The sequence below is a fragment of the uncultured Friedmanniella sp. genome, from assembly GCF_964244285.1.
Taxonomy (GTDB): Bacteria; Actinomycetota; Actinomycetes; order Propionibacteriales; family Propionibacteriaceae; genus Microlunatus.
In genome coordinates this window covers 797,086-888,972 of sequence record NZ_CAXTHT010000001.1, presented here as the reverse complement: position 1 = coordinate 888,972, position 91,887 = coordinate 797,086, and the positions used below count along the sequence as shown (strand labels likewise).

The window sequence follows — 91,887 nt, the reverse complement described above, 5'->3', positions numbered from 1 at the left end:
AGAAGATCGGTGCCGAGCTCGTCAAGGAGGTCGCCAAGAAGACCGACGACGTCGCGGGCGACGGCACCACCACCGCCACCGTGCTCGCCCAGGCGCTGGTCCGCGAGGGCCTGCGCAACGTGACCGCCGGCGCCAACCCGATGAGCCTGAAGAAGGGCATCGAGAAGGCCGTCGCCGCGATCGTGGAGCAGCTGGCCGCCACCGCCACCGACGTGGAGACCAAGGAGCAGATCGCGGCCACCGCCTCGATCTCCGCCGGGGACGCCACGGTCGGCGAGATCATCGCCGAGGCGATGGACAAGGTCGGCAAGGAAGGCGTCATCACCGTCGACGAGTCGAACACCTTCGGCCTCGAGCTCGAGCTCACCGAGGGCATGCGGTTCGACAAGGGCTACATCTCGCCCTACTTCGTCACCGACACCGAGCGCATGGAGACGGTCCTCGACGACCCGTACGTCCTGATCGTCAACTCCAAGGTCAGCAACCTCAAGGATGTGCTGCCCCTGCTGGAGAAGGTCATCCAGGCCGGCAAGCCGCTCGTCGTGATCGCCGAGGACGTGGACGGCGAGGCCCTGGCCGCCCTGATCGTCAACAAGATCCGCGGCACCTTCAAGTCCGTCGCCGTCAAGGCCCCGGGCTTCGGCGACCGCCGCAAGGCCATGCTCGGCGACATCGCCATCCTCACCGGTGGCCAGGTCATCTCCGAGGAGGTCGGCCTCAAGCTCGACGGCGTCGGCCTGGAGCTGCTCGGCCAGGCCCGTCAGGTGCTGGTCACGAAGGACGAGACCACGATCATCGAGGGTGCCGGTGACTCCGACGCCATCGCGGGCCGGGTCAACCAGATCCGGGCCGAGATCGACAACTCCGACTCCGACTACGACCGCGAGAAGCTGCAGGAGCGGCTGGCCAAGCTGGCCGGCGGCGTGGCTGTCATCAAGGTCGGCGCGGCCACCGAGGTCGAGCTCAAGGAGCGCAAGCACCGCATCGAGGACGCGGTCCGCAACGCGAAGGCTGCCGTCGAGGAAGGTGTGGTCGCCGGTGGTGGCGTCGCTCTCGTCCAGGCCGCCGCGGTCGTCTTCGAGACCCTCGAGCTCGAGGGTGACGAGGCCGTCGGCGCGAACATCGTCAAGGTGGCCGTCGAGGCTCCGCTGCGTCAGATCGCCATCAACGCCGGCCTCGAGGGCGGCGTCGTGGTCGAGAAGGTCAAGAGCCTGCCCGCGGGCGAGGGCCTGAACGCGGCTACCGGTGAGTACGTGAACCTGCTCGAGGCCGGCGTGCCGGACCCGACCAAGGTCACCCGTTCGGCGCTTCAGAACGCCGCGTCGATCGCCGCGCTGTTCCTCACCACCGAGGCCGTCATCGCCGACAAGCCGGAGAAGGCTGCCCCGGCTGGCGGCGGCGACCCGTCCGGTGGCATGGGCGGCATGGACTTCTGAGTCCAGGCAGCTCGTAGCTCAGCACGTCCGAGAGGGGCGGTCCCGCAAGGGGCCGCCCCTCGTGCGTTCTCAGGCGTGCGGGAGGGGGCCGACGCGTTCGGTGGAGCCGCGGTAGTCGGGCAGCTGCCACTCATCCGGCAGCGGGGTCGGCCACTCGTCGACGGTCCGGGCCGGGGGCGGCGCGTCCGAGGCGTAGACCCACCTGGGTCCGGCGGCCGCCACCGGCGCTCCGAGCCGGCGCCCGGCATCGGGGAGGTCGGTGACGGGGAGGCTGACGGGTGCCAGGCCGCGGACCTGGACCCGTACCGTCCGGGTGCCGGTGGGCAGGCCGGGGAAGAGGGTGGTCACCGAGATGGTGCCGCCGGGCTGCGACAGCGACCGGGCCCACAGGTCCAGCTCGCTGCAGGCGCACTCGTAGCCAGGTCGGCCGTTGAGCTGCCGCGTCAGCCAGGTCGCCGCGAGGGTGGTCCGGCGGCCGGCGAGCTGCAGCGTGGGGCCGTCGGTGGAGTTGAGCGCCGGCACGGCAACGGCCTCCGGCAGGGGAGCGCTGACCGGCGGCCCGAGCACGTAGAGGCGGTAGTCCAGCCCGGACGGGGCCCTGATCCGCCAGCGCAGGGCCGTCACGCCGGGCCCGGCCAGCACCGCGTCCAGGCCGATCTGGACCCGGGACTGTGGTCCGAGGCCGGACACGGGGAGGGTGCGCAGCGGCCCCGGGCTGGCCGCGGCCGCGGGCCGGGTCAGGTCGGTCTCGGTTCCCGCCCTCGCCGTCGGCACCTGGCCGACGGGGGTCACCGGCACCCCGGCGACCGGCGTCTGGTTGGCCAGCAGGACATCGACGCGCCGCAGCCCGCGGGGCAGCGTCGGGAAGGTGCTCTGCAGCAGCGAGGTCTGACCGATCCGGAACGTCGACTGATCGGCCCACAACGGGGTGCACAGGCAGTGGTTCAGCTCCCGCCGCGACTCGTGGGCCAGGCTGGTGTAGACCCGGTCGTGTGTCGGGTCGAGCAGCCAGATCGCCACGGTGTTGCCCACGTACCGGGTCAGGCCGAGGTCAACCCGGCCGGGTAGCGGGTCGCCCTCGCGCAGGCCGGGGGCGGTCAGCGGGGTGACCGAGTAGTCCAGCACGGTGGCCCCCGGGATGCGGCGGACGGCGTGCACGGCGAACCGGGCCGTCAGCCCGACGCCCTCCCCACTGGTCCAGACCGTCTCGCCCGCGACGGGGAGCTCCGGGTTGACCGAAGCCGTCGGCGGTGCGGGAGGCGCGGGCGGGAGCGGCGTCGACGTGGGGCTGCGGGTGCGGAACAGACCCGGTTCCTGGCGCGAGTACGTGCAGCCGCCCAGCACCAGCGCCAGGACGAGCCCCAGCACTCCGAGCAGCCGCTGTGCCACCCGGTCAGCGTAGGTCCGGGGCCCAGCCGGCGTGGGCGCTAGGGTGACGGCAGTTCGACCGAGCGCCGGAAGGGGTCGCTGTGAGCACGTTGCGGGTGGTGGACGGGCACAACGACCTGCCGTGGGCGATGCGCAAGGTGGGATACGACTTCGCCGCCGTGGACATCGCGCAGCCGCAGCCGCAGCTGCACACCGACCTGCCGCGGCTGCGGTCCGGCGGGGTGGGGGCCCAGTTCTGGTCGGTCTTCGTGCCCTGCACCCTGGTCGGGGAGAACGCCGTCACCGCCACGCTCGAACAGATCGACGCGGTCTACGACATGATCCAGCGCTACGTCTCCGACCTGGCCCTGGTCACCAGCGCCGAGGGGCTGCAGGCGACCCTGGAAGACCCGTACCTGATCGGCAGCCTGATGGGCGCCGAGGGCGGGCACTCGATCAACAACTCCCTGGGCACGCTGCGCACGCTGTACCGGCTGGGCGTCCGCTACCTGACCCTGACCCACAACGAGAACACCGCCTGGGCCGACTCGGCCACCGACGAACCGGTGCACGGCGGCCTGACGGCGTTCGGCCGCGAGGTGGTGGCGGAGATGAACCGGATGGGCATGCTCGTCGACCTCTCCCACGTGGCGCCCAGCACCATGCACGACGCGCTGGCGGCCACTGTGGCGCCGGTCATCTTCAGCCACTCCTCGGCGCGGGCGGTCTGCGACCACCCCCGCAACGTCCCCGACGACATCCTCACCGAGCTGGCCGCCAACGGCGGGATCTGCATGGCCACCTTCGTGCCGCACTTCGTCAGCCCGACGGTGCGGGCCTGGGCGCTGGAGGCGCAGGCCGCGGCCGAGACGGCCGGGGTCGACGCCCGCGACCTGGAGGCGATGGACGCCTTCTGGGCGAGCTACCCCGAGCCGCAGCCGCCTGCGTCCGTCGACGACGTGGTCGCCCACCTGGAGCACCTGCGCGAGGTCGCCGGGATCGAGCACGTCGGGCTCGGCGGTGACTACGACGGGGTCACCTCGGTGCCGGTCGGTCTCGAGGACGTCTCCACCTACCCGGTCCTGCTGGACGCGCTGCGGCTGAAGGGCTGGTCGGAGCCTGATCTGGCCGCGCTGACGTCGGGCAACATCGTCCGGGTCTTCCACGACGCCGAGCAGGTCTCGTTCCGGCTCCGCGACGAGCGGCCGCCGTCGATCGCCACGATCGATCAGCTCGACGGGCGCCCGGACGCGACGTGAGCGGGCTGCTCGAGGTCATCGTCCGGCACGCCGCGGACGCCAGCCGCGCCGAGGACGGGGGCGCGGACCGGCTCGAGCTGGTGGGCAGCATGGAGCACGGCGGCCTGTCCCCGGAACCGGGGGTGGTCGAGCAGGTGTGTGCCGCGACCAGTCTGCCCGTGCGGGTGATGCTGCGGCTGCGGGAAGGCTTCGGCACCGACGGCGGCGAGCTGGTCCGGCTGCAGGGAATCGCGGGCGCGTACGACCATGCGGGGGCGGCGGGGCTGGTGCTCGGTTTCCTCAACGGTCACACCGAGGTGGACGTCGACGTGGTGCTGGCCCTGGTCGGGGAACGCGAGGGCGCTTGGACCTTCCACCGCGCGGTGGACGCCTGCATCTCCACCGACCGGGCCTGGCGCGAGCTGCGGCACCTGCCGGGGCTCGACGCGGTGCTGACCGCCGGCTCGGCCCGCGGGGTAGCCGAAGGGCTGGACGAGCTCGTGCAGCGGGCCCGCGGGGACGACTTCGCCCGCGGGGTGATCATGGCCGGCGGCGGACTGGCCCCCGAGCACGTCCCCTGGCTGGTCCGGGCCGGCGTCCGCGCGTTCCACATCGGCTCTGCGGCCCGGCCGTTGGGTGAGTACAAGGCCTACGTCGACCCGGAGCTGGTCCGGACATGGCGGACGCTGGTGGACGAGCAGGTCGCCGCGCACCCGGCTCCCGCAAGCCCGTGATCCTGGTCGACGCCCCCACCTGGCCCGGCCACGGCCGGCTCTGGTCACACCTGGTGAGCGACGTCTCGTACGAGGAGCTGCACGCCTTCGCCGCCTCGGTGGGGCTGCCGCCGCGGGCCTTCGAGCGCGACCACTACGACGTGGTCGACGAGCGCTTCGCCTCCGTGGTGGCCGCCGGTGCGACGGTGGTCAGCTCGCGGGAGGTCGTCGCTCGGCTGACCGCGTCCGGGCTACGTCGGCGCAAGATCTCCCGGCTCGCGGGTTGACCCCTGAAAAACTCACACCAGTTGCCCGACAGCCCGTGGTGGTGAGCGTGGCGGGGGATGGCAGGCGTCAACTGGTGTGAGTTTTTCAGGGGACCTCCGAGTCGACCTGTTCGCCCTCGGATGAGCGGCTCGCCGTCCTGGCCCGCGCGCGGCAGGATGGAGTCGACGAAAGGACGTTCATGGCCGCCTGTGCCGATCTCGACGCCTTCCCCCTCACCGCCGTGCCCGGCACCTTTGCCTACGAGTGCGCCGACTGCGTCCCCGTCGGCGGCAGCTGGGTTCACCTACGGCGCTGCCTGACCTGCGACCACGTGGCCTGCTGCGACTCCTCCCCGGCCCGGCACGCCACCGCTCACGCCCATGCCTCCGGCCACCCCGTCATCACCTCGGCCGAGCCGGGGGAGACCTGGCGCTGGTGCTACGTGGACGAGGTCGGTGCGTGACGGCAGAGCTCCCCGACGGCGGGGCCCGGGAACGGGTCTCGAGGCCGATCCTGTTGACCGTCGACGACGACCCGACCGTCTCGCGCTCGGTCGCCCGGGACCTGCGGCGGCAGTACGGCTCGCGCTGCCGCATCATGCGCGCCGACTCCGGAGCGGAGGCGCTCGAGCTGATCCGCGAGGTCGTGCTGCGCGGGGAACAGGTGGCGGTGATCCTGGCCGACTACCGGATGCCGGGGATGAACGGGGTCGAGTTCCTCGAGGCTGCCATGGACCTGGTGCCGCAGGCGCGGCGGGCCCTGCTCACCGCGTACGCGGACACCAACGCCGCGATCGCGGCGATCAACGTCGTCGACGTCGACCACTACCTGCTCAAGCCGTGGGAGCCGCCGGAGGAGAAGCTCTACCCGGTGGTCGATGAGCTGCTCGCCACCTGGGAGCGCGAGGGCAAGCCGGCCGAGCACAAGATCAAGATCCTCGGCCACCCCTGGTCGCCGGCCTCTTACGAGGTCCGGGACTTCCTGGCCCGCAACCTCGTGCCCTACCGCTGGTACCACGTCGAGGAGGCCGACGGCCGCCGGCTGCTCGCCGCGGCCGGCGCCGAGGCGAGCCAGGCCCCGGTGGTGATCACCGCTGACGGCACCGCCCTGGTCCAGCCCACCCTGCTCGAGCTGGCCAACGCCGTCGGGCTCAGCACGTTGCCGCAGGCCGAGCTCTACGACGTGGTCATCGTCGGCGGAGGTCCCGCGGGCCTCGGTGCCGCCGTCTACGCGGCGTCGGAGGGCCTGAAGGCGGTGATTGTCGAGCGCGAGGCGGCTGGTGGCCAGGCCGGGCAGAGCTCGCGGATCGAGAACTACCTCGGCTTCCCCGACGGCGTCGCGGGCGGCCAGCTGACCGACCGGGCCCGACGGCAGGCACTGCGCTTCGGCGCCGAGCTGCTGACCGCCCGTACGGTCACCGGGCTCGAGGTCGCCGGGCCGGCCCGACGGGTGATCTTCGACGACGGCACCTCGGTGCTGGCCCACGCGGTGGTGCTCGCCACCGGGGTCAGCTACCGCCAGCTCGAGGCCGACGGCGCCGACGACCTGGTGGGCCGGGGCGTCTACTACGGCTCAGCCGCGACCCAGGCCGAGGCGTGCGCCGGTGAGCACGTCATCATCGTCGGCGGCGCCAACTCCGCCGGCCAGGCCGCGGTCTTCTTCGCCCGGCACGCGGCGAAGGTGACCATCGCCGTGCGCGGGGAGTCGCTCGAACGCTCGATGTCGAGCTACCTGATCGACCAGATCGCCGCCATCGACAACATCGAGGTCCGCACCCGGACGGTCGTGGGGCAGTGCGCGGGGACGGACCGGCTGCAGTGCGTCACCCTCAGCCACGCCGACGGCACGTCCCAGGTCGTCGACGCCGGCCACCTGTTCGTCTTCATCGGCGCCGCGCCGCTGACCGACTGGCTGCCGGAGACCGTGGTCCGCGACCGGAGCGGGTTCGTGGTCACCGGTCTGGAGCTGCTCGCCGGCGACGAGCCGCCGCCGAGCTGGGACCTCGAGCGTGACCCGTACCTGCTGGAGTCCAGCGTCCCCGGCGTCTTCGTGGCCGGCGACGTCCGGGCGCAGTCGGTGAAGCGGGTGGCCTCCGCAGTCGGGGAGGGTGCCCTGGCCGTCACCCTCGTCCACCGCTACCTGGCCGAGCAGTGAGGAGCACCCCATGACCGCAACCCCGGACACGCTCGGCCCAGAGGACCTGCGCACGCTGTTCCTGTTCGAGTCGCTCGATCCCGGGCAGCTGGACTGGCTCAGCGCCCGCGGTCGTACCGAGAGCCGTGCGGCCGGCACGAACGTGTTCACCGAGGGCGAGGAGGCGACCTGCTTCTTCGTGCTGCTCAGCGGCACGATCAGCATGCGACGCCGTGTCGAGGGCACCGAGGTGGAGATCAGCCGCACCTCCCAGCGGGGGGTCTACTCCGGCGCCACGCAGGCGTTCATGCCCAGCGAGGAGCGGTCCCGGTACCTCAACAGCGTCCTCGCCGTCACCGACGCCGAGTTCTGGGTGATCGACGCCGACGAGTACGGCCGGGAGATCCGTACCTGGTTCCCGATGGCGATGCACATGCTCGAGGGCCTCACGATCGGCATGCGTTCCAGCCAGCTGATCGTCGGTCAGCGCGAGCGGCTGCTCTCCCTCGGCCGGCTGTCCGCCGGTCTCACCCACGAGCTGAACAACCCCGCCGCCGCCGCCGTCCGCGCCACCGCGGCGCTGCGGGAGCGGGTCAGCCGAATGCGCCGCAAGCTCGCCCACCTGGCCAGCAGCAGCGTCGACCCGCAGGCGCTGGTCGCCCTGACCGACCTCCAGGAGTCGGCGGTGGAGCAGATGGTCAAGGCCGAGAAGCTCTCGCCGATGGCGGTCAGCGACGCCGAGGACGCGCTCAGCGACTGGCTCGACGACCACGCGGTGGCCGGTGCCTGGGACCTGGCCCCGACCCTGGTCGCGGCGGGAGTCAACGTCGACCTGCTCGACGAGATCTCCGACACGATGCCGCCCGACCTGCTCTCGGACGGGATCCACTGGGTGGCCTACGCCCTCGACACCGAGCAGCTGATGAACGAGATCGAGGACTCGACGACCCGCATCTCGACCCTGGTCGGGGCGGCCAAGCAGTACTCGCAGCTGGACCGGGCGACCGCCCAGGACGTCGACCTCCGTGACGGGTTGGTCTCCACCCTGGTGATGCTGGGGCACAAGATCAAGGAGGCCGGCGTCGTCCTGGTCAAGGACCTCGACCCCGACCTGCCGCGCGTCCCCGCGTACCCGGCCGAGCTCAACCAGGTCTGGACGAACCTGATCGACAACGCCATCGGGGCCATGCCCGGGGGCGGCACGCTGACCGTCCGCACCACCCGCGAGGAGTCGTGCGTGCTGGTGGAGATCGGCGACACCGGAGCCGGGGTGCCCCAGCAGCTGCAGACCAAGATCTTCGAGCCGTTCTTCACCACCAAACCGGTGGGGGAGGGGACGGGCCTGGGTCTGGACATCTCCTACCGCGTCATCACCCAGCGGCACGGCGGCGATCTCCGGGTGGTCTCGGAACCAGGAGACACCCGCTTCCAGGTGCGGCTGCCGCTGACCGATCCGGGAGCCGGCCGATGACGACCTCCCAGTCGATGGAACGACTGCAGCACGCGGCGTCGCTGGACTAACCTGAGGCATGACCTCCCCCCCGCCTTCCGCCGGGCCATCGGTCGACCTCGGCCTCGACCAACAGCTCTGCCTGGCGCTCTACACCGCGTCCCGGGCCATGACGGGCCGGTACCGATGGACCCTGGCCGGGCTGGGGCTGACCTACCCGCAGTACCTCGTGATGGTCCTGCTCTGGGAGGACGGCCCCAGCTCGGTGAGTGCCATCGGACAACGGCTCAGCCTGGACTCCAGCACCCTGTCCCCTCTGCTCAAACGCCTGCAGGCTACGGGTCTGGTCACCCGGACGCGCGCCACCACCGACGAGCGGCTGATGATCATCGACCTCACCGATCGTGGCCGGGCCATGCAGGAGGAGGCGTCCCACGTCGCCGGGGAGATCTGCGCGTCCACCGGCCTGGAGATGCCCGACCAGCTGGAGCTGACCGAGGCGCTACGCACGCTGGCCGTCCAGCTCGACGCAGCCACCCGACGGGCGAGCACCACACACTCCGAGTCGAGCGCCATTTAGTCGCACGCTACCCTTTTCGGGGCGTCTGCCCCCGGAACCTGAGGAGTACGGCATGGCTACCGTCGCCATCGGCACGGAGAACGGCACCGCGATCGAGCTGCACTACACCGACCAGGGCCACGGCACCCCCGTCGTCCTGATCCACGGCTGGCCGCTCAGCGGTCGCTCGTGGGAGAGCCAGGTCGGGCCGCTCGTCGAGGCCGGCCACCGGGTCATCACCTACGACCGTCGCGGCTTCGGCCAGTCGAGCCAGCCCTGGGAGGGCTACGACTACGACACCCTCGCCGCCGACCTCGCGGCGCTGCTGACCCACCTCGACGTCCGCGACGCCACGCTGGTCGGCTTCTCGATGGGCGGCGGCGAGGTCGTGCGGTACCTCTCGACCTACGGCACCGAGCGCGTCAGCCGGGCCGTGCTGGCCGGCGCGGTCCCGCCGTACCTCTACAAGTCCGACGACAACCCCGACGGCGGCCTGGACGACGCGACGATCGAGGGCTTCGAAGCCGGCGTGCGCACGGACCGGCCCGCCTTCCTCGAGGAGTTCACGACAGGCTTCTTCAGCGCGGGCCGCAAGCTTAAGGTCAGCGAGGCGACCCGGCAGTACGCGATCAGCCTGGCCTCCGTCGCCTCGGCCAAGGCCACCCTCGACTGCATCGGTGCCTTCGGCCGTACCGACTTCCGCGCCGACCTCGCCGCGATCACCGTGCCGACCCTGGTCATCCATGGCGACTCCGACGGCATCGTCCCCTTCGAGGTCAGCGGCAAGCGCTCCGCCGAGGCGATCCCCGGCGCCAAGCTCGTGGTGGTCAAGGACGCCCCGCACGGCTTCAACGTCAGCCACGCCGAGGAGTTCAACAACGCCCTCCTGGCCTTCCTGGCCGGCTGAACGGCCTCAGCCGGCGAGCTCGGCGGGCAGGTCGGTGCTGTGGACGACGACCAACGAGGTGACCGCCCGGGTCAGGCAGACGTAGAGCCGTCGCAGGCCGGTGACGTGGTCGGGCTCGGCGGCCACGATCGCCGCCGGCTCCAGTAGCACGACGTGGTCGAACTCGAGGCCCTTGGCCAAGGTGGCCGGCACCAGGTCCACCCGGTGACCGAACTGCTGCTCGGTCTCCCCGAGCAGGTCGAAGGCGAGACAAGCGTCGGCCATCGCCGTGCGGACCGCCGGCACGGCCGCGTCGGCCACGATCACGCCGACGGTCCCCTCGGCGGCCAGCGCCTGCCGGACGCCCTGCAGCAGCTCGGCGGTCGGATCGGGGGCTGAGCGCAGATCCAGCTCACCGCGGTGCCGACGGACGGAGTGCGGCGGGGTCAGCGAGGGCGCGATCCGCGGCAGCAGCCGGGCCGCGTAGTCGATCACCGCGCCCGGCACCCGGAAGCCGGCGACCAGCTCCTCCACCACCGCGTCGGGCTGCCCGAGGTGGCCGAGCGACTCCGACCAGGACCGGGTGGCCCAGGGGGTGGTCGCCTGGGCGAGGTCGCCGAGGACGGTCACCGAGCCGGTCGAGGCGCGCCGTCCGACGGCCCGCAGCATCATCGGCGACAGGTCCTGCGCCTCGTCCAGCACCACGTGTCCGACGCTCGGCGTCCGTTGCAGCAGGTCGGCAGCCTCGTCCACCAGGACGACATCCGCCAAGGTCCAGCGGGCCGCCGCGGCCGAGCGGGCCGGCCTGCCGGTCATCAAGATCAACTTCTGCTCGGTCTCGTCCAGGATCCCGTCCGCACAGGCCGCCAGGAAAGCAGGATCGGTCAAGAGCCTCAAGATCAACTTCCGCGGGTCCAGGCTCGGCCAGAGCTGTTCGGCGTACACCTTGACGGGCCGGCTGCGCGCCACGGCGTTCTGTACCCGGTCGTCCGGGGAGTCTCCGGCCGCCTCCATCCGCAGCAGCACCTGGTGCGCGAGCCGCTGCGGCAGCATGGCCCGCCCGGCCTCGTACCGGACGCCGCGCTGCTTCAGCTCGGCCACCATCTCCTCCGCGAGGTACGCCCCGACCCGCCACTGGTGCGCGCCGCGGGGGACCACAAGGGGGTCACGTGTGCTGCCGAGGTGGCTCCAGACCGCTCGGTGCAGCACCTCCGCCATCCGGGCGTCGCCCTTGGCGACGGCCGCGGCCGCCGGTTCCAGCGCTCGCACCCCGAGGCCGGTCGCCCCGTTGACCAGCGAGCCGACGGTCGCCTGGGTCGCGTCGATCTCCCCCAGTGCCGGCAGCACGTCGGCGATGTAGGAGAGGAAGCTGTCGTTCGGACCAATCACGAGCACGCCGGACCGGGCCAGCTGGTCGCGGTAGGCGTAGAGCAGGTACGCCGCGCGGTGCAGCCCGACCGCCGTCTTCCCGGTGCCCGGCGCGCCCTGCACGCAGACCGACTGGCTCAGCGGGGCCCGCACGATGGTGTCCTGCTCGGGCTGGATGGTGGCCACGATGTCGCGCATCGGCCCCGTCCGCGGCCGTTCGATCTCGGACTCCAGGATCGCCGACGCGGCCGCCTCGACCTCGGCCGCCGGTGTCCGGACCAAGTTCTCGTCCTCGAACGCGGTCAGCCGACCGTTCGAGAAGCCGAACCGGCGACGGTGCCGGACGCCCATCGGCTCGCCCACCCGGGCCTGGTAGAACGGCAGCGCCATGCCCGCCCGCCAGTCGATGACCATCGGGTCGGCGCCCGATTCGCCCGTCACGTGCCGCCGGCCGATGTAGAGGGTCTCGTCCCGCTCGGCGCCGAGGGCGGCGTCGTAGCCGAGCCGACCGAAGAACAGAGGCACCGTCGGGTCGTCCTCGAGGGCCTTCATCCGGCGGTGGAGGACCTGCTTCAGGTGCTCGGTGGAGACCCGGTCGCCACCGGCGGCGGTCAGGCTGGCGGTGTGCTCGCGCATCTGCTGGAGGGCGGCGCGGGAGGAGGTGAGGTGGCTCTGCTCGGCCACGAGAACAGTGGCGACGGGCTCTTCGGGCATGCAGACGTCTCCGATGTCAGTCGGCTGAGGGCTGGGGAGCGAAGCGACAACTTACACCGCCCACACCTCGGCAGCGAGCGCTTTTCGGCCCCCCCGGGTCCGGGCGGCGGGCCGCGGTTCCTAGATTGGGGTTCGTGACCGCTGACAACCCGACGCCCACCGGCGAGAGCCCGCGCACCTTCGTCCCCGTGGAGGACCCGAAGGACCGGCCCCGCCGGACCCGGGTCACCGTCCGGGTGCTGCTGACCAACGACGCCGACCAGACGTTGCTGTTCGAGGACAGCGATCCCGGTCTCGATGACGCCCGCTGGTGGGCGACCCCCGGCGGCGGCATGGACCCGGGTGAGAGCGAGGTCGACACGGCCATCCGGGAGGTCTGGGAAGAGACGGGCGTCCGGCTGGGTGCCGACGACCTGCTGGGCCCGATGGCCCGTCGCCACGTCATCCACGGGTACTCCGACCAGGTGATCGAGCAGGACGAGTCGTTCTACCTGGCCCGGGTGGGCGACGTCGACATCGACGTCTCCGCTCACACCGAGGAGGAGAAGCTGACCTTCAAGCAGTTCCGCTGGTGGTCGAACGAGGAGCTGCGGAACACCGACGAGTGGGTCTGGCCGCACGAGCTCGTCGAGCTGCTGCACCTGGTGGACGAGCCGGACCGCTGGCCGGTCGAGCTGGGCATCCAGGAGGAGTCGACCGTCCTCGACGTGTCCTGACCACGCCCACGGCCGCCGGGCTGCCCGAGCCGTACGCCGCGGGTGACCCGCAGGCCCGTCGGGCCTCGGTCGCCCTCTTCCTGGCGGGCGTCGCGGTGTTCGCGTTGCTCTACAGCACGCAGCCACTGCTGCCCGAGCTCAGCCACCGTTTTGCGGTCAGTCCGGCCGCGGCCAGCCTGTCGGTGAGCGTCACCACCCTGACGCTGGCCGTCGGCCTGCTGGTGGTCGGGCCGGTCTCGGAGCGCTACGGCCGGACCCGGCTGGTCACGCTGAGCCTGGTTGCGGCGACGGCTCTGGGGCTGCTCTGCGCGTTCGCGCCCAGCTGGCCGCTCCTGCTGGCGGGCCGGGCACTGCAGGGTCTGGCCCTGGCCGGGCTGCCGGCGGTGGCCGTGGCCTACCTGGGGGAAGAGCTGCATCCCGCCGCCGCCGGCCAGGCCACCGGCCTCTACGTCGGCGGCAACGCGATCGGCGGCATGGCCGGCCGGCTGCTCTCGGGCGGGCTCGACGAGCTCGGCGGCTGGCGCCTGTCCGTGGGCGGGATCGGCGTGCTGGCCGCGCTCTGCACGGTCGCCGTGCTGTGGCTGCTGCCGGCGTCGCGGCGGTTCGTGCCCGGGCAGCCGGGGTTCGGCACGGTGCTGGTCAACACCCGCCGGGTCCTCACCGACCCGGTGCTCGTGGGCCTCTACCTGCTGGCCGCGCTGTTGATGGGCGCGTTCGTATCGGTGTTCAACGCCCTCGGCTTTCGGCTAGCCGGGCCGCCGTACCTGCTCACGGCGGCTGCCGCCGGTCTGGTCTTCCTCGTCTACGCCCTTGGCTCGGTCGCCTCGACCATCGCAGGCCGGCTGGCTGACCGGCACGGCCGCCGTACCGTGGTGCCGGTCGCCGTGGTGGTGATGTTCGCCGGACTGCTCGGTACGGCGGTGCACCCGCTGGCGGGGGTCGTCGCCGCCCTCGCCGTGATGACGGTCGGCTTCTTCGCGGCCCACGGCGTGGCCAGCGGCTGGGTCGGGGCCCGCGCCCGGCTCGGCGGGCGCGCCACCGCGCAGGCCGCGTCCACGTACCTGTTCGCCTACTACCTCGGCTCGTCGGTCGCCGGCGCGGTGGTGGGCCACGCCTGGAGCGCCACCGGCTGGACGGGTGTCCTCGAGCTCACCGGCGGCCTGGTCCTGGCCGGCGGCCTCGTCGCCGTCCTGCTCGCCCGCAGCACCAGCCTGCTGCAGCCGGGGAACCCGCCGGTCGGCTGAGGGGTTCAGGGGCGCCGCCCAGGAACATCTGCTGAAACGCGGATGTCCTTTTGTCGGAAGCCTGGGCTTTGCCAGCAGTGTTCCGGGGTCGTGGAGAGGTCACAGTCCGACTACAGCTCTTGGGTTCAGGCGGAAGAGCATGGTTCGGCTGGCTAACGTCTCTGCCCATGACCTCCCCCCTTCGCCGTGTAGCGGCGCTCGCCACCTCGGCTGCCGTGCTAGCCCTTCCCCTCGCCGCCACCACGACCACGGCCGACGCGGCTTCCTACCACTACAAGAACTGCACGAAGCTGCACAAGGATTTCAAGCACGGCGTCGGCAAGAAGGGTGCCAAGGACAAGACCAGCGGCACGCCCGTGACGAACTTCAAAAAGAGCACGAGCATCTACAAGAAGGCCATCGCCTACAACAAGCGGCTCGACGCCGACAAGGACGGCATCGCCTGCGAGAAGCGGTAGATGTCCTCGGCCCTCAGGCGCCGAGCTCGCTCAGGACCACCGGCAGCTCGGTGAGCAGCTCGCGGGCCAGGAAGCCGAGGGCGCCGACCCGGGCGGCGAGCCGGTCGCCCGCGGCGGCGTGCACGTGGGTGCCCCAGACAGCCGCCTGGTCGGCGTCGCCGGCCCGCCCCAGCAGGCCGGAGACGGCGCCCACCTGGACGTCGCCGCTGCCGGAGGTGGCCAGTCCGCCGTTACCCGCGCTGACCTGCCACACCTCACCGTCGGCGTTGGCCACTGCCCCCGAGCAGGACACCACGGCGCCGTAGCGGCGGGCGATCTCCGAGACGTCCGCCTGCCGCTCGGCCGTGCCCTCGGCCAGCTCTCGGTCCAGCAGCCGCGCCGCCTCGGAGGAGTTCGGCGTCAGCACCAGCCGCCCCCGCACCGGCGCGAGCACCTCGTCGTCCAGTCCCGGAAGCACGCCGAGCGCGTACGCGTCCAGGACCAGCCAGGTCTCCTCGCCCAGCTGCGGGACCAGCGTCCGCAGCAGGACGGCCGTCTCCTCCGGGTCGTCCAAGCCGACACCCACCGTGACCACGTCGGCCGAGCTGAGGTCGTCGGCGATCGCGCGCAGGTCGGCGCCCAGCACGCTGCCGCGCTCGTTCTGCGGCAGCCCGATCACGCCCGCCTCCGGGGTGGCCACGGCCATCGGGACGGCGGCGCTGGCGGCGACGGCCATGGTCAGGTGCCCCGCGCCCATCCGCAGCGCCGCGAGCCCGGCGAGCTGGACGGCCCCCGGCGTCGTGGCGGCGCCGCCGACGATCAGCACCTGGCCGCGGCCGTACTTGGACTCCCCGGCCGCGGGCAGCCCCCACCGGCGCAGCAGCGAGGGCGTCACCTCCTGGCCGGTCGGCCCGCTCCTCACGCTCCCTGAGCCGGGCGAAGGGTCAGGCTCGGGCATCGGTGTCTCCTGCGTGCTGGGTGACGGGAGCCTCGGACTGCTCGAGGTGGGCCACGTCGTTGAAGGTGAGCAGCTGCCAGCCGTCCGGTCCGCGCTGCAGCCGGGTGATCGAGACGTTCTTGACCGGGGTGGTGTTGCCGATCTCGAGCACCTGGGACTCGGTCAGTCCCTCGCAGACGTAGCGGAAGGTCAGCACCAGGGCGTCGTGGCAGAAGATCACGGCGCGGGTGCCGTCCGGCAGGCTCGCGAGGTCGGTGAGGAAGCTGCGCACCCGCAGCACCACGTCCGCCCACGACTCGCCGCCGGGCGGTCGATGGTAGAACTTGCCCAGCCACTGACGGCGTTCGGCCTCCTGCGGGAAGCGGTTCACCACCCCGCGCCACGTCAGCAGGTCCAGCACGCCGAGCTCGCGGTCACGGAGCCGCTCGTCCAGCTGGACGGGCAGCTCGATCCCGGCGGCATCGAGGCTGAGGCGTGCCGTCTGCTGCGCCCGGACGTAGGTCGAGGACCAGAGCCGGGTGGGCCTCTCGTCGGCGAGCAGGGGCCCGAGCCCCCGGCCCAGAGCGGTCGCCTGCTCGACGCCGGTCGGTGAGAGCTCGACGTCGGCATCGCGGGCGCCGACCTCGATCACCTCGGCGTCGGCGGCGTACGCCACGGCGGCAGCCGCGTTGCCCAGGCTCTCGCCGTGCCGGATGACAACCAGCTCGCTGACGGCCACGGGCCGCTCCCCTCGTGCTCTGCGACAGATCGACCCTCACCGTATCCGCCGCTTCCGACCATCCTCGGCGGGCCGAACTTAACCGGTATAGCCCCGGCGGAGCGTCGCGATGTCGAATCGGTAGGTTGGCAGGTATGGAATTCCGCTACCTCGGCAACTCTGGTCTCAAGATCTCCGCCATCACCTACGGCAACTGGCTCACCCACGGCTCCCAGGTCGAGAACGAGCAGGCGCAGGCCTGCGTCAAGGCCTCCCTCGAAGCCGGCATCACCACCTTCGACACCGCTGACGTCTACGCCAACACCAAGGCCGAGACCGTGCTCGGCGAGGCGCTGAAGGGCGAGCGGCGCGAGTCGGTCGAGATCTTCACCAAGGTCTTCGGCCCCACCGGGCCCAAGGGTCCCAACGACCTCGGCCTCTCGCGCAAGCACATCAGCGAGGCCGTCAACGGCTCGCTGACCAGGCTGCAGACCGACTACATCGACCTCTACCAGGCTCACCGCTACGACTATGAGACCCCCCTCGAGGAGACGATGCAGGCCTTCGCCGACCTCGTCCGCGCGGGCAAGGTGCTCTACGTCGGCGTCAGCGAGTGGACGGCCGACCAGCTGCGCGACGGCGCGGCCCTGGCCAAGCAGCTCGGCTTCCAGCTCATCTCCAACCAGCCGCAGTACTCGATGCTGTGGCGGGTCATCGAGGGCGAGGTCGTGCCCGCGTCCCAGGAGCTCGGCATCAGCCAGGTCGTCTGGTCACCCATCGCCCAGGGCGTGCTGACCGGCAAGTACGTGCCCGGGGCCGAGCTGCCCGAGGGCTCGCGCGCCACCGACGACAAGGGTGGCGCGACGATGATCGCCCGCTGGATGAAGGACGACGTCCTCGAGCGCGTGCAGCAGCTGAAGCCGATCGCCGAGGAGGCCGGGCTCTCGATGGCCCAGCTGGCCATCGCCTGGGTGCTGCAGAACGAGAACGTCGCCACCGCCATCATCGGCGCTTCCCGTCCCGAGCAGGTCTTCGACAACGTCAAGGCAGCCGGTGTGACGCTCGAACCCGCGCTGCTGAGCAAGATCGACGACGTCCTCGGCGACGCCGTGGTCAGCAACCCGGCGAAGACCCTCGACAGCTCGCCGAAGACCCGCGAGGCCTGAGACTCACCTTCTGCCGACTTGTCAGAACTGGGTTGTCCTTCGGGGCAACTCAGTTCTGACAACTCGGTTGAGATCGGCTCAGGGGGCGTCCGCGGCGGCTTGTAGGGCGGCGACGTCGAGCTTGCGCATCTGCAGCATCGCCTTCATCGCGCGGCTGGAGCGGCCCGGGTCGGGGTCGCCCAGCAGCTCGTTCAGCTGCTTCGGCACGACCTGCCAGGACAGCCCGAAGCGGTCCTTGAGCCAGCCGCACTGGCTCTCCTCGCCGCCGTCGGCGAGCAGCGCCTCCCAGTAGCGGTCGACCTCGGCCTGGTCGGCGCAGTCGATCACGAACGACACCGCTTCGGTGAACCGGAAGTGCGGCCCGCCGTTCAGGCCGGTGAAGCGGACGCCGTCCAGCTCGAACTCGACGGTGAGCACGCCTCCGGCGCTGGAGTCCGGCGTGCCGTCCGGTGCAGGGGTGGTGCTCAGCATCCGCGAGTTCGGGAACAACCCGACGTAGAAGTTGGCGGCCTCCTCGGCCTGGGTGTCGAACCACAGGAACGGTGTGATGGTGGACATCGCGTCTCCTCAGATCAGGGGACCGCAGTCAGCAGTCCTGTTGCCGGTACTGACCCGTGGCGGCGGGCGTAGTCATCGGTCCGGCCGCTCGAGGGCGCGGCGCTGGTCCTGAGTCCCGGCTCCGAAGGACCGGATAGACGAAGGCCGGGACTACGCGGCCCAGGTCTTCCCGATCAGCCGCCCAGCGACCCTCAGTCCGCGGCGACCGCGTCCTCGGCGTCCATGATCCGGTAGCCGTAGCCCTGCTCGGCCAGGAAGCGCTGCCGGTGCGCCGCGAACTCGGCGTCGACGGTGTCCCGGGAGACCACTGCGTAGAAGCGGGCGGTGATGCCGTCGGCCTTCGGGCGCAGCAGCCGGCCGAGCCGCTGCGCCTCCTCCTGGCGGGAGCCGAAGGCGCCGGAGACCTGGATCGCCACCTGCGCGGTGGGCAGGTCGATCGAGAAGTTCGCCACCTTGCTCACCACGAGGAGGTCGATCTCGCCGCTGCGGAACGACTCGTAGAGCCGCTCCCGCTGCCGGACGGTGGTGTCGCCCTTGATCAACGGGGCGCCGAGCCGCTCGGCGAGCTCATCCAGCTGGTCGACGTACTGCCCGATCACCAGGGTCGGCACGCCCCGGTGCTTGGCCACGAGCTCGACGACCACGTCGGTCTTGGAGTCCGCGGTGGCGGCGAGCCGGTACTTCACGTCCGCCTCGGCCACGGCGTAGGTCATCCGCTCGGCCTCGGTCAGGGTGACCCGAACCTCGATGCAGTCGGCCGGCGCGATGTATCCCTGGGCCTCGATGTCCTTCCACGGGGCGTCGAAGCGCTTCGGCCCGATGAGGGAGAAGACGTCGCCCTCGCGGCCGTCCTCGCGAACCAGGGTGGCGGTGAGACCGAGCCGACGGCGGGCCTGCAGATCGGCCGTCATCCGGAAGACCGGCGCGGGCAGCAGGTGGACCTCGTCGTAGATGATCAAGCCCCAGTCTCGGGCGTCGAACAGCTCCAGGTGCGGGTGCACCCCGCCGCGCTTGGTGGTGATCACCTGGTAGGTGGCGATGGTGACGGGCCGGATCTCCTTGCGGGAGCCGGAGTACTCACCGATCTCCTCCGCGGTCAGCGACGTCCGCTTGATCAGCTCGTCGCGCCACTGCCGGGCCGAGACGGTGTTCGTGACCAGGATCAACGTGGTGGCCTTCGCGCGGGCCATGGCCGCCGCCCCCACGATGGTCTTGCCGGCCCCGCAGGGCAGCACCACGACGCCCGAGCCGCCGTGCCAGAAGCCTTCCGCCGCCTGGTCCTGGTAGGGCCGCAGCTCCCACCCTGTCTGATCGAGCTCGATGGCGTGCGCCTCGCCGTTGACGTAGCCGGCGAGGTCCTCGGCCGGCCAGCCCAGCTTCAGCAGCACCTGCTTCAGGTGGCCACGCTCGGACGGGTGCACCGCCACGGTGTCGTCGTCGACGCGGGCCCCGACCAGGCCCTTCACCTTGGCGCTGCGCAGGATCTCGGTGAGCACCGGCCGGTCCGTGGTCACCAGGACCAGGCCGTGCGTCGGGTGCTTCTCGATCCGCAGCCGGCCGTAGCGGTCCATCGTGTCCGCGACGTCGACCAGCAGGGCGTTGGGGACGGGGTAGCGGCTGTACGTCAGCAGCGTGTCGACGACCTGCTCGGCGTCGTGGCCGGCGGCGCGGGCGTTCCACAGGCCCAGCGGGGTCAGCCGGTAGGTGTGAATGTGCTCGGGGGCACGCTCCAGCTCGGCGAACGGCGCGATGGCGATCCGGCACTCGCCGGCGTCGGGGTGGTCCACCTCGAGCAGCAGCGTCCGGTCCGACTGCACCACCAGCGGGCCGGTGCCCACCGCCCCGGGGGCCATCAGTTCCTCCCCGAGGCCGAGGCGACCGGGGTCGGGGAGGCGCCCTCGGGCTGGTCCGCCTCGTTCGGGGCCAGGCTGGGTGACGGCTCGGGACTGCTGGCGCTCGGGCTCGGCGTCGGGCTGGGTGGGCTCGGGGTGGTCGACGGGGTCGGCTCCGGGGTGGGCTCGGGCGTCGGACGTGAGACCAGCAGGTTCGGCGAGCTCGGGCTCTCGTTGCCCGCCGCGTCCAAGGCCAGCACCTGGATCACGTGGTCGCCCAGGTCGTCGTTGAACCAGCGCACGGTCGCGTGGGTCTTGCGGGTGGTGGCGACGGTGAAGCCGTTGAGCACGACCCGGTAGCGCTGCACGCCGACGTCGTCGGTCGCGGGCGGCCAGCTCACGGTCAGCCGGTCCCGGGTCACCGGGCCGGTGCTGATGGCGGTGACGGGGGCCGGGGCGACGTTGTCGCTGCCGCCGCGCGGATCGTACGCGGTGGCGCCGCTGGGGCTGGGCCGACGCGTCGGTGGTAGGGATACGGGCGCCGTCGAGCTGCCGTCCGGGGTGGTGCTGGCCGCGTCGGGCGTCGGCTCGGGCCGGCTGGTGCTGTGGCTCACCGGACCGATCGCGGTGGTCGCGGTGGCGGTCGGCCAGCTGGTGGGCTCGTCGTTCGGCGGCGGCGCGGCGACCTGTCCGGAGTGCCCGCCGAGGGCGGGCACGACGTAGAGAGCTCCCACGCCTACCGCGCAGACGCCGAACACGAGCAGGCGTCGCAGGGTGACGGGGTTCACCGACGTAGTCTACGGGCGACTACCGCGCGTCACGGACGAACGAGATGCGCGCCAGCGGAATCGTGACCACCTCGGCGCTGGCGCGGTCGACCGCCCGGACGGCCCCACCGGCCAGGTCGAGCGGCACCACCTCGCGCTCGGCCCGGCTGCCGTCGGCGCTCACGTAGCCCACCTGGACGGGCGTGGCGTCCCGGGTCGCGTCCCGGAGCAGGGCCAGGGTCTCGTCGGTGTCCTGGGCCGTTCTCGCCGCCGGCTGGGGCCGGCCCGTGTCGGCGCGCAGCCGCGGGTGGTCCCGCTCGGCAGCCAGCAGGAGAGCGGCCACCTCGTCGGGACGCGCGGTCGGCGGCAGGTCCGACGTCCGCGGTCGGGGCGCCCGCTGGCCGGGAGGCGGGGTGAGCGTCCGGCCACCCTCGTCCTCGACGGCCGGGGTCTGGCCCATGCCGTGCAGGAAGGCGACCAGCTCGGCGGGCTCCACCGACGCGACCAGGACGCCCGGCGCGATCGGTCGCAGCCCCAGCGAGCCGGCGTCGGGGTGGCGAAGCAGCGCCGCGGCCTCGAGATCGTCGTCGGTCCGCAGGTAGGCCACCGCGCTGCCCACCCGGATGCTGCCGTGCCGCCGGCCGACGTCGTCGACCAGGTAGGCCAGCGGCTGGGGGACGGGCGTGGCGGCGTGCCGGTCCAGCCAGCTGTGCACCTCGGCCGCGGACCAGCCCGCGTCGAAGGCCCGCCGCAGGGAGCCGTCGCTGAAGCGGTACACCCCGCCCCCGCCGCGGGACTCCTGGTCGGCCAGCAGCCTCAGCTCGCTCGCCACGGCGTGCTCGAGCGGTCCGGGGGCGACGGCGGTGAGGTCGGCCTGCAGGATGACCTGCTGCACCGGCTCGGGGAACAGCGCGGCCAGGTCGGCGGGGAGCGACCCGGGCGGGGCGACCGCCCGGGTGAATCCGCTGACCGCGTCCAGGGCGACCAGTCCCAGCCAGGTCGCCTCCTGCCAGGTCCAGTCCACCAGCGTCGCGGCCTCCACCGGCCCGCGCGCCAGCCGCGGGCGGTGCCAGAGCAGCGCAGCGGTCAGCTGCTCCAGGTCGGGTCGGGTGCCGGCGGGCAGGGCGGCGGCCAGCGCCACCAGCAACCGCCGTGCCCCGGGCGCCGACGAGGCGTCGGACTCCGGCCCCAGGGCGTGCGTCCCGGGTTCGGCGGAGGCTGAGAACCAGCGCGGCGCCCCGAGCCAGGCGCGGGCCAGCAGCTGCCAGCGGGGGGCGCCCTGGTCGCCGACCCAGCGGTCGTACTCCGTCGTCGGTAGCAGGCAGAGGTTGCCGCCGGGCGCCACCAGTCCCGCGGCCGCCGCGCACTCCAGCACGAACGTCGCGTACGCGGTGTCGGCGCCGAGTCGGCGGGCCAGCGCGGTGACGTCGCGGGCCGCGACGCCGCCGGTGCGCAGCAGTCGGTGCGGCACCGTCTCGAGGGTGTGCACCGCGAGCTCGACGTCGTGCAGCAGCCCGAAGGCCGCGCCGGCGCCGGCGGAGTCGACCAGTCGCGGGGTCCTAGTCGTCCCGGTGACGGCCGGCGGCTGCGGCTCGACCGGCTGTGCGGTGAAGCGCCCGCCCCGTAGCACCCAGGCGACCTCGCGAGGGAGGACGACGGTGTCGGCGTCCAGCGGCCGGAGCAGGCCGCGCGCCAGCAGCTGCTCGACCGGCGAGCGGGCGCTGTGCGTCGAGACGGTGCGCTCGGCGTTGCGGACAGCCCCGGTGGGCGTCCACTGCAGCCGGTCGAGCACGGCGCGCGCGGCGGGGTCGCAGGCGGTCAGCGCCGACCCCACCTCGGTGCAGGACAGCGGCCGAGCCGACGGTGGAGCCAGCCCGCCAGGGAACGGCTCGAACACCTCGCGGACGGCCCGGACCAGATGCAGCGCGGTGTCCTCACCCCAGAGCAGGCCACGTCGGCGGAGTTCCTGGACGGCGCTCGGCACGGCGTCCAAGTGCCCGACCAGACCGGCCACGTCAGCGACGGTGGAGGGGTCGGGTAGGGCGGCGAGTGCCTCGGCCGCGGTGCGGACCCAGGCGTCCAGGGCGTCGACCGCCCGGCCCACCGACGTGGCGGTGGTGGCCCGCACCGACAGCTCGGTGAGGTCCCGCGGCAGGGGGTAGGTGAGGTCGGGTCGCAGCCGGAGCAGCTCCTCGAGCTCGTCAGCATCCAGAGCCCGCAGCGCCTCGGGCAGCGTCCGCACCCGGCCCGGCTCGCCCGTCCGGGTCGACACAGCAGAAGTCACGGCCGCGGTCAGCCCCAGGGCCCGCGGTAGTCCGACGACGGCGGCGACTGGTCCGAGACCGGGGTCTCACCGGCCAGCAGCGCGCGCCGGACCAGCACGACGGTGGCGACCAGCGCGCCGAGGCTGATCAGCCGCGACCAGGTCCCGACGAAGGACCACCAGTCTTCAACGCTGAGCGGGCCGGTGAACAGGCCGATGAGCGCGAAGGTGGCGAGGGTGCCCAGGGCGACCAGGAACGCCCGGTGCACCGCGGCCCGACCGACCAGGACCCGTCGGGCCAGGAAGAAGCCGCCGACCAGCAGCAGCGGCGCGAGCACCTTGATCAACACCGCGGCGGCCAGCACGATCAGCAGCGCAGGGGTGGCGGCCGCCCACAGGGAACGCGCGTCGGCGCGCGCCCGGCTCGGCTGCTCTCCGTAGGGACCCGGACCGAACCACTGCGGCGTCCCGGGCTCCGGGAAGCCGGGCGGCGCCTGGGTGAGGCCCGGCGCGCTACGCGATGAGCTGGCGCCGGGGAAGGTGCTGGCGCTGGGGAACGTGCTGGCGTAGGGGGAGCCGGGCCCAGACGGGACCGCCGGCACCGGACAAGAGGGTCCCGGAGTCCACGGTGGGGCCGCTCCCGTGGGGGCGGCCGCCGGCAGCGTGCCGTGGATGTCGCCCCACGGGCCCCCCGCGGTCACGGTGCTGGACACCACGTCGAAGGCCTGGGCCGGGTCGCGCTGTTCCGCGGGCACGGGGATCAACGAGGCCAGTGGGGGCACCGGTGCGGACGGGTCGCTGAACCGGGGTCGCTCGAGCGGGGCGCCGACCAGGGCCGGCACCGCGGGCGGCTCCTCCAGCGGAGCCACCTGCGGTTCGGCGAACTCGTCCGGACGCGCGGTCGGCGCGTACTCGGGTCCGTCCAGCCAGGTCGCCATGCCGTGATCCTATTCGCCGCTCCCAGCCCAGAGGGGCTCAGTGGTGGGACGGCACGATGTGGACCGGCAGCCGGCCGGTCCCGGGGCGGACGGTGACCCCGAGCGTCAGGTGCGACCGCCTGGCCATGGCCAGTCCGGCGCCCGCGGCGACCAGGGCCACCAGAGCACCGCAGACGAACATGCTGGGCCGGGCGCCGACGTGGTCGATCAGCCAGCCGACCGACGGTCCGCCGATGGCCTGACCGCCCAGCAGCACGAGCAGGTAGACACTCATCACCCGGCCGCGGACGGCGGGGGTTGCCGTGGTCTGGACCAACGAGTTGGCCCCGGTCAGGAACTGCAGCGTGCAGAAGCCGGCCACGATCAGCACGGCTCCGAAGAGGTAGGCGTCGGGCGCCATCGAGGCCAGCATCAGGACCAGACCGAGGCAGACCAGCGAGGTGGTCAGCGCCCGCAGCCGCGGGCTCGACCTGCGACGGGCCGACAGGATCGCCCCGGTGAGGGCGCCGACGGCGGTCAGGGAGTTGAACAGGCTGTAGCCCCCGACACCCGCGGTGAACACGTGGTCGGCGAAGGCGGCCAGGATGACCGGCATGTTGAGCCCGAACACCCCGATGGTGCCGGCCAGCACGATCGACCAGCCGACCTCCGAGGTCGCCTTGATGTAGCGGAGGCCGTCGCGCAGCTCACCCTTGCGCGGCTGCCGACGCGCTCCGGTCGCCGAGGCGTGCTTGGGCTTGATCACCGCGACCATCGTCACCACCACCAGGCAGGAGGTGCAGTTGATCAAGAACGACCAGCCCTGCCCCACGGCGTTGATCAACAGCCCGGAGGCGGCCGGACCCACCAGCGCGCCGAGCTGGAAGACCGAGGAGTTGAGGCTCACGGCGTTGCGGATGTGCTCGGCGCCGACCAGCTCGGAGACGAAGACCTGTCGGGTCGGGTTGTCCACCACGGTGACGAAGCCGAGGAGGGTGGCGATCAGGTAGACGTGCCAGGCCTGGACGGTGCCGGTCAACGCCAGGATCCCCAGGCTCAGCGCCATCAGCGCGGCGGTCGACTGCGTGATGATCAAGATCGTCCGCTTGGGGTAGCGGTCGGCGACCACGCCGCCGTACAGGCCGAACAGCAGCACGGGCAGGAACTGCAGGGCCACGGCGACGCCGACGGCGGTGACGCTGCCGGTCAGCTGCAGGACCAGCCAGTCCTGGGCGATGCGCTGCATCCAGATGCCGGTGGTGGCCACCATCTGGGAGCTGAGGTAGAGGCGGTAGTCGTGCACCTGCAGGGCGGCGAGGGCCCGGGGCCAGGTGCGGCCGGTCGGGCGGTGGTGGACGGTGGAGAGGACGTGCTCGGCGGGCGCCGCGGACACAGAGAACACCTGCGATTTCGTGCTAGGGCGGAGGAGCGGTCAGGCTCGGAAAGGCCGCTCGGCGCTGAGGCGACGCCATCAACCTAACGGGGTCTCGCTCATTCGACCCGATCATCGGGTCTATATTTCCTATTGCGATCCGCAATGGATGACGAGGAGAGGGCAGCGATGGCGGCCGAGACCAGCTTCGACCCAGTGCTGCTGCGGACGTTCCTGAGCGTGGCGAACGGGCTCAGCTTCACCCGCGCCGCCGAGCAGCTGGGGCTCAGCCAGCCCACCGTCTCCCAGCACGTCCGGCGGCTCGAGCAGGCCGCCGGCCGCCAGCTCTTCAGCCGCGACACCCGGTCGGTCGCCCTCACCGACAACGGCCAGGCGATGGCCGGCTTCGCCCGCACCATCCTGGCCGCGAACGACGAGGCGGTCTCCTACTTCACCGGTTCGGCGATGACCGGCCGGCTGCGCTTCGGGGCGGCCGACGAGCTCGCGCTGAGCGAGCTGCCCACCATCCTGTGGGAGTTCCGACAGCTCTACCCCCGGATCAACCTGGAGCTGACGGTCACCCAGAGCGGCACGCTGCTGCGCCGGCTGCTTGCCAATCACCTCGACCTGGTCTTTGTCAACCAGGAGGCCGACCTGGGTCGTGGCACCCTGGTGCGACGCGACCGGCTGGTCTGGGTGGGCGTCGACCGGCTGCAGATCGACCCGGAGCAGCCCGTTCCGGTGATCACCTACCACGCACCGAGCCTGAGCCGCTCGGCCGCGATCGACTCCCTGGAACGGGGCAGGAGGACGTGGCGGATCACCTGCAACACGCGTGAGATCAACGGGGTGCTGGCCGCCACCCGCGCCGGGATCGGGATCTGCGTGCTGGCGGCTAGCCGGGTGCCGGGGGACCTGCGCAACCTCTCGGGCCGGTTCGACCTGCCGGCGCTGCCCGACGTCGAGCTGGCCCTGGTGGACAACCCTCGCTCGCCGCGGGGTCCGGTCGAGGCCCTCAGCCGGGCGATCGTCAACCTGCCCCTCGGCCCGCACGCGTCCCCTCGCCGCTGACGTGTTCCCTGAGCCTGTCGCCGTTCCCTGAGCCTGTCGCCGTTCCCTGAGCCTGTCGCCGTTCCCTGAGCCTGTCGCCGTTCCCTGAGCCTGCCGAAGGGCGCCGTAACCGGTTGGGCCGCCCGTGGCCAGCCGCTAGGCTGTGAGGCTGACGAACGAGCCGGTCGACGGCCGTCGACGACGATGCGGGGATAGTGACGTGCCTGTTGGCAAGGTGAGGTTCTACGACGCCGAGAAGGGCTTCGGCTTCCTGACCAAGGACGAGGGTGGCGACGTCTACGTGCGCTCCACCGCCCTGCCGCCTGGCGTCACCGCCCTCAAGGCCGGCCAGAAGGTCGAGTTCGGTGTGGTCGAGGGGCGCAAGGGCGAACAGGCGCTGTCGTTGCGCGTCGTCGAGGCGCCGCCCTCGCTGTCCAAGGCGCAGCGCAAGGCGCCGGAGCAGATGATGGTCATCGTCGAGGACCTGATCAAGATGCTCGACGGGGTCGGCAACGGCTACCGCCGGGGTCGTCACCCCGACCCGAAGACCAGCAGCAAGGTCGCCACGGTGCTCCGCGCCGTCGCCGACGAGCTGGAGCTCTGACCCCGCTTCCTCCCGGGGGCCCCGGCCCCTGACCACAGACAAGAGGACCTCATGGCTGCCATCGCCGCCCGCACGATCAAGCCCGACGCCCAGTGCCTCGCCGCGGTGGACCTGGCACGGGCGGCCGCCGTGGAGACGGCGGGGGACATGGAGGTCGGGGAGTACCTCGGTCACCACGCCGACGAGGAGCGGCTGCTCAGCCACTTCTTCAGCTGCAGCCACCCCGGCTACCGCGGCTGGCGCTGGTCGGTGACGGTCGTCCGGGCCTCCCGCGCCAAGGCGGTCACCGTCGACGAGGTCGTGCTGCTGCCCGGTGAGGGCGCGCTGCGGTCCAAGGACTGGGTGCCGTGGGCCGAGCGGATCCAGCCCGGGGACGTGACGCCCGGCCTGCTGATGCCCACGCCCGAGGCCGACCCACGGCTCGAGCCGGGCTTCACCGGCGGCGAGCTGGCGGCCGAGCTCGAACCGGCCGAGGCGAGCCTGGCGCGGATCGTGGTGGCCGAGCTGGGTCTGGGGCGGGAGCGCGTGCTCAGTGCCGTCGGGCGTGACGACGCCACCGAGCGCTGGCTGCGCGGCGACGGCGGTCCGGACAACCAGATGACGAAGCTGGCGCCGGGGGTCTGCGAGACCTGCGGCTTCTTCTCCCGGCTGCAGGGCAGCTTCGGTCTGCTCTTCGGAGCCTGCGCGAACTCCTTCTCCGCCGCCGACGGTCGCGTGGTGAGCGTCGACCACGGCTGTGGGGCGCACTCGTCGGTCCCCCAGGAGGAGCGCGCCGAAGAGCTGCCGCCGCCGGTCTGGGAGACCATCGCCTGGGACGAGCCCGTCTCGCTCTTCGACTGAGAGCCCACCGTGGCCAAGGCGAAGTCCGTGCACCGGACCGAGATCGAGGAGGTCCGGCGCCAGGTCGCGGCCTACGTGGCGGTCGGGGCCGACGAGTCGGTCCAGCGGGTGGTCACGGCGGTGCACCGGGTGTCGCGCCGCCTCAACCGCTGGTACGACCGCCAGCTCGCCGACATCGACGTGACCACGGGTGAGTGGGCCGTCCTGAGCGAGCTGGCCCGCAAGGGCGACGGCACCCCATGCACGCCGAGCCAGCTCGCGGCGGCCGCGAACGTCGCCCCGTCCTCGATGACCCACCGGCTGGACCGGATGGTCGAGCGGAAGCTGATCACCCGGGACCCCGACCCGGACAACCGCACCCGGGTGCTCGTCCGGCTCTCCGACCAGGGCTACGGGCTGTACGCGGCGGCCATCCGCGACGCGGACCTGGCTGAGTCGAACCTGCTGGGGTCGCTGACCGAGGCCGAGATCGACCGGCTCGGCGCGCTGCTGGAGAAGGTGCTCTCGGGGCTGGACAGCGAGGAGCTCTGAGCCTCAGCCGCGGTCGCGTCGGCGGCGGCGAGCCAGCCTGCGGCAGTAGAGCAGGCCGACCAGGCCCAGCCCGAAGCCGCTGAGGCAGACCGGCAGCCACCAGCCGCGACCCTGGGCCGCGAGCTCGGGACGCAGCAGCGCCAGCACGATCGAGGCGACGGCGAACAGGACGGTTCCGACGCTCACCACCGCGACGCCGTCCGCGTCGATCGCCGGCACCGGCGCCTGCACCAGGAAGTGGTGCTGCGGCTGCTCGCTCACGGCGCCGACCACAGGGCCGAGGTCCGGGCTAGGCTCAGCCACGTCCGTCCCGTCGGGTCATGGCGTCCAGCCTCTCGTTGTAGGCGCGCAGGTCGGCGTCCCCGTCGCGGTCGGCCTTGCGGTCCAGCCGCTTGCTCTCCGCCGCGTCGCTGCGCACCCAGCTGACGAGCAGGGCCAGCCCCAGCAGTAGTGACGGGATGTCCCCGGCGCCCCAGGCGATCGCCCCGCCGTTCTGCTGGTCGACCAGCAGGGCGGCGTCGTCGGTCTGGCCGATCGAGTGCCACCAGTCGGGGGCCAGCAGGGTGCCCGAGGACATCAGCGAGATGCCGAAGAAGGCGTGGAAGCCGAGCACGACCAGCAGCAGCACCAGCCGCAGCGGGTAGGGCGGCCGGGCCGGGCCGGGGTCGATGCCCACCAGCGCCCAGACGAAGAGGTAGCCGGTGAGCAGGAAGTGCGCGGTCATCAGCACGTGGCCGGTGTGGGTGAACATGGCCAGCTCGAACAGCCGGGAGTAGTAGAAGACGACGAGGCTGCCCGTGAACAGGCCGGCCGCCACCAACGGGTGCCCCAGCACCCGGAGCGCCCGGGAGTGGACCAGCTGCAGCAGCAGCTCGCGGGGACCGAACGAGCCGTCGGTGCGCGCCGTCAGCGTCCGCATGGCCAACGTGACCGGCGCCCCGAACACCAGCAGCAGCGGCACGACCACCATCAGGCTCATGTGCTGGAGCATGTGGCTGCTGAAGTGCACCCGACCGTAGACGCCCGGACCGCCGCTGGTGACGAACACCAGGGCCAGGCCGCCGGCGACCCAGAACAGGGTCCGGTTGAGCGGCCAGCGGTCGCCCCGACGGACGAGCTTGACCACCCCGGCCAGGTAGAGGCCGACCAGCGCGGCCGCGACGGCGAGCCAGAGCGTCTCGGCGTGGAAGGCGGTGAGGTAGCGGACGACGGTGACCGGGGGCGGCACCGGGTAGCCGAGCAGGGCGGCGACGGGGTCGTCGGCGAGGTCGGGGACCGGAGGCGCCGACCGCGAGAGCGCGACGGCCAGGCCCATCGCGGCGCCCATCACGACCAGCTCGACCCCGGCCAGCCGGGCGAACCAGCGGCCGTCGTCGCCGATCCGACGCAGCGTCCAGCGGCGGTGCCCGAAGCCGGCCAGCCCCAGCAGCACCAGGGCCACCGCCTTGCCGATGACCAGCAGCCCGTACGTGGTCGCCAGATGGGCGAGATCGCCGAGCCGCAGCGCGGCGTTGACCAGGCCCGAGAGCGCCACGACGGCGAAGCACCAGCCGGCCAGCGTCGAGTAGCGGGCGGCGACGGTGGGCAGCTGGGAACCGAGGCGACCCCGCATGATCAGCAGCGCGGCCAGCCCGCCCACCCAGACGCAGACGCCGAGCAGGTGCAGGGCCAGGCTGTCGACGGAGTTCATGTGGTCGGCGCTGCCCGCGGCGTGGCCGGCCAGCGCCAGCGGCAGCAGGGCGACCAGCGAGAGCACCGCGGCCCAGGCCACGGTGACGACCTTCGTAGCCAGGATGACCAGGTTGATCAGCACCGCGACCACCAGGACACTGGCCAGCAGTGCCCGGCCGAGGTCGACCTGGGAGACGAAGGAGGCCACCACGCCGTCGAAGCCCGGGGTGCCGAGGGTCAGGCCGGACACGTCGGCGGTGGTCAGCACGATCACCAGGACGCCGGCGACGAGCCAGGCGGCAGCGGCGCCGACGGCCAGCTTGGCGGTCGCCCGGCGCGCTCCGCTCAGCCGGTCGGTCCGAGTTCCCGGCTCGGGCGCCACCAGCCAGGCCGCGGTGAGGAGCAGGCCGACGGTGAGAGAGGCCGCGAGGTCGTGCACCGTCCGCGCCGCCGGCAGGCCGTAGCGGACAACGGCTCCGGGGTCGAAACCCGAGGCGGCGACCGAGGCCAGCTCACCGGTGACGGCGAGGACGCCGACGGCCACCGTGAGGGCGACCAGCAGCGTCACGACCCCGACCAGCACCGCCGAGACGGGCCGCCGCGGAGCGACCTGGTCCGCGGTGGGGCGGTCTCGGAGCGTCGTCACGGGCCCAGTGTAGGAACCGGGCCCGGGATCCGGCATCTCTTTAGCACCGCTAAGTTTGAGTTTAGCAAGGCTAAAGACTATGGTGAGGTCATGACCACCGTCCAGCGCGAGCATCAGCAAGGCCACCTGCGCACCAGTGCGGGGCTGGCGTCGGAGCTGCGTCCGTCGGTGATGCGGTTGGCCCGCCGGCTGCGGCAGGTCCGTGACGAGCGGGACGAGCTGAACCCCAACCAGCTGTCCGTGCTGGCCGTGCTGGTCAACCACGGCGACCTGCCGATCGGCGAGCTGGCCGCGCTGGAGAAGGTGCAGCCGCCGTCGATGACCCGGATCGTGAACGGCCTGGAGGAGCGCGGGCTGGTGGCGCGTCAGCCGGACGCGACCGACCGACGCTCCAGTCGGGTGCACCTGTGCGACAGCGGCCGGCAGATCGTGCTGGCCAACCGCCGTCGTCGTGACCAGTGGTTGGCGATCCGTCTGGCCGAGCTCGACGCCGCAGAGCGCGAGGTGCTGCGGCTCTGCATCCCGATCCTCGAAAAGGTGAACCACGCGTGAGTACCGATACCGCCACCCAGCCTGTCGCCGATGACCAGCCCGGCACCACCGAGCCCGGGGTGGAGCGGGGCGGCGTGTTCGCCGCCCTCGCCAACCGCAACTACCGGATCTACGTGACCGGCTCGTTCGTCTCCAACATCGGCACCTGGATGCAGCGGGTGGCCCAGGACTGGCTGGTGCTGGAGCTGTCCCACGGCTCGTCGCTGGCCCTCGGCATCACCACCGGCCTGCAGTTCCTGCCCATGCTGCTGCTGAGTCCCTACGGCGGCCTGGTCGCCGACCGTTTCGACAAGCGCGCTGTCCTCAAGATCACCCAGGCCTGGTTGGCCCTCAGCGCCGCCGTCCTCGGGATCATGGCCGTCACCGGGGTCGCGCAGACCTGGCACGTCTACCTGATCGCGTTCGCCTTCGGCATCGGAACCGCCTTCGACAACCCGGCCCGTCAGTCGTTCGTCTCCGAGGTCGCCGGCAAGGAGCACCTGGCCAACGCCATCGGCCTCAACTCCGCCACCTTCAACGCGGCCCGGATCGTCGGCCCCGCGATCGCCGGTCTGGTCATCGCCGCGTACGGCTCCGGCTGGGCGATCCTGTCCAACGCGGTCACCTACGCCGCCTTCATCGGCGCGTTGCTGCTGCTGGACTCGAGCCGGCTGACCACCGCCGCCCGGACCGCTCGGGCCAAGCGGCAGATCCGCGAGGGGCTCGCCTACGTCCGTCGCCGGCCCGACCTGCTGCTGGTGATGGGCACGGTCTTCTTCGTCGGCACGTTCGGGATGAACTTCCAGATGACCTCGGCGCTGATGGCGCAGCAGGAGTTCCACAAGGGCGCCCAGCAGTACGGCATCCTCGGCACCTTCATGGCCGTCGGCTCACTGACCGGCGCGCTCTTCGCCGCCCGCCGCCGTTCTGCCCCGCGGGGCCGCTTCGTGGTCACGATGGCGATCGTCTTCGGCCTGGTCGAGGTCGCGGCCGGGCTGATGCCCACCTACTGGTCCTACGCGGCGATCCTGCCGCTGCTCGGCCTGGTCGCCCTGCTCACCCTGACCGCCGCCAACGCCTCGGTCCAGCTGAACGTCGAGGCCGGGCTGCGGGGCCGCGTGATGGCGCTCTACATGATGCTGCTGATGGGCGGGACGCCGATCGGGGCACCGCTGCTCGGCTGGGTCGGCGGGGTCTTCGGCGCCCGCTGGACGCTGATCGGCGGCGGCGGGCTGAGCGTCCTCGGGGTGCTGCTCACCATCGCCGTGCTCGCCCGGCGTCAGCGTCTGCACCTGGTGCCGTCGCTGCACTCACCGCACCTGAGCGTGGAGCAGCGCGCGGCCTGAAGGCTGGGCCCAGCCCGTGGTCAGGTGAGGGCGAGGGTCCCGGTGTAGCGATGGGGCAGAGGGTGCTCGAAGCACCCCCTACCCGACCCGACCCAAGACGTGACGATGTCTCCGTCAACCCGGCAGGCCCCGGAATAGCAGGCTATGATTGTGGCCATGAGGACGACCTCCCTGGCCGACGCCAAGAACCATCTGAGTGAGATCGTTGCTTCCGCCGAGGCCACCCACGAGCGCACCACCATCACCAAGAACGGGCGGCCGGCAGCCATCGTCGTTTCCGTGGCGGACTGGGAGTCCTTGGAGGAGACCTTGTTCTGGATGAGCCGACCGAAGCCGCCGGCGGAGGACGAGGAGATCGCCACCGACGAGGACGTGCGGGAGACGTTGGTCGCTCTGGGAGTCGACCTGCCCGACGCTCTGCGTTGACGTACCGGATCAGACCGACGCGCGGTGCCCGAAGGGCGTTGGCCACCCTCCCGACCGGGGTTGCGGCTGCTGTGGTCGAGTTCGTCTACGGGCCGCTGGCGGAGAGCCCGTACCTGGTCGGCAAACCCCTGCGCGGTGACCTCGAGGGCCACTACGGCGCTCGACGGGGACAGTACCGGATCCTCTACCGCGTGATCGAGGACGAGGTGGTGGTGATCGTGATCGACATCGCGCACCGTGCGGACGTCTACCGGCCCCGGTGAGAGTGCCGCCGACAGGGCCGCCGGGGTCGAGTTCTCAGGGTCGGCCCGCCGCCACCTCCTGAGCACGTCGCCGTCTGGTAACAATCGCCCGATAGATTCCGGACATGTTCGCCAAGGTCCTCGTCGCCAACCGGGGTGAGATCGCCGTTCGCGCCTTCCGGGCCGCCTACGAGCTCGGAGCCCAGACCGTCGCCGTCTTCCCCTGGGAGGACCGGAACGCGGTCCACCGGATCAAGGCCGACGAGGCGTACGTGATCGGTGAGCGCGGGCACCCCGTCCGTGCGTACCTCGACATCGACGAGATCATCCGCGCAGCGCGGGAGTCCGGGGCGGACGCGATCTACCCCGGCTACGGCTTCCTCAGCGAGAACCCCGACCTGGCCCGGGCCTGCGACGCGGCCGGCATCACGTTCATCGGCCCGCCGGCGGACGTGCTCCAGCTGGCCGGTAACAAGGTCCGGGCGCTCGAGGCGGCCAAGGCCGCCGGTATCCCGACGCTGAAGTCAACCCCGCCGTCGGCCGACCTGGACGAGCTGCTGGCCGGCGCGGAGGAGATCGGCTTCCCCGTCTTCGTCAAGGCCGTGGCTGGCGGCGGCGGCCGCGGCATGCGCCGGATCAACGAGCCCGGCCAGCTGCGTGAGCTCGTCGGCGCCGCGATGCGCGAGGCCGAGGGCGCTTTCGGTGACCCGACCGCCTTCATCGAGCAGGCCGTCGGCCGGCCGCGGCACATCGAGGTCCAGATCCTCGCGGACGGCGCGGGCTCCACCATGCACCTGTTCGAGCGCGACTGCTCGGTGCAGCGGCGTCACCAGAAGGTCATCGAGATCGCCCCGGCACCCAATATCAGCGAGGAGATGCGCGAGGCGCTGTGCCGCGACGCGGTCAAGTTCGCCGAGTCGATCAACTACTCCTGCGCGGGCACGGTGGAGTTCCTGGTCGAGACCGAGGGGCCGCGGGCGGGCGAGCACGTGTTCATCGAGATGAACCCGCGGATCCAGGTCGAGCACACGATCACCGAGGAGATCACCGACGTCGACCTGGTCCAGTCCCAGATGCGGATCGCGTCGGGAGAGACCCTGGCCGACCTCGGGCTGAGCCAGGACTCGGTCCGGATCAACGGGTCGGCGTTGCAGTGCCGGATCACCACCGAGGACCCGGCCAACGGCTTCCGGCCCGACACCGGGACGATCACCGCCTACCGCTCGGCCGGCGGCGCCGGGGTCCGGCTGGACGGAGGGACGGTCGACACCGGCGTCGAGGTCAGCGCCTACTTCGACTCGATGCTGGTGAAGCTGATCTGCCGCGGCCGGACCTTCCAGGTGGCGGTCGCCCGGGCCCGGCGGGCGCTCGCGGAGTTCCGCATCCGCGGCGTCAGCACGAACATCCCCTACCTGCAGGCCGTGCTCGAGGACCCCGAGTTCCTCGCCGGGAACGTGTCGACGGCGTTCATCGAGGAGCGGCCCGAGCTGCTCACCACGCACGCCCCCGCCGACCGCGGCACCCGGTTGCTGCGTTGGCTGGCCGAGGTCACGGTCAACCAGCCGAACGGGCCGGCGCCCACCCACCTCGATCCGGGCGAGAAACGCCCGGCGGGGGTCGACCTCAGTGTCTCGTCCCCGCAGGGCTCGCGCCAGCGGCTGCTCGAGCTCGGTCCGGAGGGCTTCGCGGCCGACCTCCGTGCCCGGGTGGGCGTGGAGGTCACCGACACGACCTTCCGCGACGCGCACCAGTCGCTGCTGGCCACCCGCGTCCGCACCAAGGACCTGCTGCGGATCGCGCCGTACGTCGGGCGGATGACCCCGGAGCTGTTCAGCGTCGAGTGCTGGGGCGGTGCGACCTACGACGTGGCCCTGCGCTTCCTGTCGGAGGACCCGTGGGAGCGGCTGGACGCCCTCCGCTTCAACATGCCCGGGCTGGCCCTGCAGATGCTGCTCCGCGGCCGCAACACCGTCGGCTACACCCCGTACCCGACCAGGGTGACGACCTCGTTCGTGGCCGAGGCGGCGAAGACCGGCATCGACATCTTCCGGATCTTCGACGCCCTGAACGACGTCGAGCAGATGCGGCCGGCGATCGAGGCGGTCCGCGAGACCGGCTCCACGGTCGCCGAGGTGGCGCTCTGCTACTCCGGTGACCTCAACAACCCCGCCGAGGACCTCTACACCCTCGACTACTACCTGCGGCTGGCCGAGCAGATGGTCGGCGCCGGGGCGCACATCCTGGCCATCAAGGACATGGCCGGCCTGCTGCGTCCGCCGGCCGCCGCCAAGCTCGTCACCGCCCTGCGGGAGAACTTCGACCTGCCCGTCCACCTGCACACCCACGACACCGCCGGCGGCCAGCTCGCGTCGCTGCTGGCGGCGGTGAACGCGGGCGTCGACGCGGTCGACGTGGCCAGCGCGCCGATGGCCGGCACCACCAGCCAGCCGCCGGCGTCGGCGTTGGTCGCGGCGCTGGAGCACACCGAGCGAGCCACTAACCTGGACCTGCGCGCGGTGATGGACCTGGAGCCGTACTGGGAGGCGATGCGGAAGGTCTACGCCCCCTTCGAGTCGGGGCTGCCCAGCCCGACCGGCCGGGTCTACGACCACGAGATCCCCGGCGGCCAGCTCTCCAACCTGCGGCAGCAGGCGATCGCGCTGGGGCTCGGGGAGAAGTTCGAGCAGATCGAGGCGATGTACACCGCGGCCAACCGGATCCTGGGCCGGCCGACCAAGGTCACGCCGTCGTCCAAGGTGGTCGGCGACCTCGCGCTGCAGCTGGTGGCCGTCGGCGCCGACCCGGCCGAGTTCGAGGCGAACCCGCAGAGCTTCGACATCCCCGACTCGGTGATCGGGTTCCTGTCCGGCGAGCTGGGCGACCCGCCCGGCGGCTGGCCCGAGCCCTTCCGGACCCGTGCCCTGCAGGGGCGGACGGCACCCGTCCGGGAGACCGAGCTGGCGCAGGACGACTCGACCGCGCTCGACGGGGACAGCCGGACGCGCCGCGAGACCCTCAACCGGCTGCTGTTCCCCGGCCCGAGCACGGACTACCTGACCGCCCGCGAGACCTACGGCAACGTCTCCCGGCTGGACACCCTCGACTACCTCTACGGTCTGCAGCCGGGCGAGGAGCACGTCGCGCGGATCGGTCGCGGCGTCAGCCTGATCCTCGGCCTGGAGGCCATCGGCAGCCCGGACGAGCGCGGCATGCGGACGGTGATGTGCACCATCAACGGCCAGCTGCGGCCCATCCGGGTGCGCGACACCTCGATCAAGGTCGACGTCAAGGTGGCCGAGAAGGCCGACCCGACCCGACCGGGCCACGTGGCCGCCCCGTTCGCCGGCGTGGTCAGCGTCAAGGCCGCCGAGGGTGACACCGTCGAGGCGGGCGCCACTGTCGCCACCATCGAGGCGATGAAGATGGAGGCCGCCATCACCACGCCGGTCGCCGGTACCGTCTCGCGGCTCGCCATCGGCTCCATCACCCAGGTCGAGGGCGGCGACCTCGTCCTGGTCATCGACCCGACTTAGGCCGACTTGTCAGAAGCCAGTTGTCCTCGAGGGCAACTCAGTTCTGACAACTCGGCTCTTACGCCGCCCAGAAGCCGATCAGGTCCGGGACGGGGCGACCCAGGGAGGGCGCGACCTGGGCCCAGGGGACGAAGCCGTCCAGCCAGCTGGCCAGGGCGCTGGTCATCTCCTGCTGCTCGGAGGTCTTGATCTGAGGCATCGCCGAACGGTAGGCGCCAGCCATGGCCAGCGCCGTCTCGTAGGGGTGCCAGCCGACGGTGAGGCCGGTGACCGGCAGCAGGTTGAGGCTGGCGGTGCTGCCCAGCAGGTGCCGCAGTCCGACCGAGGACGAGACGCCGCCCCGGGCGAGCGCGAAGTCGAGATCGTCGAGGGACTGGGACGTCAGGGCCAGCCGGGTGCAGCCCCAGGCGATGTCGGCCACGATCGTCTCCAGCACCCGCCAGGTGGCACCGGCTCGTTCCGGCGGCACGTAGGCCCCGGCCAGCAGCACCTCGACATCCCGCGGTTCCGGCTGGGTGGGGGAGATCACCTGCACGGTCGGCGGTCGGCGGAAGATCGGTCCGAGCTTGGACAGCAGACCGCCGCGTGCCTCGTCCGGCGGCGGCGCGAAGGCCTTCGCCGCGACCTGGCGGAGGTGGGCGGCCTTGTCCTCCGGGGCGCCGGAGATGCCACGCACCTCCTCGATGCCGACGGCGTACAACCGGAGCTCGCCCATACCGGACACGGTAGTGCTCGGCCTTGCCGGCAGACCATAACCTTGACCGATGAACCCCCGGTCGCGTCGGTTGATCGTCTCCGGGGTGCTGGCGGCGCTCGTGGTGATCGTGGTGCTGACCTCGCTCTGGGGCCAGCTCCGCTGACCCCCGTCCCGAGCAGCCTGTCCTCCCGCTCCCTGAGCCCGTCCCTCCTGCTCCCTGAGCCCGTCCCTCCCGCTCCCTGAGCCTGTCGAAGGGCACCGTATCGCCTGACTCGCGTACGCTCCTGAGCACCATGGCGCGCGCACGAGGATCGGGACGGCTCGGCCGCGGCCCAGGACGGTCGATCGCGGTGACGGCACTGGCTCTGCTGCTCGCCGGTGCCGTACCCGGCCTGGCGGCGGCCAAGGACACGGTCGCCTTCACCATCCACGACAACCGGATCACCGAGTCGTCGGGGCTGGCTCGAGACACCGCGTCGCAGCTCTACTGGACCACCAACGACTCGGGCTCGGCCGGCGTCGTCTACGGCATCGGGACGAACGGCAAGGTCCGCGGCACCCTCCGCTACCGCGCGCCGATCACCGACGTCGAAGCCGTCGCGGTCCACGGCAACCGGCTCTACGTCGCCGACATCGGCGACAGCACCAGCTCACGCTCGATGGTCACCGTCGACTACTTCCTCAACCCGCGCGCGAACGGGCTGACCGTCACCTACAACGCCTACGACTTCCGCTACCCCGACGGCGCCCACGACGCCGAGACCCTGCTCGTCGACGGTGCCGGTCGGCTCTACGTCGTCACCAAGGGTGCGACCGGAGCCGTCTACGAGGCGCCGAAGACGCCCTCCCGCGACACCGTCAACAAGCTCACCAAGGTGGGAGCCGCGCCGGCGCTGGTCACCGACGGGGTGTTCCTGCCCGGGAACCGGCAGATCGCCCTGCTCACCCCCACGTCGGTGGTGGTGCTGGACGCCAGGACCTACCAGCAGGTGGCGACGGCCAGCATCCCCAAGCAGCGTCAGGCCGAGTCGCTCGCGGTGAACCTGGCCGGCGACGGGCTGCTGGTCGGCAGCGAGGGGGCCAACAGCCTGGTCTACGCGATGGCCGTCCCCGGGGCTGCCAGCGCGTCCGCCTCGGCTACCCCTTCCCCCTCGGCGTCGGCCGGTTCGGGCGACTCCGGTGACGAGGACGTGGACGCCACCCCGGCCACGGCCAACCGTCGCGGCACCTACCTGGCCCTCGGCCTCGCCGGGCTGGTCGCTCTGGTGGCCGGCGTCGTCGTCGCCCTGGCCCGCAGGCCCTGAGCTAGCCGAGCCGCTCGATCACCCAGTCGACGCACCGGGTGAGCCGGCTGACGTCGTCGGGCTCGACGTTGGGGAACATGCCGATCCGGAGCTGGTTGCGGCCGAGCTTGCGGTACGGCTCGGTGTCGACCACCCCGTTCGCCCGGAGGGTCGCTGCGATGACCTTGGCGTCCACGCCCTCGAAGTCGATGGTCGCCACCACCGGCGAGCGGTACGCCGGCGCGGTCACGAAGGGGACGGCGTACGGCGAGGCGTCGGCCCAGGGGTAGATCCGGCTGGCCGAGTCGGCGGTCCGGCGGGCGGCGAAGGCCAGGCCGCCCTGGTCGAGCAGCCAGCCCAGCTGATCCTCGAGCAGGAACAGCGTGGCCAGAGCCGGGGTGTTGAGCGTCTGGTCGAGCCGGGAGTTGGTCAGTGCGACCTGCAGGCTCAGGCTCTCGGGGATCCAGCGGTCCGACGCGGCGATCCGGCCCACCCGCTCGAGTGCCGCGGGGGAGAGCAGCGCGATCCACAGCCCGCCCTCAGAACCCAGGCTCTTCTGGGGGGCGAAGTAGTAGACGTCGGTGGCGGACACGTCGACGGCCACCCCGCCGGCCGCGGAGGTGCCGTCGACCACGACCAGCGCCCCCTCGTCGGCCCCCTCGATCCGGCGGACGGGGGCCAGCGCTCCCGTCGAGGTCTCGTTGTGCGCCCAGGCGTAGACGTCCGCGCCGGCCACCGCCTCGGGCAGCGCGACCGCGCCGACCGGCGCCGTGGTCACCGTCGGTTCGGCCAGGAAGGGCGCGGCCGCGGCGGCCGCGGCGAACTTGGCCGAGAACTCCCCGAAGCTGGCGTGCGCGCTCTGCCGTTCGACCAGCGAGCTGACCGCGACGTCCCAGAAGGTCGTCGAGCCGCCGTTGCCCAGCACCACCTCGTAGCCGTCGGGGACGGCGAACAGCTCGGCCAGCCGGGAGCGGACGCTGGCGACCAGGTTCCGCACCGGAGCCTGGCGGTGCGAGGTGCCCAGCAGGGCCGCACCGCGGCCGGCCAGGGCGGCGACCGAGGCGTCCCGGATCTTCGCAGGGCCGCAGCCGAAGCGGCCGTCGGAGGGCAGCAGGTCGGCGGGGATCCGGAGCGCGGTCACGGTCGTCGATCCTCTCACGCCGAGCGTCGGGGGCGCCGCCCTTTGCCGGCCCTGGGAAGATGGCCGGCATGCCTGATCTTGCGGGAGAACGTGTCGACTACGCGGGCGAGCAGCTGCTCGAGAGCGCGGTCCCGGCCGAGCCGTACGCGCTCTTCGACCGGTGGCTGGCCGCGGCGTTCCAGGCCAAGACCGACGGCCTGCTGCCCGAGCCGACGGCCATGGTCGTGGCTACCAGTGCCGACGGCCGGCCGAGCGCCCGGACGGTGCTGCTCAAGGAGGTCGGCCCGACCGGCTTCACGTTCTTCACCAACTACGACTCGCGCAAGGGTGCCGAGCTCGCCGCGAACGCACGCGTCGCGCTGCACTTCGGCTGGTATCCGCTGCAGCGCCAGGTGCGGGTCGAGGGCACCGCGTCGCACGTACCGCGAGCCGAGTCGGAGGCCTACTTCGCCGTCCGGCCGCGCGGCTCGCAGCTGGGGGCCTGGGCCTCGCGCCAGTCCTCCGACGTCGCCTCCCGCGAGGCGCTCAACGCCGCCTACGCCGACGTCGAGCAGCGGTTCGCCGGCGCCGACGTGCCCTGCCCCCCCCACTGGGGCGGCATCCGGGTGACGCCGACGCTCGTCGAGTTCTGGCAGGGCCAGGCCAGCCGGATGCACGACCGGCTGGCCTACGGGCTCGTCGACGACGCCTGGATCCTCACCCGCCTGGCGCCCTGACCTCCGTCGGCGGAGGAGGGGCTCAGGCAAGCTCGTTGAGGGCGATCTCGACGGCCAGGTACTGCTCGGGAAACGCCTCGAGCACCCGAAGCCGCGGGTCGGGCACCGGGTGGACGCGGGGCTGCAGCAACGGCCGCAGCGGCGCGAGCCGGGAGTCGGCCAGGACGGCGGACACCGCGCCGGCGTCGCCGCCGCCCACCAACCCGTCCAGCTCCGCGACGTAGGGCAGCAGCAGGCGGGCGGTGACGTCGGCGGTCTCGGCGTACGCCTTGGCCGCCTGGTTGCCGCGGCGTCGGGCGTAGCGCTGCTGGGACCAGCCGCCGGCCTTCGTACGTCCCTGGACGTAGGTCGAGTCGACCTTCGAGGCCACCAGGCGGGTCCCGACGAAGCGCCCGACCGCGTACCCGCCGAGCCGGACCAGGACGGCTCCGACGAGCCGGTCGCGGGCCACGTGAGCCAGCAGCGCCTCGACCGGTTCACCGGACGGCGACCACGGCAGGAACGGGACGGTCACCACGGCGACGGCTCCGTCGGTGGCGGTGAGGGTGACCGAGTCGCTGGTCAGGAAGCCTGCCACCGGTCCGTGCCGGCGGGCGAAGCCGTCCACCCACCCGACCAGCCGCTCACGCGGGACGTGCACGACGCGGTCGGCCACGGCGCTCCTCGGGCGGAAATCAGGTCCAGACGTGGACGAACCCGCGAGCGCTTCGGCCGCCTCTATCGAGACAGTCGGCCGGGGAACAACTCCGGCGCTCGCGGGTTCGGGTGTTGGCTGTGGATTAGCCGGCCGCAGGGGACCAGTGACACACAGTCAGCGCGTGCGGCTAGCTGGCCGACACCTCACATGTCCCAAAGTCACTCATTCTCTGGACCACCTCCTCTCCGTGTAGGTCGAGACTATGTCCCGGCCCAGCCGGACGCAACGGTGATTTCAGGCCAGGATGACGTCGATCCCGGCCTTGCGCAGCGTTGCGGTCATGGCCGGGTCGGCGTCGCTGTCGGTGAGCACCGCCGCGACCTCGTGGACGTGGCAGATGCGCGAGAAGCCGATCGTGCCGAGCTTGGACGAGTCGGCCACCACCACCGTCCGCTTGGCCTGGCGCACCATCACCCGGTTGATCGCGGCCTCGGCCTCGTCGTGGGTGGTGATGCCGGCGGCCGGGTCGAGGCCGGTGGCGCCGAGGAAGCAGATGTCGGGAGTCAGCTGGCTCAGGGTCTCGCTGGCCATCGCGCCCACCAGCTCATAGCTCTGGGGCCGGGCCACGCCACCGCACACCATGATCTTGATGAACGGCCGGACGGTCAGCTCGGTGGCGATGTTGATGGCGTTGGTGACCACGGTGATCCCGTGGTGCAGCGGTTCGGCGCTCGGGATCGCCCTGGCCACCTCGACCGTGGTCGTCCCGCCGTTCAACGACACTGTGCAGCCCGGCCACAGCATCGCCACGGCGGCCTGCGCGATCCGGGTCTTGGCCTCACCGTGGTTGATCGACTTGTAGCGCAGCGGCAGGTCGTAGGAGGTGGTGTTGGGCACGGCGCCGCCATGGGTCCGGCTCAGCAGCTGCTGGTCGGCCAGGTAGTCGAGGTCCCGGCGGATGGTGGCGGCAGAGACCGCGAACGTGGCCGCGGACTCCTCGACCTCGATCCGCCCCGCGCTGACCAGCAGCTCCAGCAGCGCGCTCAGGCGCTCGGCTCGTGTCATGGCGACCACCCTCTTCCGCCCCGAGCGACCCGGCCGAACCCAATGGCCATGCTATGTTCATATCTGCTCGTTTATCAGGTAAACAAGCACGAGATAGATCGTACAGGGGTTGTCGTGGGATTCTTCGTCGAGGCCGAGATCGCGTCGCAGCCATCCTGCTGGCGGCGCGCCGCCGCGCTGTCCGCCGAGGTCGGGCCGCTGCTGCGTTCACCGGGCGAACGGGTCGCCTTCGTCGGCTGCGGCACCTCCTGGTTCGTGGCCCAGGTGCTGGCGAGCTGGCGCGAGTCGGCCGGCTACGGCGAGTCCGACGCCTTCACCGCCTCCGAGCTGCCGGACCGCCGCTACGACCGGGTGGTGGCGATCACCCGCTCGGGCACCACGACCGAGGTCGTCGACCTGCTGGGCTCGCTCCGGGGGCACATTCCCACCGCCGTCGTCCTCGGCGACCTGGACACCCCCTCAGCCGGTGCCGCCGACACCGTTCTCGACCTTTCCTTCGCCGACGAGCAGTCGGTGGTGCAGACGCGTTTCGCCAGCAGCGCGTTGGCGCTCTTCCGGGCCGGGTACGGCGTCGACGTCGCTGCACTGGCCGAGGACGCCGAGCGTGCGGTGTCCGAGCCGCTGCCCCCGGAGTGGGCCGAAGCCGAGCAGGTCAGCTTCCTGGGTCGCGGCTGGACGGTCGGGCTGGCGCACGAGGCCGCGCTGAAGTTCCGCGAGACCTCCTCCTCGTGGGCCGAGTCCTACCCCGCCATGGACTACCGGCACGGCCCCGTCGCGATCGCCGCGCCCGGGCGGCTGGTCTGGATGTTCGGCGAACCGCCGGCCGGCCTGGCCGAGGAGGTGGAGGCGACCGGCGCCACCTTCGTCTGCTCCGACCGCGACCCGATGGTGCAGCTGGTGCTCGCGCAGCGCGTCGCGGTGGCGCGCGCGATCGCGTTGGGCGCCAACCCGGACCAGCCCCGGAACCTCACCCGCTCCGTCGTCCTCGCCGGCTGACGCGGCGCCCCCGGTACTGCAGGTGAGCGACTACGTCGTGGCCGTCGACCTCGGCGGCACCCTGACCAAGGTCGCCTACGCCGAGCGCGACGGCACGACGGGGCCGGCGGCCCGGCTGGAGACCCTGTCGGTGTCCGGCCAGGTGTCGGTGCCCTGGCTCGCGGACGTGCTGACCGCCGCGGTCCGGGACCGACCCCAGGGCCGCTGCCTCGGCTACGCCGTGGTGGTGCCCGGGATCATCGACGTCGCCGCCGGCGTCGTCCGCGCCGGCGCCAACGTCGGCTGGTACGACCTCCCGCTCCGCGACCGGCTGACCGCGGCGACCGGGTTGCCGGGGACGGTCGGCCACGACGTCCGCTCCGGCGGCCTCGCCGAGTGGCGCGTCGGCGCGGGCCGCGGGGTGGCCAACCTGCTCTTCCTGGCTTTGGGCACGGGCATCGCCGGGGCGATGGTGACCGACGGACGGCTGCTCGACGCGGACGGCTACGGCGGCGAGATCGGCCACACGGCGGTGACCGCGGCCGAGGGACTGGACTGCCGGTGCGGCCAGCGGGGCTGCCTGGAGACGGTGGCCTCGGCGACCGGAGTCTCTCGCACGTACGGCCGCCTCGCCGGCACCGGGGCGCCCGACGCCCAGGCCGTCGCCGACCTCGCCCGGGCCGGCGACCCGCACGGCGTCGCCGCGTACGCGCTGGCCGTCCGGGCGCTGACCGAGGCCCTGCTCGGCTACGCCACCCTGTTGGCGCCCGGGACGATCGTCGTCGGCGGCGGTCTGGCCGGGGCGTTCGACCTGGTCGGGCCGCCGGTGCAGGCTGGCCTCGCGGCCGCCATGACGTTCCAGCGCCGGCCCCTGCTGGTGCCGGCCCAGCTGGGCCCCGATGCCGGGGTGATCGGGGCCGGTCTGGTGGGGTGGGACCGGGTCCGACAGGAGGAGAACGCGTGACGGAGAGCTCTGGGGCGGCAGACCGCCTGTGGTGCGAGCGTGCGGTGCTGTCCGGCGGGGCCGCGTCCGGGGTGCTGCTGGAGGTCGCGAACGGCCGGTTCGTCACCGTCAGTCCCGCCTCGGATCCGGTCGAGGGGGTGGAACGGCTCGAGGGCTGGGTCGTACCCGGCTTCGTCGACACCCACGTCCACGGCGGGGGCGGCCACGACTACGCGACCACCGATCCGGACGAGGCTCTCGCGGCCCGCGCGTTCCACCGGCGGCACGGCACGACGACGTCCTTCGCCAGCCTGGTCACGGCCGGGCTCGACACCCTGGTGGCCCAGCTGGGCACCCTGGCGCCGCTCGTCCACCGCGGCGAGCTGGCCGGGGTGCACCTGGAGGGGCCGTTCCTCTCCCCGGCCCGGAAGGGCGCCCACGACGAGACTCTGCTGCGCACCCCGACGCCGGAGCTGGTCGACCGGCTGCTCGCGGCCGCCGACGGGACGTTGCGGATGGTCACGCTCGCGCCCGAGCTGCCCGGTGCGCTGGACGCGACCGCCCGGCTGGTCGCGGCCGGGGTGGCCGTCGCGGTCGGGCACACCGACGGCGACGAGACCGACGCCCGTCGGGCCCTGGACGCCGGCGCATCGGTGGCCACCCACCTGTTCAACGCGATGCGGCCGGTCCACCAGCGCGAACCGGGTCCGGTGCCGGTGCTGCTGGACGACGAGCGGGTGATGGTCGAGCTGATCGGCGACGGCTTCCACCTGCACCCCGACATCGTCCGGCTGGCGGTCGCCGCCGCCGGGCTGGAGGGGACGGCCCTGGTCACCGACGCGATGGTCGCCACCGGGATGCCGGACGGGGCGTACTCTCTGGGCGGCCTGGACGTGGTGGTGCGCCGCGGCGAGGCGCGGCTGGTGGAGGACGACGGAGCCCCGGGGTCGATCGCCGGCTCGACGCTGACCATGGCCGCCGGCTTCGAGTTCCTGCGCCGAACCGGCCTCAGCGTGCCCGGGGCCGCCTGGCTCGCGGCCAGCACCCCGGCTCGGCGGCACGAGCTGGACGGCGTCGGGGTGATCGAGCCCGGGGGGCAGGCCGACCTGTGCGTGGTCGACGACGCCGGCCGGCTGCAGCGGGTGCTGCAGCGGGGTGGGTGGGTGACCCGGTGACCGCCGCCGGACTGCTCGAGGTGCTCGTCCCCGCGACGGCCGCGGGTCGGGGAGTCGGCGCCTTCAACGTCTTCAGCCTCGAGCACGCCGAGGCGCTGGTGACCGGGGCCAGCCAGGCGGGCGCCGCGGTGGTCCTGCAGATCTCCCAGAACGCCGTCGGCTACCACGGCAGCCTGGCCCCGATCGCGCTCGCGACGCTGGCCCTGGCCCGGGCCGGCACCACGCCGGCCGTGGTGCACCTGGACCACGCCACTGACGTGGCGCTCGTGCGTGAGGCGGTCGCGCTCGGTTTCGGCTCGGTGATGTTCGACGGGTCGGCCCTGCCGTACGACGAGAACGTCGCCGCGACCGCGGCGGTGGTGACGCACTGCCACGCCCACGGGGTCGACGTCGAGGCCGAGCTCGGCGAGGTCGGGGGCAAGGACGGCGTGCACGCACCCGGAGCCCGGACCCGGCCGGACGAGGCTGCTGCCTTTGTCGCTGTCACCGGGGTGGACGCCCTGGCCGTGGCCGTCGGCACCTCGCACGCGATGACCGAGCGGACGACCTCGCTGGATCTCGATTTGATCATGGAAATCCGAGCCAGCGTTGACGTTCCGCTCGTCCTGCACGGCTCGTCCGGCGTTCCTGATCATGAGATCGTCCGTGCCGTCCGGGCCGGGATGACCAAGATCAACATCGCCACCCACCTCAATGTCGTCTTCACCGATCGCGTTCGGCAGCTGCTCCTCGCCCATCCGGCGCTGGTCGACAGCCGGAAGTACCTGGGGCCGGCGCGTGATGCCGTGTCCGAGGAGGTCGCCCGGCTGCTCCGGCTCCTGACTTTACAGCCGTAACCTTACGTCGTAAGGTCAGTGCTGCGGCCGTTGGTCGCGCCTCTGGAGGAGAAGACCATGCCTGTAACCCGCACCGAAACCGCCGCCGCGATGCTGACCGAGGTGGTGTTGCCAGGCGTGGTCGAGCCGTCGGGGCTGCAGCTCCGCACCCGTCCGCTGCCCGTGCCTGGTCGGGGCGAGGCGCTCGTGGCGGTCCTGGCCAGCGGCGTCTCGTTCGCCGAGCAGTCGATGCGGCGGGGCCGCTACCCCGGACAGCCCCGCTTCCCGTTCGTGCCCGGCTACGACCTGGTGGGCACCGTCGTCTCCGTCGGACCGGGCGATGACGCCCGGTGGGTCGGCCGCAGGGTCGCCGCCATGACCAAGACGGGTGGCTGGGCCAGTCACGCCCTGGTGACGACCGAGGACCTCGTTCCCGTGCCCGATGGCGTCGAGGCGGCCGCGGTGGAGACCCTGGTGGTCAACGGGCTGACGGCCTGGCGGATGCTGCACCGCACGGCGAAGGTCCGGCCGGGTCAGACGGTCCTCGTGCACGGCGCGAGTGGCGGGGTGGGGACGACGCTGGTCCAGCTCGCCGTCCGGCACGGCGTCCGGGTGATCGGCACGGCCGCCCCGCGGCACCACGACGCCCTCCGGGCCCTGGGGGCCGAGCCGGTCGACTACGCCACCGCCGGCCTGACGGAGCGGCTGCACCAGCTCGCCCCCGACGGGGTGGACGCCGTGTTCGACCACCTGGGCGGTGAGAGCCTGCGTCGCTCGTGGGACCTGCTCGCCCTGGGCGGGCGGCTGGTCTCCTACGCGATCGCCGCCGACCTCGACGCCCCCGGGTCGCTGGTCGCCACCTTCGCCGCCACCCTGGCCCGGCTGCTCGGATGGGACCTGCTGCCGAACGGTCGTCGCGCCGGCTTCTACAACGTCTGGGCCGGTCACCTCATCCGGCCGCGACGGTTCCGGGCACGGATGCGGGCGGACCTGGCCACCGTGTTCGGCCTTCTGGCCGAGGGTGCCCTCACCGCTCAGGTCGGAGCGACGCTACCGCTGGCCCGCGTGGTCGAGGCGATGCAGCTCGCCGAGTCCCACACCGTCCGCGGCAAGGTGGTGCTGGTGCCGTGACCATCGCGCCCACCCCCTCGACCCCCCCCTCAACCCGGTCCGACCCGGCCGGTGCCCGATCTCGTAACCGCCGGGGTGAGGGTGGCCTGCTGCGGCAGCCGATCCTCGACGCCGCCCTCGCACTGCTCGACGAGACGGGCGACGAGCAGGCGGTCACGCTGCGGGCGGTGGCCCGACGGGTCGGGATCTCGGCGCCCTCGATCTACGCCCACTTCGCCGACCGGCAGGCCATCCTGCTGGCCCTGGTCCGGGACGCGTTCGCCGACCTCGGCCGGGCGCTCGAGGCGGCCGACGCGGCCGCCGGGCCCGATCCGGTACGGCGGCTCCGGGCGACCTGCACCGCCTACCTCGACTTCGCGACCGGCCGGCCGCAGCGCTACCGGATGCTGTTCGGCGGTCTGTGGAACGCCGGCGACGCCGTGCACGAGGGCGCGATCACCGTCTCCGATGCCTCGCAGCTGGGCCACGAGGTGCTCGCGGTCCTGGTGGGTGCCCTCACCGACTGCGTCGCCGCCGGCCGCTCCACCAGCAGCGACCCCGCTGCGGACGCCGTGGCGATCTGGCTGGCCCTGCACGGCTTGGCCCACCAACGGGCGTTGGCCACCGCCTTTCCCTGGCCCGCCGACCTCGAGGACCGTCTGGTCGTCCCCCTGGCCCACCTCGTCGCCGACTGAGCCCGCGTCGCGGGCGGGGCGCCGGGACCCGGTCTCAGCAGGCCCAGACGGCAAAGGCCAGCACCACGACCGCGGAGGCCAGCGAGAGCGTGCCGCCCACGCGGTGCCGGGTCGGAGAGGCGGGAGCGGACCGCAGCCGCAGCGCGCCGAGGATCGTCGCCGCGACGGCCAGCCCGGCGCCGCCCCCCCAGGTCCACGCCGGCACCTGGGCCCACGGACCGTGGGCCAGCAGCAGCACCAGCCCGGACGCGGCGGTCAGGGCGGCCGCGGCGAGGCCGAGGCGGCTGCGCGTGGTCAGCGACTGGACGAGGCCGGTCAGCAGCAGGGCCAGCCCGGTCGCGGCCAGCACCAGCGGCAGACCGCTCGGCCCTTCCGGGGCGTCGGCCGCGGCCAGCGCCCCACCGGCCGGCGTGGCCGCCAGCTGGAGGGCGGGACGGTCGACCCACCGGGTGGAGCTGTTCAGCACCACCACGGCGGTCCCCGCCTGCAGGTCCACGGCCAGCATGCTGCGGTAGCCGCCGGTGCCGCCGTTGTGCCAGGTCAATGCGCGACCTTCCGTCTCGCGGGTGAACCAGGCCAGTCCGATCCGCCCGTTCGTCGCGTCGCTGACCGGGGTGAGGGCGGCCAGGCCGGGGACCCGGCGGTCGAGGACGGCCCGGGCGTAGGCGGTGACGTCCTCGGCCGTGGTCACGGTCGCGGCCCCGGCGGGGGTGAAGGCGGGGCCGTACCAGTGCGGCGCGCGCCAGCCGTTGTCGGTGTGCGGGTCGGCGGTGCCGGCCGGCAGCTGCGCGGCGTCGGTGACGAAGACGGTGTTCGTCATCCCGAGTGGCTGCAGGATCCGCGTCCGGGCCAGCGTCGGCCAGTCGACCGCGTGGGCCGCCCGCGCCTCGGCGTGACCGACCAGGGCCATCCCCAGGTTGGAGTACGCGTAGTGGCCGACGTCCTCGACCGGTGTCTTCACCGCGGCGGCAAGCAGCTGCGGCACGGTCAGCGACGCGTACGGGTTGTCGTTGCCCAGCGTCTGACCCAGCGTGGCGAGACCCATGGCGGGCGGCAGGGTGGGGAGCCCGGAGGTGTGGGTGGCCAGCTGCTGCAGCGTGGCAGCGCCGGCGCTGCTGCCGGCCAGCTCGGGCAGGTAGGTCGAGACCGGCGCGTCCAGCCGCAGTTCGCCGCGCTCGACCGCGTCGGCCAGCAGCAGACCGGTGAAGGTCTTGGTGATGGAGCCGAGCTCGAACGGGGTCTGCGGGGTGGGCGGTTCCAGCCCTTCGCTGCCCAACCCGGCGTAGCTGACCTGGCCGTCGCGGATCCGGGCCACCGACACCTGTCCGTACCCGGCGTCGGAGGCCAGCGTGGCCCGGAAGTCGGCGGCGAGCTGGGCATCACCGGTCACGACCGTCGCCAGGTGCGGTGACCGCGGTCCGACAGTCAGGCTGACCAGGGAGCCGAGGACGAGCCCGGCCATCAGCACCAGGGCCGTCAGCCCGGCGCCAGCCCGGAGGGTCCCGGTCGTCCCGGCGATCCTCATCGGGACGTGGCGGCGACGATCACGACGAGCAGGGGCACCACCCGCGGTGGCGGTACGGCCCACGACCCGCGTCCGACCGAGGCCAGCCAGCCCGCGGCCACCAGCGCCCGCAGGTGGTGGTGCAGCTGGCCGGTGGTGCCGAGCGTCTCGTCGTCGGCGAGCTCGGCGGTCGTGGCGGTGCCGGTCAGCACCCGCTGCAGCAGGTGCAGCCGGACGGGGTGCGACAGGGCGTCGAACACCCCGGCCGCGCCGTCCCACTCCGCCTCGAGGACGTTCTCCGTCGGCGATCCCCACTGCCAGGCCACCTCGCCCTTGCCGAGGTCCGCCGTGCCGCCGAAGACGATCGCGCCGGCCGGGTGACGCAGCCGGACCTCCTCGAGCAGCCAGTAGTCCTCGCCTTCGCTGCGGGGGCCGCCGACGGGAGGAACGAGCGCGGCCACGGCCCGCTCGAGTGCGGCGACGCGGTCCTCGAGGTCAGGCATGCGTCAATACTACGTAGGTACGTACTAACTATACAAGTAGCCCATCGCCTGCCACCGCATGGAGTAGGTTCCCCAGGAAGCGACGCGTCCCCCGGAGGAGCACTGTGGCTGGTTCAGGAACGAGTGGCGCGTTCGGTGCCAGGAGCACCGCCCTGGAGGTCGTCGACGGGATCGACCTCACGGGCAAGACCGCTGTCGTCACGGGTGGGGCCTCCGGGATCGGCGTCGAGACGGCGCGGGCGCTGGCCCAGGCGGGCGCCGCCGTCACGCTGGCCGTCCGCAACCTGGCGGTCGGGACCGGGGTCGCCGAGCAGATCAGCGCCGACACCCAGAACCCGGCGGTGCAGGCCCGGCCGCTCGACCTCGCCGACCTCGTCTCGGTGGCCGCGTTCGTGGCCGGCTGGGAGGGTCCCCTGCACATCCTGGTCAACAACGCCGGGGTGATGGACCTGCCGGAGCAGCGCACGGCGGCCGGGTGGGAGATGCAGTTCGCCACCAACCATCTCGGACACCTCGCCCTCGCTCTCGGACTGCACCCGGCGCTCGCCGCGGCCGGGGAGTCGCGGATCGTCTCCCTCTCCTCGAGCGGGCACCACAGGTCCCCGGTGGTCTTCGACGACCTGTTCTTCGACCGGCGTCCCTATGACCCGAAGCTCGCCTACGGACAGTCGAAGACGGCGAACGTGCTGTTCGCGGTCGAGGCCAGCCGTCGGTGGGCCGAGGACGGCATCACCAGCAACGCGGTGATGCCCGGCGGGATCTGGACCGGCCTGCAGAAGCACTGGGACGGCAGCACCCTGGCCGATCTGCAAGCCAGTGTCGGTCCGGTGGACGCCCAGGGCCAGGGCGTCAAGAGCCCGGAGCAGGGTGCGGCGACGTCGGTCCTGGTGGCCACCTCATCAGCCTTGGCCGGGATCGGCGGGCGCTACTTCGAGGACTGCCACGAGGCAGCGGTCGTCGAGGAGATCACCGACGGGATCCACGGGGTCCGCGCCTACGCCCTGGACCCCGACGCGGCGCGCCGCCTGTGGGACATCTCCGTCGGTCTGCTGTCCGCGGCCCTGCCGGACTGAGGAGCTACCTCAGCTCGGCGTAGCGGGCCAGCGCGTCCCTCCGCTCGGCGGCGTGGTCGACGATCGGCGCGGGGTAGCCGGGGGGAGGACCGCCGGGCGCCGTCCAAGGCTCGTGCAGGTACGTGAGGTCGAGGTCAGCCAGCTCGGGCACGTAACGGCGGATGTAGCTGCCGTCCGGGTCGAACTTCTCCGACTGCAGCACCGGGTTGAAGACCCGGTAGTAAGGCGCCGGGTCGTTGCCGCAGCCGGCCACCCACTGCCAGTTCAGCTGGTTCTGGGCGATGTCGCCGTCACGCAGGTGCCGCATGTAGATGTCGGCGCCGTGCCACCAGCCCAGGTGCAGGTCCTTGACCAGGAACGAGCCGGTGACCAGCCGCAGCCGGTTGTGCATCCAGCCCTCGGCGATCATCTGCCGCATCCCCGCGTCCACCAGCGGGTAGCCCGTCCGGCCCTGCTCCCACGCCGCCAGCCGGTCGGCGGCGACGCTGCCCGGTACCGGCTCGTCGGTCCGCAGGTCCCGGAACTGTGGCTTGATCGGCCGGGTGACGGCGTCGGGGCGGTGCAGCAACACGTCGGCGTAGAAGTCGCGCCAGCAGACCTGGCGGGCGATCGTCGAGGCACCTTCGGAGGGGCGCGTCGCCAGGTCGGCCAGCACCGTCCGGGGGTGCAGGTGGCCCCAGCGCAGGGCGGGGGAGATGTGTGCGGTCGCGTCGGCGCCGGGGACGTTGTGCAGCTGCTTGTAGTCCGCCGGACCGCCGCTGGTCCGGTCCAGCCAGGCCTGCCAGTGGCGGCGGGCGGGCCCCTCGCCGGCCACGTCCATCAGCGCCGCGTCGGGCGCCTCGAGCTCGACCCGGTCCGGGTCGGCCAGCCAGCTGACCTGGTCGGCGGCCACGTCGGGCGCGGGACCGTGCACGCCGTGCTCCAGCCACGACCGGTGGAACGGGCTGAAGACCGAGTACGGCTGGTCGAACTGGGTCCGCAGCGTGCCCGGCGCCACCGCGTACGGCGACCCCGTGGCCCGCAGCTCGACGCCGACCTCGGCCAGCGCGGCCGAGACGCTCGCGTCCCGCCGCCGTCCGTACGGCGCGAAGTCGGCGCTGACGTGCACCGAGGACGCCGCGCTGCGCTGCACCACCCGGGGCAGCACCTCGGCGGGCCGGCCCTCGACCACGCTCAGGCCGGGGCCGCCGCCCGCGCGCAGGTCGGCGTCCAGCGCGGCCAGCGCGGCCATCAGCCAGGCGCGCCGGCCGAGACCCGCCGAGCGCAGCAGCACCGGGTCGAGGACGAAGAGGGGCAGCACCGCCGCGCCCTCGTCGGCGGCCCGGCCGAGTGCGGGGTTGTCGGCCAGACGGAGGTCGCGGCGGACCCACCAGACGGTGGGTGTCGTGGGCGAGGGCATCGTCTAATCTTGCCTCGCTCGCCGCACCTGCTCCGCGCGGGACGGGCCCGAGCAGAAAATGGGGAGAATAGGCGTCGTGAGCGACCTGATCGATACCACCGAGATGTACCTCCGCACGATCTATGAGCTCGAGGAGGAGGGCATCGTGCCCCTCCGCGCCCGGATCGCGGAACGGCTGCACCAGAGCGGGCCGACGGTGTCCCAGACCGTGGCCCGGATGGAGCGGGACGACCTGCTGCGGGTCGAGGGCGACCGGCACCTGCAGCTCACCGACGAGGGCCGCAACCGGGCGGTCCGGGTGATGCGCAAGCACCGGCTGGCCGAGCGGCTGCTGATCGACGTCATCGGGCTCGACTGGGAGAAGGTGCACGACGAGGCCTGCCGGTGGGAGCACGTGATCTCCGAGGACGTCGAACGCCGGCTGGTCGAGCTGCTGGACGCCCCTACCACCTCCCCGTACGGCAACCCGATCCCCGGGCTGGGCGAGCTCGGGGTGGCCGGGACGATGGGGGTGTTCCGCGAGGGCAACGAGCAGCTGCAGGAGGTCGTGCGGCGCGAGACCGCTCCCGTCAAGGTGGTCATCGAACGGATGAGCGAAGAGATCCAGAAGGACGTCGACATGATGGGCACGCTCCGCCAGGCGGGCATCCAGCCCGGTGCGGAGGTCAGCGTCGAGCTGGGCGGCCTGGGGGTCCGGCTGTCCGCTGACGGCTGGCCCGACTGCGAGATCGACCGTGAGGCCTCGACCCACCTCTTCGTCTCGCGCGTCTGACCCGGTCCGGTGACGGGTGCGGTCGTCGGGGCCACGGCGATGCGTGCGCTGCTCGACGGCTGCTGGTACGACGCGGTCGCCGGACTGCTGGCCGTCGGCCTCGAGCACGACGCGTCGCCTGACCTGGTCCACGCCCGTGACCTCGCGATGGCCGCCCGCCGGGTGCTCGACCTCGACGGCGAGGACTTCGGCGAGATCGCGTCGGCGTTCACCGATCCCTGGGCCCCCCGGCTGGCCGCGTCCGGGTTCCCCGCCGAGCCGCGGGACCCAGTCCGGGGTGCGCTCGGCTCGCTGGTGCCGCTGTACGAGCTGATGCTCGAGGTCCTCGACGTCCGCGCGGTCCGCCGGGAACCGGTGCAGGTGGTGGTGACGGCCCACCTGATCGGGGAGTACCTGCCCCAGCTGGCCTGGGAGTCGACGCTGGGTCACGCCGGCGACCCGCTGCGGCTGGAGGACTTCGTCGGCGGCAGCCGGTGGGGGACCGAGGACCCGGCGTGCCCGCACTCCTCGGCGCTGCGCAGCACGGCGAGGCGGGCGCTGCACGCCTGCAGTGGCGACCTCGCCGGCTACACGTCCTACCTGGACCGCTTCCACTCCCGTCAGGGCGACGCGCTCGCGGTCTGCGCGGTCAACGCCGCGACGGTCGGCCCGGGTGAGCGGCCGGACGTGGCGGACTGGTGTCCGACGCCCTGCGGGTTCGTGACGTCGCTGCCGCTGGAACAGCGCCGCGGCCTCGACGCCCGCGTCCGGCTGGCCCGGCTCTACGTCGAGTCACCCTTGGTCGCGCTGCGCCACCACGCCCCGGTCGGCCACTTCTTCGGCGTTCCCTCCACCGCGGAGATCTCCGAGGCCTGGTTGTTGACCTGGGAGAAGCTGTCCGCGCCGTGGTCCGACGGCGCCAACCCCCTGGCCGAGCCGCTCGCCCGGGCGGCCGGCCACGAGGCCCTGCCCGGGATGTCCGCGCTGGTGTCCGCGGTGGCCGGACGTCCGGTCGTTCCCGGGCGGTTGCTGCACGACATCGCCGACGATGTGGCTCGCGCGCTGGCGGGAACGGACCGCGAGGTGCTGGCGTGAGCGAGGACAAGCTGCTGGACTGGAAGGCCTTCGTCGCCGACTTCCACGCCACCCGGGCCGGGGTGGCCGAGGCCGTGCTCTCCCGCGCGCTCGCCGACGACCACACGCCGTACCGCTGGCTGGCCCGAGCGGTGTCGGCGGACGCGCGGCTGGTGGTCGACCTGGCCTCAGGCTCCGGCGGGGTGTCCCGGGAGCTGGCGCAGCCCGGGCGCACGGTGGTCGGGCTCGACCTGAGCAGCGACGAGCTGGCCCTGGCCGCCGAGCGCGGTCCCGGCCCGTGGCTGCAGGCCGACGCGCTCCGGTTGCCGTTCCGCGACGGGTCGGTCGACGTGGTTACCAGCTCGATGGGGCTGGTGGTGGTGACGCCGCTGCACGAGCTGCTGGCCGAGATCGCCCGGGTGCTGCGTCCCGGCGGGGTGCTCGCGGCGATCGCGCCCGCGGTCCGACCGCTGCGCCCGGCCGACCTGCGGGTCCTGACCAGGATCGGTGGCCGGCTGCGGGCCAGTCCCCAGTTCCCCGGCCCGGTCGAGCTGGCCGGCTTTCGGCGGACCCTCGGGGACGCCGGTCTCACCCGTGTCGAGGACAAGCGCGAGCGCTATCACTTCACTGTCCGTAGCCGCGAGGACGCGTCGTTGATGCTCTCCTCGCTCTACCTGCCCGGCACCCGCCGGTCGCGGGTGGAGGCAGCGGTGGAGTACCTCGAAGACCGGCTGAGCCGGCACGAGAGCGTCGACGTGGCCATCCCGATGCGCCGGCTGGTGGCGATCAAGTAGCCGTTGCGCTCCCTGAGCCTCAGACCGCGCCTGAGCTTGTCGAAGGCCTCGAAGAGGTTGCGCCACGTCTGCCCGGTGCGCCTCAGACCGCGGCGGCCGGGTCGTGGCAGGTGTCGGCGTTGCTGCGGTGGCGGGGGTGCCGGTGCCGTCGGCGGGAGTAGAGCAGTGCTCCACAGGTGCACGACACCCAGCCGCAACGGTCGTCGCGGCAGTGCAGGCTCAAGGTGTCGGTGTTGGTGCAGTGCGGGCAGGCCACGCGCAGCATCGGAGTGCTGCGGTGCGGGCGTTCGACGGGCTCGAGCACCCGGGCCGCACTCATCCACGGCAGCCAGAGCGGAGTCATCAGCATGCCCGGGGCCGGGCGTAGGAGCAGGAGGTGCGGGCGGGCAGGTGCACAGACGGGTCTTTCTCGAACGCGGAAATCAGGGTCGAGACACAGCCCCGTCGCGGCGTCCGGTCACTGGTTACCCACCGTCGCCGCGCTCACGCATCCCCGACACGCAGGGAATAGTCCTCAGGCGGGGCTGGTTGTGCTCGGCGACCGCAGGAGACCGCGGTCGATACCTCTGATAGGAGTTGTGCATGGCCACGATCAACATCAATGCCGAGAACTTCGAAGAGACGATCAGCGGGCACGACATCGTCCTGGTCGACTTCTGGGCCGACTGGTGCGGGCCCTGCAAGCGCTTCGGACCGATCTATGAGAAGTCGTCTGAGCAGCACGGTGACGTCACCTTCGCCAAGCTCGACACCGACGCCAACCAGCAGCTCTCGGGCCAGCTGGGCATCGAGGGCATCCCGACGCTGATGGCCTTCCGCGAGGGCGTGATGGTCTTCAACCAGGCCGGCGCGCTCCCCGGCCCGGCCCTCGAGCAGGTCGTCGACGCCGTCAAGAAGCTGGACATGGACGAGGTCCACGCGCAGGTCGCCAAACTCCAGGCCGAGCACGGCGAGCACGCCGACCACTGATCCCGCACCCTGTGCTTCGTTGAGTCCCCCGACGGGTGCGCGCGCCCCTTCCTGAGTGATCAGGAAGGGGCGCTGCTCGTTGCCGGGGATGCTGACAGGGTTGCGGCATGGAGCCCTCCCTCGGACGACTCGCAGGATCATCGGTGCTGGTCACCGGTGCAGCCCACGGCATCGGCCGCGCCTGCGCGACCCGGCTCGCGGCCGAGGGCGCGCGCGTCGCCGTCGCTGACGTCGATGATCAGGTGGCGGGTGAGGTGGCTGGTCAGCTGCGGGGCGGGCCTCACGTCGCCGTCGTCCTGGACGTCCGGCGGCAGGAGTCGGCCGAGGCAGCCGTCGCCGCTGCGGCCGCTGCCCTCGGGGGCATCGACGTGCTCGTCAACGTGGCCGGGGGCGACACTGCTCACGGTGGCTTCGAGGAGACCGACGACGATGTGTGGCTCCGGATGTTCGACCTCAACCTCCTCGGGGCCGTCCGTTGCTGCCGGGCTGCACTGCCGTACCTCCGGCGGAGCCGAAGTGGGCCGGCCATCGTGACCGTCAGCTCGGTGAACGCGATGACCGCCCTCGGCAGCGAGCCCTACTCGGCGGCCAAGGCCGGTCTGGGCTCAGTGACGACGAACCTGGCCCGCACCTTCGGGCCCGAAGGCATCCGGGTCAACGCGGTTGCCCCGGGGACCATCCGCGCTCGGGTCTGGGACGACCAGGAGGGTGGGGCGGAGCGGCTGCTGCCGCTGTACCCGCTCGGTCGCTTGGGCGAGCCCGAGGACGTGGCGGCCGCCGTCGCCTTCCTCGCCTCCGAGGACGCGTCGTGGATCACCGGTCACACCCTGCCGGTCGACGGCGGCCTGCTCACCCAGCGCTAGAGGCCCGGAGCTACGGGCTCAGCCGGCGAAGGAGTCGATCGTCTCGAGGAAGGCCTGGGCCGCCGCGGGCACGTCCAGGCCCAGCACGACCTCGATGGTCCGCCACGGGTCGCGCCCCAGCTCGCCGGCGTCCTGGGCGATGGCCCGCCGGTCGACGATGGTCTGGCCGCGGCCGATCCCACTCAGGTTGACCCGCGTCGGGTGGCTCGCGGTGGTGAACAGCTCGGGATGGGTCAGGTAGACCAGTGCGCCGGCGTCCCCGATCTGGCCGACGTAGGCCTGCTCGGACAGTCCGTCCGCCCGAGCGCCGCGCCGCAGCAGCAGCTCACCGGCGAGGCGCTGCGCCGGGTGGTCGGCGCTCGCGAGCCGCTGCGCGTGGTGTTCCGGAACAGTCAGCCGGGTGAAGACGTCCAGCCCGTACATCGTCACGGGGATGCCGGACTCGATGACGCAGGTCGCGGCCTCCGGGTCCTGCCAGACGTTGAACTCGGCGACGGCCGTGATGTTGCCCGTGCCGGCCGAGCCGCCCATGAAGAGGATCCGCTCGAGGTGGTCGGCCACCTCGGGGTGCATCGTCAGCAGCATGGCGATGTTGGTCTGCGGGGCCAGCCCGACGAGGGTCACCTTGGCGTCGGCGGCCAAGATCTGCTGCCGCAGCAGCTCGACGGCGGTCAACGGGGACGCGGTGCGCTCGGTGTCCGGCAGGACGACCCCACCCAGCCCGTCGACTCCGTGGAACGCGTCCTCCTGCTGGGCCCGCTCGATCAACGGCTTGACGGCCCCCGCGGCCACCGGGATCAGTGGGGCGCCCGCCACGTCGAGCACCTTGTGGGTGTTGGCGACCACCTGCTCGAGACTTGCGTTCCCGGCGACGCAGCTGATGCCCGCGACGGCGACGTCAGGGTGCTGGACGGCGTAGAGGATCGCCAACGCGTCGTCGGTCCCGGTGTCGACGTCCAGCACGATCGTGGGGGCGGGCAAACGGACCTCCGAGGCTGACGTTGGGCGGTGATACGAGCGATCCACTACCCTAGGCCGTCGGGCTCGGCGCCCTTCGCGGCCGGCCCCCATAGCTCAGGGGATAGAGCAAAGGTTTCCTAAACCTTGTGTCGCAGGTTCGAATCCTGCTGGGGGCGCTCCGACGAACCTCGGGTCAGCCTCACTCCGCAACCAGAACTGCCCGCTTGCTCCCAGCAGCTAGGCGACCCTGCCTACGACGTAGCGGTTGATGCTGACTCCGGCCTCGGCGGTACGCAGAGCGAGCTCGCGGTGCAGCTCAGGGCCTAGTCGCAGGCTCAGGTTCCCTGAGAAGGGGCGCTCGGCCAAGGGGTCGGGGCGTCCTATCCCTGCTCGATCAGGTGGTTGACGACGTCGTGTACCACGCGTTCTAGGCCTCGCAGGGCCCCGGACTGGTCAGCGTCCAACCACGAAAAGGGACGGGAACCCTGCGCATGTGGCGACGAAGTCCTGGTCCTCAGCGGACCACCCCACCCGGTAGGCGTCGTGCGAGACCACGGGTGCGGCCACAGTCTGGCTCGATCGGAGCTCGGACGCGGGTACCCGCCAATCCCTCGAAAGTCCGCGACCGTAGGACATGCGATATCAGCGTCGTAGGTCGGCTGTGTCGGCCACTCAGCTGGTGAGCGTCAGCTCGCCCCGGACGAGGCTCTTGCCGGAGTGCTCGGTGTCGCCGATCTCCTGCTGGGAGATGTCGAGGATCGCGTACTGCTCCAGGTCGACGGAGTGGTCGACGGTCCAGAGACCGTCGTTGCCGTCGAGGATGCCGAGGGTCTGGCGGCGGGTGGGGTCGTCACGGTGGATCAGCCAGGCCTGGCGGACCCCGGACGCGGGCAGGTCGGCGTGCAGCGCGACCTGCAGGACCCGGCGGCCGTGGGCGTCGTTGCTGAGCGAGGCGGTCCCGGAGGCCTGCGACCAAGAAGAGCTGGCCGGGACCAGGTGGGCCTGGGCCCGTACTCCGTGGGCGCTGCGAAAGCCTTCGACGGAGTCCGGCGGCGGAGGGGTCGAGGGCTCCGTCAGAGGGTGCACGCTCCGATCGAGGGCGAGCTCGCTGCTGATCCGCGCCCAGACGTCGCCGCTGGGGGCCAGCAACGGCCCCTCCTCACCGACCGTGCGGCCCAGGGTCACCACCTCGAGCAGTTGGGCCAGGTCGGCGGAACACGTGGGACAGGTCTGGGCGTGCAGCACGCCGTCCTCGTCGCCGAGGTCCTCACCGAGTGCGAGGAGGCCGAGCAGTTCGGGGTCAGTATGCATCCGCTTGCGCCTCCAGACTCTTGCGCAACCGCTGCAGACTGCGACGGATATGGCTCTTGACGGTGCCCGGCGGGAGGCCCGTGCGCTCGGCGATCTGACTGTGGGTCAAGTCGTCGTAGAACGCCATTCGGAGCACCTGCCGGGGTACCGGGGCCAGGCGCCCCATCTCGTCCGCGAGCATAAGCCGGTCCGCCAAGTTCGCGGGCTCGATCTGTTCGTCGACCTTGGTCCTGGTGACCAGCTGGTTCTGGAGCCGGGCCTGCTTGGCCCGGGCGCTGTGCGCGTCGGCGATCTTGTTGCGGGTGATCCCGATCAGCCAGGCCGGAAGCCGGGAGCGGCTGGGGTCGAACGTGTGCCGGGAGTTCCAGGCTCCGGTGAAGACTCCCTGAGTCACCTCCTCGGCGTCGTTGACGTTGCGGAGCGAGCGCAGAGCGACGCTGTAGACGAGCGAGGACCAGTGCGCGTAGATCTCAGCCAGCGCCATCTCGTCGCCGGCGAGGAAGGCTTCGATGACCCGGGGTGAGTCCTCTTCCCGCTGCAACAACGTCATCGACTCCTCAGCTGCGACCAGTTCGCCGCACAGTCAGTCTGCCCCATCCGTTTCGCCGTTCTCCGGGGGGCAAGCCCGCGGTGATCCGCCAGTCGGCGCGGCGGCTCGCCAGTCTGTGAGCGTTCAGCGGCTGGAGTAGCCGCCGTCGATGGGCAGCGAGACCCCGGAGATCATCGAGGCCCCGTCGCTGAGCAGGAAGACGATCGGGGCGGCGATCTCTGCCTCGGTGGCCCAGCGGCCCAGCGGCATCTGGTGCAGGAACGGGCCCTGGATGTCGTCGCGACCCCAGTACCACTCGGACATGGGCGTCATCACCACGGTCGGGTTCACGCTGTTGACGCGGATGCCGTAGCGGCCGAGCTCGAGGGCGGAGACGCGGGTGATGTTGTCGAGCGCGGCCTTCGAGGAGCCGTAGGAGACGTGGCCGGCCAGGCCCACCAGGCTGGCCTGACTCGAGACGTTGACGATGGAACCGCCGCGGCCGAGCCGGATCATCGAGCGGGACGTGTACTTCGTGACCAGCAGGGCGCCGCGGGCGTTGACGGCGATGACCTCGTCGAAGACGTCGATGTTCGTCTCCATCGGGGTGGCGATCTCGCCGCCGTTCCCGCCGCAGTTGACCACGCCGTAGACGTCGAGGTCGGCCAGCGCGTCGCGGACGCTGTCCTCGGACGTGAGGTCGAAGGTCAAGGTCCGCATGCCGGTGCCCTCGCTCAGCGCCGCAAGCGCCCCCGCCGAGCGCCCGGCCGCGATGACGTCGGCACCGGCGGTCAGCAGCTGGCGGGCGACCTCGCCGCCGATCCCGCCACTGGCTCCGGTCACCAGGACCGGTCGCCCGTCGAGGTCTGGCACCGCCCTCACCCCACTTCCGGCGCTCGCGGACGGCTCGTCGACAACGCCCGAAACCTGGTCCGGAGGCTAGCAGCAGCCCGCCGGCCGAGCAGGAACGTTCCCGCGGGAACGCTCCTGCCTGCCAGGTGCGAGCACTCGGACAGCTCCCGATCACGGCAGGGCCTCGTGACCGCAGACCCATCATGGTCGCAAGATCGGTTCACGGCCGCGACGGTCGACCGCGATAGCGTCGCGCACGGCGTTTCTTGAGGATTTAACTATCGCACCGGTAGATTTCGGGGAACCGCGTTCGGGGGGTCGCGCCACGCGCACGTCCGTGCGCACGTAGCCGGGGGACCCATGAGCCGTAAGTCCACAGCGCAGGATGTAGCCGATCTGGCGGGGGTGTCCCGCAGCGCCGTTTCCCTGGTGCTCAACGGCCGGGCGAGCGGCGCCATCTCCGCGGCCAAGCAGAAGGCCGTCCTCGACGCCGCGCGCCGCCTCGAGTACTCCCCGAACATGGTGGCCAAGAGCCTGCGGACGTCGCGGACCCACATCCTGGGCGTGCTCACCTGGCGGGGCCTGGCCGGCCTGCCCCTGCCGCTGCTGGCCTCGACCCTGGAGACGTCGCTGCACGCCGGGTACCAGCTGCTCAAGATGTACGCCGAACCCACCGAGCTCGACCAGCGCCGGGCTCTGGGCACCCTCACCAGCCGGCTGGTCGACGGCATCCTGGTGATCTCACCCGAGCTGTGTGAGTACCACGCCGTCGAGGCTCTGTCCGCCGTCCCGGTGGTCCTGCTCAACTGCGTCGACCCCTCCCGGCTGCTGAGCAGCGTCGCGCCTGACGAGGAGGCCGCCGGTGCCCGGGCCGGTGAGCTGCTGATCGAGCGGGGGCACCGCTCCGTCGGCCTGCTGCGCGGCTCCCTCTCCCACCACCAGACGGGGCAGCGCGCGTACGGGCTGCAGCGGGTGCTGCTGGCCGCGGGTCTGCCCCCGGCGGTGCCGCAGGTCTCCGAGGTCCGCATCGACGCCGGCATCGCTGCGGCCACGGCCTTGCTCACCGCCGCAGATCCTCCGACGGCGCTGGTCTGCACCAACGAACGGCTGGCCGTCGGTGCCTTCTTTGCCGCCGCGGCCCTCGGACTCCGGGTCCCCGAGGACCTCTCGGTGGTCAGCCTCGACGACCGGGAGCAGCTGGCCGGCCAGCTCTCGCCGGCGGTGACCCTGGTGTCGCGGCCGGACGACCAGATGGCCGCCCAGGCCGCCGAGCTGCTGATCGAGCGGCTCGAGTCCGGGACGGACCCGGCGACCCAGCACTACTCGTTCGTCTGCCCGGTGGTCGAGGGCGGTTCGGTCGCCGCACCCGCTGTGGTCCGATAGTCGACCCGTACTCGGTCCCTCCGAGGAGGTGCCGGCACCCAGGGCGGCGATGATTCTCGGTCCGTCCGCTGGTCCACCCCCTGTACCGACCAACCACCAGGGGAGTGACATGACCGCCACCTACACCGTCGACGTCTTCTGCAGCCTGGACGGCTTCGGCGCCGCCAGCGGGAGCTGGACCGGCTACTGGGGCAAGCAGGGGCCTGACCTGCTGGCCCGCCGTCTCGAGTCCTACAGCCTGGAGCAGCGGATGGTCTTCGGAGCCACGACCTTCCGCGACTTCACCCAGATGCTCGCCGCCAGCTCGGAGGACTCCGACGTCCGCGACCCCTGGGTCACGCGGATGCGGCAGCTGCCGACCACCGTCGTCTCGACCACGCTGACCGGCCCCCTCGACTGGCCGGACGCCACCGTCGCGAGCGGCGATGCCGTCGACGTCGTGGCCTGCCTCAAGGAGGAGTCCGGGGTACCGCTGCGCTCCCACGGCAGCCTCGCGATGAACCGGTCGCTGATGGCCGCCGGCCTGGTCGACCACGTCCAGGTGACGCTCTTTCCCGTCATCACCGGCCGGACCGGGCTGCAGCCCGTCTTCGGAGGCGCGGCCGACTTCGACCTCGAGCTGCTCGAGCACCGGACGCTGGACGGCCACACCCAGGAGCTCCTCTACCGGCCCACCCTGCACTGAGGGCGGCAACGACGCCGGGCCCGCTGGGTCAGCCCCGGCGTCGCAGCCGGACCACGACGTCGCCCACCGTGTGGGCGTGGCCCTCGTGCCCGAGGGCGGGGCGGTCGCGCACCTCGGCGACCTCGACGTCCCAGCCGCCGGTCGGCAGGTCGGCGAGCAGGTCCTCGACGGAGGCGAAGCGGTCGGCGCCCCAGACGGCCCGGCTCTCGGTGTACTCGTGCCCGACCCACAGCAGCGTTCCGCCCGGGGCGACGGCGGCGGCCAGCCCCGCGAGCAGGTCCGGCCGCTCGTCGGCGGTGGGATGCAGGAAGTGCGCGGAGACGAGGTCGAAGGTCCCGGCCGGCGGGGCCCAGCCGGCGACGTCGGCGGTGACCCACGCGGTCCGGTCGCCCACCCCGGCCGTCGCCGCGTGGGCCTCGGCCCGGCTCAGGGCCGTGGCGGACCAGTCCACCCCGGTGGCCTGCCATCCCTGCGTGGCCAACCAGACGACGTCGGCGCCCTCACCGCAGCCGAGGTCCAGGGCCCTACCGGGGGTGAGGCCGGCGACCTCGGCCACCAGCTGCGCGTTCGGGCGGCCGCTCCAGACGCCGGTCGAGGTCGCGTAGCGCTCCTCCCAGCTCGCGACGTCGACCCCGGTCTGCTGGTGGGTGCCGTGTGGGGCGCCGGCCGCGGCGCGAGCGGCGGAGACGGCGAGCCGGGTGTCCTCGGCGATCAGGTCGGCGTTGAGCATGGCCGCGGTGTTCAGGGCGGCGGCCGCAGAGCTGATCACCTGGGCCCGCAGGTCGGTCACGTTGCCAGCCACCCAGACGCCCGGGACGGCGGTCGCGCCGGTCGGCTCGGCCGGTACGGCCCGGCCGAAGTCGACGCCGTTCAGCTCCAGCGGGAGAGCGTCCAGGCCCAGCGACTCAAGCAGCGCCGAACGGGCGATGAAGCGGGGGGCCACGACCACTGCTGCCCGCGGCACGACCTCACCCGTGACGAGCCGGACGCCGGAGAGTCGTCCTCCTGCGGTCTCCAGACCCGCCACGGCGCCATCGACCACCGTGATGCCCCGCGCGGCCAGCTCTTCGGCCTGCTCGGCGGTCGGCTCGGGACCCGTGTGGCGGAAGAGGACGACGTCGGCGCTCCACTGCCGCCACATCAGCGCCCCGTGCACGCCGAACTCGTTGCTGGCGAGCACGCCGATCGGCTGGTCGCGTACCTCCCAGCCGTGGCAGTACGGGCAGTGCAGGACGTCGCTGCCCCACAGCTCGCGGACCCCCGGAACCTCAGGCAGCTCGTCCACCAGACCAGTGGTGACCAGCAGCCGCCGGGCCCGCACGGAGCGTCCGTCGGCGAGCTCGACGACGAAGCCGCCGGCCTCGGGGCGTGCCGCGACGACCTCGCCCGACTCGACCAGGGCGCCGTAGCCGGCCACCTCGTCGCGCCCCGACGCCAGCAGCTCGGCCGGCGTCGCGCCTTCTCGGCCCAGGTAGTTGTGGATGTGACCAGCGGGCGCGTTGCGCGGCGAGCCGCTGTCCACCACCAGCACCGACCGGCGGGCGCGGGACAGCGCCATGGCTCCACTCAGACCGGCGGGACCGCCGCCGACGACCACGACATCGTAATGCTGTTCCATGGCTCCCACTCTGCTGGCGGTTGGCATATTTGACAAACCCTATTGCCAGAACGGCAAATGGAACCATGACGGACGACGCGGACGACCTGGGTGCGGTGCTGGACGGCGTGGGGACGCGCCTGCGCGCTCTGCGGCAGCAACGGGAGGTCACCCTGGCCGAGCTCTCCGCGACCACGGGCATCTCGGTCAGCACGCTCTCCCGGCTGGAGTCCGGCCAGCGCAAGCCCACGCTCGAGCTGTTGCTCCCGCTGTCGCGTTCCCACGGCGTCCCGCTGGACGAGCTGGTCGGCGCGCCGCAGGTCGACGACCCGCGGGTCCGGGCGCAACCGGTGGAGCGGAACGGGATGACGCTGTGGCCGCTGACCCGCCGGACGGGTGGGCTGCAGGCGTACCGGGCGCTGATCTCCGCCCGCGGCCGCGGGGCGCCGGACCAGCGCACCCACGAGGGCTACGAGTGGCTGTACGTGCTGTCGGGCCGGCTGCGGCTGCTGCTCGGCGACCACGACCTGGTGCTGACCGCGGGGGAGGTGGCCGAGTTCGACACCCGGACCCCGCACTGGTTCGGGGCCACCACCGCCGAGCCCGCCGAGGTGCTCATGCTCTTCGGGCCCCAGGGTGAGCGGATGCACGTCCGAGCCCGGCCGCGCCGTCAGGCCAGCGGGCGGCGGTAGCCCCAGACCACGAAGCCCGGACCGGGCTCGAAGTCCAGCCCCGGTGCCCGCAGGTAGCCGCGGCGCTCGTACATCGCCTTGGCCGTCGGCATCAGCGACGTCGTGTGCAGGGTGATCGCGTCGTAGCCGTCCTGGCGCGCCCGCTGCTCGCACGCCTCGATCAGCAGTCCGGCCAGGCCCCGACGGCGGTAGTCCGACCGGACGGCCAGCAGCCGTAGCTCCGGGTACGGGTTCTCCAGACGGCCGGTCGGCCCCGACGAGGGTGGGCAGAGCAGGACCGAGGCGGCGATCCGCCCGTCGAGGTCGACCACCAGGCGACGGGCCTGGTCGGGCTGGGTGAGCGTCACCGCGATGGAGGTCAGGTACTCCGTCCACGACGGTGGCGGCGAGGACGGGGCCAGGGCGCCGTAGACCTCGGTGGTCAGCTCGCCGATCGCCGGCCACTCGGCCATCCCCGCCTCCCGGACCGGCCGCAGGCCAGGGGTCCGGTCAGTGCTCATACGGCCGGACGCGCTCGACCTCGGGGTTGAGCCGGACGCCGAAGCCGGGCCGGTCGGGGACGACCATCCGGCCCTTGACCGGCACCGGCTCGTCGAGCAGCAGCGGGGAGAACATCGGTACGACCTCCTCGGCGGTCTCGTGCATCATCAGGAACTCCGCGAACGGGCTGTTGGTGCGGGTCACCACGAAGTGGTAGCTGTACACCGACGAGCCGTGCGGGACGACCATCGCGCCGTGGGCGTCGGCGAGGGCGGAGATCTTGATCAGCTCGGTGATGCCGCCGCACCAGTTCACGTCGGGCTGGATGAGGTCGACGCCGGTCTCCAGCAGCTGCCGGAAGCCCCACCGGGTGGCCTCGTGCTCGCCGCTGGTGATCAGCATCCCCGGAGGCGCCTGCCGCTTCAGCTGCGCGTAGCCCCAGTAGTCGTCGGGGATCAGCGCCTCCTCGATCCACTTCAGCCCGTACGCCGCGGCGCGGTGGGCCAGCCGGGTGGCGTACTCGACGTCGAGGGACATCCAGCAGTCCAGCATCAGCCAGAAGTCGGGCCCGACCCGCTCACGCATCTCCGCGAGCTCGGCCAAGTTGGCGTTCAGGCCCGCCTCGCCCTCGGCCGGACCGTGGTGCAGCGGCATCTTGCCGCCGATGAAGCCCAGCTGCTGGGCGACATCGGGTCGGGCGCCGGTGGCGTAGAACGTCAGCTCGTCGCGGACGGGGCCGCCGAGAAGGGCGTACACCGGCTCCTGGCGCAGCTGGCCCAGCAGGTCCCACAGGGCCAGGTCGACTCCGCTGATCGTGTTGAGCACCACCCCGCGGCGGCCGTAGAACAGGGTGGCGCGGTACATCTGGTCCCAGATCCGCTCGGTGTCGGTGACCGCGGCGCCCTCCAGGAAGCGGGCCAGGTGGCGTTCGACGATGAAGGCGCCGATCTCGCCGGCCGTGGTCACCGCGAAACCAACGGTCCCGTCGTCGGCCTCGATCTCGATCACCAGCGTGCCGAGGACGTTGATCCCGAAGCTCTGCCGCGAGTCCCGGTACTCGGGATAGACCGCCATCGGCGTCGCGATGTGGTCGTCGATCCAGTGGCCGCGCGCCTGGTCGTGGTAGTCCGCGCCCTGGCCCTTGACGACGTACGCCCGGACCTGGGCGATCGTGCTGGCTCTTCTCGTTCTTCCCATCTCGTTCCTCCTCTGGTCTCGATCCGGAACGGGGCTCCAGAAGGGTGGTGTCAAACGCCGACCTCCTGCGCGGCACCCGAGCACGCACCGGGCTTCGTTGCCGTCGTCGCGGAGCGAACACCGCTCTCCGACTCCCTCCGGCGCCTCGTCCGGCACGCACTCGGGCACCTGCTCGCTACGGCCGTCATGAGACCCCATCCTCCTCACTGTCGAGCCGGACCAGCACCTTGCCGGGCGTGCCGTCCCCGCGGGCCAGGGCGGCGAAGGCCGCCGGCCCCTCGGCCAGCGAGACGCTGCGGCTGATCAGCGCGGCGGTCTCCGGGGGTGCCGTGCCCATCCACGCGGCGGCGGTCGCGAAGTCGGCGGCCGAGTAGGTGAAGCTGCCCACCAGGGCGTGCTCGTCGACGCTGATCCGGTACGCGTCGAGGGTGAGCTTCGGGGAGCCCATTCCGACCAGGCAGACGACCCCGCCGAGCTTGGTGGCGCCGAGCGCGTCGGCCACCGTACGCTCCAGGCCGACCGCGTCGATGCTGACGTCGGCGGGGCGGCCGAACGCGGCCCGGACCTGCTCGGCGACGTCGCCGGCCGCGGGGTCGAGCGGTCGGGCGCCGAGCCGCTCGACCACGTGGCGCCGGCCCGCGTCGACGTCGGAGACCACGACCGCGCCGGCCCCGGCCATCTGCAGGGCCAGCACCACCGACTGGCCGATCGGCCCGGCCCCGACCACGAAGACCGCGTCGCCCGGCCGGACGCCGGCCCGGGCCACCGCGTGGACGGCCACCGCGAGGGGCTCGACCAGGGCCCCGTGCTCGATCGGCATCTCCGACGGCAGGGCCACGACGTTCCTCGCCGGCACCGCGACCAGCTGCGCGAAGGAGGCGACGACCCCAGGCGCGACGCCGATGACGTACTTGTCCGGGCACATCTGCTCTCGGCCGGTGTACTCCTCGGCCGCGCCCTCGGGGATGACCACCGGGTTGAACGTGACCGGGTCGCCGACCGCCAAGCCGGCTCCCTCGGTGCCCGGTCCCAGGGCGGCGACGGTACCGACGCTCTCGTGCCCCATCACCTGGCCCGGTTGGCGACGGCCGTTCTCACCGGTGAAGCCGTGCAGGTCCGAGCCGCAGATCCCGGTCGCCACGACGGCGATCAGCACCTCGCCAGGCCCGGCCTCGGGGTCGGGCCGCTCCTCGACGGCCATCCGGCCGAACTCCTGCAGCACCAGTGCCAACATCTGCGACTGTCCTCCCGGGTGAGGGGCACCCCGTCCGGCCGCGGCGCCTCCGGCGATCCTCCCGCAACGACATCCGTGCCGGGGAGCGGGGCGTCAGTGGGTCAGCGGCGGCAGTCGACCGCGACCGCGAGAGCGGCGCAGATGTCGACCATTCGCGAGTCCGCGAGTCGACCCAGCCGGTCGAGGAGCACCCCGAGGGAAACGCTCTCGACCGAGTCGGGGTTGACCGCTGAACGCCGGGGAACGGCATCTTCGCCGGGCTCGAGAACGACCTCGCTCGCCAGCCCGCGCACAGTGGTGGTGCACGGGGCGATCAGGGCACGCTGGAGACGCGGATCGCTGCGTCTCGAGAGAGGATCACGACGGGTCGGCGGCCGATCTGCGCCATCTCGCACCACCAGACCTCGCCGCGTAGTGGCCGAGACCTCACGACGCCGCGGCGGCGGGGCGGAACGACGCGAGGTCGCCCCACGCGTCCGCTTCGTCGATCGGGTGCTCGTCGTAGGCGGCGTAGCCGGCGTCGACTTCTGCTGACCGCAGCCGTGCCAGGAGTGCGGTCAGGGCTTCGTCGAGCAGCGCGGCATCGCTGATCGGCGCCCGAGCCAGTCGAGCTGCCCTCAGGAGCGCTTCGTCGACGGTGGTGCTCACGCGTGTGCGAGCCACGCCACGAGTATGCCCTGCCGGCCTCCTGGCGACTGTCAGCTCCCTCTGGCATGGTGAGCCACGTCACTCGATCTGGGCTGACCCGAACGTCTGGGCCCGCCCGGAACCAGCCCAAAGGAGGGCTCATGGATCTACCCCGTCCTCGAGGCGTTCGTCGCCTCACCCCACTTCTTCGTCGTGCCGCCGTGCTGGCCACCGCGTCGCTGACCGTCTCGATGGCGCTGACGGTACCGGCCGCCGGCGGTGCCGACGCCGCCCGTCGGGTCAGCACCCAGGAGCCGGGCGTCACGGCCAACCTGTGGGAGTGGAACTGGCCCTCGGTGGCCAAGGAGTGCACCGACGTGCTGGGTCCCGACGGCTACGACGGCGTCCAGGTGGCGCCGCCGCAGAACTCGGTCAAGCGGACCGAGCTCGGGAACGGGCAGGACACGATCCTGCACCCGTGGTGGGAGGTCTACCAGGCTGTCAGCTACAAGCTGACCAGCCGGATGGGCAGCGAGAAGCAGTTCAAGCTCATGGTCAAGACCTGTCGCAAGGCCGGGGTCAAGGTCTACGTCGACGCGGTCATCAACCACACCACCGGCCAGGGCCACACCTCCTACGGCGGCACCGACTACACCCCGTACAACTACCCGGGCCTGTACTCCGCGCACGACTTCAACGTCAACAACGGCACCTGCCCGAGCAGCGACGGGGGCATTCAGGACTACAACAGCAAGGCGCAGGTCTTCAACTGCAACCTGGTCGGCCTCGAGGATCTCGACACGAGCACCCCGCACGTGCAGGCCGAGCTCGCGGGCTACCTGAACAAGCTGCTGCGCTACGGCGTCTCGGGCTTCCGGGTGGACGCGGGCAAGCACGTCGGCGAGCACGACCTGAACGCCATCTACTCCCGGCTGCACAAGACCAAGGACGGGGTGAAGCCGTACTGGGCCCTCGAGGTCTTCGGCGGCGGCCCGGGCGTGCTGTCCCCGCAGGCCTTCACGAAGTCCGGCGACGTCCTCGGCCTCGACGCGGCGCTGCAGATCAAGAACGCGTTCAAGAGCTACCCCGACGCCCATGTGGGCAGCATCGCCACGCTCGAGGTGTTCGGGAAGGGGTCCGGGCTCACCTCGAGCGCCAAGACGATGTCCTTCGTCACCAACCACGACACCGACCGCGACGGCGGCGCCAACTACCTGGGGCACAAGGACGGCGCCACGTTCATCCTGGCCAACGAGTGGCTGCTGGCCAGCGGCTACGGCTCGCCGCAGGTCTACTCGAGCTTCGAGTGGGCGAACAAGGACGACTCCCCGCCCTCCGCGGCCAGCGGGAAGATCACGAACACCGTCTGCGGCCCGGCCTGGACGTGCGACCACCGCAACCCCGGGATCGTCGCCATGGTGGCCTGGCACCACTACGCCGGCAAGGCCAAGCGGGCCAACTGGTACACCGACGACGCCAACGTGATCGCGTTCAGCAAAGGCACCCGGGCCTGGGCCGCGTTCAACAACGGCGCTGCTGCCAAGCAGATCCGGGTCCAGACCGGCCTGGCCGCCGGTACCTACTGCGACACGATCCACGGCGCCAAGAAGGCCGGCGCCTGCACGGGGCCGTCCGTGACGGTGAACGACACCGGCTTCGCGACCGTCACGGTCGCCGCCAAGGACGCCGTCGCCTTCACCCGCGCCGACCGCGTGTGATCGCCCTCGACCGGTAGGTCCTCACCAGACGAGCGTGGCCCGCACCGGAATCCGGTGCGGGCCACGGTCGTTCGGTCAGGGCGGCGTGCGGCCCGACGACCTGGGGTCAGCCGGCCGAGACGGCAGCACCGAAGTGGTCGCCGTTCTCGGACGCGCTGACGCCGGGCGCCGAGCTCTGGGTGAAGACCTGGTCGCCACCGGCGGTCACGTAGTTGCTCTGCCCCTGGAAGACCTGGACCGAGCCGCCGGCGGTCGCCGTGCCGACCTTCTCATAGGGCACGCCGACCGTGAGGTCGGCGAAGCTCGTGCCGATGGTGTTCGCGGCGCCCAGGGCGGCCCCGAAGTGGTCACCGGTCTCGACCGCGGCGTCGGAACCCTTCAGGTCCTGCTGGATCAGCTGGTCGTGGCCGAGGTCCAGTCCACCGGTGGCGCCCGGGATGATCTGGACGGCCCCGGCGTCGGACTTGCCGTTGAAGTTCTCCAGCGGTACGCCGACAGCGAGGTCGGCCTTGCTGGTCCGCGTCAGGTTGGCCCCCGCCAGGGCGCTGCCGAAGCGGTCGCTCTTCTCGGCCTTGTCGACGGCACTCTTGCTGTCCTGGGAGATGAACTGGTCGTGCAGGGTGGTCAGCCCGCTCTTCGTCCCGCGCAAGAGCGCGATCGCCCCGGCGTCGGCCGCCTTGCCCACGTTCTCGTAGGGGATGCCGACGGCCAGGTCCTTGTAGCTGCTGCCCGCGAAGTCGGCCACAGCCAGGGCGGAGCCGAAGCGATCGCCCTTCTCGGACTTGTCGCCCACCCCCGAGCTGTTCTGGGTGATGACCTTGTCGCCGCGGGTGGTGACCGCGCCGGTCGTACCGGGAAAGAACTGGATGGCCCCGGCGTCGACGACCTTGCCGACGTCCTCCAGCGGCACCCCGACGGCGAGGTCGCGCTTGGTGCCCGCCCCCAGGTTGCCGATGGCCAGCGCGGCGCCGAAGCGGTCGCCGCGCTCGGACTTGTCGCCGGCCCCGGCCGTGTTCTGGGTCAGCAGCTGGTCGCCGCTGATGGTGATCCCGCTCGGGGATCCGCGCAGGATCTGCACGGCGCCGGCGTCCTTGGCCGAGCCGACGTCCTCGTAGGGAACGCCGACGGCCAGGTCGGCCTGCGTGCTGCCGGCGATGTCCCCGGCCGCGAGGGTCGTGCCGAAGCGGTCCCCGGCCCGGGGGGAGCTCGCCGAACCGGCCGTGGCCTGGCTCAGGAACCGGTTGCCTGCCGCGGTGATCCCGCTGGCCGAGCCGTAGAAGATCTGGACCGCGCCGGCGTCGGTGACGCCGGCGAAGTCCTCACCGGGCACCCCGACAGCCACGTCGGCGTAGGCGTCGCCGTTGAAGTTGCCGATGGCCACCGCCGCGCCGAAGTGGTCGCCGGTCTCGGGGGAGTCGAGCACGCCCCCGGCACCCTGGCGGAAGGTCCGGCTGGACGAGGGGACGATCCCGGTCGCCGAGCCGTAGAGGATCTGCACCGAGCCGGCGTCGGTGGCGGCGCCGATGTCCTCGCCGGGCACGCCCACGGCGATGTCGGCGTAGCCGTCGTCGTTGAAGTCTGCCGGCACCGCACGGGCGGCCGCGGTGACGGGCGCCTGCTTCGGCGCGGCGATGGCGGTGCTGGCCAGGGTGCCGGTGGCGGCGGCCGCCAGTCCTACGCACGTCAAGGTCGCGACTGCTGCGCGACGGTACGACCGGTTCATTCGCGTCGTCCTCCTGTGTTGGTCCTGCGGCTGGCACGGGCGGTCACTCGCACTCAGGGTCTCGGCGGGTGCCGGTGCGGCGGAATCCAGCCCGTAGGCCGGCATCGCCAAACCCCCGCGGATGAGGCCGCCGACCTTAGCAAGCGCTGATGGCCCCGACCAAGGGCGCGAGGAATTCTCCGGCCGTCGGCGAACCGCGGCTCCGCGGCTGCGCCTGAGGTCGGCGGCAGCGTCGCAATTCGTGTGAACAAGGTCACACTCAGCAATCCTTCAGGAAGCTGGCGTCTGTGAAAGGACCTGGCACAGCCGATGACGTGCCCGTCGACACCCAGCCGAGCGACGTCGACGGCTGAGCGGTTGCGTCACCGCCGGCCCCTACACTTCGCGGCATGGCGACGACGGGGGCCCACAGCCGGGTGGTGCTGGCGCTGGTCTGGCTGGTCGTCGGCGCCGCCATGGTCGCCGTCCCCGTCTGGCTCGGCTGGACGCGCTGGCAGTCGGTCCTCACGGGCCATCCCGCGATGCTCGTGCTGGGGATCGCCTGCGGACTCTTCGGGTTCGTCGCGCTCGCCTGGGCCGTGGCGACGTTGCTGGTCGGCGACCGTGTCGAGCAGGGTGAGGCCGCGCTCTCCCGAACCCACCGGCAGCGCGTCCGGCGGGCCAACCGCCGCGTGGCCCTGGCCGTGCCCGCCCTGTTCCTCTGCGTGCTCACGGCGGGGCTGCTCGCCTGGGCCCGGCCGTTCGCCCCCACTCCGGTCGCCGTCACGGCCATGCGGTCGGCCAACGACATCCGGGTCTCGGACCGCATCACCTGGTACGAGATGACGTCGGTGGCCAAGAACGCCGACGACCAGGTGGTGAAGCCGACCGTCGGGCTGGTGTTCGTCCCGGGTGCTCGGGTCGACCCGCGCGCCTACGCCAAGCTGCTGCGCCCGCTGGCCGCGGCCGGCTATCTCGTGGTGGTGCTGAAGGAGCCCTTCGGGATCGCGTTCCTCGACCAGAACCACGCCGGCACCGTGATGCGGCTGCACCCGGAGATCACCACCTGGGTGGTCGCGGGGCACTCGCTCGGCGGCGTGGTGGCTGCGTCCTACGCCGACGGCCATCCGGTCGTCGGCACAGCCAAGGTCGCCGGGCTGGCGCTCTACGCCTCCTACCCGTCCTCTCGGCTGCAACGCACCGACCTGAAGGTCACGTCCATCTCGGGCTCTCTCGACGGGCTGAGCACCCCGGCGAAGGTGACGGCGTCGAAGGACGACCTGCCCGCCGCCAGCACCTTCGTGGTCGTCCCCGGGGCGGTGCACAGCTACTTCGGCGACTACGGTCTCCAGCCCGGGGACGGCACGCCCACAGCGGACCGGGTTCAGGCCCAGGCGCAGATCACCAAAGCGACGGCCGACCTGCTGGCCGCGGTCACCCCGCCCAAGCCGAAGAGCCGGTAGGGGCTCGGCTGCCGGGGTCTCTAGGATCGGGGCATGACCGACGGACTGGCGCTGGCCAGGGACAAGATGACGGCGGCCGGGGTGAACCCGCAGGCCATCGAGGTGTTCAGCCACTACTACACCCAGCTGCAGGAGGGCGTCACCGGCTTCATCGCCGAGGACAGCATCGCCCCGCTCGAGCACCCCGACCTGCTGGCCGACGTCACCGTCGCCGAGGAGGACGCCCGGGCCGCCCTCGGCGCGACTGTGATGATCAAGCTGAACGGCGGGCTCGGCACGTCGATGGGGATGGACCGGGCGAAGTCGCTGCTGCCGGTGCGCGACGGCCAGAGCTTCCTCGACCTGATCGTCGGCCAGGTCCGGGCCGCCCGGACGGCGTATGAGGTCACGCTGCCGTTGTTGTTCATGAACAGCTTCCGCACCCACGACGACACCCTGGCCGCCCTCGCGGGCTACGACGACCTGGCGGTCGACGGGCTCGACCTCGACTTCGTACAGAGCCAGGAGCCCAAGCTGCGCGCCGACGACCTGACGCCGGTGGAGTGGGCCGCCGACCCCACGATGGAGTGGTGCCCGCCCGGCCACGGTGACCTGTACCCGTCGCTCCAGGCGTCCGGGGTCCTCGACCGGCTGATCGCGCTGGGCTACCGCTATGCGTCGGTGTCCAACTCCGACAACCTCGGTGCCGCACCGGACGCGACGATCGCCGGCTGGTTCGCGGCCAGCGGAGCGCCGTACGCGGCCGAGGTCTGCCGCCGGACCGCGGCCGACCGCAAGGGCGGCCACCTCGCCATCCGGAAGGCCGACGGCCAGCTGATCCTGCGGGACACCGCGCAGACGGCCAAGGACGAGATGCACTACTTCACCGACGAGCACCGGCACCCCTACTTCCACACCAACAACCTGTGGTTCGACCTGCGCCGCCTGTCGGAGACCTTGACCCAGCGCAACTCCGTCCTGGGACTGCCACTGATCCGCAACGAGAAGACTGTCGACCCGGCCGACCCGTCCTCGCCTGCGGTGGTGCAGATCGAGAGCGCGATGGGCGCGGCGGTGGAGGTTTTCGAGGGCGCGACCGCCATCGGGGTCGGCCGGGAGCGGTTCCTGCCGGTGAAGACCACGAACGACCTGTTGCTGCTGCGGTCCGACGTCTACGACGTCGCCGAGGACGGCCGGCTCGTCCGGGTGGCTGACCCGGCCCCACTGGTCGACCTCGACAGCAGCCACTACAAGACGATCGGCGCCTTCGAGCAGCGCTTCCCAGCCGGGGCGCCCTCGCTGCGCCAGGCGAGCGGGCTCACCGTGGCGGGGGACTGGACGTTCGAGGCCGACGTCACCGTGGTCGGGGTCGGCACCCTGGCCGACGAGGGCGAGCCCCGCACCGTGCCCTCCGGAACGGTGCTGGGCCACTCGTCGAGCTGATCAGGGGCTGAGCGGGTGCAGCCTTCAGGTCAGGCGGTGGCGACGACCTCGTCGAAGTCGAGGCGCGGCTGGCGCGGCCGGTAGGACTCGGCGGTGGCGTGACCGAGGTTGACCACCAGGAAGGCGCGGTGCCGGCCGTCGGGGAAGAACTCCCGGCTCACGGCGTCGGCGTCGAAGCCGCCCATCGGTCCGGCGACCAAGCCGGCGGCCCGGACGGCGATGATGAAGTAGCCGGCCTGCAGCGAGGCGCTGGCGTGGGCCATCGTGGCCCGCGCGGACTCGTCGGGGAACTTGTCCCGGGCGTTCGGCAGGGCGGGGAAGACGCGGTGCATCTCGTCGTGGAAGTCGACGTCGGCGGCGAGTACCGCGACCAGCGGGGCCGCGGCCGTCCGACCCTTGTTGTTCCCCGCCATGTGCTCGACCAGCCGGGCGCGCGACTCGGGCGTCCGGACCAGCACGATCCGCAGCGGCTGGCTGTTCATCGCCGTCGGGCCCCACTTCACCAGGTCGTAGACGGCTCGCATCTGCTCGTCGGTGACCGGCGCGTCGGAAAACGCGTAACCGGTCTGGGCGGTGCGGAAAAGAAGGTCGGCCGTCTCGTTCGGAACCACGAGCGACGAGCTGAAGGCCTGCTCGTAGGCGGCGAGATCGGCGGAGTTCAGGTCGGTGTCAGTCACGGTGATTCAAGCGTCAACTGTCTGGTCGCTATTCCGGCCCCAGGTGTGACCCGAGGCATACCGTCCCTGAGACGATGGCCGGACCGTGGACACCTCGACCGAACTTCTGCCCTGGCACCAGGCCCTCGCCTACGCGGTCACCGGGCAGCGCTACCCCGAGCTGGGCCGCCAGGAGCGGCCGGACGTCGACGTGGTGGCGGCGTTCCTGGAGGGACGTTTGCCGGCCGTGCGTCCGCCCGGCGCGCATGCGGTGCCGGTCGAGCTGAGCGCCGGGCTGGGTCCGGCTCAGCTCACCGCCGCGGTCATGGCCCTGCGGACCCGCCTCGAGCACGACCGTGACGGTGACCAGAGTCGGCCGTTGGTGCCCGTCGTGGCCGACCGGCCGCTGTCCGCCGACGAGCAGCGGCTGCTGCGGGAGATGCCACCGCACCACGGCTCATGAGCCGTGGTGCAGTGGGTTGGGGGTTGGGGGTTGGGGGTTGGCGGTTGAGGGTTGGGGGTCGGAGATCGGGGATGCGGGGTCGGGCTCAGGCGGTCCGGCGGCGACGCAGGAACGGGTCGCTGATCGCGTCTGACCCGTACACGTCGTCGCCGCCCACGATGGTGCCGGGCGGAACGATCTCGTCGATCCGGTCCAGCACGTCGCTGCTGAGGCGGACGTCGACGGCACCGAGCTGGGTCTCCAGCTGCTCCATCGTCCGGGGACCGATGATCGGTGCGGTCACGGCCGGGTGCTGCAGCACGAAGGCGATCGCGAGGTGCACCAGGGACAGCCCGGCGTCCTCGGCCAGCAGCGCGAGCTGCTCGACGGCGTCCAGCTTGGCCCGGTTCTCCGGGAGGCTCAGGTCGTAGCGCCCCGGCATGCGCTTCGCGCGGTTGGTCTCGGGCGCGTCCTGGCCGGCGCGGAAGCGGCCGGTCAGCCAGCCACCGGCCAGCGGGCTCCACGGCAGGACCCCCATCCGGTACCGCTCCGCCACCGGCAGCACGTCGCGCTCGACGCCGCGGTAGAGCAGGGAGTACGGGGGCTGCTCGGTGACGAAGCGGGCCAGGCCGCGGCGCTCGGAGATCCACTGGTCCTCCACCATCCGGTAGGCCGGAAAGGTGGAGGAGCCGAAGGCGCGGATCTTCCCCTGCTGCTGCAGGTCGCTCAGCGCGGCGATGGTCTCGTCGTCGTCGGTGCCCGTGTCGGGGCGGTGCACCTGGTAGAGGTCGATCCAGTCGGTCTGCAAGCGCCGCAGGCTCGCCTCGACCTCCTGCACGATCCAGCGCCGGGAGTTGCCGCGGAGGTTCGGGTCGCCCCCCGGGGCTCCCATCGCCACGTCCATCGGACCGTGGAACTTCGTGGCCAGGATGACGTCGTCACGACGGCCCTTGAGTGCGAGCCCGACGATGGTCTCCGACTCGCCCTGGGCGTACACGTCGGCGGTGTCGATGACGTTGATGCCGGCGTCGAGCGCCCGGTGGATGACGGCGACCGAGGCGTCGTGGTCGGGCTCGCCCCAGGCGCCGAACATCATGGCGCCGAGGCAGAGCGGGCTCACGTACATGCCGGTGTGGCCGAGGTTGCGGTAGTCCATGAGGACCAACGTACGACCGGGCCGCGATCCCGCCACCGCCGGCAGGCCGACCCCTACGGGCGCGTGCCCTGCTCGCGGAGCAGGTCGCGGATCTCGGCCAGCAGGTCCTCGCTGGACGCCGCCTTCTCGGGCTCGTCGATCTTGCGCAGCGCGCTCAGCCGGTTGTACGGGACGACAACGAAGAAGTAGAGCACCGCCGCCGTCAGCACGAAGGTGATCAGCGCGGTGATGAAGTTCCCGACGTTGATCCCGGCCGCGGTGAGGTCGCTGAGGCCCTTGACCTGCACGATCAGCCCGAGGATGTCCAGCACGATCGCGGTGAAGGCCTTGACCACCTCGGCGAAGACCGTCCCCATGATGAAGGCGACCGCCAGCTCGATCAGGTTGCCCCTGAGCAGAAAGTCCTTGAAACCGCGCACGTCGTCCTCCTGGTCGCGGCGCCCCCTGCTGGACGCCTGCGCTCAGCAGACCAGGTCGGACGTGCCGGGGCAACGACCGACAGTGCGTGCCGCCCTGGTGCGTCGGGGCGGGTGACTCGATCCCGAGCGGCACCTGGCTTACCGCCAGCTCACGGTCAGGGTGCCGGTCGATGCGGCTTGGGCCAGGTCGGGAGCGACCTCGGCCGACACCTGGACCAGGACGAGGGCGCCCGAGGCCTCGGTGGACGTCGTCTCGTCCACCACGGGCACGGTGACCACCCTGACCGCCCGCGCGACCACCCGTGCCTTCGTCCCCTGGCCGTCCGCCGCGATCACGTCGACGAGGTCGCCGGGATGCAGCAGCCCGGCCAGGCCGGCGTCGGCGAGCCGGACGGGCGCGACCACCTGACCCGCCGCCGTGGTCGTCCGGGCCGACACCAGGGCCAGGTCGGTGAGTACCTGCCCCGCCGCGACCGGGGCCGCCAGGGTCCGCCCCAGCAGGAGGCCCGGATCGGCGACCGCCCTGGTCGGAGCGTCGTCAGCGGCGATCTGGTGCACCGCCACGTCGGCCGGGCTGAGGACCTTGCCACCCTGCAGCTCCTCGGCCGCGACCACGACCGTCGTGGTGGCCGGCCCCTCGGGCAGCGCCGCCGACACCGACGTGAGGACGGCCAACGCGGCCGCCACCGCAGCCAGCGGACGCCGGTGCCACGACACGGCGCGCGTCAGGCTGTGCCAGGGACGTCGGGGGGCGGCAGGTCCGGATGCGGTGCTGGATGGTCGGTGCTGGGGCGTTGGAGATCGGCTCACGCAGGGAGGTTAAGGACGGCGCGCGCCGGTGTGCGCGTTGTCCACAGCTAGGAGCCGGTCTTGGCTCCTGTGGAGGACGAGGACGAGGAGCCGCTGGCCGCCGGCGCGGGGGAGGGTGCCTTGGCGGGGGTGGTGTCCTTCGTCGGCGCCGACTTCTCCGTGGACGAACCGGAGCCGCCGTCCTTCGTGTCGCTCTTGCCTTCGCTCTTGCCTTCACCCGAGCCGGACCCGGAGCCCGAGTCCGAGCCCTCCGGCTTACGGCTGTCGGTGCGGTAGAAGCCGGAACCCTTGAAGACCACGCCGACGGCGTTGTAGATCTTGCGCAGCGGTCCGCCGCAGTTCGGGCACTCGGTGAGGGCGGCGTCGGTGAACTTCTGCACCGCCTCGAGGTCGTGCCCACACTCGGTGCAGCGGTACTGATAGGTCGGCATGCGTGCGCTCTTCTCGTCCAGGTCCGTGCCGGCGGCCCGTGCCGGCCGTCACTTAGCACTCAACCATACCGACTGCCAGGTGTCGGACAGGAACTGTCCTCAGCCCTCATTACGCTGAGCGCGTGCGTCGCCTCCCCCGCTGGTTGCTCTTCCCCGCCATCGCCCTCGTGCTGGCGCTGGTGGTGCTGCCCGTCGTGGTCGTGGGTGGCGTGCGGCAGTCGTTCCCCCAGCTGTCCGGCCGGTTGAGCCTGCCCGGCCTGAAGGCGCCCGTCGACGTGCTGCGGGACAGCTACGGCGTGCCGCAGATCTACGCCGACAACGCCGAGGACCTCTTCGAGGCCCAGGGCTACGTCGTCGCGCAGGACCGGTTCTACGAGATGGACTTCCGCCGCCACGTCGCGGCCGGACGGCTGGCCGAGCTGTACGGAGAGTCGCAGGTCAAGACCGACGCCTACGTCCGCACGCTCGGCTGGCGTCGCACCGCCGAGGCCGAGCTCGGCCTGCTCTCCTCCTCGACCCGGCGCTACCTCGACGCCTACGCCGCCGGGGTCAACAGCTACCTCCAGGGGCGCTCGGACAGCGACATCTCCTTGGAGTACGCCCTGCTCGGGGTCGAAGGCCTGGACTACACCCCTGAGCCGTGGACGGCCGCGGACTCGGTCTCGTGGCTGAAGGTGATGGGCTGGCAGCTGGGGTCGAACATCAACCTGGAGACCTCCCGGGCGCTCGTCACGGCCAAGGTCGGCGCGACGCGGGCAGCGATGCTGTACCCCGCGTACCCGCTCGAGGGGTACGACCCGATCGTGCGGCGCGGGACGGTGGTGGGCGACGCGTTCTCCCCGGACGCGGCCGCGGCGTCGCGCCGACCGGCCGTACCGGGGCTGAGCCGCGGCCAGCTGAAGGCCGCCGACGGCGTGCTGACCCGCGCCGCGGAGCTCAACCGGACCATCCCCGACGTCCTCGGCACCGACGCGGGCAGCGGCGAGACCGGCTCCAACTCGTTTGCCGTCGCCGGCACGCGGACCGCCAGCGGGCACGCCATCCTGGCCAACGACCCGCACCTGGCCACCTCCATCCCGTCGACCTTCGCCCAGGTGGGGCTGCACTGCCGCTCGGTCTCCACCGCCTGCCCGTTCGACGTCTCCGGCTACAGCCTGGCCGCCATGCCCGGGGTGGTGATCGGGCACAACACCGCGATCAGCTGGGGCATGACCACCAGCTACGCCGACGTCCAGGACCTCTACCTCGAGCAGGTCCGCGGCGACACGGTGCGCGTCGACACGACGCAGGGAGGTGCGGCGTACCAACCGCTGACCCTGCGGACCGAGCAGATCACGGTGCGCGGTGAGGACCAGCCGCGGACGCTCCGCATCCGTTCGTCGCGGCACGGCCCGCTGCTCTCCGACGTCGACGACCAGCTGCAGCGGGTCGGCGCGCCGGTCGTCCCGGGCGGGGACGCGTACGCCGTCGCGCTGCAGTGGACCGGTTCGACGCCGGGCCGCAGCATGGACGCGGTGCTGGCGATCGACGCGGCCCAGACGTTCGCGCAGTTCCGCGCCGCGGCGAAGCTGCTCTCGGCGCCCTCGCAGAACCTGCTCTACGCCGACACCGCAGGACACATCGGGTACCAGCTGCCGGGCGCCATCCCGGTCCGCGGCCGTGGGGACGGCCAGCTGCCCTCGCCGGGCTGGGACCAGCGCTACGACTGGCGCGGCACCATCCCGTTCGCGAAGCTCCCGTACGTCTACGACCCGCCCAGCGGCTACCTCGTCTCGGCCAACCAGCAGGTCATCGGGCGGCAGTACCCCTACGCGATCGGCTCGGAATACTCCTACGGCTGGCGTAGCCAGCAGATCAGCGACCGGCTCGAGCGGGCCGGACCGCTGACCATGGACGCCGCGGAGCAGATCTTCTACGACGACGACGTCCGGGTGGCGGCCGACCTGGTACCCGCTCTGCTGCGGATCAAGGTGGCTGACTCCTGGGTGGCCGAGGGTCAGCGCACGCTGGTGGGCTGGGACTACTCGGCCTCGGCCGACTCGGCCGCGGCGGCGTACTTCAACGTCGTCTTCCACAACATCATGAAGCTCACCTTCCGCGACGAGCTGCCCGAGGACCTGTGGCCCAGCGGCGGTGACCGCTGGTATGCGGTGGTCCAGGCGCTGATGGCCCAGCCCGACAGCCGCTGGTGGGACGACACCAGCACGCCCGGCGTGGTCGAGCGGTGGGACGACGTCCTGCTGGCCGCGATGACCGGGGCACGTAAAGAGATCACCTCGCTGATGAGCCGGGACACCGACGGCTGGCAGTGGGGACGGCTGCACCAGGTGCGGCTGGAGAGCCCGACGCTCGGCCAGAGCGGGATCGCGGCCGTCGAGGGGCTTTTCAACCGCGGCCACTACCCGGTGGGCGGAGGACCGGCCGTGGTCGACGCGATGGGCTACGACGACCGCCTTGGCTACTCCGTCACCACCGCCCCGACGATGCGGATGCTGGTCGACCTCGGCAACCTCGACGGCTCTCGCTGGGTGAACCAGTCCGGGGTCTCCGGGCACGCGTACAGCCCGAACTACGACGACCAGACCGCGTTGTGGGCCGACAACCGGACCTGGGCGTTCGTCTCCTCCCGGGCGGCGGTCGAGGCGGCGACCACCGACCGGCTCCAGCTGGTCCCGGGCGGCTGAAACCGGCTGGGTCGTCGGGGTGGGGCGGCGGTAGGGTGGTCGGCACAGGCGTCGATCCGGCCATCACCGGGAAGCCTCCGGAAGAACGGGTCTCGTGCCTCAGTAGAACCGGACGGGTGGGCCCGTCACTGCCCCGACGAGTGGTCGTGCCCGGATGAGTAGGCCCGGATGCGGCAAGCGAGGTGGTACCGCGGCACCCTCTGCAGGTGGAGGAGCGTCGTCCTCGTGTCGTACCGACACGGAAGAGACGCAGCCATGACCTACCCGATCCAGACCACCGGATCCGCCGACAGCGGCGCCGGCGTGCCTTCGAGCCCCAGGTTCCCGGCGATCGAGGAGCGGGTGCTGGCGTTCTGGAAGGACGACGACACCTTCCGGGCGTCCGTCGAGCGCAACCCGGCCGGGCAGGACGGTAGCAACGAGTTCATCTTCTACGACGGTCCGCCCTTCGCCAACGGGCTGCCGCACTACGGCCACCTGCTGACCGGCTACGTCAAGGACATCGTCCCGCGCTACCAGACCATGCGCGGCCGCCACGTCGAGCGCCGTTTCGGCTGGGACTGCCACGGCCTCCCCGCCGAGCTCGAGGCGATGCGTCAGCTGGGGCTCAAGACGAAGGACGAGATCCTCGAGCTGGGCATCGACAAGTTCAACGAGGCGTGCCGGGCCTCGGTGCTGCGCTACACCGACGAGTGGCAGGACTACGTCACCCGCCAGGCCCGCTGGGTCGACTTCGACCACGACTACAAGACCCTCGACCCCTCCTACATGGAGAGCGTGCTCTGGGCGTTCAAGACGCTGTACGACAAGGGTCTGGTGTACGAGGGCCTGCGCGTCCTGCCCTACTGCTGGAACGACGAGACACCGCTGTCGAGCCACGAGCTGCGGATGGACGACGAGGTCTACCAGGTGCGGCAGGACCCGGCCGTCACGGTCGGCTTCCGGCTGGAGACCGGCGAGCTCGCGCTGATCTGGACCACCACGCCCTGGACGCTGCCCAGCAACCTGGCCGTCGCGGTCAACCCCGCCGTGGACTACGTCGTCGTGGAGCACGTCTCAGGCGATGGACGCAGCCAGCGCTACCTGCTGGCCGAGGCCCGGCTCGCCGCGTATACCCGCGAGCTCGGGGAGGACGCAGCAGACCGGATCGTGGAGCGGCTGAGCGGCGCCGATCTGGTCGGGCGGGCCTACACGCCACCCTTCTCCTACTTCGCCGGCCGGGAGCACGCCCACCGCGTGCTGGCCGCGGAGTACGTGACCACCGACGAGGGCACCGGCATCGTGCACATGGCACCGGCCTTCGGCGAGGAGGACAAGGTCGCGTGCGACGCCGCGGGGATCGTGCCCGTCGTGCCGGTGGACGCGGCGGGACGGTTCACCACCGAGGTGCCCGACTACGCCGGGATGCAGGTCTTCGACGCCAACCTGGCGATCATCGACGACCTGCGTGCGGTGACGGGCGGCGGCAGTGCCGCGTCGGTCACTCCCGGCACGGTGCTGTTGCGCCGTGAGACCTACGACCACCCGTACCCGCACTGCTGGCGCTGCAAGAACCCGCTGATCTACAAGGCGGTGTCCAGCTGGTTCGTCGCGGTGACAGCGGTCAAGGACCGGATGCTGGAGCTCAACGGCGAGATCACCTGGGTGCCTGAGCACGTCAAGGACGGTCAGTTCGGCAACTGGCTGGCCGGCGCGCGCGACTGGTCGATCAGCCGCAACCGCTTCTGGGGGAGCCCCATCCCGGTCTGGAAGTCCGACGACCCGCGCTACCCCCGCACCGACGTGTACGGCTCGGTCGCCGAGTTGGAGGCTGACTTCGGCGAGCCCGCGAGCCCGAGCAAGGGACGCAGCGGCTTCGCGGTGACCGACCTGCACCGGCCGTACGTGGACGAGCTCACCCGCCCCAACCCGGACGACCCGACGGGCCGGTCGACGATGCGCCGGATCGAGGACGTGCTCGACGTCTGGTTCGACTCGGGGTCGATGCCCTACGCCCAGGTGCACTACCCGTTCGAGAACACCGACTGGTTCGAGCACCACTTCCCGGGCGACTTCATCGTGGAGTACGTCGGCCAGACCCGCGGCTGGTTCTACCTGATGCACGTGCTGGCCACGGCGCTCTTCGACCGGCCGGCGTTCTCCAGCGCGATCAGCCACGGCATCGTCTTGGGCAGCGACGGCCGCAAGATGAGCAAGTCGCTGCGCAACTACCCCGACGTGAGCGAGGTCTTCGACCGCGACGGGGCCGATGCGATGCGCTGGTTCTTGATGTCGAGCCCGATCCTGCGGGGTGGCAACCTGATCGTGACCGAGCAGGGCATCCGCGAGGGCGTCCGGCAGGTAATGATCCCGCTCTGGAACGCCTGGTACTTCTTCTCCCTCTACGCCAACGCCGCCAACGGGGGGTCCGGCTACGCGGCCCAGCAGCGCACGGCCTCCGACCACGTCCTGGACCGCTACGTGCTGGCCAAGCTCCGCGGGCTGGTCGAGACGCTGACCACCGAGTTGGACGCGCTCGACGTCGCGGCGGCGTGCGACGCGACCCGGGGGTTCCTCGACGTGCTGTCGAACTGGTACATCCGGCGTTCCCGGGACCGGTTCTGGGACGGCGAGTCGGCGGGGTCGCAGGCGGCCTTCGACACCCTCGCGACCGTGCTCGAGGTGCTGACCCGGGCGGTGGCGCCGCTGCTGCCGCTAACCGCCGAGGAGGTCTGGCGTGGGCTGACGGGCGGCCGGTCGGTGCACCTGACCGACTGGCCCGATGCGGAGCAGCTGCCTGCCGACGACGCGCTGGTGGCGGCGATGGACCGCGTCCGCGAGGTCTGCTCGACGGGCTCGGGGCTGCGCAAGGCGGAGAACCTGCGGGTCCGGCTGCCGCTCGCCTCGCTCACGGTGGTCGCCGACGACGCGGCGGCGCTCGAGCCGTTCACCGCCCTGGTGGCCGAGGAGCTGAACGTCCGGCGGGTCGCGCTGACCGACGTCGACTCCGGGGAGTCGGGCGGCTTCGGCGTCCGGCAGACCCTGCAGGTGCTGGCCCGGGCGGCCGGGCCACGGCTGGGCAAGCAGGTCCAGACCGCCATCCGCGGCAGCAAGAGCGGCGACTGGTCGGTGGCCGAGGACGGCGCGGTGACCGCCGGTGGGGTGGCCCTGGTCCAGGGCGAGTACACGCTGCAGACGGTGGTCGCCGACGCCGAGCCCGGGACCTCGCGGGCGGTGGCGGTGCTGCCGGGTGGTGGGTTCGTGGTCCTCGACACCGCGGTCACACCTGAGCTGGCCGCCGAGGGGCTGGCTCGCGACGTCGTCCGGGCCGTCCAGCAGGCCCGTCGCGCGGCCGGGCTGGAGGTCAGCGACCGGATCGCCCTTACCCTCGGCGGGGGAGCGGACCTGGTCGCGGCGGTGCAGACCCATGCCGACCTCATCGCCATCGAGACTCTGGCCGTCTCGCTGGAGGCGACCGAGCAGCCGCTCGGCGCGGACGCCGTCGAGATCGGGGATCGGCAGCGGGTCGCCGTCACCGTCGCGCGGGCCTGAGCTCTTCGGGCGCGGGGAGCGGGGCGGGTCAGCCGTCATGGACGGCGATCACCGCAGCATTGGACCAGTCGCAGCTCCGTACCGAGGCCTTGCCGTCGGCGGGTAGCTGGACCAGGCAGCTGGCCAGCCCGAGGTGTGAGATCCGCTGGTACGTGCCGGAGAAGTGTTTCTGGTGCTCGGTCCGCAGCCCCAGGTACTCCTCCGGCTTGGCGGTGATGGTGTCGGTCCGCGGCGGCAGCAGTTCGACCGCCGCTGCCGCCAGGACCCAGTGTTCCCGCGAGACCCGTCCCCGCCGCGAAGTTCCCGCTCCGGCTGTTCTGGCCTCTCACGTTCCTGCATCATCGCCCCCGACCCGATCGCTTTGACCGCTCCGTGCGAGCGCCCGGCTTCGACGCTAGGGCTCCACGGGGTGCTCTGACCGGTTGTCCACAGGCTCCCGGCCAGACCCCGCTGTCGGTTCTTACGGTTTCTTGGACCCTCAGATGCGTCCCTCAATAACAGTTCTGTTGCGATCTGATGCCATCGTCTGTGGTCAAGGAATGGTCCATCAAAGCGATTCGGGACTAAAGACCGGAAACGGCAGGACCAAAGTCGTAAATGGCCCGTCCGAAGCCAACCACCTTTGCCGTGGGTCCGAAGCCGAAATGAAGCCGCCGGGGGGAGCTTTGCCATCAACCGACCGTCTGCCGAAGGAGTTCCGCATGCCCTCCACCACGCCCGCTGCCCCCGGACCCCGCCGCCGGCGGCGTCTGACGCCTCTCGCCCTGCTGACCGGTGCCCTCGGCGCGGTGGTCCTGGCGCTGTCGATGAACAGCAGCCTGGCCGCGTTCACGGCGAGCATCACCAACAGCATCAACACCGCCGCCGCCGGTACCCTGGTCATGCAGGAGCAGAACAACGCCGGAACGGTGACCTGCACCAGCACCGACGGCGCTGGCAACAACGTGGCCACGAACACCGCTACCTGCGCCACGATCAACAAGTATGGCGGCAGCACGACGATGGTGCCGGGCCAGACCGTCAGCACCACCGTGACCATCAAGAACATCGGGACCGCTCCGGCCGCGACCTTCACCCTCGCCCCGAGCACCTGCACCCAGTCCGGCAACGTCACCGGCAGTGCCACCGACTTCTGCAGCAAGCTGAATGTCGTCCTCAGCCAGACCGTCGGGTCGACGACCACCACCATCACCCCGGCCGGCTCGACCCTGGCTAGCCTGGCCACCGGTGGTGCCCTGACGTTGACCGCTCCGGTGGCTCCCCAGGCGGTGGTGACCTTCACGTTCGCGGTGACGATCGCGGCGTCCGCGGGCAACACCTACCAGGGGCTCGCGGCCTCGCAGCCGCTCGTCTGGACCTTCACCTCCTGATCCCACCTCCTGATCCGCCGCCCCCGACCCCGGCCCGTCAAGGACACTCGCCATGGCCTCCACCGTCATCAGCAGAGGACTGAGCCGCCGCTCCAGCCCGGCTCGCCGGTCGGGGACGCGGGTGCGGGTGCGGGCGGCGGACCGGGGGAGGACGGCAGCCGCCGTCGCCGTCCTGGCCGTGTTCGGCCTGCTGGCCGTCGTCGGCGTCGGCTGGCGGTTGGCCGGGGGCAGCTGGGCGGTGATCGAGACCCCGTCGATGGGACGAGCGGCGCCTGTGGGCACGCTGGTCCTGATCAGGGAGCGGCCGATCGGCCAGGTGCGGGTCGGTGACGTCATCACCTTCAGACCGCCCGGGAACCCGTCGCACCTCTACACCCACCGGGTGGTGCAGGTCTACCCGGACGGTTCGGTTCAGGTACGCGGAGACATCAACGGCTCGCCCGACCCGCTGCCCATCACCGGGCCCGACCTGCTCGGCACGGTGGTGGTGCGGTTGCGGGGCGTCGGTTACCTCGTGCGTGGACTGCCGGCGGTGGTCCTCGCGGTGGTGGTGCTGCTGGTCGCGACGAGTCGCTACCTCTCGGTGCGCTGGCGCTCCAGCGCCCGCATCCTCGGCGTCTGCCTCATCGTCGCGGCGGCGGCGCTGATCCTGCGCCCCTTCGTCCACCCGATCCTGATCGCCGTCAGCCCGGAGGCCCAGCCGGACGGGCACCACCTGGCCAGTCTGGTCTCGGGCGGGATCTTCCCGACCCGGGTGACCGGCGCCGACGGCGCCTACGTCGATCTCCGGGCCGGGGAGACGGGCGTGGTCGCGGTGGCCGTCGACCGGCCAGGGGGCCCGTTCGTGATCAACGGCAGCCCGCACCTACAGGACTGGTGGCTCCTGGCGGTGGTGCTGGTGTCGGCGCTGCCGCTGGTCTGGTGCCTCGTGGTCGGGTTGTCGCCCGAGGAACCCGAGCCGGAGCAGTGAGCGCTCGTCGGCCCGTCCGGCGGCCCGGACCGCTCGTCCTGGCGGGCCTGCTGGTGAGCCTGGCTCTCAGCCTGCTCGCTGCTCTCACCCCGGGCAGCTCGGCAGCGTTCACGGCCCGGGTGAGCAACAGCACCGACACCGCGGCTGCCGCCCCCTACTTCACCTGCGCCGCCTCGGCGACTGGAAGTACCCCGAGGCCCTGGGTCGACTACCCGCTGCAGGACGCCCTGGCCCTCGCGACTGCGGTCGACGTCTCAGGTAACAACCGCACCGGCACCTACGTCGGCCTGCCGACCCACAGCGGCTCGACCGCCTGCGCCCGGGACAGCGGTGGGTCAACCAGCTTCAACGGATCGAGCAGCTGGGTGCGCAGCCCCTCCTTCGGTACCGCCCCGGGTACCTTCAGCCTGGAGATCTGGTTCCGCACGAGCACGGCCGGCGGGCTGTTGATCGGTTTCAACAACGCCGCGCTGACGGCCGGCACCAGCTACGACCGGCTCGTGTACCTCAACACGTCGGGGAAGCTCGTCTTCGCCGTCCAACCCTCCGCCTACGTCACCGTCACGTCCCCGGCCAGCTACACCGACGGCAGCTGGCACCTGGTGGCGGCCACCTTCGGCACCAACGGCCTCGACCTCTACGTGGACGGGGTGGCGGTGGCGAACAACCCGAGCACAGCCGCGCCGCGGTCCTACTCGGGCTACTGGCGGATGGGGTACAGCAATCTGGACGCCTTCACCGACGAGGGCAGCCAGTACTTCACCGGCCAGCTGAGCTACGCCGCCGTCTACACCAGTGCCCTGACCGCGGCTCAGGTCGCGCAGCACTACGCGGCGGGCAGAGCGGTCTAGGTCAGGCTGCGCTGCAGCAGGGCCGTGGGCGTCAGCACCGCGTCGACCGGCCGGTCCCAGACCTGGACCGGGACCGCCTTGAGGACCTCGTCGGCGTTCAACAGCACCCACACCGGGACTCCGCGGCGGGCGGTGCCCAGCGCCCGGTCGTACCAGCCCCCGCCACGGCCCAGCCGAGCTCCTCGACGGTCGGCGGCCAGGCCGGGGCAGAGGACCAGGTCGGCGGGGGCCAGGCCCTCGGGCAGCGACTCCGTGCTCGGTTCGAGGATCCCGGACCGACCGGCCTGCAGCGCGTCGGGTCCGGCGTACGGGGCCCAGGCCGGTGCGGAACCGCGGCTGAGCACGGGCAGCAGCACCCGTACGTCCTGGGCGGCGAGCCACGCCACGACCGGCAGCGTCCCCGGCTCGGTCCCGGCCGACAGGTAGGCGGCGACGGTGGCGGGCGGTCCGTGGCCCAAGGCCTCGGTCAGCACGCGCAGCCGTTCGAGGTCGTCGGCCTCGCGCTGCTCGGGGCTGCGACTCTCCCGGCGGAGCTGCACCGCGCGTCGCAGCGTCGCTTTGGCTCCGGCCAGAGCCTCGTCGTCGGCGGCAGAAGCAGGCATCGGGCCATCGTAGGAGGCAGGGTCCCCTGAGAAATCAACTCCAGTTCGCGCCGCGGGCCCCCGCTGAGCGTGCGTCCGGCGTCGGCCTCCCAACTGGTGATGGAAAATCAGGGAACCTCTAAGGTGACCTCTGTGCCTGACGCTCTGGACCAGCCCGATCCCGACTGGTGGCGGCAGGCGGTGGTCTACCAGATCTACCCGCGCAGCTTCGCCGACACCGACGGCGACGGCGTGGGGGACATCCCGGGAGCGGTGTCCAAGATCGACTACCTCGCCGACCTCGGCGTGGACGCGGTCTGGTTGAGCCCGTTCTACCCCTCCCCGATGGCCGACGGCGGCTACGACGTCAGCGACTACCGCGACGTCCACCCGCAGCTGGGGACCCTCGCCGACTTCGACGCCCTGGTGACCGGCGCCCACGCCCGCGGGATGAAGGTGATCGTCGACATCGTCCCGAACCACACCTCCGACGAGCATCCCTGGTTCGTGGAGGCGCTTGCCGCTGCGCCCGGGTCGCCGGCTAGGGACCGTTACATCTTCCGCGACGGACTCGGTGAGAACGGCTCGCAGCCCCCCTCGGACTGGATCTCCCACTTCGGCGGGTCCGCGTGGACGCGTGTCACGGACGCGGCCGGCCGGCCCGGCCAGTGGTACTGCCACCTCTTCGCCCCGCAGCAGCCCGACCTGGACTGGCGCCACCCCGAGGTCCGGTCCGACTTCATCACCACGCTGCGTTTCTGGGCCGACCGTGGCGTCGACGGCTACCGGGTCGACGTGGCGCACGCCCTGGCCAAGGACCTCTCCGAGCCGCTGCGCAGCAAGCCCGACCTCGAGGACGACCTGCCGCTCGACGGCTCCGACCCGCTGTACGACCGCAACGAGGTGCACGAGATCTACCAGGAGTGGCGTCAGGTCTTCGACACCTACGACCCGCCCCGCAGCGCCGTCGCCGAGGCCGTCTCCCATCCCGCCCGGCGGGCGCTCTACGCCCGGCCCACCGAGCTGGGCCAGGCCTTCAACTTCTCGCTGATGAAGGCGCCCTTCGGCGCCCGGACGTTCGGTGAGGTGATCACCTTCTGTCTCGCCGAGGCGGCCAAGACCGGTTCCTCCTCGACCTGGGTGCTCTCCAACCATGACGACATCCGTCACGTCACGCGGTACGGCCTGCCCGCCGGCACCTCCTACGAGGCGTGGCTGATGACCGAGGGCACTGATCCCGTGCCCGACCTCGCGCGCGGCCTGCGCCGGGCGCGCGCGGCCACGACGTTGATGTTCGCGCTGCCCGGCTCGTCCTACGTCTACCAGGGCGAGGAGCTGGGGCTGCCGGAGGTCGCCGACCTGCCGGCCGAGGCCCTGCAGGACCCGACCTGGACCGACAGCGGCCACACCGTCAAGGGTCGCGACGGCTGCCGGGTGCCGATCCCGTGGGCGCCGACCCCGCCTGCGTACGGCTTCGGGCCCGGCCGTCCCTGGCTGCCGCAGCCGGCGACCTTCGCCGCGCTGTCGGCCGCCGTGCAGGCGCAGGAACCGGACTCCACGCTGGAGCTCTACCGCCGGGCGTTGCAGCTGCGGCGTCGGCTGCAGGGGGCCGAGCAGCTCGACTGGGTGGCCAGCGAACCCGACGTGCTGCACTTCGTCCGGCCCGGGGGCTGGCACTGCGTCACGAACTTCGGTGACGTGCCGGTCGCCCTGCCGCCGGGTCAGGTGGTGCTGAGCAGCACCGGGACGACGGTCGCCGACGAGCTCGCGGGAGAGTCGACGGTCTGGCTGACCTCGGTCTGAGCGGCCGCTCTCAGCCGAGGCCGTCCGGTCCCGGCTGGCAACGCGGGCACCAGAACAGGTTGCGGCCCACCAGCACCTCGTGCCGGACCGGGGTGTGGCAGCGCCGGCACGGCTCGCCCGCCCGGCGGTAGACGTAGTGGGCATCGCTGCGCCGCGCCGGCCCGGAGACGCGTTCGCGGTCGCCGGGGTCGGTCGTGATGATCTTGCCGGCGCGCACGCCCGCCCGCATCAGCCGGACCAGGTCCTCCCACATGTCCAGCCACACCACCGGGTCGAGGTCGCGCCCGGGCAGGTACGGGTTCACGCCGTGCCGGAAGAGGATCTCGGCGCGGTAGACGTTACCCACTCCGGCGAGCACGGTCTGGTTCATCAGCAGGGCACCCAGCGCCGTCCGGCTGCGGGCCAGCTTGGCGGCCGCCAGCCCCGGGTCGGCGTTCGGTCGCAGCGGGTCGGGGCCGAGCGCCGCGGTGACCTCGGCCTTCTCCGCCCGGGTGACGACCTCGCAGGTGATCGGGCCGCGCAGGTCCAGCCAGCTCTGCTCGCTCTCGAGCCGCAGCCGGAGCGCCCCCCGAGCCTCCGGCGCCGGGCCGGGGCCGTCGGCGAACTTGCCGTACAGGCCGAGGTGGACGTGCAGGAGCAGGTCCCTCTCGTAGGTGTGGAAGAGGTGCTTGCCCCACGCGTCGGTGGACTGCAGCACGTGACCGTCGATCAGGGCTGCCCCGTCGGCGAAGCGTCCCTGCGGACTGCTGGCGCGGACGGTCTGGCCGCCGAGCAGCTTGGCGTGCCGTCGGGCCAGCCGGTGGATCGTATGACCTTCTGGCACGCACGCGAGACTAGTTGGCCCCCCAACCGACCTGTCAGAAGCCAGTTGGCCCAGGGGACAACGGAGTTCTGACAAGTCGGGGTGCCGCCGTGGTTCGACGGCTGGCACGGCCAGACGACCTAGGGTGGCGGGTATGCCCCTGTTCGGCCGCAAGAAGTCTCCGGAAACGACGCTGCCGCGGGAACGGTGGGAGCCGCTGCCCCCGCCGCCCGAGCCAGGTCCGGACGGGCTGCGCTCGATGGACGACCACCGCGACTACCTGCTGAGCTGCCTGACCGAGCTGCCGGCGTTCAACCAGCAGATCCTCGACGCCCTGGACCTCAGCATCTGCGAGGACGTCTACTCCTCGATCGACATGCCGCGCTTCGACAACTCCGCGATGGACGGGTACGCCGTCCGGGCCGTCGACGTGGCGGACGCCTCCCCCGAGCACCCTGTCAGCCTGCCCGTGGTGGGCGAGGTCGCCGCCGGGCAGGACGCGCTGCACCGCCTCTCGCCGGGGACGGCGATCAAGATCATGACCGGTGCGCCGCTGCCTCCCGCCGCCGACGCGATCGTGCCGTACGAGAACACCGACCGCGGCACCGACGACGTCTTGGTGCACGAGCCCAGCGTGGTCAGCCAGCACGTCCGCTACGTCGGCGAGGACATCCGGTCCGGCGCGCAGCTCTTCGCTGCCGGGGACCTGCTCGGACCGCGCGCCATCGGGCTGCTGGCCGCCGTCGGCCGCGACAAGGTGCTGGTCCGTCCCCGGCCCCGAGTCGCCGTCGTCTCCACCGGGTCGGAGCTGGTGGAGCCGGGCCACGAGCTCGGCGGACCGCACCAGATCTATGACTCCAACTCGGCC

General features: G+C 72.1%; 88 protein-coding genes and 1 tRNA gene (1 of these 89 only partly in view). 51 read left to right on the top strand and 38 right to left on the bottom strand.

Features of this window, described 5'->3' with window-relative positions; translation table 11 throughout:
• On the top strand, positions 1–1,436 hold a 1,436-nt coding region (groL, locus tag ACFE7W_RS04215), incomplete at its 5' end, for a chaperonin GroEL (RefSeq protein WP_375423504.1).
• A gap of 69 nt (positions 1,437–1,505) precedes the next feature.
• Here groL and ACFE7W_RS04210 read toward each other — a convergent pair.
• A complete protein-coding gene (locus tag ACFE7W_RS04210; protein WP_375423503.1) occupies positions 1,506–2,825 on the bottom strand; it encodes a hypothetical protein in 1,320 nt (439 codons plus the stop codon).
• A gap of 80 nt (positions 2,826–2,905) precedes the next feature.
• Here ACFE7W_RS04210 and ACFE7W_RS04205 point away from each other — a divergent pair, with 80 nt between their 5' ends.
• From ACFE7W_RS04205 to ACFE7W_RS04170, 8 genes are all read left to right on the top strand, one after another.
• Positions 2,906–4,063: a dipeptidase gene (locus ACFE7W_RS04205; RefSeq protein ID WP_375423502.1), complete on the top strand. Its 1,158-nt coding sequence runs from the start codon at positions 2,906–2,908 to the stop codon at positions 4,061–4,063.
• Positions 4,060–4,776, top strand: coding sequence for a copper homeostasis protein CutC (locus ACFE7W_RS04200; protein ID WP_375423501.1), 717 nt, complete (start codon positions 4,060–4,062; stop codon positions 4,774–4,776). The genes ACFE7W_RS04205 and ACFE7W_RS04200 overlap by 4 nt, the downstream gene beginning before the upstream one ends.
• Positions 4,773–5,042 (top strand): DUF4031 domain-containing protein, encoded by a 270-nt coding sequence (locus ACFE7W_RS04195; RefSeq protein WP_375423500.1) that lies wholly within the window; start codon positions 4,773–4,775, stop codon positions 5,040–5,042. The genes ACFE7W_RS04200 and ACFE7W_RS04195 overlap by 4 nt, the downstream gene beginning before the upstream one ends.
• Before the next feature lie 179 nt (positions 5,043–5,221).
• Complete coding sequence (locus ACFE7W_RS04190; RefSeq protein WP_375423499.1) at positions 5,222–5,485, top strand: UBP-type zinc finger domain-containing protein; 264 nt, start codon at positions 5,222–5,224, stop codon at positions 5,483–5,485.
• Complete coding sequence (locus tag ACFE7W_RS04185; RefSeq protein WP_375423498.1) at positions 5,482–7,176, top strand: FAD-dependent oxidoreductase; 1,695 nt, start codon at positions 5,482–5,484, stop codon at positions 7,174–7,176. Before ACFE7W_RS04190 ends, ACFE7W_RS04185 begins: the two co-directional genes overlap by 4 nt.
• A gap of 10 nt (positions 7,177–7,186) precedes the next feature.
• Positions 7,187–8,626, top strand: a complete 1,440-nt coding sequence (locus ACFE7W_RS04180) for an ATP-binding protein (protein ID WP_375423497.1) — start codon at positions 7,187–7,189, stop codon at positions 8,624–8,626.
• 58 nt (positions 8,627–8,684) lie between these two features.
• Positions 8,685–9,185: a MarR family winged helix-turn-helix transcriptional regulator gene (locus ACFE7W_RS04175; RefSeq protein WP_375423496.1), complete on the top strand. Its 501-nt coding sequence runs from the start codon at positions 8,685–8,687 to the stop codon at positions 9,183–9,185.
• 52 nt (positions 9,186–9,237) lie between these two features.
• A complete protein-coding gene (locus ACFE7W_RS04170) occupies positions 9,238–10,071 on the top strand; it encodes an alpha/beta fold hydrolase (protein ID WP_375423495.1) in 834 nt (277 codons plus the stop codon).
• A gap of 6 nt (positions 10,072–10,077) precedes the next feature.
• Here ACFE7W_RS04170 and ACFE7W_RS04165 read toward each other — a convergent pair whose 3' ends face one another.
• Positions 10,078–12,132 carry a HelD family protein gene (locus ACFE7W_RS04165; RefSeq protein WP_375423494.1) on the bottom strand — a complete coding sequence of 685 codons (2,055 nt, stop codon included), beginning with the start codon at positions 12,130–12,132 and terminating at the stop codon, positions 10,078–10,080.
• A 134-nt stretch (positions 12,133–12,266) separates the two neighbouring features.
• Between ACFE7W_RS04165 and ACFE7W_RS04160 the strand changes: the two genes are divergently transcribed.
• The 3 genes from ACFE7W_RS04160 to ACFE7W_RS04150 all read left to right on the top strand — a co-directional run bounded on the left by ACFE7W_RS04160 (position 12,267) and on the right by ACFE7W_RS04150 (position 14,550).
• A complete protein-coding gene (locus ACFE7W_RS04160; RefSeq protein WP_375423493.1) occupies positions 12,267–12,848 on the top strand; it encodes an NUDIX hydrolase in 582 nt (193 codons plus the stop codon).
• Positions 12,849–12,868: 20 nt separating this feature from the next.
• Positions 12,869–14,092 carry an MFS transporter gene (locus ACFE7W_RS04155; RefSeq protein WP_375423546.1) on the top strand — a complete coding sequence of 408 codons (1,224 nt, stop codon included), beginning with the start codon at positions 12,869–12,871 and terminating at the stop codon, positions 14,090–14,092.
• Between the two features lie 215 nt (positions 14,093–14,307).
• Positions 14,308–14,550: an excalibur calcium-binding domain-containing protein gene (locus tag ACFE7W_RS04150; protein ID WP_375423492.1), complete on the top strand. Its 243-nt coding sequence runs from the start codon at positions 14,308–14,310 to the stop codon at positions 14,548–14,550.
• 13 nt (positions 14,551–14,563) lie between these two features.
• On the opposite strand, the gene ACFE7W_RS04145 is transcribed toward ACFE7W_RS04150, so the two are convergent.
• Both ACFE7W_RS04145 and ACFE7W_RS04140 read right to left on the bottom strand, forming a co-directional pair.
• Entirely contained in the window at positions 14,564–15,487 is a 924-nt protein-coding gene (locus ACFE7W_RS04145) for an NAD(P)H-hydrate dehydratase (RefSeq protein ID WP_375423491.1), read from the bottom strand.
• Positions 15,474–16,205, bottom strand: a complete 732-nt coding sequence (locus tag ACFE7W_RS04140) for a histidine phosphatase family protein (RefSeq protein WP_375423490.1) — start codon at positions 16,203–16,205, stop codon at positions 15,474–15,476. Before ACFE7W_RS04140 ends, ACFE7W_RS04145 begins: the two co-directional genes overlap by 14 nt.
• Before the next feature lie 134 nt (positions 16,206–16,339).
• Between ACFE7W_RS04140 and ACFE7W_RS04135 the strand changes: the two genes are divergently transcribed.
• A complete protein-coding gene (locus tag ACFE7W_RS04135; protein WP_375423489.1) occupies positions 16,340–17,350 on the top strand; it encodes an aldo/keto reductase family protein in 1,011 nt (336 codons plus the stop codon).
• A gap of 78 nt (positions 17,351–17,428) precedes the next feature.
• Here ACFE7W_RS04135 and ACFE7W_RS04130 read toward each other — a convergent pair whose 3' ends face one another.
• The 6 genes from ACFE7W_RS04130 to ACFE7W_RS04105 form a co-directional block, all read right to left on the bottom strand.
• On the bottom strand, positions 17,429–17,908 hold the full coding sequence (locus ACFE7W_RS04130; RefSeq protein ID WP_375423488.1) for a VOC family protein: 480 nt from the start codon (positions 17,906–17,908) through the stop codon (positions 17,429–17,431).
• Positions 17,909–18,099: 191 nt separating this feature from the next.
• On the bottom strand, positions 18,100–19,761 hold the full coding sequence (locus ACFE7W_RS04125; RefSeq protein ID WP_375423487.1) for a DNA repair helicase XPB: 1,662 nt from the start codon (positions 19,759–19,761) through the stop codon (positions 18,100–18,102).
• Positions 19,761–20,528 (bottom strand): hypothetical protein, encoded by a 768-nt coding sequence (locus ACFE7W_RS04120; RefSeq protein ID WP_375423486.1) that lies wholly within the window; start codon positions 20,526–20,528, stop codon positions 19,761–19,763. Before ACFE7W_RS04120 ends, ACFE7W_RS04125 begins: the two co-directional genes overlap by 1 nt.
• Positions 20,529–20,547: 19 nt before the next feature.
• On the bottom strand, positions 20,548–22,779 hold the full coding sequence (locus ACFE7W_RS04115) for a helicase-associated domain-containing protein (protein WP_375423485.1): 2,232 nt from the start codon (positions 22,777–22,779) through the stop codon (positions 20,548–20,550).
• A gap of 20 nt (positions 22,780–22,799) precedes the next feature.
• Positions 22,800–23,708 (bottom strand): hypothetical protein, encoded by a 909-nt coding sequence (locus ACFE7W_RS04110; RefSeq protein WP_375423484.1) that lies wholly within the window; start codon positions 23,706–23,708, stop codon positions 22,800–22,802.
• 37 nt (positions 23,709–23,745) lie between these two features.
• Positions 23,746–25,080 carry an MFS transporter gene (locus ACFE7W_RS04105; protein ID WP_375423483.1) on the bottom strand — a complete coding sequence of 445 codons (1,335 nt, stop codon included), beginning with the start codon at positions 25,078–25,080 and terminating at the stop codon, positions 23,746–23,748.
• Between the two features lie 168 nt (positions 25,081–25,248).
• Here ACFE7W_RS04105 and ACFE7W_RS04100 point away from each other — a divergent pair, with 168 nt between their 5' ends.
• The 4 genes from ACFE7W_RS04100 (at position 25,249) to ACFE7W_RS04085 (ending at position 28,084) form a co-directional block, all read left to right on the top strand.
• Positions 25,249–26,130 (top strand): LysR family transcriptional regulator, encoded by an 882-nt coding sequence (locus ACFE7W_RS04100; RefSeq protein ID WP_375423482.1) that lies wholly within the window; start codon positions 25,249–25,251, stop codon positions 26,128–26,130.
• 199 nt (positions 26,131–26,329) lie between these two features.
• Complete coding sequence (locus ACFE7W_RS04095; protein WP_375423481.1) at positions 26,330–26,713, top strand: cold-shock protein; 384 nt, start codon at positions 26,330–26,332, stop codon at positions 26,711–26,713.
• Positions 26,714–26,764: 51 nt separating this feature from the next.
• Entirely contained in the window at positions 26,765–27,553 is a 789-nt protein-coding gene (locus ACFE7W_RS04090; RefSeq protein ID WP_375423480.1) for a DUF3027 domain-containing protein, read from the top strand.
• Between the two features lie 9 nt (positions 27,554–27,562).
• Complete coding sequence (locus ACFE7W_RS04085; protein ID WP_375423479.1) at positions 27,563–28,084, top strand: MarR family winged helix-turn-helix transcriptional regulator; 522 nt, start codon at positions 27,563–27,565, stop codon at positions 28,082–28,084.
• Positions 28,085–28,087: 3 nt separating this feature from the next.
• Here the strand turns inward: ACFE7W_RS04085 and ACFE7W_RS04080 are convergent, their stop codons facing one another.
• Complete coding sequence (locus ACFE7W_RS04080) at positions 28,088–28,387, bottom strand: DUF2530 domain-containing protein (RefSeq protein ID WP_375423478.1); 300 nt, start codon at positions 28,385–28,387, stop codon at positions 28,088–28,090.
• Complete coding sequence (locus tag ACFE7W_RS04075) at positions 28,380–30,401, bottom strand: cytochrome c oxidase assembly protein (RefSeq protein WP_375423477.1); 2,022 nt, start codon at positions 30,399–30,401, stop codon at positions 28,380–28,382. The genes ACFE7W_RS04080 and ACFE7W_RS04075 overlap by 8 nt, the downstream gene beginning before the upstream one ends.
• Before the next feature lie 90 nt (positions 30,402–30,491).
• Here ACFE7W_RS04075 and ACFE7W_RS04070 point away from each other — a divergent pair, with 90 nt between their 5' ends.
• The 5 genes from ACFE7W_RS04070 to ACFE7W_RS04050 all read left to right on the top strand — a co-directional run bounded on the left by ACFE7W_RS04070 (position 30,492) and on the right by ACFE7W_RS04050 (position 36,479).
• Entirely contained in the window at positions 30,492–30,953 is a 462-nt protein-coding gene (locus ACFE7W_RS04070) for a MarR family winged helix-turn-helix transcriptional regulator (RefSeq protein ID WP_375423476.1), read from the top strand.
• Positions 30,950–32,278, top strand: coding sequence for an MFS transporter (locus tag ACFE7W_RS04065; protein WP_375423475.1), 1,329 nt, complete (start codon positions 30,950–30,952; stop codon positions 32,276–32,278). Before ACFE7W_RS04070 ends, ACFE7W_RS04065 begins: the two co-directional genes overlap by 4 nt.
• A 156-nt stretch (positions 32,279–32,434) precedes the next feature.
• On the top strand, positions 32,435–32,704 hold the full coding sequence (locus ACFE7W_RS04060) for a type II toxin-antitoxin system Phd/YefM family antitoxin (RefSeq protein WP_375423474.1): 270 nt from the start codon (positions 32,435–32,437) through the stop codon (positions 32,702–32,704).
• Between the two features lie 38 nt (positions 32,705–32,742).
• Positions 32,743–32,967 carry a type II toxin-antitoxin system RelE/ParE family toxin gene (locus ACFE7W_RS04055; RefSeq protein ID WP_375423473.1) on the top strand — a complete coding sequence of 75 codons (225 nt, stop codon included), beginning with the start codon at positions 32,743–32,745 and terminating at the stop codon, positions 32,965–32,967.
• Positions 32,968–33,071: 104 nt separating this feature from the next.
• On the top strand, positions 33,072–36,479 hold the full coding sequence (locus tag ACFE7W_RS04050; protein WP_375423472.1) for a pyruvate carboxylase: 3,408 nt from the start codon (positions 33,072–33,074) through the stop codon (positions 36,477–36,479).
• 58 nt (positions 36,480–36,537) lie between these two features.
• On the opposite strand, the gene ACFE7W_RS04045 is transcribed toward ACFE7W_RS04050, so the two are convergent.
• Positions 36,538–37,194 (bottom strand): hypothetical protein, encoded by a 657-nt coding sequence (locus ACFE7W_RS04045; protein ID WP_375423471.1) that lies wholly within the window; start codon positions 37,192–37,194, stop codon positions 36,538–36,540.
• 332 nt (positions 37,195–37,526) lie between these two features.
• Here ACFE7W_RS04045 and ACFE7W_RS04040 point away from each other — a divergent pair, with 332 nt between their 5' ends.
• The gene (locus ACFE7W_RS04040; RefSeq protein ID WP_375423470.1) at positions 37,527–38,480 is read left to right on the top strand and encodes a hypothetical protein; all 954 of its coding nucleotides are present in this window, start codon (positions 37,527–37,529) and stop codon (positions 38,478–38,480) included.
• A gap of 1 nt (position 38,481) precedes the next feature.
• Here ACFE7W_RS04040 and serC read toward each other — a convergent pair whose 3' ends face one another.
• Positions 38,482–39,600, bottom strand: a complete 1,119-nt coding sequence (serC, locus tag ACFE7W_RS04035; protein WP_375423469.1) for a phosphoserine transaminase — start codon at positions 39,598–39,600, stop codon at positions 38,482–38,484.
• A gap of 68 nt (positions 39,601–39,668) precedes the next feature.
• Here serC and pdxH point away from each other — a divergent pair, with 68 nt between their 5' ends.
• Entirely contained in the window at positions 39,669–40,316 is a 648-nt protein-coding gene (gene pdxH / locus ACFE7W_RS04030) for a pyridoxamine 5'-phosphate oxidase (RefSeq protein ID WP_375423468.1), read from the top strand.
• Between the two features lie 22 nt (positions 40,317–40,338).
• Here the strand turns inward: pdxH and ACFE7W_RS04025 are convergent, their stop codons facing one another.
• Together ACFE7W_RS04025 and ACFE7W_RS04020 are read right to left on the bottom strand one after the other, a co-directional pair.
• Positions 40,339–40,971: an acVLRF1 family peptidyl-tRNA hydrolase gene (locus ACFE7W_RS04025; protein ID WP_375423467.1), complete on the bottom strand. Its 633-nt coding sequence runs from the start codon at positions 40,969–40,971 to the stop codon at positions 40,339–40,341.
• A 276-nt stretch (positions 40,972–41,247) separates the two neighbouring features.
• Positions 41,248–42,018 (bottom strand): DeoR/GlpR family DNA-binding transcription regulator, encoded by a 771-nt coding sequence (locus ACFE7W_RS04020; RefSeq protein WP_375423466.1) that lies wholly within the window; start codon positions 42,016–42,018, stop codon positions 41,248–41,250.
• A gap of 114 nt (positions 42,019–42,132) precedes the next feature.
• On the opposite strand from ACFE7W_RS04020, the gene ACFE7W_RS04015 reads away from it, so the two are divergent.
• Genes ACFE7W_RS04015 through ACFE7W_RS03990 form a run of 6 tightly spaced genes read left to right on the top strand, consistent with a single transcriptional unit; the run spans position 42,133 to position 47,731 of the window.
• On the top strand, positions 42,133–43,014 hold the full coding sequence (locus ACFE7W_RS04015) for an SIS domain-containing protein (RefSeq protein WP_375423465.1): 882 nt from the start codon (positions 42,133–42,135) through the stop codon (positions 43,012–43,014).
• Between the two features lie 22 nt (positions 43,015–43,036).
• Positions 43,037–43,957: an ROK family protein gene (locus ACFE7W_RS04010; RefSeq protein WP_375423464.1), complete on the top strand. Its 921-nt coding sequence runs from the start codon at positions 43,037–43,039 to the stop codon at positions 43,955–43,957.
• A complete protein-coding gene (locus tag ACFE7W_RS04005; protein WP_375423463.1) occupies positions 43,954–45,111 on the top strand; it encodes an N-acetylglucosamine-6-phosphate deacetylase in 1,158 nt (385 codons plus the stop codon). The genes ACFE7W_RS04010 and ACFE7W_RS04005 overlap by 4 nt, the downstream gene beginning before the upstream one ends.
• Positions 45,108–45,947, top strand: coding sequence for a ketose-bisphosphate aldolase (locus ACFE7W_RS04000; protein WP_375423462.1), 840 nt, complete (start codon positions 45,108–45,110; stop codon positions 45,945–45,947). Before ACFE7W_RS04005 ends, ACFE7W_RS04000 begins: the two co-directional genes overlap by 4 nt.
• A gap of 57 nt (positions 45,948–46,004) precedes the next feature.
• Positions 46,005–47,057, top strand: a complete 1,053-nt coding sequence (locus tag ACFE7W_RS03995) for a medium chain dehydrogenase/reductase family protein (protein ID WP_375423461.1) — start codon at positions 46,005–46,007, stop codon at positions 47,055–47,057.
• A complete protein-coding gene (locus ACFE7W_RS03990) occupies positions 47,054–47,731 on the top strand; it encodes a TetR/AcrR family transcriptional regulator (RefSeq protein ID WP_375423460.1) in 678 nt (225 codons plus the stop codon). The genes ACFE7W_RS03995 and ACFE7W_RS03990 overlap by 4 nt, the downstream gene beginning before the upstream one ends.
• Positions 47,732–47,765: 34 nt before the next feature.
• Here ACFE7W_RS03990 and ACFE7W_RS03985 read toward each other — a convergent pair whose 3' ends face one another.
• Together ACFE7W_RS03985 and ACFE7W_RS03980 are read right to left on the bottom strand one after the other, a co-directional pair.
• Positions 47,766–49,256, bottom strand: coding sequence for a serine hydrolase domain-containing protein (locus ACFE7W_RS03985; RefSeq protein ID WP_375423459.1), 1,491 nt, complete (start codon positions 49,254–49,256; stop codon positions 47,766–47,768).
• On the bottom strand, positions 49,253–49,738 hold the full coding sequence (locus ACFE7W_RS03980) for an ArsR/SmtB family transcription factor (RefSeq protein WP_375423458.1): 486 nt from the start codon (positions 49,736–49,738) through the stop codon (positions 49,253–49,255). The genes ACFE7W_RS03985 and ACFE7W_RS03980 overlap by 4 nt, the downstream gene beginning before the upstream one ends.
• 104 nt (positions 49,739–49,842) lie before the next feature.
• Here ACFE7W_RS03980 and ACFE7W_RS03975 point away from each other — a divergent pair, with 104 nt between their 5' ends.
• Complete coding sequence (locus tag ACFE7W_RS03975) at positions 49,843–50,811, top strand: SDR family NAD(P)-dependent oxidoreductase (RefSeq protein WP_375423457.1); 969 nt, start codon at positions 49,843–49,845, stop codon at positions 50,809–50,811.
• Positions 50,812–50,815: 4 nt separating this feature from the next.
• On the opposite strand, the gene ACFE7W_RS03970 is transcribed toward ACFE7W_RS03975, so the two are convergent.
• Positions 50,816–52,210, bottom strand: coding sequence for a cryptochrome/photolyase family protein (locus tag ACFE7W_RS03970; protein ID WP_375423456.1), 1,395 nt, complete (start codon positions 52,208–52,210; stop codon positions 50,816–50,818).
• 76 nt (positions 52,211–52,286) lie between these two features.
• On the opposite strand from ACFE7W_RS03970, the gene ACFE7W_RS03965 reads away from it, so the two are divergent.
• From ACFE7W_RS03965 to ACFE7W_RS03955, 3 genes are read left to right on the top strand one after another with little or no spacing between them, the layout of a single operon-like run.
• The gene (locus tag ACFE7W_RS03965) at positions 52,287–52,982 is read left to right on the top strand and encodes an iron dependent repressor, metal binding and dimerization domain protein (protein ID WP_375423455.1); all 696 of its coding nucleotides are present in this window, start codon (positions 52,287–52,289) and stop codon (positions 52,980–52,982) included.
• 39 nt (positions 52,983–53,021) lie between these two features.
• Positions 53,022–54,056: a hypothetical protein gene (locus ACFE7W_RS03960; protein WP_375423545.1), complete on the top strand. Its 1,035-nt coding sequence runs from the start codon at positions 53,022–53,024 to the stop codon at positions 54,054–54,056.
• On the top strand, positions 54,053–54,829 hold the full coding sequence (locus ACFE7W_RS03955) for a class I SAM-dependent methyltransferase (RefSeq protein WP_375423454.1): 777 nt from the start codon (positions 54,053–54,055) through the stop codon (positions 54,827–54,829). The genes ACFE7W_RS03960 and ACFE7W_RS03955 overlap by 4 nt, the downstream gene beginning before the upstream one ends.
• A gap of 82 nt (positions 54,830–54,911) precedes the next feature.
• On the opposite strand, the gene ACFE7W_RS03950 is transcribed toward ACFE7W_RS03955, so the two are convergent.
• Positions 54,912–55,178 carry a hypothetical protein gene (locus ACFE7W_RS03950; RefSeq protein ID WP_375423453.1) on the bottom strand — a complete coding sequence of 89 codons (267 nt, stop codon included), beginning with the start codon at positions 55,176–55,178 and terminating at the stop codon, positions 54,912–54,914.
• A 233-nt stretch (positions 55,179–55,411) separates the two neighbouring features.
• On the opposite strand from ACFE7W_RS03950, the gene trxA reads away from it, so the two are divergent.
• Complete coding sequence (trxA, locus tag ACFE7W_RS03945) at positions 55,412–55,798, top strand: thioredoxin (protein ID WP_375423452.1); 387 nt, start codon at positions 55,412–55,414, stop codon at positions 55,796–55,798.
• Between the two features lie 107 nt (positions 55,799–55,905).
• Positions 55,906–56,661 (top strand): SDR family NAD(P)-dependent oxidoreductase, encoded by a 756-nt coding sequence (locus ACFE7W_RS03940; protein ID WP_375423451.1) that lies wholly within the window; start codon positions 55,906–55,908, stop codon positions 56,659–56,661.
• Between the two features lie 18 nt (positions 56,662–56,679).
• Here the strand turns inward: ACFE7W_RS03940 and ACFE7W_RS03935 are convergent, their stop codons facing one another.
• Positions 56,680–57,642: a nucleoside hydrolase gene (locus tag ACFE7W_RS03935; RefSeq protein WP_375423450.1), complete on the bottom strand. Its 963-nt coding sequence runs from the start codon at positions 57,640–57,642 to the stop codon at positions 56,680–56,682.
• A gap of 82 nt (positions 57,643–57,724) precedes the next feature.
• On the opposite strand from ACFE7W_RS03935, the gene ACFE7W_RS03930 reads away from it, so the two are divergent.
• A tRNA-Arg gene (locus ACFE7W_RS03930) sits at positions 57,725–57,797 on the top strand.
• Between the two features lie 61 nt (positions 57,798–57,858).
• On the opposite strand, the gene ACFE7W_RS03925 is transcribed toward ACFE7W_RS03930, so the two are convergent.
• The 4 genes from ACFE7W_RS03925 to ACFE7W_RS03910 form a co-directional block, all read right to left on the bottom strand.
• Positions 57,859–57,987: a toxin-antitoxin system HicB family antitoxin gene (locus ACFE7W_RS03925; RefSeq protein ID WP_375423449.1), complete on the bottom strand. Its 129-nt coding sequence runs from the start codon at positions 57,985–57,987 to the stop codon at positions 57,859–57,861.
• Positions 57,988–58,293: 306 nt separating this feature from the next.
• Positions 58,294–58,932, bottom strand: a complete 639-nt coding sequence (locus tag ACFE7W_RS03920) for an anti-sigma factor (protein ID WP_375423448.1) — start codon at positions 58,930–58,932, stop codon at positions 58,294–58,296.
• Positions 58,922–59,482, bottom strand: coding sequence for an RNA polymerase sigma factor (locus tag ACFE7W_RS03915; RefSeq protein WP_375423447.1), 561 nt, complete (start codon positions 59,480–59,482; stop codon positions 58,922–58,924). The genes ACFE7W_RS03920 and ACFE7W_RS03915 overlap by 11 nt, the downstream gene beginning before the upstream one ends.
• Before the next feature lie 123 nt (positions 59,483–59,605).
• Positions 59,606–60,334, bottom strand: coding sequence for an SDR family oxidoreductase (locus ACFE7W_RS03910; RefSeq protein WP_375423446.1), 729 nt, complete (start codon positions 60,332–60,334; stop codon positions 59,606–59,608).
• 339 nt (positions 60,335–60,673) lie between these two features.
• On the opposite strand from ACFE7W_RS03910, the gene ACFE7W_RS03905 reads away from it, so the two are divergent.
• Complete coding sequence (locus ACFE7W_RS03905; RefSeq protein WP_375423445.1) at positions 60,674–61,696, top strand: LacI family DNA-binding transcriptional regulator; 1,023 nt, start codon at positions 60,674–60,676, stop codon at positions 61,694–61,696.
• A gap of 109 nt (positions 61,697–61,805) precedes the next feature.
• The gene (locus tag ACFE7W_RS03900; protein WP_375423444.1) at positions 61,806–62,381 is read left to right on the top strand and encodes a dihydrofolate reductase family protein; all 576 of its coding nucleotides are present in this window, start codon (positions 61,806–61,808) and stop codon (positions 62,379–62,381) included.
• Positions 62,382–62,409: 28 nt separating this feature from the next.
• Here ACFE7W_RS03900 and ACFE7W_RS03895 read toward each other — a convergent pair whose 3' ends face one another.
• Positions 62,410–63,999 carry an FAD-dependent oxidoreductase gene (locus ACFE7W_RS03895; protein WP_375423443.1) on the bottom strand — a complete coding sequence of 530 codons (1,590 nt, stop codon included), beginning with the start codon at positions 63,997–63,999 and terminating at the stop codon, positions 62,410–62,412.
• 65 nt (positions 64,000–64,064) lie between these two features.
• Between ACFE7W_RS03895 and ACFE7W_RS03890 the strand changes: the two genes are divergently transcribed.
• Positions 64,065–64,670 (top strand): helix-turn-helix domain-containing protein, encoded by a 606-nt coding sequence (locus tag ACFE7W_RS03890; protein WP_375423442.1) that lies wholly within the window; start codon positions 64,065–64,067, stop codon positions 64,668–64,670.
• Here the strand turns inward: ACFE7W_RS03890 and ACFE7W_RS03885 are convergent.
• From ACFE7W_RS03885 to ACFE7W_RS03870, 4 genes are all read right to left on the bottom strand, one after another.
• Positions 64,649–65,170, bottom strand: a complete 522-nt coding sequence (locus ACFE7W_RS03885) for a GNAT family N-acetyltransferase (RefSeq protein WP_375423441.1) — start codon at positions 65,168–65,170, stop codon at positions 64,649–64,651. The genes ACFE7W_RS03890 and ACFE7W_RS03885 overlap by 22 nt on opposite strands.
• Positions 65,160–66,347, bottom strand: a complete 1,188-nt coding sequence (gene rhmD, locus ACFE7W_RS03880; protein ID WP_375423440.1) for an L-rhamnonate dehydratase — start codon at positions 66,345–66,347, stop codon at positions 65,160–65,162. The genes ACFE7W_RS03885 and rhmD overlap by 11 nt, the downstream gene beginning before the upstream one ends.
• A gap of 184 nt (positions 66,348–66,531) precedes the next feature.
• Positions 66,532–67,581, bottom strand: a complete 1,050-nt coding sequence (locus ACFE7W_RS03875) for a zinc-binding dehydrogenase (RefSeq protein ID WP_375423439.1) — start codon at positions 67,579–67,581, stop codon at positions 66,532–66,534.
• Positions 67,582–68,007: 426 nt separating this feature from the next.
• A complete protein-coding gene (locus ACFE7W_RS03870) occupies positions 68,008–68,229 on the bottom strand; it encodes a hypothetical protein (protein WP_375423438.1) in 222 nt (73 codons plus the stop codon).
• A 140-nt stretch (positions 68,230–68,369) separates the two neighbouring features.
• Between ACFE7W_RS03870 and ACFE7W_RS03865 the strand changes: the two genes are divergently transcribed.
• The gene (locus ACFE7W_RS03865; RefSeq protein ID WP_375423437.1) at positions 68,370–69,926 is read left to right on the top strand and encodes an alpha-amylase family protein; all 1,557 of its coding nucleotides are present in this window, start codon (positions 68,370–68,372) and stop codon (positions 69,924–69,926) included.
• Between the two features lie 106 nt (positions 69,927–70,032).
• On the opposite strand, the gene ACFE7W_RS03860 is transcribed toward ACFE7W_RS03865, so the two are convergent.
• A complete protein-coding gene (locus ACFE7W_RS03860) occupies positions 70,033–71,649 on the bottom strand; it encodes an FG-GAP repeat protein (RefSeq protein ID WP_375423436.1) in 1,617 nt (538 codons plus the stop codon).
• Between the two features lie 389 nt (positions 71,650–72,038).
• On the opposite strand from ACFE7W_RS03860, the gene ACFE7W_RS03855 reads away from it, so the two are divergent.
• Positions 72,039–73,091 (top strand): alpha/beta hydrolase, encoded by a 1,053-nt coding sequence (locus tag ACFE7W_RS03855; protein WP_375423435.1) that lies wholly within the window; start codon positions 72,039–72,041, stop codon positions 73,089–73,091.
• Positions 73,092–73,124: 33 nt separating this feature from the next.
• Positions 73,125–74,513, top strand: a complete 1,389-nt coding sequence (locus tag ACFE7W_RS03850) for a UTP--glucose-1-phosphate uridylyltransferase (protein WP_375423434.1) — start codon at positions 73,125–73,127, stop codon at positions 74,511–74,513.
• Between the two features lie 29 nt (positions 74,514–74,542).
• Here the strand turns inward: ACFE7W_RS03850 and ACFE7W_RS03845 are convergent, their stop codons facing one another.
• On the bottom strand, positions 74,543–75,190 hold the full coding sequence (locus tag ACFE7W_RS03845; protein ID WP_375423433.1) for a malonic semialdehyde reductase: 648 nt from the start codon (positions 75,188–75,190) through the stop codon (positions 74,543–74,545).
• 85 nt (positions 75,191–75,275) lie between these two features.
• Here ACFE7W_RS03845 and ACFE7W_RS03840 point away from each other — a divergent pair, with 85 nt between their 5' ends.
• Positions 75,276–75,632 carry a hypothetical protein gene (locus ACFE7W_RS03840; protein ID WP_375423432.1) on the top strand — a complete coding sequence of 119 codons (357 nt, stop codon included), beginning with the start codon at positions 75,276–75,278 and terminating at the stop codon, positions 75,630–75,632.
• Positions 75,633–75,717: 85 nt separating this feature from the next.
• Here the strand turns inward: ACFE7W_RS03840 and ACFE7W_RS03835 are convergent, their stop codons facing one another.
• From ACFE7W_RS03835 to ACFE7W_RS03820, 4 genes are all read right to left on the bottom strand, one after another.
• Entirely contained in the window at positions 75,718–76,767 is a 1,050-nt protein-coding gene (locus ACFE7W_RS03835; RefSeq protein WP_375423431.1) for an aldo/keto reductase, read from the bottom strand.
• 53 nt (positions 76,768–76,820) lie between these two features.
• Positions 76,821–77,186 carry an MscL family protein gene (locus tag ACFE7W_RS03830; RefSeq protein WP_375423430.1) on the bottom strand — a complete coding sequence of 122 codons (366 nt, stop codon included), beginning with the start codon at positions 77,184–77,186 and terminating at the stop codon, positions 76,821–76,823.
• Positions 77,187–77,324: 138 nt separating this feature from the next.
• On the bottom strand, positions 77,325–77,903 hold the full coding sequence (locus ACFE7W_RS03825; protein WP_375423429.1) for an RcpC/CpaB family pilus assembly protein: 579 nt from the start codon (positions 77,901–77,903) through the stop codon (positions 77,325–77,327).
• A 140-nt stretch (positions 77,904–78,043) separates the two neighbouring features.
• A complete protein-coding gene (locus tag ACFE7W_RS03820; protein ID WP_375423428.1) occupies positions 78,044–78,427 on the bottom strand; it encodes an FmdB family zinc ribbon protein in 384 nt (127 codons plus the stop codon).
• A gap of 122 nt (positions 78,428–78,549) precedes the next feature.
• Here ACFE7W_RS03820 and ACFE7W_RS03815 point away from each other — a divergent pair, with 122 nt between their 5' ends.
• The 5 genes from ACFE7W_RS03815 (at position 78,550) to ACFE7W_RS03795 (ending at position 87,833) form a co-directional block, all read left to right on the top strand.
• Entirely contained in the window at positions 78,550–81,111 is a 2,562-nt protein-coding gene (locus ACFE7W_RS03815; RefSeq protein WP_375423427.1) for a penicillin acylase family protein, read from the top strand.
• Between the two features lie 255 nt (positions 81,112–81,366).
• The gene (gene ileS / locus ACFE7W_RS03810; protein ID WP_375423426.1) at positions 81,367–84,642 is read left to right on the top strand and encodes an isoleucine--tRNA ligase; all 3,276 of its coding nucleotides are present in this window, start codon (positions 81,367–81,369) and stop codon (positions 84,640–84,642) included.
• Between the two features lie 701 nt (positions 84,643–85,343).
• Positions 85,344–86,012: a hypothetical protein gene (locus ACFE7W_RS03805; protein ID WP_375423425.1), complete on the top strand. Its 669-nt coding sequence runs from the start codon at positions 85,344–85,346 to the stop codon at positions 86,010–86,012.
• Between the two features lie 52 nt (positions 86,013–86,064).
• Entirely contained in the window at positions 86,065–86,982 is a 918-nt protein-coding gene (locus tag ACFE7W_RS03800; RefSeq protein ID WP_375423424.1) for a S26 family signal peptidase, read from the top strand.
• Positions 86,979–87,833, top strand: coding sequence for a LamG domain-containing protein (locus ACFE7W_RS03795; protein WP_375423423.1), 855 nt, complete (start codon positions 86,979–86,981; stop codon positions 87,831–87,833). The genes ACFE7W_RS03800 and ACFE7W_RS03795 overlap by 4 nt, the downstream gene beginning before the upstream one ends.
• On the opposite strand, the gene ACFE7W_RS03790 is transcribed toward ACFE7W_RS03795, so the two are convergent.
• On the bottom strand, positions 87,830–88,435 hold the full coding sequence (locus ACFE7W_RS03790) for a 5-formyltetrahydrofolate cyclo-ligase (protein WP_375423422.1): 606 nt from the start codon (positions 88,433–88,435) through the stop codon (positions 87,830–87,832). The two genes, ACFE7W_RS03795 and ACFE7W_RS03790, sit on opposite strands and share 4 nt — an antisense overlap.
• Before the next feature lie 132 nt (positions 88,436–88,567).
• Between ACFE7W_RS03790 and ACFE7W_RS03785 the strand changes: the two genes are divergently transcribed.
• Positions 88,568–90,217, top strand: a complete 1,650-nt coding sequence (locus ACFE7W_RS03785; protein ID WP_375423421.1) for a glycoside hydrolase family 13 protein — start codon at positions 88,568–88,570, stop codon at positions 90,215–90,217.
• Positions 90,218–90,227: 10 nt separating this feature from the next.
• Here ACFE7W_RS03785 and ACFE7W_RS03780 read toward each other — a convergent pair whose 3' ends face one another.
• Entirely contained in the window at positions 90,228–91,040 is an 813-nt protein-coding gene (locus ACFE7W_RS03780) for an Fpg/Nei family DNA glycosylase (protein WP_375423420.1), read from the bottom strand.
• Positions 91,041–91,173: 133 nt separating this feature from the next.
• Between ACFE7W_RS03780 and glp the strand changes: the two genes are divergently transcribed.
• On the top strand, positions 91,174–91,887 hold the 5' portion of the coding sequence (glp, locus tag ACFE7W_RS03775) for a gephyrin-like molybdotransferase Glp (RefSeq protein WP_375423419.1). Its footprint extends 612 nt past the window's final position; 714 of the gene's 1,326 nt are visible here — the first part of the coding sequence; the start codon lies at positions 91,174–91,176; its stop codon lies beyond the right edge, outside the window.

Bases quoted from the DNA above. Each gene is read 5' to 3' on its own strand.
- ileS (WP_375423426.1), top strand. From the start codon at position 81,367: ATGACCTACCCGATCCAGACCACCGGATCCGCCGACAGCGGCGCCGGC.
- ACFE7W_RS03860 (WP_375423436.1), bottom strand. From the start codon at position 71,649: ATGAACCGGTCGTACCGTCGCGCAGCAGTCGCGACCTTGACGTGCGTA.
- ACFE7W_RS04170 (WP_375423495.1), top strand. From the start codon at position 9,238: ATGGCTACCGTCGCCATCGGCACGGAGAACGGCACCGCGATCGAGCTG.
- ACFE7W_RS03960 (WP_375423545.1), top strand. From the start codon at position 53,022: ATGCGTGCGCTGCTCGACGGCTGCTGGTACGACGCGGTCGCCGGACTG.
- ACFE7W_RS03790 (WP_375423422.1), bottom strand. From the start codon at position 88,435: ATGCCTGCTTCTGCCGCCGACGACGAGGCTCTGGCCGGAGCCAAAGCG.
- ACFE7W_RS03940 (WP_375423451.1), top strand. From the start codon at position 55,906: ATGGAGCCCTCCCTCGGACGACTCGCAGGATCATCGGTGCTGGTCACC.
- trxA (WP_375423452.1), top strand. From the start codon at position 55,412: ATGGCCACGATCAACATCAATGCCGAGAACTTCGAAGAGACGATCAGC.
- ACFE7W_RS03890 (WP_375423442.1), top strand. From the start codon at position 64,065: ATGACGGACGACGCGGACGACCTGGGTGCGGTGCTGGACGGCGTGGGG.
- ACFE7W_RS04190 (WP_375423499.1), top strand. From the start codon at position 5,222: ATGGCCGCCTGTGCCGATCTCGACGCCTTCCCCCTCACCGCCGTGCCC.
- ACFE7W_RS03905 (WP_375423445.1), top strand. From the start codon at position 60,674: ATGAGCCGTAAGTCCACAGCGCAGGATGTAGCCGATCTGGCGGGGGTG.
- ACFE7W_RS04020 (WP_375423466.1), bottom strand. From the start codon at position 42,018: ATGACACGAGCCGAGCGCCTGAGCGCGCTGCTGGAGCTGCTGGTCAGC.
- ACFE7W_RS03970 (WP_375423456.1), bottom strand. From the start codon at position 52,210: ATGCCCTCGCCCACGACACCCACCGTCTGGTGGGTCCGCCGCGACCTC.
- ACFE7W_RS04100 (WP_375423482.1), top strand. From the start codon at position 25,249: ATGGCGGCCGAGACCAGCTTCGACCCAGTGCTGCTGCGGACGTTCCTG.
- ACFE7W_RS04145 (WP_375423491.1), bottom strand. From the start codon at position 15,487: ATGCCCGAGCCTGACCCTTCGCCCGGCTCAGGGAGCGTGAGGAGCGGG.
- ACFE7W_RS04125 (WP_375423487.1), bottom strand. From the start codon at position 19,761: ATGGCCCCCGGGGCGGTGGGCACCGGCCCGCTGGTGGTGCAGTCGGAC.
- ACFE7W_RS03920 (WP_375423448.1), bottom strand. From the start codon at position 58,932: ATGCATACTGACCCCGAACTGCTCGGCCTCCTCGCACTCGGTGAGGAC.
- ACFE7W_RS03855 (WP_375423435.1), top strand. From the start codon at position 72,039: ATGGCGACGACGGGGGCCCACAGCCGGGTGGTGCTGGCGCTGGTCTGG.
- rhmD (WP_375423440.1), bottom strand. From the start codon at position 66,347: ATGGGAAGAACGAGAAGAGCCAGCACGATCGCCCAGGTCCGGGCGTAC.
- ACFE7W_RS03915 (WP_375423447.1), bottom strand. From the start codon at position 59,482: ATGACGTTGTTGCAGCGGGAAGAGGACTCACCCCGGGTCATCGAAGCC.
- ACFE7W_RS04070 (WP_375423476.1), top strand. From the start codon at position 30,492: ATGACCACCGTCCAGCGCGAGCATCAGCAAGGCCACCTGCGCACCAGT.
- ACFE7W_RS03875 (WP_375423439.1), bottom strand. From the start codon at position 67,581: ATGTTGGCACTGGTGCTGCAGGAGTTCGGCCGGATGGCCGTCGAGGAG.
- ACFE7W_RS04165 (WP_375423494.1), bottom strand. From the start codon at position 12,132: ATGCCCGAAGAGCCCGTCGCCACTGTTCTCGTGGCCGAGCAGAGCCAC.
- ACFE7W_RS03995 (WP_375423461.1), top strand. From the start codon at position 46,005: ATGCCTGTAACCCGCACCGAAACCGCCGCCGCGATGCTGACCGAGGTG.
- ACFE7W_RS04130 (WP_375423488.1), bottom strand. From the start codon at position 17,908: ATGTCCACCATCACACCGTTCCTGTGGTTCGACACCCAGGCCGAGGAG.
- ACFE7W_RS03820 (WP_375423428.1), bottom strand. From the start codon at position 78,427: ATGCCGACCTATCAGTACCGCTGCACCGAGTGTGGGCACGACCTCGAG.
- ACFE7W_RS03900 (WP_375423444.1), top strand. From the start codon at position 61,806: ATGACCGCCACCTACACCGTCGACGTCTTCTGCAGCCTGGACGGCTTC.
- ACFE7W_RS03865 (WP_375423437.1), top strand. From the start codon at position 68,370: ATGGATCTACCCCGTCCTCGAGGCGTTCGTCGCCTCACCCCACTTCTT.
- ACFE7W_RS04175 (WP_375423496.1), top strand. From the start codon at position 8,685: ATGACCTCCCCCCCGCCTTCCGCCGGGCCATCGGTCGACCTCGGCCTC.
- ACFE7W_RS03835 (WP_375423431.1), bottom strand. From the start codon at position 76,767: ATGGACTACCGCAACCTCGGCCACACCGGCATGTACGTGAGCCCGCTC.
- ACFE7W_RS04135 (WP_375423489.1), top strand. From the start codon at position 16,340: ATGGAATTCCGCTACCTCGGCAACTCTGGTCTCAAGATCTCCGCCATC.
- ACFE7W_RS04045 (WP_375423471.1), bottom strand. From the start codon at position 37,194: ATGGGCGAGCTCCGGTTGTACGCCGTCGGCATCGAGGAGGTGCGTGGC.
- ACFE7W_RS04090 (WP_375423480.1), top strand. From the start codon at position 26,765: ATGGCTGCCATCGCCGCCCGCACGATCAAGCCCGACGCCCAGTGCCTC.
- ACFE7W_RS04050 (WP_375423472.1), top strand. From the start codon at position 33,072: ATGTTCGCCAAGGTCCTCGTCGCCAACCGGGGTGAGATCGCCGTTCGC.
- ACFE7W_RS03985 (WP_375423459.1), bottom strand. From the start codon at position 49,256: ATGAGGATCGCCGGGACGACCGGGACCCTCCGGGCTGGCGCCGGGCTG.
- ACFE7W_RS03805 (WP_375423425.1), top strand. From the start codon at position 85,344: ATGCCCTCCACCACGCCCGCTGCCCCCGGACCCCGCCGCCGGCGGCGT.
- ACFE7W_RS03950 (WP_375423453.1), bottom strand. From the start codon at position 55,178: ATGCTGATGACTCCGCTCTGGCTGCCGTGGATGAGTGCGGCCCGGGTG.
- ACFE7W_RS03850 (WP_375423434.1), top strand. From the start codon at position 73,125: ATGACCGACGGACTGGCGCTGGCCAGGGACAAGATGACGGCGGCCGGG.
- ACFE7W_RS03885 (WP_375423441.1), bottom strand. From the start codon at position 65,170: ATGAGCACTGACCGGACCCCTGGCCTGCGGCCGGTCCGGGAGGCGGGG.
- ACFE7W_RS04060 (WP_375423474.1), top strand. From the start codon at position 32,435: ATGAGGACGACCTCCCTGGCCGACGCCAAGAACCATCTGAGTGAGATC.
- ACFE7W_RS04180 (WP_375423497.1), top strand. From the start codon at position 7,187: ATGACCGCAACCCCGGACACGCTCGGCCCAGAGGACCTGCGCACGCTG.
- ACFE7W_RS04110 (WP_375423484.1), bottom strand. From the start codon at position 23,708: ATGGCGACCTGGCTGGACGGACCCGAGTACGCGCCGACCGCGCGTCCG.
- ACFE7W_RS03895 (WP_375423443.1), bottom strand. From the start codon at position 63,999: ATGGAACAGCATTACGATGTCGTGGTCGTCGGCGGCGGTCCCGCCGGT.
- pdxH (WP_375423468.1), top strand. From the start codon at position 39,669: ATGCCTGATCTTGCGGGAGAACGTGTCGACTACGCGGGCGAGCAGCTG.
- ACFE7W_RS03800 (WP_375423424.1), top strand. From the start codon at position 86,065: ATGGCCTCCACCGTCATCAGCAGAGGACTGAGCCGCCGCTCCAGCCCG.
- ACFE7W_RS03980 (WP_375423458.1), bottom strand. From the start codon at position 49,738: ATGCCTGACCTCGAGGACCGCGTCGCCGCACTCGAGCGGGCCGTGGCC.